At 48.8% G+C, this 113,850-nt stretch carries 97 protein-coding genes and 4 tRNA genes; 55 read left to right on the forward strand and 46 right to left on the reverse strand.

Features of this window, described 5'->3' with window-relative positions; translation table 11 throughout:
• The first annotated feature begins 148 nt into the window (after window positions 1–148).
• From nadA to TW77_RS15575, 7 genes are all read left to right on the forward strand, one after another.
• Complete coding sequence (nadA, locus tag TW77_RS15545) at window positions 149–1,192, forward strand: quinolinate synthase NadA (RefSeq protein ID WP_046005902.1); 1,044 nt, start codon at window positions 149–151, stop codon at window positions 1,190–1,192.
• Between the two features lie 109 nt (window positions 1,193–1,301).
• Window positions 1,302–1,392, forward strand: a tRNA-Ser gene (locus TW77_RS15550).
• 158 nt (window positions 1,393–1,550) lie between these two features.
• A complete protein-coding gene (locus tag TW77_RS15555; RefSeq protein WP_046005903.1) occupies window positions 1,551–2,579 on the forward strand; it encodes a GGDEF domain-containing protein in 1,029 nt (342 codons plus the stop codon).
• A gap of 156 nt (window positions 2,580–2,735) precedes the next feature.
• The gene (gene recC / locus TW77_RS15560) at window positions 2,736–6,035 is read left to right on the forward strand and encodes an exodeoxyribonuclease V subunit gamma (RefSeq protein ID WP_046005904.1); all 3,300 of its coding nucleotides are present in this window, start codon (window positions 2,736–2,738) and stop codon (window positions 6,033–6,035) included.
• The gene (recB, locus tag TW77_RS15565) at window positions 6,022–9,561 is read left to right on the forward strand and encodes an exodeoxyribonuclease V subunit beta (RefSeq protein ID WP_046005905.1); all 3,540 of its coding nucleotides are present in this window, start codon (window positions 6,022–6,024) and stop codon (window positions 9,559–9,561) included. Before recC ends, recB begins: the two co-directional genes overlap by 14 nt.
• Complete coding sequence (gene recD, locus TW77_RS15570) at window positions 9,558–11,474, forward strand: exodeoxyribonuclease V subunit alpha (protein ID WP_046005906.1); 1,917 nt, start codon at window positions 9,558–9,560, stop codon at window positions 11,472–11,474. Before recB ends, recD begins: the two co-directional genes overlap by 4 nt.
• Window positions 11,475–11,707: 233 nt before the next feature.
• Window positions 11,708–12,229, forward strand: coding sequence for a DUF962 domain-containing protein (locus TW77_RS15575; RefSeq protein ID WP_046005907.1), 522 nt, complete (start codon window positions 11,708–11,710; stop codon window positions 12,227–12,229).
• 15 nt (window positions 12,230–12,244) lie between these two features.
• Here the strand turns inward: TW77_RS15575 and TW77_RS15580 are convergent, their stop codons facing one another.
• Window positions 12,245–13,201 carry an FHA domain-containing protein gene (locus tag TW77_RS15580; protein WP_046005908.1) on the reverse strand — a complete coding sequence of 319 codons (957 nt, stop codon included), beginning with the start codon at window positions 13,199–13,201 and terminating at the stop codon, window positions 12,245–12,247.
• A 356-nt stretch (window positions 13,202–13,557) separates the two neighbouring features.
• Between TW77_RS15580 and TW77_RS15585 the strand changes: the two genes are divergently transcribed.
• Entirely contained in the window at window positions 13,558–14,148 is a 591-nt protein-coding gene (locus TW77_RS15585; RefSeq protein WP_046005909.1) for a CBS domain-containing protein, read from the forward strand.
• A gap of 12 nt (window positions 14,149–14,160) precedes the next feature.
• Here the strand turns inward: TW77_RS15585 and TW77_RS15590 are convergent, their stop codons facing one another.
• The 3 genes from TW77_RS15590 to TW77_RS15600 all read right to left on the reverse strand — a co-directional run bounded on the left by TW77_RS15590 (window position 14,161) and on the right by TW77_RS15600 (window position 16,458).
• Window positions 14,161–15,072: a M14 family metallopeptidase gene (locus TW77_RS15590; RefSeq protein ID WP_046005910.1), complete on the reverse strand. Its 912-nt coding sequence runs from the start codon at window positions 15,070–15,072 to the stop codon at window positions 14,161–14,163.
• A gap of 62 nt (window positions 15,073–15,134) precedes the next feature.
• Window positions 15,135–15,545 (reverse strand): hypothetical protein, encoded by a 411-nt coding sequence (locus TW77_RS15595; protein WP_046005911.1) that lies wholly within the window; start codon window positions 15,543–15,545, stop codon window positions 15,135–15,137.
• A 100-nt stretch (window positions 15,546–15,645) separates the two neighbouring features.
• Window positions 15,646–16,458, reverse strand: a complete 813-nt coding sequence (locus tag TW77_RS15600) for a hypothetical protein (protein ID WP_046005984.1) — start codon at window positions 16,456–16,458, stop codon at window positions 15,646–15,648.
• A gap of 273 nt (window positions 16,459–16,731) precedes the next feature.
• On the opposite strand from TW77_RS15600, the gene TW77_RS15605 reads away from it, so the two are divergent.
• Window positions 16,732–17,124: a hypothetical protein gene (locus TW77_RS15605; RefSeq protein ID WP_046005912.1), complete on the forward strand. Its 393-nt coding sequence runs from the start codon at window positions 16,732–16,734 to the stop codon at window positions 17,122–17,124.
• A 34-nt stretch (window positions 17,125–17,158) separates the two neighbouring features.
• On the opposite strand, the gene TW77_RS15610 is transcribed toward TW77_RS15605, so the two are convergent.
• The 5 genes from TW77_RS15610 to TW77_RS15630 all read right to left on the reverse strand — a co-directional run bounded on the left by TW77_RS15610 (window position 17,159) and on the right by TW77_RS15630 (window position 22,196).
• Complete coding sequence (locus TW77_RS15610) at window positions 17,159–18,097, reverse strand: LysR family transcriptional regulator (RefSeq protein WP_046005913.1); 939 nt, start codon at window positions 18,095–18,097, stop codon at window positions 17,159–17,161.
• A 12-nt stretch (window positions 18,098–18,109) separates the two neighbouring features.
• Window positions 18,110–19,834: a bifunctional isocitrate dehydrogenase kinase/phosphatase gene (gene aceK, locus TW77_RS15615; protein WP_046005914.1), complete on the reverse strand. Its 1,725-nt coding sequence runs from the start codon at window positions 19,832–19,834 to the stop codon at window positions 18,110–18,112.
• Between the two features lie 91 nt (window positions 19,835–19,925).
• Window positions 19,926–20,399 carry a DUF4124 domain-containing protein gene (locus TW77_RS15620; protein ID WP_046005915.1) on the reverse strand — a complete coding sequence of 158 codons (474 nt, stop codon included), beginning with the start codon at window positions 20,397–20,399 and terminating at the stop codon, window positions 19,926–19,928.
• Window positions 20,400–20,482: 83 nt separating this feature from the next.
• Window positions 20,483–21,979 carry a DUF3413 domain-containing protein gene (locus TW77_RS15625; protein WP_046005916.1) on the reverse strand — a complete coding sequence of 499 codons (1,497 nt, stop codon included), beginning with the start codon at window positions 21,977–21,979 and terminating at the stop codon, window positions 20,483–20,485.
• 4 nt (window positions 21,980–21,983) lie between these two features.
• Window positions 21,984–22,196 carry a DUF1414 domain-containing protein gene (locus tag TW77_RS15630; RefSeq protein WP_010382154.1) on the reverse strand — a complete coding sequence of 71 codons (213 nt, stop codon included), beginning with the start codon at window positions 22,194–22,196 and terminating at the stop codon, window positions 21,984–21,986.
• Window positions 22,197–22,262: 66 nt separating this feature from the next.
• Between TW77_RS15630 and yejK the strand changes: the two genes are divergently transcribed.
• Window positions 22,263–23,279, forward strand: a complete 1,017-nt coding sequence (yejK, locus tag TW77_RS15635) for a nucleoid-associated protein YejK (protein WP_046005917.1) — start codon at window positions 22,263–22,265, stop codon at window positions 23,277–23,279.
• Window positions 23,280–23,340: 61 nt separating this feature from the next.
• On the opposite strand, the gene TW77_RS15640 is transcribed toward yejK, so the two are convergent.
• From TW77_RS15640 to TW77_RS15650, 3 genes are read right to left on the reverse strand one after another with little or no spacing between them, the layout of a single operon-like run.
• Complete coding sequence (locus TW77_RS15640) at window positions 23,341–24,336, reverse strand: LPP20 family lipoprotein (protein ID WP_052713219.1); 996 nt, start codon at window positions 24,334–24,336, stop codon at window positions 23,341–23,343.
• Window positions 24,326–24,940: a penicillin-binding protein activator LpoB gene (locus TW77_RS15645; RefSeq protein ID WP_046005918.1), complete on the reverse strand. Its 615-nt coding sequence runs from the start codon at window positions 24,938–24,940 to the stop codon at window positions 24,326–24,328. The genes TW77_RS15640 and TW77_RS15645 overlap by 11 nt, the downstream gene beginning before the upstream one ends.
• A gap of 5 nt (window positions 24,941–24,945) precedes the next feature.
• Complete coding sequence (locus tag TW77_RS15650; RefSeq protein WP_046005919.1) at window positions 24,946–26,655, reverse strand: hypothetical protein; 1,710 nt, start codon at window positions 26,653–26,655, stop codon at window positions 24,946–24,948.
• A 202-nt stretch (window positions 26,656–26,857) separates the two neighbouring features.
• Here TW77_RS15650 and TW77_RS15655 point away from each other — a divergent pair, with 202 nt between their 5' ends.
• Entirely contained in the window at window positions 26,858–27,436 is a 579-nt protein-coding gene (locus TW77_RS15655; RefSeq protein WP_046005920.1) for an LPP20 family lipoprotein, read from the forward strand.
• Window positions 27,437–27,487: 51 nt separating this feature from the next.
• Window positions 27,488–28,801, forward strand: coding sequence for a transglycosylase SLT domain-containing protein (locus TW77_RS15660; protein ID WP_046005921.1), 1,314 nt, complete (start codon window positions 27,488–27,490; stop codon window positions 28,799–28,801).
• 448 nt (window positions 28,802–29,249) lie between these two features.
• Here the strand turns inward: TW77_RS15660 and rne are convergent, their stop codons facing one another.
• Window positions 29,250–32,654: a ribonuclease E gene (gene rne, locus TW77_RS15665; protein WP_046005922.1), complete on the reverse strand. Its 3,405-nt coding sequence runs from the start codon at window positions 32,652–32,654 to the stop codon at window positions 29,250–29,252.
• A 512-nt stretch (window positions 32,655–33,166) separates the two neighbouring features.
• Here rne and rluC point away from each other — a divergent pair.
• A complete protein-coding gene (rluC, locus tag TW77_RS15670; RefSeq protein WP_046005923.1) occupies window positions 33,167–34,129 on the forward strand; it encodes a 23S rRNA pseudouridine(955/2504/2580) synthase RluC in 963 nt (320 codons plus the stop codon).
• Entirely contained in the window at window positions 34,119–34,787 is a 669-nt protein-coding gene (locus tag TW77_RS15675) for an HAD-IIIA family hydrolase (protein ID WP_046005924.1), read from the forward strand. The genes rluC and TW77_RS15675 overlap by 11 nt, the downstream gene beginning before the upstream one ends.
• Here TW77_RS15675 and TW77_RS15680 read toward each other — a convergent pair.
• Complete coding sequence (locus TW77_RS15680) at window positions 34,749–35,336, reverse strand: Maf family protein (RefSeq protein WP_046005925.1); 588 nt, start codon at window positions 35,334–35,336, stop codon at window positions 34,749–34,751. The two genes, TW77_RS15675 and TW77_RS15680, sit on opposite strands and share 39 nt — an antisense overlap.
• A 120-nt stretch (window positions 35,337–35,456) precedes the next feature.
• Between TW77_RS15680 and yceD the strand changes: the two genes are divergently transcribed.
• The 19 genes from yceD to TW77_RS15770 all read left to right on the forward strand — a co-directional run bounded on the left by yceD (window position 35,457) and on the right by TW77_RS15770 (window position 54,293).
• A complete protein-coding gene (yceD, locus tag TW77_RS15685) occupies window positions 35,457–35,981 on the forward strand; it encodes a 23S rRNA accumulation protein YceD (protein WP_046005926.1) in 525 nt (174 codons plus the stop codon).
• An 11-nt stretch (window positions 35,982–35,992) separates the two neighbouring features.
• Window positions 35,993–36,163: a 50S ribosomal protein L32 gene (gene rpmF / locus TW77_RS15690; protein WP_010382129.1), complete on the forward strand. Its 171-nt coding sequence runs from the start codon at window positions 35,993–35,995 to the stop codon at window positions 36,161–36,163.
• Between the two features lie 11 nt (window positions 36,164–36,174).
• Complete coding sequence (plsX, locus tag TW77_RS15695) at window positions 36,175–37,218, forward strand: phosphate acyltransferase PlsX (RefSeq protein ID WP_046005927.1); 1,044 nt, start codon at window positions 36,175–36,177, stop codon at window positions 37,216–37,218.
• 59 nt (window positions 37,219–37,277) lie between these two features.
• On the forward strand, window positions 37,278–38,204 hold the full coding sequence (gene fabD, locus TW77_RS15700; RefSeq protein ID WP_046005928.1) for an ACP S-malonyltransferase: 927 nt from the start codon (window positions 37,278–37,280) through the stop codon (window positions 38,202–38,204).
• A 15-nt stretch (window positions 38,205–38,219) separates the two neighbouring features.
• Complete coding sequence (gene fabG / locus TW77_RS15705) at window positions 38,220–38,966, forward strand: 3-oxoacyl-ACP reductase FabG (protein WP_046005929.1); 747 nt, start codon at window positions 38,220–38,222, stop codon at window positions 38,964–38,966.
• A 209-nt stretch (window positions 38,967–39,175) separates the two neighbouring features.
• Entirely contained in the window at window positions 39,176–39,412 is a 237-nt protein-coding gene (acpP, locus tag TW77_RS15710; RefSeq protein ID WP_010374019.1) for an acyl carrier protein, read from the forward strand.
• Between the two features lie 83 nt (window positions 39,413–39,495).
• Entirely contained in the window at window positions 39,496–40,734 is a 1,239-nt protein-coding gene (fabF, locus tag TW77_RS15715) for a beta-ketoacyl-ACP synthase II (RefSeq protein ID WP_046005930.1), read from the forward strand.
• 114 nt (window positions 40,735–40,848) lie between these two features.
• On the forward strand, window positions 40,849–41,616 hold the full coding sequence (pabC, locus tag TW77_RS15720; protein WP_046005931.1) for an aminodeoxychorismate lyase: 768 nt from the start codon (window positions 40,849–40,851) through the stop codon (window positions 41,614–41,616).
• Window positions 41,616–42,626 (forward strand): endolytic transglycosylase MltG, encoded by a 1,011-nt coding sequence (gene mltG / locus TW77_RS15725; protein ID WP_046005932.1) that lies wholly within the window; start codon window positions 41,616–41,618, stop codon window positions 42,624–42,626. The genes pabC and mltG overlap by 1 nt, the downstream gene beginning before the upstream one ends.
• 114 nt (window positions 42,627–42,740) lie before the next feature.
• Window positions 42,741–44,603: a DUF885 domain-containing protein gene (locus TW77_RS15730; RefSeq protein ID WP_046005933.1), complete on the forward strand. Its 1,863-nt coding sequence runs from the start codon at window positions 42,741–42,743 to the stop codon at window positions 44,601–44,603.
• Window positions 44,604–44,762: 159 nt separating this feature from the next.
• Window positions 44,763–44,909: a hypothetical protein gene (locus TW77_RS25220; RefSeq protein WP_156158688.1), complete on the forward strand. Its 147-nt coding sequence runs from the start codon at window positions 44,763–44,765 to the stop codon at window positions 44,907–44,909.
• Window positions 44,910–45,422: 513 nt separating this feature from the next.
• Window positions 45,423–48,434 carry a TonB-dependent receptor gene (locus TW77_RS15735; protein WP_046005934.1) on the forward strand — a complete coding sequence of 1,004 codons (3,012 nt, stop codon included), beginning with the start codon at window positions 45,423–45,425 and terminating at the stop codon, window positions 48,432–48,434.
• A gap of 57 nt (window positions 48,435–48,491) precedes the next feature.
• Window positions 48,492–49,520, forward strand: coding sequence for a proline racemase family protein (locus TW77_RS15740; RefSeq protein ID WP_046005935.1), 1,029 nt, complete (start codon window positions 48,492–48,494; stop codon window positions 49,518–49,520).
• Window positions 49,517–50,593 carry a M24 family metallopeptidase gene (locus TW77_RS15745; protein ID WP_046005936.1) on the forward strand — a complete coding sequence of 359 codons (1,077 nt, stop codon included), beginning with the start codon at window positions 49,517–49,519 and terminating at the stop codon, window positions 50,591–50,593. The genes TW77_RS15740 and TW77_RS15745 overlap by 4 nt, the downstream gene beginning before the upstream one ends.
• 10 nt (window positions 50,594–50,603) lie before the next feature.
• On the forward strand, window positions 50,604–51,557 hold the full coding sequence (locus TW77_RS15750) for an ornithine cyclodeaminase family protein (RefSeq protein WP_046005937.1): 954 nt from the start codon (window positions 50,604–50,606) through the stop codon (window positions 51,555–51,557).
• Between the two features lie 23 nt (window positions 51,558–51,580).
• Entirely contained in the window at window positions 51,581–51,790 is a 210-nt protein-coding gene (locus TW77_RS15755) for a hypothetical protein (RefSeq protein WP_046005938.1), read from the forward strand.
• An 86-nt stretch (window positions 51,791–51,876) separates the two neighbouring features.
• Entirely contained in the window at window positions 51,877–52,290 is a 414-nt protein-coding gene (locus TW77_RS15760) for a hypothetical protein (RefSeq protein ID WP_046005939.1), read from the forward strand.
• A 166-nt stretch (window positions 52,291–52,456) separates the two neighbouring features.
• On the forward strand, window positions 52,457–53,467 hold the full coding sequence (locus TW77_RS15765; protein ID WP_046005940.1) for a substrate-binding domain-containing protein: 1,011 nt from the start codon (window positions 52,457–52,459) through the stop codon (window positions 53,465–53,467).
• A gap of 61 nt (window positions 53,468–53,528) precedes the next feature.
• On the forward strand, window positions 53,529–54,293 hold the full coding sequence (locus TW77_RS15770; RefSeq protein ID WP_046005941.1) for a substrate-binding periplasmic protein: 765 nt from the start codon (window positions 53,529–53,531) through the stop codon (window positions 54,291–54,293).
• On the opposite strand, the gene TW77_RS15775 is transcribed toward TW77_RS15770, so the two are convergent.
• Window positions 54,278–54,982, reverse strand: a complete 705-nt coding sequence (locus tag TW77_RS15775; RefSeq protein WP_046005942.1) for a hypothetical protein — start codon at window positions 54,980–54,982, stop codon at window positions 54,278–54,280. The two genes, TW77_RS15770 and TW77_RS15775, sit on opposite strands and share 16 nt — an antisense overlap.
• Window positions 54,983–55,112: 130 nt before the next feature.
• On the opposite strand from TW77_RS15775, the gene TW77_RS24370 reads away from it, so the two are divergent.
• A complete protein-coding gene (locus TW77_RS24370; RefSeq protein WP_052713220.1) occupies window positions 55,113–56,303 on the forward strand; it encodes a helix-turn-helix domain-containing protein in 1,191 nt (396 codons plus the stop codon).
• A gap of 184 nt (window positions 56,304–56,487) precedes the next feature.
• Here the strand turns inward: TW77_RS24370 and TW77_RS15785 are convergent, their stop codons facing one another.
• The gene (locus TW77_RS15785) at window positions 56,488–57,987 is read right to left on the reverse strand and encodes an alpha/beta hydrolase (protein ID WP_240479505.1); all 1,500 of its coding nucleotides are present in this window, start codon (window positions 57,985–57,987) and stop codon (window positions 56,488–56,490) included.
• Between the two features lie 147 nt (window positions 57,988–58,134).
• Here TW77_RS15785 and TW77_RS15790 point away from each other — a divergent pair, with 147 nt between their 5' ends.
• Window positions 58,135–59,661 (forward strand): LytR/AlgR family response regulator transcription factor, encoded by a 1,527-nt coding sequence (locus tag TW77_RS15790; protein ID WP_046005944.1) that lies wholly within the window; start codon window positions 58,135–58,137, stop codon window positions 59,659–59,661.
• 45 nt (window positions 59,662–59,706) lie between these two features.
• On the opposite strand, the gene TW77_RS15795 is transcribed toward TW77_RS15790, so the two are convergent.
• From TW77_RS15795 to TW77_RS15835, 9 genes are all read right to left on the reverse strand, one after another.
• Window positions 59,707–60,606: a Tim44 domain-containing protein gene (locus TW77_RS15795; protein WP_046005945.1), complete on the reverse strand. Its 900-nt coding sequence runs from the start codon at window positions 60,604–60,606 to the stop codon at window positions 59,707–59,709.
• A gap of 278 nt (window positions 60,607–60,884) precedes the next feature.
• Entirely contained in the window at window positions 60,885–61,616 is a 732-nt protein-coding gene (locus tag TW77_RS15800) for a DUF3379 family protein (RefSeq protein ID WP_046005946.1), read from the reverse strand.
• Entirely contained in the window at window positions 61,616–62,131 is a 516-nt protein-coding gene (locus TW77_RS15805; RefSeq protein ID WP_046005947.1) for a sigma-70 family RNA polymerase sigma factor, read from the reverse strand. Before TW77_RS15805 ends, TW77_RS15800 begins: the two co-directional genes overlap by 1 nt.
• Window positions 62,132–62,182: 51 nt before the next feature.
• Window positions 62,183–63,814 carry a BatD family protein gene (locus TW77_RS15810; RefSeq protein ID WP_046005948.1) on the reverse strand — a complete coding sequence of 544 codons (1,632 nt, stop codon included), beginning with the start codon at window positions 63,812–63,814 and terminating at the stop codon, window positions 62,183–62,185.
• Window positions 63,808–65,715, reverse strand: a complete 1,908-nt coding sequence (locus TW77_RS15815) for a VWA domain-containing protein (RefSeq protein ID WP_046005949.1) — start codon at window positions 65,713–65,715, stop codon at window positions 63,808–63,810. The genes TW77_RS15810 and TW77_RS15815 overlap by 7 nt, the downstream gene beginning before the upstream one ends.
• Window positions 65,712–66,701, reverse strand: coding sequence for a vWA domain-containing protein (locus TW77_RS15820; RefSeq protein WP_046005950.1), 990 nt, complete (start codon window positions 66,699–66,701; stop codon window positions 65,712–65,714). The genes TW77_RS15815 and TW77_RS15820 overlap by 4 nt, the downstream gene beginning before the upstream one ends.
• On the reverse strand, window positions 66,694–67,125 hold the full coding sequence (locus tag TW77_RS15825; protein ID WP_046005951.1) for a DUF4381 domain-containing protein: 432 nt from the start codon (window positions 67,123–67,125) through the stop codon (window positions 66,694–66,696). The genes TW77_RS15820 and TW77_RS15825 overlap by 8 nt, the downstream gene beginning before the upstream one ends.
• A gap of 3 nt (window positions 67,126–67,128) precedes the next feature.
• The gene (locus TW77_RS15830) at window positions 67,129–68,067 is read right to left on the reverse strand and encodes a DUF58 domain-containing protein (RefSeq protein ID WP_046005952.1); all 939 of its coding nucleotides are present in this window, start codon (window positions 68,065–68,067) and stop codon (window positions 67,129–67,131) included.
• 24 nt (window positions 68,068–68,091) lie between these two features.
• Window positions 68,092–69,048, reverse strand: coding sequence for an AAA family ATPase (locus TW77_RS15835; protein WP_046005953.1), 957 nt, complete (start codon window positions 69,046–69,048; stop codon window positions 68,092–68,094).
• Between the two features lie 316 nt (window positions 69,049–69,364).
• On the opposite strand from TW77_RS15835, the gene fadI reads away from it, so the two are divergent.
• The 6 genes from fadI to TW77_RS15865 all read left to right on the forward strand — a co-directional run bounded on the left by fadI (window position 69,365) and on the right by TW77_RS15865 (window position 76,412).
• The gene (gene fadI, locus TW77_RS15840; protein WP_046005954.1) at window positions 69,365–70,675 is read left to right on the forward strand and encodes an acetyl-CoA C-acyltransferase FadI; all 1,311 of its coding nucleotides are present in this window, start codon (window positions 69,365–69,367) and stop codon (window positions 70,673–70,675) included.
• Window positions 70,675–72,774: a fatty acid oxidation complex subunit alpha FadJ gene (gene fadJ / locus TW77_RS15845; RefSeq protein ID WP_046005955.1), complete on the forward strand. Its 2,100-nt coding sequence runs from the start codon at window positions 70,675–70,677 to the stop codon at window positions 72,772–72,774. Before fadI ends, fadJ begins: the two co-directional genes overlap by 1 nt.
• Before the next feature lie 96 nt (window positions 72,775–72,870).
• Window positions 72,871–74,376: a GGDEF domain-containing protein gene (locus TW77_RS15850; RefSeq protein ID WP_162197963.1), complete on the forward strand. Its 1,506-nt coding sequence runs from the start codon at window positions 72,871–72,873 to the stop codon at window positions 74,374–74,376.
• Window positions 74,377–74,453: 77 nt separating this feature from the next.
• Window positions 74,454–75,008, forward strand: a complete 555-nt coding sequence (locus tag TW77_RS15855) for an elongation factor P hydroxylase (RefSeq protein WP_046005957.1) — start codon at window positions 74,454–74,456, stop codon at window positions 75,006–75,008.
• Window positions 74,998–76,125 (forward strand): ATP-NAD kinase family protein, encoded by a 1,128-nt coding sequence (locus TW77_RS15860; RefSeq protein WP_046005958.1) that lies wholly within the window; start codon window positions 74,998–75,000, stop codon window positions 76,123–76,125. The genes TW77_RS15855 and TW77_RS15860 overlap by 11 nt, the downstream gene beginning before the upstream one ends.
• 8 nt (window positions 76,126–76,133) lie before the next feature.
• The gene (locus tag TW77_RS15865; protein ID WP_046005959.1) at window positions 76,134–76,412 is read left to right on the forward strand and encodes a YfcL family protein; all 279 of its coding nucleotides are present in this window, start codon (window positions 76,134–76,136) and stop codon (window positions 76,410–76,412) included.
• Between the two features lie 53 nt (window positions 76,413–76,465).
• Here the strand turns inward: TW77_RS15865 and TW77_RS15870 are convergent, their stop codons facing one another.
• Both TW77_RS15870 and TW77_RS15875 read right to left on the reverse strand, forming a co-directional pair.
• Complete coding sequence (locus TW77_RS15870) at window positions 76,466–77,641, reverse strand: NRAMP family divalent metal transporter (RefSeq protein ID WP_046005987.1); 1,176 nt, start codon at window positions 77,639–77,641, stop codon at window positions 76,466–76,468.
• A gap of 165 nt (window positions 77,642–77,806) precedes the next feature.
• Window positions 77,807–78,652 carry an HDOD domain-containing protein gene (locus TW77_RS15875; protein WP_046005960.1) on the reverse strand — a complete coding sequence of 282 codons (846 nt, stop codon included), beginning with the start codon at window positions 78,650–78,652 and terminating at the stop codon, window positions 77,807–77,809.
• A gap of 214 nt (window positions 78,653–78,866) precedes the next feature.
• On the opposite strand from TW77_RS15875, the gene TW77_RS15880 reads away from it, so the two are divergent.
• Window positions 78,867–80,420, forward strand: coding sequence for an AbgT family transporter (locus TW77_RS15880; protein ID WP_046005961.1), 1,554 nt, complete (start codon window positions 78,867–78,869; stop codon window positions 80,418–80,420).
• A gap of 653 nt (window positions 80,421–81,073) precedes the next feature.
• Entirely contained in the window at window positions 81,074–81,976 is a 903-nt protein-coding gene (locus TW77_RS15885) for a LysR family transcriptional regulator (RefSeq protein WP_046005962.1), read from the forward strand.
• Here the strand turns inward: TW77_RS15885 and TW77_RS15890 are convergent.
• From TW77_RS15890 to TW77_RS24375, 3 genes are all read right to left on the reverse strand, one after another.
• The gene (locus TW77_RS15890) at window positions 81,973–84,192 is read right to left on the reverse strand and encodes an EAL domain-containing protein (RefSeq protein WP_046005963.1); all 2,220 of its coding nucleotides are present in this window, start codon (window positions 84,190–84,192) and stop codon (window positions 81,973–81,975) included. The two genes, TW77_RS15885 and TW77_RS15890, sit on opposite strands and share 4 nt — an antisense overlap.
• 561 nt (window positions 84,193–84,753) lie before the next feature.
• Window positions 84,754–85,506, reverse strand: coding sequence for a LytR/AlgR family response regulator transcription factor (locus tag TW77_RS15895; RefSeq protein ID WP_052713222.1), 753 nt, complete (start codon window positions 85,504–85,506; stop codon window positions 84,754–84,756).
• Between the two features lie 16 nt (window positions 85,507–85,522).
• Window positions 85,523–86,554, reverse strand: a complete 1,032-nt coding sequence (locus tag TW77_RS24375) for a sensor histidine kinase (RefSeq protein WP_052713223.1) — start codon at window positions 86,552–86,554, stop codon at window positions 85,523–85,525.
• A gap of 192 nt (window positions 86,555–86,746) precedes the next feature.
• Here TW77_RS24375 and TW77_RS24380 point away from each other — a divergent pair, with 192 nt between their 5' ends.
• Together TW77_RS24380 and TW77_RS15910 are read left to right on the forward strand one after the other, a co-directional pair.
• Window positions 86,747–88,612: a haloalkane dehalogenase gene (locus TW77_RS24380; RefSeq protein WP_052713224.1), complete on the forward strand. Its 1,866-nt coding sequence runs from the start codon at window positions 86,747–86,749 to the stop codon at window positions 88,610–88,612.
• A 198-nt stretch (window positions 88,613–88,810) separates the two neighbouring features.
• Window positions 88,811–89,278, forward strand: a complete 468-nt coding sequence (locus TW77_RS15910) for a hypothetical protein (protein WP_046005964.1) — start codon at window positions 88,811–88,813, stop codon at window positions 89,276–89,278.
• Between the two features lie 249 nt (window positions 89,279–89,527).
• Here the strand turns inward: TW77_RS15910 and TW77_RS15915 are convergent, their stop codons facing one another.
• Complete coding sequence (locus TW77_RS15915) at window positions 89,528–91,930, reverse strand: hypothetical protein (RefSeq protein WP_046005965.1); 2,403 nt, start codon at window positions 91,928–91,930, stop codon at window positions 89,528–89,530.
• Window positions 91,931–91,996: 66 nt separating this feature from the next.
• On the opposite strand from TW77_RS15915, the gene TW77_RS15920 reads away from it, so the two are divergent.
• From TW77_RS15920 to TW77_RS15935, 4 genes are all read left to right on the forward strand, one after another.
• Complete coding sequence (locus TW77_RS15920) at window positions 91,997–93,769, forward strand: MFS transporter (protein WP_052713225.1); 1,773 nt, start codon at window positions 91,997–91,999, stop codon at window positions 93,767–93,769.
• A 114-nt stretch (window positions 93,770–93,883) separates the two neighbouring features.
• On the forward strand, window positions 93,884–95,161 hold the full coding sequence (locus TW77_RS15925; RefSeq protein ID WP_046005966.1) for a metal-dependent hydrolase family protein: 1,278 nt from the start codon (window positions 93,884–93,886) through the stop codon (window positions 95,159–95,161).
• A 2-nt stretch (window positions 95,162–95,163) separates the two neighbouring features.
• Entirely contained in the window at window positions 95,164–95,859 is a 696-nt protein-coding gene (locus TW77_RS15930) for a helix-turn-helix domain-containing protein (RefSeq protein ID WP_240479506.1), read from the forward strand.
• A 141-nt stretch (window positions 95,860–96,000) separates the two neighbouring features.
• On the forward strand, window positions 96,001–96,678 hold the full coding sequence (locus TW77_RS15935) for a DUF4386 domain-containing protein (RefSeq protein ID WP_046005967.1): 678 nt from the start codon (window positions 96,001–96,003) through the stop codon (window positions 96,676–96,678).
• Window positions 96,679–96,727: 49 nt separating this feature from the next.
• On the opposite strand, the gene TW77_RS15940 is transcribed toward TW77_RS15935, so the two are convergent.
• The 6 genes from TW77_RS15940 to TW77_RS15965 form a co-directional block, all read right to left on the reverse strand.
• Window positions 96,728–97,435, reverse strand: a complete 708-nt coding sequence (locus tag TW77_RS15940) for a hypothetical protein (protein WP_046005968.1) — start codon at window positions 97,433–97,435, stop codon at window positions 96,728–96,730.
• Window positions 97,436–97,439: 4 nt separating this feature from the next.
• Window positions 97,440–98,432 (reverse strand): S66 family peptidase, encoded by a 993-nt coding sequence (locus TW77_RS15945; RefSeq protein WP_046005969.1) that lies wholly within the window; start codon window positions 98,430–98,432, stop codon window positions 97,440–97,442.
• Window positions 98,433–98,441: 9 nt separating this feature from the next.
• The gene (locus TW77_RS15950; RefSeq protein WP_046005970.1) at window positions 98,442–99,218 is read right to left on the reverse strand and encodes an alpha/beta fold hydrolase; all 777 of its coding nucleotides are present in this window, start codon (window positions 99,216–99,218) and stop codon (window positions 98,442–98,444) included.
• Window positions 99,219–99,264: 46 nt separating this feature from the next.
• Window positions 99,265–99,561, reverse strand: coding sequence for an antibiotic biosynthesis monooxygenase family protein (locus tag TW77_RS15955; protein ID WP_046005971.1), 297 nt, complete (start codon window positions 99,559–99,561; stop codon window positions 99,265–99,267).
• A 188-nt stretch (window positions 99,562–99,749) separates the two neighbouring features.
• Window positions 99,750–100,121 carry a VOC family protein gene (locus tag TW77_RS15960; protein ID WP_046005972.1) on the reverse strand — a complete coding sequence of 124 codons (372 nt, stop codon included), beginning with the start codon at window positions 100,119–100,121 and terminating at the stop codon, window positions 99,750–99,752.
• Between the two features lie 661 nt (window positions 100,122–100,782).
• Complete coding sequence (locus tag TW77_RS15965) at window positions 100,783–101,409, reverse strand: hypothetical protein (RefSeq protein WP_046005973.1); 627 nt, start codon at window positions 101,407–101,409, stop codon at window positions 100,783–100,785.
• A 664-nt stretch (window positions 101,410–102,073) separates the two neighbouring features.
• On the opposite strand from TW77_RS15965, the gene TW77_RS15970 reads away from it, so the two are divergent.
• A complete protein-coding gene (locus TW77_RS15970; protein WP_046005974.1) occupies window positions 102,074–103,933 on the forward strand; it encodes a S8 family serine peptidase in 1,860 nt (619 codons plus the stop codon).
• A 54-nt stretch (window positions 103,934–103,987) separates the two neighbouring features.
• Here TW77_RS15970 and TW77_RS15975 read toward each other — a convergent pair whose 3' ends face one another.
• Window positions 103,988–105,178: a class I SAM-dependent methyltransferase gene (locus TW77_RS15975; RefSeq protein ID WP_046005975.1), complete on the reverse strand. Its 1,191-nt coding sequence runs from the start codon at window positions 105,176–105,178 to the stop codon at window positions 103,988–103,990.
• 83 nt (window positions 105,179–105,261) lie between these two features.
• Between TW77_RS15975 and TW77_RS15980 the strand changes: the two genes are divergently transcribed.
• On the forward strand, window positions 105,262–105,909 hold the full coding sequence (locus TW77_RS15980; RefSeq protein WP_046005976.1) for an HD domain-containing protein: 648 nt from the start codon (window positions 105,262–105,264) through the stop codon (window positions 105,907–105,909).
• On the opposite strand, the gene TW77_RS15985 is transcribed toward TW77_RS15980, so the two are convergent.
• The gene (locus tag TW77_RS15985) at window positions 105,906–106,886 is read right to left on the reverse strand and encodes an ion channel (RefSeq protein WP_046005977.1); all 981 of its coding nucleotides are present in this window, start codon (window positions 106,884–106,886) and stop codon (window positions 105,906–105,908) included. The two genes, TW77_RS15980 and TW77_RS15985, sit on opposite strands and share 4 nt — an antisense overlap.
• Window positions 106,887–106,958: 72 nt before the next feature.
• Here TW77_RS15985 and TW77_RS15990 point away from each other — a divergent pair, with 72 nt between their 5' ends.
• Window positions 106,959–107,636, forward strand: a complete 678-nt coding sequence (locus TW77_RS15990; protein ID WP_046005978.1) for a M48 family metallopeptidase — start codon at window positions 106,959–106,961, stop codon at window positions 107,634–107,636.
• A gap of 36 nt (window positions 107,637–107,672) precedes the next feature.
• Here TW77_RS15990 and TW77_RS15995 read toward each other — a convergent pair.
• From TW77_RS15995 to TW77_RS16005, 3 genes are all read right to left on the reverse strand, one after another.
• A tRNA-Tyr gene (locus TW77_RS15995) sits at window positions 107,673–107,757 on the reverse strand.
• A 23-nt stretch (window positions 107,758–107,780) separates the two neighbouring features.
• Window positions 107,781–107,865: transfer RNA gene (locus TW77_RS16000), tRNA-Tyr, on the reverse strand.
• A gap of 23 nt (window positions 107,866–107,888) precedes the next feature.
• A tRNA-Tyr gene (locus tag TW77_RS16005) sits at window positions 107,889–107,973 on the reverse strand.
• Between the two features lie 112 nt (window positions 107,974–108,085).
• Between TW77_RS16005 and TW77_RS16010 the strand changes: the two genes are divergently transcribed.
• Window positions 108,086–108,607, forward strand: coding sequence for a VC2046/SO_2500 family protein (locus tag TW77_RS16010; protein WP_046005979.1), 522 nt, complete (start codon window positions 108,086–108,088; stop codon window positions 108,605–108,607).
• Window positions 108,608–108,864: 257 nt separating this feature from the next.
• Here TW77_RS16010 and TW77_RS16015 read toward each other — a convergent pair whose 3' ends face one another.
• The 3 genes from TW77_RS16015 to TW77_RS16025 all read right to left on the reverse strand — a co-directional run bounded on the left by TW77_RS16015 (window position 108,865) and on the right by TW77_RS16025 (window position 110,345).
• The gene (locus TW77_RS16015; protein ID WP_205623877.1) at window positions 108,865–109,320 is read right to left on the reverse strand and encodes a YchJ family protein; all 456 of its coding nucleotides are present in this window, start codon (window positions 109,318–109,320) and stop codon (window positions 108,865–108,867) included.
• A gap of 16 nt (window positions 109,321–109,336) precedes the next feature.
• Entirely contained in the window at window positions 109,337–109,762 is a 426-nt protein-coding gene (locus tag TW77_RS16020; protein ID WP_052713226.1) for a SulA-like leucine-rich domain-containing protein, read from the reverse strand.
• Between the two features lie 121 nt (window positions 109,763–109,883).
• On the reverse strand, window positions 109,884–110,345 hold the full coding sequence (locus tag TW77_RS16025; protein WP_046005980.1) for a tetratricopeptide repeat protein: 462 nt from the start codon (window positions 110,343–110,345) through the stop codon (window positions 109,884–109,886).
• 118 nt (window positions 110,346–110,463) lie between these two features.
• Between TW77_RS16025 and TW77_RS16030 the strand changes: the two genes are divergently transcribed.
• Window positions 110,464–111,753 (forward strand): NCS2 family permease, encoded by a 1,290-nt coding sequence (locus TW77_RS16030; protein WP_046005981.1) that lies wholly within the window; start codon window positions 110,464–110,466, stop codon window positions 111,751–111,753.
• Window positions 111,754–111,759: 6 nt separating this feature from the next.
• On the opposite strand, the gene TW77_RS16035 is transcribed toward TW77_RS16030, so the two are convergent.
• Window positions 111,760–112,521, reverse strand: a complete 762-nt coding sequence (locus tag TW77_RS16035) for a membrane protein (protein ID WP_046005982.1) — start codon at window positions 112,519–112,521, stop codon at window positions 111,760–111,762.
• 278 nt (window positions 112,522–112,799) lie between these two features.
• Here TW77_RS16035 and cysB point away from each other — a divergent pair, with 278 nt between their 5' ends.
• Entirely contained in the window at window positions 112,800–113,777 is a 978-nt protein-coding gene (gene cysB, locus TW77_RS16040) for an HTH-type transcriptional regulator CysB (RefSeq protein ID WP_046005983.1), read from the forward strand.
• Window positions 113,778–113,850: the final 73 nt, after the last annotated feature.

Consider the following 113,850-nt stretch of genomic DNA (forward strand, 5'->3'; position numbering starts at 1 on the left):
GTCCATCATGACCCACCATTCTTGCTGAATTTCTTTCCTTTCATATTCTCTTAAATATTCCTTCAAAATACCGTCTTCAACTAGGATTATGGCCCCGATTTTCGTATAATTCGCGGATATTCCGTCATGTGGACTAGTGGTCGAGAGAATGAGTCTAGCAGAACAAATTATGCCGGAGGATTATATTTTTCCTCCAAAGCCTGCGCCGTTAACTAAGCAGGAACAAGCCGAATATAAAACCAGAATTAAAGCGTTGTTAAAAGAAAAGAACGCGGTTCTGGTTGCCCATTATTATACAGATCCGGAGATCCAAGCTCTGGCTGAGGAAACCGGTGGCTGTGTTGCAGATTCACTGGAAATGGCACGTTTTGGTGCCAAGCAAAAAGATGCCGATATGATCATCGTTGCCGGTGTACGCTTTATGGGTGAAACCGCCAAGATCTTAACACCAGAAAAAACCGTTGTTATGCCGACTCTGGCAGCAACCTGTTCACTGGATGTGGGTTGTCCTATTGACGCGTTTTCTGCGTTTTGTGATCAACATCCTGATAGAAAAGTTGTTGTATACGCGAATACTTCAACCGCAGTGAAAGCGCGCGCTGACTGGATTGTGACTTCGTCTTGCGCACTTGAAATTGTTGAGCACCTGGACTCAGAAGGTGAGAAGATCATCTGGGGACCAGACAAACACTTGGGTTCTTACATTCAAAAGAAAACCGGTGCGGATATGATCATGTGGAACGGTGCTTGTATCGTCCACGACGAGTTTAAAACCAAAGCGCTGAAAGACATGAAAGCCCTGCACCCCGATGCGGCGGTGTTGGTGCACCCTGAGTCACCAGCCGAGATCGTTGACCTGGCAGATGCTGTGGGTTCAACAAGCCAGCTGATTAAAGCGGCGCAGGAAATGCCTAATCAGAAGTTCATCGTTGCGACTGATCGCGGCATTTTTTACAAAATGCAGCAACTGTGTCCTGAAAAAGAGTTCTTTGAAGCGCCAACGGCGGGCGAAGGGGCAACTTGTAAGAGTTGTGCTCACTGTCCGTGGATGGCAATGAACGGCCTTAAAGCCATTGAAGAAGCGCTACTAGACCCAAGCGGTAAAGAAGTCTTCGTAGATATGGACCTACGAGAAGGTGCATTGCGTTCATTGAATCGCATGCTGGACTTTTCAGCAAGCTTGCAAAAATAAGCTAAGTTGCTTAGTAACTAAGCATTTGGCTGGGTTTTTACAAAAAATACTTGCTAAAGCGGTAAGCTTTTCATAGTATTAGCGCCGCACCCAAGCGGTGCTACAGCGCGGAGAGATGGCTGAGTGGCTTAAGGCGCACGACTGGAACTCGTGTATACGTTTATAGCGTATCGAGGGTTCGACTCCCTCTCTCTCCGCCATTCCAAATTTTAAAAAGGCGTCCGGTGGACGCCTTTTTGCGTTTTGCTTCTTTATATAAATACACATTGTCAGACCCTTGTGGTGCTACACTTGGTAGTACACACTTGGGTGAAAAGCCGTTACTATAATCAGCATTAATCGAGTCTGCGAGTATCTAATGCAAGAAGAACTGCTCAATTCAGTAATCAAAATAACAAAAACAAGAGACATAGATTCGCTCGAATACAGTCTGCTATCGACCATTCAGGAACTGGTAGGCTGTCAGCATCTGTGTGTGTATAAGAATTTTAATACTCAGGAAGATCTCGCTGTTGAACGAAGCATTGGTTTGACTATGCATGGTGAGCGGGAGTTTGAATGGCTCGACAGACAAGTAATTGAACAGCCTCAGTCTGAATTGATCTCCTGTTTGCAGTCCTCCTGCATTATCACGGTGCAAAATGCGGATGGTATAGAAAAACGCTGGCTGCCTATCAATATTCATGAAACACCGGTTGGTGCAATTGAAGTGCACTCAGGTGGCCTGAACAGTAATGAACAGGTACTTCTGAATGCCTTTGTACGCATCTACGAAAACTATCTGACCATATTGCACGAAAATGAGCGGGATAAGCTCACAGGCCTGCTGAATCGTCAGACCTTTGAGAAAAAGCTTAAGCAGCTGCTTGAGAAACAAGTGATCAAGCAAAATCGCCATATTCGTGATGAGCAGGATCCGCGTACTTTCCACCAGGGGGCCACATCCTGGCTGGCGATGATAGACATAGATCATTTCAAGCAGGTCAATGATAACTATGGCCATGTTTGTGGGGACGAAGTTTTACTGCTGGTTGCGCAGAAAATGCAGCAGTTCTTCCGCTCAACCGACTTGTTGTTCCGGTTTGGTGGAGAAGAGTTTGTGCTGGTGTTTGAGCCAACCGATCAGGCCTCTATCGAGGCAAAGCTGGAGCAATTTTTAACGCTTATTCGCAATACCCACTTTCCATTTGTAAAAACCCTGACTGTCAGCGCGGGACTGGCGCGGATCAGCCCCTATGACTTTCCGATTAATGTATTAGAGAATGCAGACAGGGCGCTATATTACGCCAAGGAAAACGGTCGTGATCAGGTCGCGTTTTTTGAAACACTGTTGAATGCCAATAAACTGGAGCGCCATGACGAAGGCTCTGGGATTGACTTGTTCTGAGCCGACAGGACACCCTGCGGTAATGGCAGCCTGTTACCGCTTTCTCTCTTGCTATTCCTCTGGTTAGCAACGCTTTCAGCCACGTTGCTATTACCCAGTGAAATCTCTTACACTGACCAAAGTCCAAAACCCGCTTAAAAAGCCCGAGACATCATTATGTTGCACATAATCCAATCAAATCGTATGGAAGCCCTTCAAGCACAGTTTACAACCTTGTTGAAGCAGGCACCGCTTGAGGACCCCTTTGCTAACGAAATTGTCTTGGTACAGTCTCCGGGCATGTCTCAGTGGCTTAAAAATGGCTTGAGCCGCGATATCGGCTATGCGGCACAGGTTGAGTTTCCACTGCCGCTCAGTTTTATCTGGCAGCTGTATCAACAGTTTTTACCAGATGTGCCCAAAGAGTCACCTTTTAATAAAAACAACATGAGCTGGAAGCTGTTTACCTTGCTACCCCAGAAGCTCAGTAATCCGCTTTACGAGCCGCTGAGAATGTATCTGGAAGAAGGCAGTGATCAGCCACAGAGTGGCCTTAAGCGCTTTGCTTTATGTGAGAAAATTGCCGATGTATACGACCAATATCTGATGTACCGGCCAAACTGGCTGGAACAATGGGAGCTGGGCAAAGATACGCTGGAAGATGTCGATGTAGGTATTGCGCCCTGGCAGCCGGACCTGTGGCGGGCACTGGTCGAACATACTCATAATTTAGGACAAAGCCCTTATAACCGGGCCAATATGCATCAGCAATTACTGGCAAAGCTGGCGGATGCTGACATCACCAGCTTGCCCCAGCGGATCAGCATATTTGGTCTTTCAGCCATGGCGACTAACCAGCTAGAGATATTCAATGCCCTCGCCCAGAAAATCGATGTATTGCTGTTTTTCTTTAATCCCAGTGAACACTACTGGGGTGACCTGGTTGATGAGAAAACCCAGGCAAAGATCCTGGCCAACTATCAGGTAAGGCCGGCACTGGATGCTCAGTTGCAAAAACACGCTGGTGAGGGCAGTTACTACAATACCGGTAACCCCTTGTTGTCCTCCTGGGGGAAGCTAGGTCGCGATTATCTTGAGCAGCTGCTGCAAACCGATGCGCGCTGGCTGGATGGCTTTATTGATCAGTTTGATGACAGCCTGTTGGCCCAATTGCAGCAGGAAATCTATCAACTGGCGTTTAAAGGTGAGTCTCTGGTTGATGACCCAAACTGGTATGTCAGTCCTGAAGGGCAGCTGACCATCAAAAAGGATGACAGCTCTGTACTGCTATGCGACTGCCACACGCCATTGCGCGAAGTCGAGTTGCTGCACGATCATCTGCTGACGCTCTTTCATGACGACCCGGCATTGACGCCAAAAGACATCATAGTGATGATGCCGGACGTTGGCACCTACAGCCCCTATATAGAAGCAGTGTTTGGCAGTGCATCTGGGGCGAGAAAAATCCCTTTTGCACTGGCCGATATGAGCATAGAGCAAGAAAAGCCGGTGCTGAATTCTTTCGTTACACTGGCGGGGCTGCCTTTTAGCCGTTTCAGCGTGTCCGATATCCTCGATTTGCTGGGCGTTGAGCCCATTGGCAAGCGTTTTGGGGTAGAGCAGAGTGAGTTTGTACAGATCCAGACCTGGCTTCAGCAGGTGGCTGTCAAATGGGGCTTAGATGGCCAGCATAAGCGCGATTACGGGTTGCCGGAGATTTCATTGAATACCTGGCGGCACGGGCTACAACGTCTGCTGCTTGGCATTGCCAGTGCAGATGAACTGACAGCATACAATGAGATATACCCGGCCGATGCGGTAGAAGGCATGGCTGTGAACACCTTGAGCAAGCTAATTGCCTTCATCGAAGCGCTGGAGCAGGCGCGAGAGCAGCTCTTAGCAGCAACGCCATTGGACGAGAAGTGTAACGTGCTCAGACACATGCTGGCAGACTTTTACGATCAGGACACCGAACAGAGCTGGGATCTGATGCAGTTGCATAAAGTCATCGACGAGCTGGAAAAACACCATATTAATGGCGACTTTGCCGGTCCGGTTGATGCCAGGATCGTATTACATCAGGTTCGCCAGGGGATCAAAGACAAAGGGGTGGGTCAGCGCTTTTTGGCCGGGGCAGTAAACTTTTGTACTTTGATGCCAATGCGGGCCGTGCCGTTTAAAGTTGTCTGCCTGCTTGGCATGAATGATGCCGATTATCCGCGCCAGGTACAACCGATTGGTTTTGACCTGGTACCGTATTCACGGCGCCGTAAAGGAGACCGCTCACGTAAGCTGGACGACCGTTATCTGTTTCTGGAGGCACTGCTCAGTGCGCGTGAGCAACTTTATATCAGTTATCTGGGTCGCTCTTGTTATAACAATGAGCCGCAGGTGCCGTCCATTTTGGTGAGCGAGTTATGTGAATACCTGGACCGGGCTTTTTGCTACCAGGATGACAGCCTCAAGCCCAGTGAGCAGCTTTACCGCCAGGCACCTTTGCAACCATTTAGCAGCGAGCATTATCAAAGCGGCCCATTACACAGCTTTAACCCCAACTGGTGTCCATCTCAAAGCGAGCAACCAGCTGAATTAGCACAGCAATCCACTGAGCAAGCGATTGCACTTGAGCTGCCAGACGAGCTGGAGTTACCGGACTTTTTGCGTGCCTGTCTGGCACCGCAACGCTGGTTTTATCAGTATACGCTGGGCGTCAGGTTAGTGACGTTAGAGGAAGATACGCCCGACAGTGAGCCATTTGCACTGGACCCTCTGACGCGTTATCAGTATCTGGACGAAATCTTACACAGCGAACTGAGCGACACACCGCTGCCCGAGGCGCAGCTACTGCAACGTGCCCAGTTACCACAGGCCAATGTGGGTGTGGTTGAACTGCAAAAGTTAAAGGGACGCGTAGCGGCTATGTCAGGACGCCTGAAAGACGTGATGGGTGAGCCAATGGAGCCGGTGGAGGTATGTGTGCAAATTGGCTCAACGCGTCTGCTTGGCTGGCTGGGAGACTTATACCAGGGCAAGCAAATATTTTATCGTACGGCCAGTATCAAAGGCAAAGACAGGATCCGAGGCTACCTGATGCACCTGATAGCCAATTGCGTGACACCCAACACAGAAACACACATTTATGGCCTGGATGAGCAAGTCGTTTTTCTGCCAGTCAGTCGTGATGACGCACAGGTTCAGTTAGCTAAGTGGCAGGCTTTTTATGCCCAGCTTATCACCCGCGCAGTACCCTTCTTTGCGGCCACCAGTTATGAGTTTTGTAAAACTCAGGATATGAGCAAAGCACTGAACAAATTCCAGGGAGGCCAGTACATCGGCTTTGGTGACAGTGAAGATCCGTATGTGGCACTGAGTTTCCCGTCATTGCAGGCCTGCGAAGCGGAGTTTACACAGTGGAGTAATGAACTGCTATCCCCGCTTATCGACCTTGCACAGGAGTCCCGCTATGAAACGGCTTGATCCCCAAACCATGCCCTTGTCGGGCCATAACCTGATTGAGGCCAGTGCCGGAACGGGTAAAACCTATACTATCACGGGGCTGTATTTACGCTACCTTCTGGGGCTTGTTGATGCACAGAGTCAGACTACCCCGTTGAGTGTTGAGCAGATCCTGGTCGTTACCTTTACAGACGCCGCGACTCAGGAGATCAAAGACAGGGTCCGCAAGCGCATAGTACAGGCTCGGGATGCTTTGCTCGGCGGCGGTTGTGACGATGCGCTGATCAGTGCGCTACTGGCGCAAGTGGCGGATCAGGAAGCGGCTTATCACTTGCTCGATGCCGCAGCGAAATCCATGGATGAGGCTGCCATTTTTACCATTCATGGCTTTTGTCAGCGCATGCTTAAACAACATGCGTTTGAATCTAACCTGAGCTTTAATCTGGAGTTTATCCTCGATGACAGCGAGTTGTTTAATGCCGCTGTAGAGGACCACTGGCGACGCTTCGTCTATCCTCTGGATGCGGATAAAACTGAGTTGGTGTTGTCGCATTTCTCTCATCCACAGGCACTGGCAAAGCGCCTTTATCCATTGCTTAAACGCGGTGATGCCCGTCTGTCGCCTGAGCTGGACCTGGCAGTTGTGCTGGAGCAAAGAGCTGAGTATCAGCGCCGGGCGACAGGGTTTAAACAACAGCTGCTAAACTCTGATTTTTTCCAGGTATTGCGCGACAGTGGAATTTCAAAGAGCAAAGCGCCGGGACGCCCGGCCAATATCCAGGCGCTGATCGACTATTGCATGGGCGACGACTGGTACTTTGAATTTGGTAGCAGCAAGCATTCGTTTGCCTTATGGGGAGAGGCTCAGCTGAGCGACCCGAAAAACTATACCAAAACGGGTAAGCCGATTGTCCACCCGGCGCTGGGCTGGTTTGATGAGATGGCGCAGCTGCACCAAAATGTCTCCAAAGGATTACCCATTGCCTTGTTGCAGCATGCACTGAAAGAAGTGCGCGCGCTGATGAGTCAGGCAAAGCTTGAACACAGCCTGATCTCGCCAGACGATCTGCTACAAAACTTGCATCAGGCATTACATGGTGCGCAGGCTGAGACGCTGGCTAAAAAAATTGCGCAGCTGTATCCGGTTGCGATGATAGACGAATTCCAGGACACCGACCCCATTCAGTTTGGCATCTTTTCTCGCATCTATGGCACTGAGGGCGCCCAAGGCCTGACCATGATAGGCGACCCCAAGCAGGCCATATACGGTTTTCGTGGTGCGGATATCTTCACTTACATTGGTGCGAAACATCAGGTGGATGAAACTCGCCAGTTTACTTTGGATAAGAATTATCGCTCGGCCCGGCGCGTGGTCAGTGCAGTGAATGCCATTTTTACCGCGCAAGCCGACAGTTTTATCTTTAACCGCGACATTCCGTTTATTGAGGTCGACGCTGCGGGCAAAGATGCCGACAATACCTTTACTCTGGATGGCACTGAGCCTGCGGCATTGCAATTCAATGTGCTTGAAGATGAGGACGCGCCAGTTACCAGCAAAGCCAGCGCCTATCCACAGCTTGCCGAGGGCTTCGCGGCGCAAATCGCACAGTTGCTGACCCAGGCGCAGGAGGGCCGCGCCCGCATTGGCAAACGCCCGGTGCTGGCGGCGGATATTTGTGTACTGGTTCGGGATCGCGTTGAAGCCAGTGTGATAAAACAGGCGTTACAAAGGGCTGGCGTAAGTAGTGTTTATCTGGCCCGGGATAGCGTGTTTTCGCAGCCTGTCGCGCTGGCTGTCTGGCAGTTACTGCATGTTGTACATGGCAGTTATGATGAAGCGGCATTACGTGGTGTGCTGGCCGGTCCCTTGTTCGCGCTAAACGAGCAACAGATCTTTGCATTGCGTACTCAGGAAGGACAGTGGCAGCGTTACCTGATGCAGTTTGCCCAGCTTAAACAGCTGTGGTATCAGCAAGGCGCAATGGCCACTCTGGAATCTTTACTGGTCGACAATCAACTGGTTACGCTGTGGCAGCAGGCAGGTCATGAAGTTGAGCGCTGGTTGACGGATTACCGACACCTGGCCGAGTTGTTACAGCATAAACAGATAGAGCTGGAAGGCACACACAGGGTGATGCGCTGGTTGCAAGCTCAGTGTGCCAACCCCAGCTATGAAGGCACCCAGCTGCGCCTAGAAAGCGATGCCGATCTGGTCAAAATCGTCACTATGCACGCCTCCAAAGGGCTGGAATATCCGCTGGTCTACATGCCGTTTGCCACCGCATACCGCGAGGCCAGTGAGGTGATATATCACGAAAATGGTGAGCTGGTGCTTAATCTGGATGCGGACGATAACGCACAGCATAATGCCGAGCGTGAGCGTCTTGCAGAGGATATTCGCCTGCTGTACGTGGCACTGACCCGGGCAATCCATTTTTGCAGCCTGGGCCTGTATAACCTGCCTCTGGGGCGTAGTAAAAAGCCTGGGATCCAGCAGTGTGCTCTGGGGCATGTGTTGTTCGACAAGGATAAAATCACAGACGCAGCCCAATGGCATGACCAGCTTCGCGACCTGTGTTCACGCCATGAGGGGATGGCGTACGAGGTGTTGCGCATAGCGCCTTGTGTGTATCAGGCGCAGCATACCCAGGAAACACAGTTGTTGCATAGTCGGCCTGTCGAAGTAGCGATTGAGCAAAACTGGCGAATGACCAGTTTTAGCCAGCTGAGTTACCATGAAACCAGCGCAGAACGCCCGGTGGGCGCACTGGATGAGAACCACAAAATTGACCTGCCCGAGCCGAGCGTGATCAAACGTTTTACCCCTTACACTTTTGTTAAAGGTGCGCGCGCCGGTAGTTGTTTACATGAGATCTTTGAGCAGATTGACTTTACCGCGCCCCATGCACCTGCCCGGCCAGACAAATTGACCTTAGCTGAAGCAACTCAGGCTTGTCTGGAGAAGTATCATCTTGATACCGTGTGGCAGGAAACCGTAGAGCAGTGGATCCTGGGATGTCTGAGTGCGCCTCTCAATCCGCATCCGGAGCTGATGCTGAGCCAGCTGAGCGTCTCGGATTGCCTGGTGGAGATGGAGTTTCAGTTACCACTTAAGCGCCTGTCCTATACCAGATTAAACAAATTAATAGCGCAAATCACAGGTGCGCCGAGCCATTTACGCTTTGATGAGGTACAGGGCATGCTCAAAGGCTTTATTGACCTGATCTTTGTCTGGCAGGGGCGCTATTTTATTCTCGACTATAAATCAAACTACCTTGGGGACGCGGCGGCGGATTATCAGGCCGATAACCTGGCGCTGGCGATGAGCTCGCATCAGTATCATCTTCAGTACCTAATTTACTCTGTGGCCTTGCACCGGTTATTAAAACATCGCCTTGCGGATTATTGCCCGCAGCGGCATCTGGGGGGGGTGTACTACTTGTTTTTACGTGCTTTACCGGATGGGGCCGGTTGCTTCTTCACCCAACTGGACGAAAAGACTTTGCTGCAACTGGATGCCTTATTTGAGGCGGGAGAACAAGAATGATGCAGGACATGTTTGAATTCCCGGCGGAGGAGCTGGATCATCAGGCCTATATTACCCTACTGATCCACACCCGACGTGTGCGAGCCGCCGATGTGGCGCTGGCAAAGCTTTTGTGCCAGGGGCAGTATGACGCGGTATTTTACCTGGTTTTATTGTTGCAACGAGCAGAACAAAGTCAGCACACTTGCTTGTTACTGGCTGAGATTGACTGGCAGAATCCATTTTCTTTAAGCGCGGACGATATGAGTGCTGGATCGGACACAGTGTCAGAGGCTCAGCATTTGCCATACACCCCGTTTGGTAACCCTGACATGGCGTTGGCAGCGTTGAATTCGCATCCGGCGGTGGGCGAAGGGCGGCCGTTGCGGTTATTTGCCGGGCGGCTATATCTGGGGCGTCTGGCGGACTATGAAGCCTACCTGAGTGACCGCTTTCAGCAGATGGCAGAGCAACCGATACAGCAAGATGCAGCGCAGTTGAGCGCCTTGCTGGACCAGTATTTTCCGCTCGACAATGCTCAGGATGTAGATTGGCAAAAGGTTGCCTGCGCCATGGCTGCATCCAGCGGGTTTTGTGTGATCACCGGAGGCCCCGGAACTGGCAAAACCACAACGGTTACCAAGTTACTGGCGATTTTACAGTCCCTGTATACGGCTGCACCACTGAGTATTAAGCTGGTGGCTCCGACAGGCAAAGCGGCAGCCAGACTCAGCGAGTCTATCATTGGTGCGAAAGGGCGGCTCTCGCTGCCGCCCGAGTTGGCTGCGCTTATCCCGGAGCAGGCCCAAACTATTCACCGATTGCTTGGCGTGATCCCGAACACCAACCGCTTTATTCATCATCAGCAAAACCCGCTGCATATCGATTTGTTGATAGTGGATGAAGCCTCTATGGTTGACCTGGCGCTGATGAATAAACTGGTCAGGGCGTTGCCGTCGCATGCCAGGCTGATTTTGCTGGGTGATAAAGACCAACTGGCTTCGGTTGATACCGGCAGTATATTGAGTGACTTGTGTGGTCATCTGAAACTCGGAACGCAGCCGGCATATACCATGGATCGAGCGGCTTTTTTAAATCAAGTCTGTTTTGCCGGGCGTGATGTGCTAAAGGGCAAAGCAAGCCGTTATGCACTCGCCGATGCCACAGCATTTTTGCAGCAAAGTCATCGCTTTAAAAGTGATAGCGGCATTGGTCAGCTGGCCTTTGCGGTTAACAACAACGATCCGCAGCAGCTGCAACAGGTGATCAATCACGGATACAGCGATCTGAGTTTTTACGGACTGGGTGTGGATCAATATAACGCTTTGCTTGAGCGGGCGGCGGATCACTACAGCCGATACCTGGAGGCTATCCAGAGTCACAGTGAGCCCGAAGAGGTGCACGCGTTATTCAGTCAGTACCAGCTGCTTGCAGCGGTCAGAGAAGGGCCTTATGGCGTCGCAGAGCTCAACAAGCGTATCGAGCAGAAACTTGCTCAGCGCAGTCTGGTCGCGCCGTATAGCCGCTTTTACGCCGGTATGCCGATTATGATCACGCAAAATGACTACCAGCTTAAACTGTTTAATGGCGATATTGGCATTTTATTACCTGATGCACAGGGCCAGCTTTATGCAACCTTCATTGATGAGCAAAGCACAGTGCGACACTTTTATCCCGCAAGACTGCCCAGCTTTGAATTAGTGTATGCCATGACTATCCATAAGTCTCAGGGCTCGGAGTTTGATTACACGGCATTGATTTTGCCTCCAATCCAGCGCGCCGGTAAAGGTGTGAACCGTCAGCTGGTTTACACAGGCATTACGCGAGCAAAGCAACACCTGGAGCTCAATTGCCAGCCGCAAGTGCTGCAATTATCCATGCAAACCGAGGCAGGACGACAATCAGGAATGGCTCATAGGTTACATATTGGTTAAATTTGTGTTTTTATCTTGTTTGTTTTTTTCTTTGGGCTACAGTTGTAAATAACGGAGATGACAGAGAGTGTTCATCTGCGTTAATAACCCAGTGATTTATGCCGCCACTCACCTGGCGGCATTTTTATTGCGTGTAAATGTGAAGAACTGCGGCCTTATCTTGTAACAGTGTTGACTTTTTCAGCGGATTACGGCTTTATAAAATAAAGTAATTACTCAAAAGAATAAGAACGATGAAATCACTTGAGCAACACCTGATCAACTATGCTTTGTATCACAGAGATAAACGCAATATTGCAACCCACTTTGTGGGTGTCCCTTTAATCGTATTTGCTGTGGTCTGGATGACATTTGTGCCATTGGGCGCGTTCTTTCAGGTCCCGGTCAGTCTCTCTGCCTGCTTAATTTTGCTGGTTAGCATTTATTATCTAGCCTTGTCGCCGACATTGGGCAGCTGGATGATAGCGTTCCTGTTGCTATGTCAGGGGGGAGCTGGTTATGCATTTAGTGCGATGGCCCAGGCAGGGGTCGATGTGGTGTGGTTTTATGTTACGGGGCTGACATTGTTTGTTGTTGGCTGGGTGGTCCAATTTGTTGGACATTATTTTGAAGGAAAGAAACCGGCTTTTGCAGACGACCTGATGGGGTTACTGATAGGTCCGCTATTTGTGATGATGGAGCTACTTAACAAAGTAGGGTGTTTTAAAGCCCTGGAGCAGCAGATAAATAATGAGGCCGGTCCGTACCGGCCCTGAGTTGTTGATACCCGCTTATATTGAGATGCGGGTTTCCAGTTGGCATCCTTTAACAATGGTAATATTCTGACAATTAAGGCGAATTTTACCATTGTTGGTTTCCAGCACGTAGGCTAGCTCTGGTGCTCTATCTCCGCCTGCCTCAGTTAGTTGCTTACGGGCGCGGTGCACCATGATATTCATATGATTGGTTTGCACACCAAGTGCCTTGGCGAGGTCTTCGCGATAAAGCCAGCCCTGAGACTCAATGTCCATCCCATTTTGCTTATCGTCAATCCGGGTTCTTGCCAGCAGTAACATCAGGTAGTGGTGTGTGCGGCAACCTAAGTCAATTTCCTGACCTTCAAGCTCCAATGTTAAATCCGTTTTTTCCTCGTCCTGGCTCACACTAAAATTGAGTGCAATGGGTTTTACAATCGGCTGATTGTCCAGGTGCTTGGTCATGGTGGAGGTATTGGCACAGTAAAACAGCCATTGTTGACCAAACAGGGAAACTACGCCGCCATCAATCAAAGCCTGGCGGTCTGAGGTGTTTAAATCTTCCAAAAACCAGTAATTGAGCAGGGCATCGAAATACACGATATGGCTTGCTTCCTCGTCATTGGGCAACAGGATCTGGTTCTCAAGTTCAATGACTTCATTGGCATTGGTTTGCGATACCAAATACTGGCAATTGGCATTCAGGTTAGCCACGACGTAGGAGTTTTGCCCCGGGGCTGCAAAGTCAATTTTGTCATTTTCGGAGAGCTGATACGGGAGGTTTTTATCAATCTTTTTATCATTGATCCAAATGCCGTTTGTACTGACATCGCGAATTAGCCAGGTATTATTGGCGTGTTCTATGATGGCATGATGTCGGGATATACCGGGCTTATCGACGAACGTATCCACATTAAATTTGTAACGCCCAAAAGTGTGATAACTTTTCAGGTAAATTTTTTCCAGTTTCTGTTCATCGATTAAATAAGCCATAAAATTTTCCTAACTTTCCGTATAAGTGACGCACGCGAATTTGCTTTTCGGTGGAGATTCTACCTTGTTGAAGGCACTATTTCCTTAGTTACCTTCAATTTATAAAAAGAACCCGCCGCAGCGGGTACTGTTATTTCAGGAAATATTCACAATAATAATCGACCTGAAACAGGCAATTATCATGTCCGGGCAAAGACAATTGCGAACACTATCATTGTAACCAGAACACAGGTATCTCGCCATTACAGCAGATTACACCGCGTAACCTACTCCCTTGCATAAAACACAACTATGTTCCATATTTTTACTAGAGTGGCATCACAAGGTTCGGTCGCAGCGCCGGCAGCGGAGGGGATATGAGTGAATATAAATCGCTAAAAACACTTAAATTAGAAGGGGTTTATCAGTTTTGTGATTATTCTGATGCAGAGCCGCTGAGTTTATCGAGTCCTGCCATCAAAGTGATCACCGACTTTGCCAGACGTCAGCCTCAGATGATCCAAAAGGACGTCGACATAGATCATGCCGTTTATATGATGTTAAACGGCCATGTGCGCTCAAAGCTGGTTGTTGATCATGACGATACCTTTCTTGGCGTGGTTAATTCAAAAGACTTGTCGGGTCGGCGGGTTTTGTCCATTGCCCAGAAGCGGCAAGTATCGCGCAGTGATTTAACGGTTGAAGATGTCATGACCAAAAAACAGGACTTACATGCAATGCGCTTTACCACCGTTGCTAAAGCAAAAATAGGGGATGTCTTAGAGACGCTGAAAGAGCTTGGTCAGCAGCATGTTTTATTAATGGACGAAAAAGGGGGCCTGAGGGGGATGATTTCGTCGTCAGATATTGCCCGAGCCTTGCATGTACCCGTGAATATCTTTCAAAAAGCACACTCTTTTAGAGATATCTTTGAAATCATTCACGAGCACGGGGAGTTGATGGCCTAAATTACCTTTAGGCTACTTTTGGGCTGCCAGGTAGGCGATTGCGCCTTCGATAGCAGCAACCTGGCCATCAATACAATTTTGCGGTGTTGTATTTGGGCTGTCCGGATAAACCTCGGTGGTCGTGACATAGGGCGCATTAGTCATGCCCATACACAAACCAAGGTGCGTGGCGTCGTAGTTGATAACACCAAATTGTTCTACCGGTACGCCAATGAGCGCATTATGCTCATCCGCTTGGGCAATATGTGTTACCTGTTGTACGGCATGAATGATTGCCTTTTGAAATGCAGCTTGTGGTTTCTGGGTATGACCAACCAGATAAAATCCGTCCGGAATATTCCAGTTATGATTCACTTTGCCATCGCGCGCAGCCAGTGCCGGTCTAAATTCGCTGTTGTCTGTGTCTGTGGTTTCATGCAAGTCGATATGCAGGGCAATGGACGCCTGATATTGATTGACGTAATCCATTGCAAGCTGTGATTCCTGAGCAGGACTGTTCGCATAAAAAGAACGGTTAGGGTCTACTGCTTCTGGGTTCCAGCGGTTGATGGTTTCATAACCCCAGGGACTAATACAGGGCAGTATCAGTAGGTTGAACTGACCCTCGAAAGTTTGAGCATGTTGCTTTGCAAACGCCAGTGCACCAAGCACGCCACTGGTTTCATAGCCATGTACCCCACCAGTCACCAGTACCACTGGCAGATCTGCATGCCAGTTGGCAGATTTCAGTGCATATAGCGGATATTGGGTATCGTAATTGAGTACACCATATTGCTCAACTCGCAAGTCTGCTTTGAGGGCATTGATAAGCGGTTCAATATCTTCGAAGTAGTCACGCTTTTTGGTTTGTGTTGCGAACCACTGCTGTTTTTCTGCTGCTTGCCAAGGTTTGCCGGCTTGCCCTATCGGGTACTGATCAGTCATAACATGTCTCTTTTGTCTTGATATTTGCATGCTAATTTGATTGTGGGTCAAGGGCAAGAGGGTTACGCCAGGTAACCCATATTTTTCAGACGCTGTTGTTGCTCTTTGCGTATTCTGAATGCCAGCAGTTTAATAACTCCGTGACTGGTCTTAACATGAGTCATCGTCAGACCAATATGGTTAACAAATTCAATAGATTGAATATTTTCAGCAGGAACGTAACGTTGGCGGCCGGTCAGACTGAAAAATGATAGCCCCTGGTTGCACAGTGTGACGCGTTTGTGTCCCGCCATACTCAGTAGTAAGTGAATAACCAATGCAACAGTTACAACGCTGGCTATCGCGATTTGTACGGTGGCCAGAAATGACAGGTTGAGTTCAGTAAACAGTCCCGCCAGTGCCAATAACGCAACAACGAAAACACCAACTACGCTGTAAAAAGCCGTATTTACTTCCAGTTTTAATTCATTCATTACTTGTTCCTAATTTGACATATTCCCGAGAGGCAAGAAATTTAGGAGAAGAAAATGGAAGAAATATGAATGCCCGAAATTAAAACGGATAATTGCGATTTTAGGGTTGAAGTATATGCCAATCGTCAACCAAAGGGGTGATAAAGCCACACTGCCGATAAGCCTGGTAAATGAATTTCTGTGCTTTGAGTTTTGCCAAACCAAGTTGCAACGCGGCACGGGCCTCTTTTGCGTATGGATGATGCCTGGAGACCACAAAATGTCGGCTGTCTTGAAGTGCGACTTTAATACCTTCGACAGCTTCTATTCGGTATCCTGGACCTTCATAGAAAAAAGGACGAGTGTTGTTAAACGAAACCAGCATGGCATCAACCCAGCCGTTGCTGACCAGCTTCGCCATGGTGATCCAGTCATCTTCGTGGTGCAACTGTTTGGGGTTCAGTGCTTTCAGGGTGACCCAGTCAACGAGCCAGGCCTGACTGCTTACGATACTGACCTGGCTCAGATCCGTGGAGATCTTGTTTCGTAAAGATGCTCTATTGGTTCTGGCTGTATAGATCCCAGCAAAATACGCGCCTTTTTCTATTATCGGTTCAGAAATATAGACATCCTCTTTAATCGTATGTGCCTGAGACAGCCAGATTGTGTCAAAGCTCATTAGCAGCAACCCGGATTCCAGCAGTTTAAGGTTCCTTGCATCATAGTTTCCGAGCGTAAAATGAAAGGGATGCGCAAAGCCTCCTTCTAACAGGGCGCGCTGTGCGATCAGAAATTCAACGACATCGCGCTGACATTTGGGATGATTGAAAATTTCAGCTGAGAATTCAGCAATGGGTTGATCGGCCAGTATTTCCTTTGCGTATTCATATATGTCTTGCTCTATTGAAATTGAGATTCGTGCGTGCGCGGGCATTACCAAGCTCAAAAAAAGTAGTAGTTTCAAATATAAACGATTCAGCCAAGACATAGCGACTTCCTGTAAGTACTAAGGCTAGTCTAGTTCACAGCCTATCAGTTGACTATTTTTAAAGTGACAACCCGAGTTTTGTAGAATATGTTTGAATGCTATGGGTGCTGTTGTTTTTGTCAGCACCTGGGCGTCAGGTATCTTAAATGGGTCAGGTGGATCGGCGCAGATACCTGTGTCTTGATTGGTCGGCGTTATCTCAATTACAAGGAAACCAATATGAAATTTGAACAACTGTTGAACCACTTTGATATGGGAATATGTGTGGAGCAATTGCAAAAAGAATCCTTGTTGGATATTGCGTTGCTGTTTGTTTGTATCGATGAAAAGATTGAAACCGAGGAAATGGAGATTGTTCGGGATTGGGCAAATACGCTTCATTGGAACTCTGCCATTGCACTGCAGGACTATATGGATGATGCTTTGGGTAAGTGCCTGATAGCGATTAAGCAAGATGAGACAGAGTGTTTTATTCAGCACAGATTGAGTCACATTGTCGATAAACCCATGCGTGAGCTGGCAGTGTCGATAGCCCACAGGATCAGCGAAGCCAATGGCGAGGTTTGCGACAGTGAAAAGCGTGCATTGGCTATGCTGGAAAGCGAGATATAGGGAAGGTCCCCTATATCTGACTGCAGATAAGTGTTTACTTAAGTGCGTCCGCTACTTCGGCTATCTTCTGTCTGAGCCAGATGTGGCTGGCGTCGCGGTGTAGCAGCGGACTCCAGATCATATCCAACTCAAATGGCGGAATAGGAAAAGGTGGCTCCAGTATCGCCAGGTTTGGGTCGTCACTGTAGATATTCGCCGCTTTTGATGGCAAGGTTGCAATCAGGTTTTGCTCTTTGGCAAGGTGAATGGCAACGTGATAATTTCGCGTAAATGTGGCGATGTTACGGTGTTTGCCGAAGTGGGCTAACGCTTCGTCTACCCAGCCCAGCTTTTGTACATCCGCTGGATCCATCCCGACACCGACTCCGAAGCCGGTTTTACTTACCCAGATATGCCGGGCTTTGAGATAAGCATCCAAATTAAAATTTGCTTTGATCGGGTTATCCGACTTAATCAGGCAGCAAAAGCTGTCTTTCCAGATCCGTTTGTGATGAAAAGACTGAGGTAAGTTTTCAAAGCGGTTGATGGCCATGTCAACCTTACCATTTTCTACATCGTGAAAAGTCACGTCACTGGGCGTAAGGATGTCGAGTGTGGTATCCGGCGCTTCCATATGCAGTTTATTAAGTAGCTTAGGAGCCAATGTACTGGCTGCGTAATCACTGGCCATGATACGAAATACGCGTTTACTCTGCCGGGGATCGAATTCGCGGTTAGGTGCTAGTGTTTCCTCCAGTGTCATCAAAATACCACGGATCACAGGCTGGAGTTCGAGTGCCCGCTCTGTCGGGACCATGCCCTCACTGGTACGTACAAGGATCGGATCGTTAAACAAGTTTCTGAGCCGCTTCAGGCCATTACTCATTGCAGGCTGGGTAATACTCAGCTGGTTTGCCGCACGGGTGACGTTACATTCTCGTAATAGTGTATCTAGGTAGACCAGTAGATTCAGATCAATTTTGCTTATGTTCACTGTGTTCCTTTATTATTTTATGTGTCGATAGAAGCGCTGTGAAGCAGGGTAGGGATAAATCTGTTTAACCACATGGGTTTGAATATCCCGCTGCGCCTGTTGCCAATACTCCACCTTTAATAAGGCTTCATGCGAGTGTTCAAACACCGCTCTGAGTTTAGGGTCTGTGAGAACAAATGTACACAGCTGCTGAGGAAATACGTCATTTGGGGCTGCTGAGGGTTCGGCCACCCCGCTATATAAGTCCTCCAAAGATGGACTTGGCATGGGCCTGAAGTTCATGTCAGTCAGATATTGAACTTCATCATAATCATAAAAAATGACTCTGTGATGCTTGGTAACACCGAAGTTCTTGAGCAGCATATCCCCCGGGAAAATGTTTACACTGAGCATTTCCCGGATGGCATGGCCATAGTCTTCAATCACTTTTTTGGCGGTTTGTTCATCAGCGGTTTGTAAAAAGAGATTCAGTGGCGTCATACGGCGTTCAATATACAGATGTTTAATCACCAGATAATCCCCTTCGTCTCGTAAGCTGTTGCTGATTGTGGCTTTGAGCGTTTCCAGTAATGACGGGGAAAACTTCTTTTTGGGGATCACCACCTCAGAATACTCTATGGTGTCGGCCATACGACCTACACGGTCGTGACTTTTTACCAGCTGATAGCGTGCCAGTACGGTATCTCTGCCAAACGGCTTACTTTCGGCGAAGACATCTTTGATCACTTTAAACACAAAAGGGAAATTGGGTAAGGTAAAAACCATCATGACCATACCAGGTGTGCCGGGGGCGATTGTGAAAACATCCTCACTATGTTGCAAGTGAAACAGAAAATCACGATAGAATTCGGTTTTCCCCTGCTTATGAAAGCCGATGGCATTGTAGAGCTCTGCGGTGGTTTTATTCGGCATTAATTGTTGTAAAAAGCCAACCATAGCGGAAGGGGCATGGGTTTCAACCAGAAAGTAGGCTCTGGCAAAGCCAAAAATAATCCGCATCTGCGCACTTTTTGTCAGCAGCGCGTCGATATACAAGCCGCCCTGTGGGTGGTGTAAAAGGGCAATAATAAAGGGTTGTACGCCCGATTTAGACACGACCCGGCCAACGATGTACGCCCCTTTGTTACGATAAAAAGGCGCTGTCAGGATATCGAAACGCAGCCCGTGATGACTATGGTGTGTACTCGGTGCCTGCTTAATGAAGGCTTTTACCAGCAGTCTAATGTCTTGTTCCAGGTCGCGAAAGCCACATTGCAAGTCCATGTGCGAGATCATATTGCGGATGGTGGGTTTAAGTCCCGAAATAACCGGGAAATAACTGCGAAATTCGGCCTCAATAGGTAACGTTGTTGGTTTTGTCAGGGTTGTTTCAACAAAGATAAAATCATTTTTGTAGTAGCGCCGGTGAAACAATCGACAAAACACAGAGTTAAAAAAGGTTTCAGCCAGCTCCGCTTGCGGGTGAAAAGACAACAGCTCTGCGTAATGTTGCTTAACTTGATGCCACAATGCTTCGTCTGGGGTATGTTGTGGCGTATGCTTTTTTAGCTCAGTGACCGTGTCGTTAACACGTGCATCATAGAGGCTGATCCTTTGTTTGCTGATCTGCTCGATTTCGCCCCATTTCTGCAGTGCAAACGCCTGTGGCGCGCGTGCGGTTATCTGCTGAAATAACGCGTAATGCGTATGGAACCCGGACAGAATATGTTGTGCAATTGTTTGAACCTGGTAACTCATCGGACCTCCTAATCTGCCGAGTTACTCTAGCGCATAAATGTCAGGCGCTCAACCACAGATTTCAGGCACTCAATGAGCGTCATAAGCACAGCTACTCTAATCGCTTGAGACGTTTTTCCAGACGGGCTATTTCTTTATTAAGCAGCTTTACCTCTTTGAGGTAGGCGGTATTGATGGATTTGATATTACGTTTGACATCTTTGAGCGTTTTGGCACGCTCACTTTTCTCCATCAGACGGGAAATTCGCCGTTGCTCATCCCGGGTTGCCTCGTCTCGTTTTCTGCCCAGGATTGCAGCCTGATGCTTTTTTGCCCTGAGTGTTTTTTTTAACCTGAGTACCATTTGCTGGCGCTCAATGTTGTTCAGTGTTTTAGTGTGTTGGCCATCGGGCGGGGGGGCTTTAGGATCTGAGTGGCTCAAAGTATGCTGCTCAGCATTGGCCGCGCACGGATGTTGGCTGTACACTATGGTCTTGTTAGTGACACATTTGTAGTAGCTGAAGGTTGTTTTTGCCTGGCCGAGTATGGGCAAAAGCAGCCCAAAGATGATGATAAATACCTTCATAGCAAGTGCTTCCCTGAAACCTGTATATACATTTCAAGATAGTAAATTTGTTCGATATCGCAAGTGTAAAGACGGACGCCGTGCTACTTAGTAGCCGGCGTCTGGTTGAATTGCTTAAGACGCTTAATACTTTGGATTAAGAAAGGAACATCCAACTTCTGATCCAACGTAAAGCCTTCTTTTGCAGAGATTTGTTTATAACTACCATCCTGAGCTATCAGTGTGATGCGGTCCTTTTTGTATGCAACCAGCACGCCGCGAGAGTAGTTGACGCCTTCATTGAGCGTGTCGGTTGCTATGTTGTTGCCCAACATACTCGCCGTTGCGAGTGCGCTACACTGGAAATGCTCGGCTGTGATTGTCGTCAGCACATCACTGATTTGGAACAGTTCAGAATAGCCTGCAAAGGCCGGGATATTGGTATAAAAACGAGTGGTGGTCACCATATCTGAACTTGCAGGCTCGACAATGACGACGGTGGGGGTGGTGTCTTCATTAAAAGCAGGGCTTTGCGTTTGGTACGATACCCGCACATCGGCACTCTTGGTGTCGTCAATATAAGCAAATTTGTCCAGGCCAGTAACGGATAAAGACAGGCGGCTCGACCACACCGGCGGTACTCTGTTGTCCATCAGCGGCCGTTTATAATAGGCTGGCAGAGCGTAGAGCAGGTTAAACTGAAAATCCTCCGCCAACGTGGGTACAAGCAGCTGTTCGGAGCGATGCCAACCAAGTTGCATCAGGCTTATATCGGTTTGTTCAGAGAGTGTTTTGACAATATACAGGTTGACCGCTGTATCCTGAGCTGGGCATGACGCCAGTGAAGCTGGTGGATGATAGCTTACTTCGTTAGGCCCGACATTCAGCGATCTTGCCTGATTATACTTTTGCATATCGAGCAGTTCATGCCTGGCAAGCAGCGTCTTAGCCGTTGTTGGGTAGGATAATGGCAGTACATTGTCTTGCATGGTAATGTCGAAGTAGCTATTGGCATCTGCCCAGATGTGCATAATATGGCTGGTTGCAAAGCAAGTGACCAGTACCGTGCTGGCGAACTTTGGAAAGGCGTAGCTTTTTAATCGCTCCAGGTGGCGCCAGGCATGATTGCCAACGATAAGCTCAAACCCCAAAATTGCGGCGATCATAGCTAGTACAATCAGGCTGTTAACTGCTGGGGAGCCACTGATGGTTTTCCAGAATAGGGATAGTATCTCTGGCAATGCCTGAAGATTTAAATGGTATCCGAGCTGGAAATAGACGAAGGCGTCGACACTGAGCACGGTAATGCCCAGTGTGGCTATGCAGGCAGCCATGCCCCGAATATGCCTTGGATAGGGAAATATCAGGCTGAGTGGAAAAATACTCAGTACAAACACACAAAAAGTGATAAAGCTGGTATGACTAAGCCAAGTGACTAGCATGTAGATCCAGCCAAGCGTAGTTGTGGGGGCTTTATCAGCGGCCAGATAGCTTAAGGTGATGAGTAATACCAAGCCGATGTTGGCAAAGGTAAACCAATGTCCCCAGCTTAATAGCTGACTGGCCTTTGAAGAAAAAGGGCTGTGCGAAGAAAGATTCATTCAGTTACTTTACCGACTGAGTCAACGCCTTGGCAAAATTTTCAGCAACCGCTTGTCTTTTCTGTTCTGGCACATGCTCTTTAATGATGTGCGTGATAGAATTTCCTAAACACATTAAGCTTAAATCAACGGTTGCCTGATTCTCTGTCAGTACGTTTAACAGTTGGTCGACAATTTGTTCTACTTGTTCGTTGGAATATTTTGACTGGATAGGCATCGGTTGGTTCAAATAAAAAGAGTTATAATTCTTTCTATTCTAACACCAGAGGCGTTAAAAACAAAGATGAGCATTGAGGTGAACAAGCTTGTTGTACACTATGTCGACAAGCAAGACGAAGAAACACAAATTCATTTACGCGAAGATGAGATGCAGATTAATGATAGGGTCGCGGTATTTATCGAGCAGCTCCATCACGCCTACAATGGCAAGCCCGGAAAAGGCTTTTGTGCTTTTGATCCCGATAAAGACAGCCGCGTTGCCTCAGCAATGCAAAGCTACCGCAATAATGAGCTGGCCTTTTGGCATCTTACACAGCAAGCAACCGAAGTGTTGAAAGAAGAGTTGAACAAATATGCGTTCAACGAGACCGGCTATCTGGTGTTTTGTCATTATCAGTATGTTGCCAGCGACTATTTGTTGATAGCCATGATCAACATCAAAGAGCACTACTCGATTACCTCTGAGCTGGACCTGGCGGCATCAAGACATTTAGATATTTCGCGTATGCAGCTGGCGGCACGTATAGACCTGACAGCCTGGGATACGCAAGCGGACGAAAACCGCTATATCTCGTTCATTAAAGGCCGTGCGGGCAGAAAAGTAGCGGATTTTTTCCTCGATTTTCTGGGCTGTGCTGAAGGCATTGACCCTAAACAGCAGTCGCAGACTATGCTGCACGCGGTAGAAGACTACCTGGCTGAACAACAGTTTGGTAAAGAAGAGAAAGACGCGATCCGCAAAGAGGTCTTTGATTATTGTAATGACTGTATCAATAGTGGCGAAGATGCCGATGTCGAATCTTTGTCAGACACAGTGTCTAAGTCTTCGGATGTTCAGTTTGAAGACTTTTATAAGCAACAAGGCTATGAGCTGGAGGAGTCATTTCCGCTGGATAAAAAGACGGTCACTACGATGGTTAAATTCTCCGGCCTCGGTGGAGGCGTTAGCGTGGGATTCGAGCGCAAGCACTTAGGTGAGCGGGTATTATATGACCCGCAAAATGACACTTTAACCATTAAGGGTGTGCCGCCAAACCTCAAAGATCAGCTGGAAAAATTCTATCAAGAAGACAGTGAGTAAATTAAAAAGGGCTAACTTGTGTTAGCCCTTTTCGTTAAGCCGACAATAGGGATTGTTCAGCTTAGGATTTGCCGGTCACCACAAACTGCGCCAGTTGAGTGCCTAGTTTGTTTGCCAACTTAGTCATGGCGTTGCTTCTGGCCGTATCTTTATAACCCGATGCTGCTTTCACTTTGGTATTAAAATGTGCCTGCTCTTCGCCGTTTTCCATTACGACTAAGTAGCTCTCAGCCACACTGTAAAAAGTGTTAGCCTTGCTCATGTCCTGCCAGTCTACGGTAAACTTTAGGGTAAAGTCCGCCTCACCGGTGGTGACTTTGATCCCCTGAGAGCTGAGCGCTTTTGCCAGGATATCGCGGACCTTGCGATGTGCAGGAGTGTCACCCTCGATACTAAAGCTGATGCTATTAATGACTGCATCCGCTTCATCTTGCTTAGCGCGAACAGCGTCAGACAAGGCGATTGGGGCAGCTTGCAGCTGTGTCAGATAACGATTCTGCTTGCTGCGTTTGACTAACAGCTCTTTAAGCGCGACGGCCTTTTTCAACTGCCCAGACTTACCGCCACCAGTTGCCAATCTGAATTGGGCAATTTCTTCATCGAGTGCACGAATGGTCAACTCTGTTTGCATGGCGGCTTCGGTGCGGTTAAAGACTGCTAATGCAAACGCTGTTTGCTGATCTGCACTGATGTATTCATCTTCAATTTTAACCCCCTGCAAATGAATGTCAGGCACCTGAGAGTTAATCAGCTCATCGACGTGAAACTGCATTGACTTCTCAGTGGCAGATTGCTCAATCCGGGTATTGGCTGAGATGGTTACATTGAGCTGTTTAGCCAGAGCAAGTCTGGCTGACTCCTGTGCTGCCAGTTTGGCCTGCTGCAAGTCACCGGTATTTTGCGCACTGCCAACACCATAAATCATGTAGCTAGAACTGGGCATGGCAGTGATCCATGCAGGCTTAGTATCAGCAGGTGTCTGGCTTGCGTTATTTGCGCTACAGCCGCTAAGAATTGCGGCTGTTAGCAAAGTGGCAAGCAGCGGCTTAGAAGCCAAAGCGCGAGCGCTCCTGCAGTTTTTGAATTTTCTTCTGTCCATTCCATACCTCACGGTTTGTGGTCATATCGATCAATCTCAGGTCGACCTGATAAAAAGTTACGCGATCGCCGCCTTGCTCGTCAACGAATGAGTTGATGGTGCCTGACAGGGCATAATCCGCACCTTGTTCCTGACCCATCTCATTTTGTGTCTCGAGGCTGGCGTTAAGCTCCTGATCTTTCCTTTCGTCGCGGATCTCCTGACGAACATCTTTGTTTGCAACAAAGTCCGCCTGGCCGCTGCGTAAAATTGAACGTTTTAAGTCATTTAAAAAGGTATCAACCGCAATATGCTGATGCGACTTGTTGCGTACTGACTGGATTATAATAGCAGGGCGAGTGCCTTCTTTTTGTAAGTGATCGTTAACCCATGGAAAGCTCAACATATCGTTGATCATGGCCTCTGCAACCAGTTGCGAGTCCTTACCGTTCCACTTGTCAGAAAGAGCAACCTCTTGATTTGCATCTACTCTTTGTACTTTTGTTGACGAGCAGCCAGTAATAGCTAAGCTACATGCAACAACCAAAGGAGTTAGCTTTAAAAGTGTGGTTTTACAGTTCATAACAATTATTCCATTGTAAGCAGAGTGGTTGGTGCTGCGGATTGGGCACTTTCAATGAAAGTACGGGTATGCCACAGCGTCATATTTTTGTTGATCTCAAGTGTGTCAGATTGTTCTATTACTTTGCCCGAGCGCAGTTTAGTTTTGAGCGTGATATTAACGGTGCCCAAGGTTACCGGTACCTGGGTGAGCTTGATCTGCGCTGGGAGTGACTGCCACTGGCGTAGGTCGGCACCGGCCGTGACCGCGTTTACTACGCTGGTTGCCAATTTAGCAAAGCCATCAAATGCCTGCAGCCCGGTGCTTTGTATTGCTTTATGGGCAGTCATGGCTTTAACCACTTCACGGGTAAGTGCAATTTGCATTTCCCGGTTGGCATTTTTCAGCGCGCTTTGTAAGGTCAGCAGGCTAACAGAGTGATAGTTATCCAGTTCAGCGACTTTTTTACCTTCAATCCAAAGTTCAGATTTATCTATTTTCTGCTCGAATGGCTCGAGGTAGGTCACCGCAATACGACTACCGTGCTCCAGTGCGTCTATCAATCCAGCCGTTTTTGCGCTTTGCCACAGAGTGTCGCCTAATGGCAGACGTTTGGTCAATGCCCCCATGGCAACGTCACCCAGGTCGCCGGTGGCGTAGTTTTGCATCATATCGAACAGGCTGGTGTCTGCGTACAGCATCTGGAACCACCACATTTGCGCTTTTCGCTCCGCTGATGTTCCCCAAAGGATAGGGGTAACAACCAATGCTTTAGCACTGTGGTCTGCGCGTAGCAGTAAATTAAACTCTTTACGTTGTGGGCCAATGCCCGCATTTTGAACAACGGTCAGGCGGGGACCCGCTTGCCTGGCTTCATTGATGCTGTCGCCCCATTTTTCCTCGAGTTCGTTCAGTTCATTACGATAGCCACCGGCTTTTTGCATGACGCGTGCCAGGTCCGTATAGGCCTGTTTTGTGGCGTGAGTGCCTAAGTCGTACTGGTCTGCAAAACCTTGCTCAAATGCCTCTGCGGCCCTTTGATACTGAATACGGGCTGCATCCAGCTCGTTGCTACTTTCATAAAGAATGCCACTGATATAATGAGCAAAGGCGTCATCTTTATAATCGATGTTTTTTAGCAGGTCGTTTGGTGCCAGTAGCGGCTGCAAAATGCGCATCACTCGGTCGGTGAGACCGTCACCGCTGGGTTTTCCGTCATAACCACCAGTTTCATCAGTGAGCGTTGATAAGTAGGTATCAAGCTGGCGCATTTCAACCAGGGCGGCGTCCAGGTAATATTGTCTTTGTGCGGGGTATTGATTTGCTAAAGCGTTATAGTTCAGTGCTTTAAAAACATTGATAAGCGGGCGGTGGAACTCTTTCCCGGAGAACGTCGTGTAAGTCGGGCCGCTTAGCAATGCCAGCGCTTGTTCCGAAACACTGATGGTGTATTGCTCTTCAATAATCGCTTTGGCTTTGTCGAGGTTTTCGTTACTTAGCTGGTATCTTTGCTCAAGATGATACAAAGTGCCAAGCTCAAGGTGGCGTAACAGTTTATTTTTACCCGAAGCCGGGTACGAAGTTTCAATCGCGGTCTTTGCTTGCTCAAACTGACCTTGCTGGGCAAGCAGAATTGCATTTTTGTTAGCGGGTGTTGTATTGCATCCAGTCAGAACCACAATCAGTGCCACGGTTAGCCAAGCTCGATAATGCAAAGTATTGAATAGAGAGAGCATTACGCTTCCTTTGCTTGTAATAAAGTTTACGGTGACTATACCAAAAAAGTTGGATATATTTGCACTAACTTAAAGATTATTTTGCTTTTTTTGAAGCTGAATATTGTAAGAAATCGTTCTTACAATTTATTACTGTAAAGCAATCTGGCTTTTGTTAAATTTAATTCATCGCTTAGCAATCAATAGCTCGAAGGACAATATCATGAAGATCAAACCGCTTATTACTACTATGCTCGTGGCAGGGATGTTAACAGCCTGTAGCTCGACTGGAGAAAAAACTGCCTCTGAGTCGAAGATAAATATACCAGACTGGGTTTTGAACCCGGCTGTTGAAAATGGCATCGCAGCTGCCGATTGTGTGAAGTTCTCTGGAAACATCTCGATTGACCAGAAAATGGCAGTGGCTAACGCAAGGCTGGCGTTGGCTCAACAGATTGAAACACGCATTGAAGGGCTAGACAAAACATTTTCTAACCGTACCGATGCGAACGAAGAAACCACTGTGGGCGCGACGTTTAGCTCAGTTTCAAAGCAGCTAACAAAGCAAACGCTTAATGGCTCTCGTGTGATTAAAGCCGACGTCGTTGAAATTGGCGGCAAAGATTATTTCTGTGCACTGACGACATTATCACCGGCACTGACAAAAAGTCTGTTTAAAGACCTGGTGAAAGAGAGCAAGAAACAAATTAATCCGCAAGATGAGCAATTCCTGTATCAGGAGTTCAAGGCATTTAAAGCAGAAAAAGATCTGGAAAAAGAAATCGCCAGATTAACCAATTAATCGACTCGTTAGCGCACCGAAAGGTGCGCTATTCATTGATAGGAGTGGGCTGTGAAAACCATACTTGCATTGACGATTGCATCTCAGTTTGCCGCCGCGGCAGCGGTTGCCAGTACATCCAGTTTATTTAATGAGCTGGAAGCGGCAATGCAAACCTATGACAACAGCGCCCAGGAACAAACGGAATTTGAGCGCTATAAGGCGCAGCATTTACAAGAATTTAATGACTATGTTGAGACGCATTTTGCTGAATTTGATGCGTTTCGTGACCAACTGATCCAACAGTGGGGAGAAGCGAAGGTTTCTGACCAAAGCCAGTTTGTCAGCTATTCCGAGGATAACCGGGAGCGCCTGGAAGTCGATTTTGAAAACAATGAAATTGTGCTCAGTGTGCGGCATCATGCCGGTTCTCATGTCTCGGATGAGCAGGTTTCACAGGCGATTGAGAGATTTAAACAATCTGAAGATGAGCTGTTTCGTTCATTTCTCAGTGGCGGTGCTCTGGACGATGGCGTGAGTGAGCGCAAACAAGTTGCGATAGATAATGGACTTCGTGTGAAGTCCATTATAGCGGCAAAAGCCCAGATCAAGCAGCAAACCCAGGAGCAGAAGAAGCTCGCAGAACAGCAAGCCGATGAAGCACTGGCGCTGGAGTCTGATCCGCAAGTAGTTGAAGCCGCGAGCAAGCAGCTTACAACCAAAAAGGCGGAGCTGGATCAATTGGCTACCAAGCGCATTAAAAATCTGACCAAGTCTGTTAAACAAATCTCAAAGACTGAGCCTCAGCAGGTCACCCAGGTCCGGATTAAAATGCCGAAAAATGGCCTGGCACATAAACGTGCAGCCCAGTACCAAGGCCAGATAGCAAAGCAAAGTGAGCGTTTTGAAATAGAACCCAGCCTGGTACTGGCGGTTATGCATACAGAAAGCCACTTTAATCCGTTAGCAAAATCACATATTCCGGCATTTGGTTTAATGCAAATCGTGCCTACCAGCGCGGGGGTTGATGTTAATCGCTTCCTGCACAAGCTGGATGAGCCAATGAGTCCGCCGTATTTGTATGTTGTTGATAATAACATCGAGGCCGGTACTGCCTACCTACATTTGCTCAATGATCGTTATCTGAGTGCGATTAAGGATCCCTTGAGCCGTAAGTACTGCATGATTGCAGCGTATAACACGGGCGCGGGTAATGTCGCGAGTGTGTTTAATGCTGACGGTTCGCGCAATATCAAACGTGCAGCGAGAGTGATTAACTCACTGTCTCCTGAGCGTGTGCTAGAGGCGTTGCAGCAAGGTTTGCCTTACAACGAAACGCGCCGCTATCTGAAAAAAGTACTGGCGACTGAAAAACTCTATATTTAATTCCTCACGGGAATAACAGTTCGAACAGAGCTGGTATTCCCGTTTCATTGTGCTTTTCTTTTATCAAATGACCAGCCTGATGCAATTCTTTGCGCCCTAGCTGATCGCTGTCACCTGATACTCATCACCATTTACCTGAAAGCCATGTCTAAGAAGAAAACCTCTGATATTTATTGGGCATAGGTCTAGTTAAGAGGTGCAAAACAGCAAAGTTTAACTGTTTAACGACGAGATATTCTTGCCTTGCTGACTGTTTAAACAAGCGGGTGGCCCCCATCATCTTGAACCTTTCGCATGGCAGCTGAAGCTATTGAAGCGAGTGGGTGGTTATACGTTGCTTTCTCTGAGCTTGATTGAGTAAGCGTTATGAACTTTCAGCGTTCACGGGGACTTTAGGGAGGATCAAAAAGGGCCGCTTAGGCGGCCCCTTTTAGTGGTTATGCAAAGCTTATTCGTAGCTTGCTGGCGATGCCATTGCTGAGCTGGCTCGTGCTGTTGGCGACTTAGAGCCAGAACCCTGGCCACTGTCACTGACCTTTTCACGCATTGAGTCTGGCATTGCCGAGACAGTAATAGCAACCTCTGCACTGTCATCAGCTGCTGCTTTTGTCATTGGCGCTTCGGCGACGTATTGGTAACGTGCCCGGCCCGATACAACTTGCGCTGCAGGAGTTGCAGTTACAGGAGTTTCCTGCGTTTCAACAACAGGAGCTACTTCAGCTTGCTCTGTTACTGGGGCTTCAGCAGCAGGTGCTTCTACTTGCTCTGTAGCTGGCGCTTCAGCAGCTGGAGCTTCCACTTGCTTTGGAGCAGGCGCTTCAGCAGTAGCTGCTTCCACTTGCTCTGTAGCAGGTGCTTCAGCAGCAGCTGCTTCCACTTGCTCTGTAGCAGGCGCTTCATCAGCAGTTGCTGCCACTTGCTCTGTAGTTGGTGCTTCAGCAGCAGGTGCTTCCACTTGCTCTGTAGCAGGTGCTTCAGCAGCAGGTGTTTCCACTTGCTCAGTAGCAGGCGCTTCAGCAGTAGGTGCTTCCACTTGCTCTGTAGCAGGCGCTTCATCAGCAGTTGCTGCCACTTGCTCTGTAGCTGGTGCTTCAGCAGCAGGTGCTTCCACTTGCTCTGTAGCAGGTGCTTCAGCAGCAGGTGTTTCCACTTGCTCAGTAGCAGGCGCTTCAGCAGTAGGTGCTTCCACTTGCTCCGCTACTGGCGCGTCTACAACAGGCGCTTCAGTTTCACTCGCCACTTGCTGTGGCTCTGCGTCTGATGTTTTTGCAGTAGCGTTTAGCTCAGCTTCAAACTCGGCGGCAGCCTGATCAGCAACAGGTACAAATGCCGGTGTTGCGTCTTTATTGTCGTTGCGTTTACGCTTTTGACCTGCCGCTCTCAGGTGACGCGGCGAACGACGAGAGCGAGTACGAGGTTGCTCTCGTTGCTCTTTGTCTTCTTCGCTTGTCTCTTCACCCTGCGCATTGTTCTGACTCAATGCTTGAGTCTGTGTTACCACTTCATCAGCTGGTGCATCTACTGTTTGCACTTGCTCTGCAGCTTCTTGCGGGGCTGCGGCTTTGACTGTAGCGTCATTGCTTTGCTCGGTAACTGGCTGTTGTGCTGGCTCAGGCTGCTGCTCTGGAGTCTGTGCACGCTCTGGTTGCGTGTTAGCGCTCTCGTCATTAGCTTGAGTGGCTTTTACTTCACCCTCAATACGTACTTTCTTTTTCAGGTTGCGGCGCTGGCGACGTGGCTTATTCGCTTTCTCCTGAGTTGCGTTTTCAGTATTGTCTTGCTTTTGTTCAGTAACTGGCTCAGCACTTTGCTTTGCTTTATCTGAATCGTTGCGACGACGCTGGTTCTGACGACGGCGCTTGTTACGGCCTTCGCTGCGTTCCTGGTTGTCGTTACGTTCATCTTTGCGTGTCTTGCTGTCGTTATTGTCTAACTCAGTTTTACGGCTGTCGTTACGCTCATCGCTGCGGTTTTCGTTACGACCATCGTTACGACCATCGTTACGACCATCGTTACGACGGTCATTACGGTTACGGTTTTTGCGACGTTGCTGGTTACGGCGACGATTGTCCTGGCGCTGTCGAGGTTGCTGCTTAGGCTGCTCTTCCTCTTTTTGCTCTTCCTCACCACCAAACAGGCCTTTCAGCCAAGTTCCGATGCGGCTTAGCAGGCCCGCTTCCTCTTGTGCTTTGTTTTGAGTCTCTGGCTGCTTGGTTGTTTGTGCAGCTTGTGGCGCTGCTGCAGGGGCTGGCGCTGGGGCAGTTGGCATTGCAACGCCTTTAAGAACCGGCTCTTCTTTTACCACTGGCGCAGCGATAGGTGCGGCTATCTCTTCAACTTCAGGGGTAGCAACCTGTTCGTAGCTCACACTCTCTGGCACATCATCTTTGCGCAGACGGACCACGTCATAATGTGGTGTTTCCATGTGCTGGTTAGGAATGATCACAACGTCACAGTTGTGGCGCTTTTCAATGCGCTGAACCGCACGGCGCTTTTCGTTAAGCAGGTAAGAGCCCACTTTTACAGGTACCTGTGCGTTAACCTGAGCCGTGTTTTCTTTAATCGCTTCTTCTTCGATTAGACGCAGGATAGACAAAGCAATTGATTCGTTTGAACGGATCGTGCCCTGGCCGTCACAACGAGGACAAGAATGCTGGCTGGCTTCACCCAGTGAAGGACGCAAGCGCTGGCGTGACATTTCTAGCAGGCCGAAGCGTGAAATTTTACCAATTTGTACGCGGGCGCGGTCGGCACGTACTGCATCTTTCAGACGGTTTTCTACTTCACGCTGGTGACGTGGTGGCGTCATATCAATGAAGTCGATCACTATCAGACCACCCAGGTCACGCAAACGTAGTTGACGAGCAATTTCGTCTGCCGCTTCGAGGTTGGTGTTTAGTGCCGTTTCTTCAATATCACCCCCTTTGGTTGCCTTAGAGGAGTTGATATCGATAGAGGTCAGTGCTTCAGTTGGATCAATGACGATTGAGCCGCCAGAAGGCAAACGCACTTCACGCTGGAAAGCTGACTCTATCTGGCTTTCGATTTGGTAGTGCGTGAACAGCGGAACGTCGTTCTGGTATAACTTAACGCGGTTAATAAAGTCTGGGCGGAAGCGCTCAATATGGGCTTTCGCTTCTTCGAATACACGGGCTTTATCAATCAGGATCTCACCGATATCGCGGCGCAAATAGTCGCGGATAGCACGGAAGATAACGTTACTTTCCTGGTGGATTAAGAAAGGTGCTTTGCCGCTGTCCGCAGCATTTTGGATAGCTTCCCAGTGTACCAGCAAGGCTTTCAGGTCATACTCTAATTCTTCAAAAGACTTACCCACACCCGCTGTACGTACGATCAGACCCATGCCTTTAGGTAGATTCAGGCGGCTCAAGGCTTCTTTTAGCTCGATACGCTCATCACCTTCGATACGACGAGAAATACCGCCTGCCCGAGGGTTATTTGGCATCAGTACCAGGTAGCTACCGGCAACACTGATAAAAGTGGTCAGTGCCGCACCTTTTTGGCCTCGTTCCTCTTTATCAACCTGAACAATGACTTCCTGACCTTCTTTGATCACATCTTTGATGTTTGGACGACCGTTGAAGGTATAACCTGATGGGAAGTATGTTTTGGCTATTTCTTTGAGAGGGAGGAAACCGTGGCGCTCAGCACCATAATCAACAAAAGCGGCTTCTAGGGAAGGTTCTATACGAGTGATTTTACCTTTGTAAATATTAGCTTTTTTCTGTTCATGACCAGGGCTTTCGATATCAAGATCGTACAGACGCTGGCCGTCAACCAGTGCAACGCGCATTTCTTCTTGCTGCGTCGCATTGATCAGCATACGTTTCATATTTTTACTCTACTTAATTTTTTTACACTTTGCCTGTGCACGCTAGTTCAGGTGTTTAGTGTTCCTATTTTTATAATGCAGTCTCACGACTGGGAGACGGGAACAATCATTTACTTCCGCATGTAACGCTTACGCCACACTGCTTTTTTAAGTGGCGGGTTACTGAGTGTTTCACTCAACTTGCGGATGTCGCACGGGCCTAAACGTATCCCGACTAAACTACACAAGACATTAATAATTATTGCTTTTAATTTCGGTTATTTAGCTGTGTTTAATCAGTACAATGAACTATTACACGCTTCATTTAAGATTAAACGCACGTATTTGTCACTGGGCCGGGTCGATAAAGCTGTGGAAATCTCAGCTCTAATCTGTATGATCCTCCACCCAAGATGTGCATCACAGCGGCATCAATGCGATAAAAAGCACGCTCGCAAAGATAGGCGGGCCGATTATCCCACTAATACCTCCGTGATAGCAACTAAATTATTACTCAATTCAGTGATTAGGCAATGTCAGAAAAAACCGGCTTAAAGGTAAGTTTTGTAACCATAACAGAAGACCAACTCGGTCAGCGCATAGATAACTTTTTGCTTACCCACCTCAAGGGGGTGCCAAAGAGTGCAATCTACAAAATTCTTCGCAAAGGGGAGGTCAGGGTTAACAAAAAGCGGGTCAAGCCGGTGTATAAGCTGCAACTGAACGACGAAGTGCGTATTCCACCGGTTAAAGTGGCAGAGAAGTCAGAGTTTGTACCAAAGAACCTGGACAAAGTAGCCGGGCTGGAAGATGCGATTCTGTATGAAGATAAGTATCTGATTGTCATGAATAAGCCATCCGGCATGGCGGTGCACGGCGGCAGCGGTCTGAGCTATGGACTGATTGAAGCAATTCGTGCTTTGCGCCCGGAAGAAAGAAATTTGGAGTTAGTACACCGTCTCGATCGTGATACCTCCGGCTGTTTACTGATCTCAAAACGTCGCGCCATTCTCAAAGGGTTGCACGAACAGCTCAGAGAAAAAACCATGGAAAAGAATTACTGGGCTCTGGTGTGTGGTGAGTGGTCTGCAAAGCATAAAAATGTCACTGAGCCGCTGCGCAAAAACACCCTGCAATCCGGCGAGCGGGTGGTGCGAGTTGATCACGAAGAAGGCAAAGCGTCGCATACGCGCTTTCGGGTACTGGAACGCTTCAACGGTGCGACTTTGGTTCAGGCATCGCCTGTCACGGGACGCACCCACCAGATCCGTGTGCATACTCAGTGCAAAGGTCACCCAATAGCGTGTGATGATAAGTATGGCGATCAGGTGTTCGACAGCCAAATGCGCCAGCTCGGCCTGGGTCGCTTGTTCTTGCATGCCCGTGAGCTCAGATTTATCCATCCTAAGCATGAGACTACGCTTCATGTTGAAGCACCGCTGGACAAAGCGCTGGAGCACTGCCTTGCAACATTAAGAGGTACCCATGGCATATAAACTGGTTATTTTCGATTGGGATGGTACGGTCATGGACACTGTGCCTAAAATTGTTAATACCCTTCATAAGGTAACGGCATGTCATGGGCTTGAGCCCATTTCAAATGAGGCAGCCAAGTCAATCATAGGTTTGTCACTAGAGAAGGCCATGGCAACTTTGTTCCCAGAGCAACAAGATAAGGCGGCTGATTTAGCATTGACGTATAAACGTCTATATAAAGAAGACACAACGCCCATCATCGTGTTTGAGGGAGTTGCAGCACTACTGGCAGAATTGAAGGCTCAAGGGACCTTACTTGCTGTTGCGACTGGCAAAAGTCGTGCAGGCCTGGATAATTTGTTGGCGCACAGTGGTTTGAGTGACTACTTTAGTGTTACTAAGACAGCGGATGACGCAAAGTCAAAACCCGATCCGGATATGCTGCTGCAGATCTTGCATGAGCTGGATGTGTCCCCTGAAGAGGCTATTATGGTAGGCGATACCGGGATTGATATGGCGCTGGCAAGCAATGCCAAAGTACCGGCTGTCGCTGTCACCCTTGGTGCTGCCAGCGAAGCGCAGCTCAAGGCTTACGCGCCACTGGCATTGTGCCATAGTTATGCTCAGCTGAGTGACTTCCTACTGTCCGAGTACGTCGACGCCGAATTCGCCCAGTGATTTAGTCAGTTCAATCAGAGGGAGCCCAATTAATGTATTGGGATCGTCTCCCTCAAGTTTATCGAACAGGCAAATACCCAGTCCTTCACTTTTAAAACTCCCCGCACAGTTAAGCGGCTGCTCCTTTGCGACATATTGCTCAATCTGGGCGTCTGTTAACTGACGAAAATGCACTTTAAACGGCACAACTTTAGTTACGGCTCGCTGCGTCTCGAGCTCATAGACGCATAGCCCGGTGAGAAAAGTGACCACCTGACCGCTGAATTGTTTGAGCTGCGCATGAGCGTTTTCCACCGTGTGAGGTTTACCGAGGATCTGGCCGTCAAATAAAGCGACCTGATCTGAGCCAATGACCAATCCACTGCTATAATTCTGATGCGCGACACGCGCTTTGCTTTCACTTAATCTGGCAACCAGCTCGGCAGGCGTCTCTTGAGGTAAAACTGATTCATCAATGTCGGGAGAAAAGCTGTCAAATGGCAGGCACAATTTTGCTAAAATTTGCTGTCTAAATGGTGAGCTGGAGGCTAATATAAGTGGTGATTTCATAAGTACCGTCACTGCGTTGTAGTAAATTCTCCATAGGATAATCACAACGTGGTTAAAAACAATATGAAAGTTTAATTTTGCTTTGACTAAAGCATTAACTATCTATATGATGCAGCCCCTATGCAAAAGGTGAAAATTCCCATCACCATTGATCCTTGCAAAGCGGCACAGCGCCGGGCCAGTTATGACGGTGTGATAGCGCTTGAAGAACTTTCTCGTTTGCAGCAAGTTGTGCAAGATCAAGTAGGTGAAATAGCGGTAACTATTCGTTGCGAAACAGACCAGCAAGGTTTGGTTGTGGTACGTGGAAACGTGCAAGCCAAAGTCACCGTGCTGTGTCAGCGTTGTAACGATGAATTAGGGTTGGATTTGGAACAAGACTTTGCGTATTCGCCAGTCGGATTCGGTACAGAGTCGGAAGAACTCCCTGAGTGTTATGATGTTGTGGAGTTGGATGAAGAAGGTGAGATTAATCTGCGGCAAATTGTCGAAGATGAGTTGATACTGGCGATCCCAATCGTTCCTAAGCATACAGAAGCATCTTGTTCTTTTTCTGATAAGCCAGTTAGCTTTGGTGATATAGAAGAACAAGAGAGTAAACCAAATCCATTTGAAATTTTAAAACAACTTAAGAAAGATTCTTAGGAGATAGGCTAATGGCGGTACAAAAAAGTAAAGTGTCACGTTCACGTCGTGGCATGCGTCGTTCACACGATGCTATTAACGGTCCTACACTAACTGTAGATCAAGTTTCTGGTGAGACTCACCGTCGTCACCACGTAACTGCTGACGGTTACTACAAAGGCGAAAAAGTAATTTCTAAGTAAGAGATTGCTTTATGCACGCTGATCTAACCATAGCGTTAGATATGATGGGGGGCGATTACGGCCCCCGTTCATCTATACCTGCCGCGCTCGCTGCAGTCGAAAAACACCCCCGCTTAATTTTGTTGCTCTGTGGCAACCGAACCGTTCTTGAAAGTGCGCTCGAAAAAGCCAACGCCCTGTCACATCCACGTTTAATCGTTAAGCATTGCGACGAAGTCGTCACCAATACGTGTGATCCGGCTCAGGCATTGCGCAACAAACGAAATTCCTCCATGCGAGTGGCACTGGACCTGGTTAAGTCAGGTCAGGCGCAAGCATGTGTCAGTTCCGGTAATACTGGCGCACTATTGAGTATGGCGCACTACGTTCTGAAAATGCTGCCCGGTATCAAAAGGCCCGCTTTAATCACTTCTGTACCAACAGAAAAAAAACAACCCGTTTATTTGCTGGACCTTGGTGCTAACATACAGTGCGATCCCGAAACCTTATTACAGTTTGCCATTATGGGTTCCATAGTCGCAGGTGCTGCACTGAAACTGGACAAACCTAAAGTTCACCTGCTCAACATCGGGCTTGAAGACATAAAAGGGCACGATGGGATAAAGCAAGCTGCCAGATTGATGCAAGGCTGTTCCGCCATCAATTATCAGGGCTATTGCGAAGGGAGTGATATATTTTCAGGTAAGTCAGACGTCATTGTGTGTGAGGGTTTTGTTGGTAACGTCGCATTGAAAACCTGCGAAGGAATTGCCAAACTTATCATGTTTAAGTTTACAAAAGCGTTGAAAAAGCACCTTTTTTACCGCAGTCTGGCGTTTTTACTCAGGCCCGTCATAAAAAAACTGTATAAACGTGTGAACCCCGACCAGTATAATGGCGCAAGTCTGGTAGGATTGCGCGGTATTGTAGTGAAAAGTCACGGAAATGCGTCGAAGAAGGCTTTTATGGCCGCGATTGAAGAAGCGGCCAGAGAGGTCGATAGACGTATTCCAGATAAAATCCAGGCGGCCTTTGAAGAAATGGCGCCGATTGAAGAGACATCTGTCAGATCCTAGTTTCATCCAAATAGTGTGGCTAAGGAAATGGCAGAATACAGAAATCATAAGAGCACACTATGTCACAAAAGATTGCTTTACTATTTCCAGGCCAGGGCTCTCAGAGCGTTGGCATGTTGGCGGAATTATTAGAAACTTCCAAAGTTGTTCAGGATACCTTTGCAGAGGCCTCTGCAGCACTGGGTTATGACCTGGCAAAACTCGTTTTAGATGGTCCTGAAAGCGAGCTAAATGAAACACACCGCACCCAGCCTGCATTGTTGACTGCCAGTGTGGCGATTTTCCGTCAATGGCAAACCGAACAGGTAGACGCTGAACTGGTATTAGCGGGACACAGTTTGGGTGAATATTCTGCCCTGGTGTGTGCAGGCGTGCTTGAGCTGTCTACGGCCGTTAAACTGGTTGAAAAACGTGGCTTGTATATGCAACAGGCAGTACCGGCAGGTACTGGGTCAATGGCTGCAATCATAGGTCTGGATGACGAGACCATTGCGAAGATTTGTGAGGAACAATCAGAGCAGCAAGTTGTGGCGCCGGTCAATTTCAACTCTCCAGGCCAGGTGGTCATTGCTGGTCACAAAGAAGCGGTAGAGCGTGCATCAGAAGCCTGTAAAGAGGCGGGAGCGAAGCGTGCACTGCCTCTGGCTGTAAGCGTGCCTTCTCACTGCGCGTTAATGAAACCTGCGGCCGAGCAACTTGCAGCAGATCTTGCCGAGATCGAGTTTTCAGCACCCAACTTTCCAGTGATCAATAATGTCGACGTTGTTGCGCAGCAAAGTGGTGATGCAATTAAAGATGCCCTGATTCGTCAGCTATATAGCCCCGTGCGTTGGACTGAGACGGTACAGCAATTGGCGAAAGAAGGGATCACTCAGGCTTACGAATTTGGCCCGGGTAAAGTTATCACTGGCCTGGTTAAACGAATTGATAAATCTGTAGCGTGTAGCGCCGTCAATGATACGGCAGCAATCACGTCTGCTAAGTAAATGACGGAATTGAATATGACAAACCTATTTGATTTAACAGGTAAAGTGGTACTTGTTACAGGCGCAAGCCGTGGTATTGGTAAGGCTATTGCAAATGCGATGGTAGCACAAGGTGCAAAGGTAGCAGGTACTGCAACAAGCGAATCGGGTGCAGAAAAGATTTCTGACTATCTGGGCGAAAATGGTAAAGGTTACAAGCTTAATGTAACTGACGCAGAATCGATTGAAGCCACGCTTCAGGCGATTAAGCAAGACCTGGGTGATGTGGATGTGTTGGTTAACAATGCGGGTATTACCCGTGATAACTTGTTGATGCGCATGAAAGATCAAGAGTGGGATGAGATCCTTGATACTAACCTGAGTTCAATTTTCCGTTTGTCTAAGGCTGTTTTGCGTCCTATGATGAAGAAAAAATCAGGCCGTATCATTAATATTGGCTCTGTGGTTGGCACAATGGGTAATGCGGGTCAGGCGAACTATGCAGCTGCTAAAGCAGGTGTGATTGGTTTCTCAAAATCTATGGCCCGAGAAGTGGCATCACGTGGTATTACCGTTAACGTGATTGCACCTGGCTTTATCCAAACAGACATGACTGATGAGCTAACTGACGAGCAAAAGGCGGCAACGCTCGCGAACGTGCCAGCAGGGCGCCTTGGTAAGCCGGAAGAAATCGCAGCGGCAGCAGTTTATCTCGCATCTGATGCTGGTGCTTATGTTTCTGGCGAAACTTTGCACGTAAACGGCGCTATGTATATGGTGTAACAATTGCTCGCGAGGTTTAATTTTTTGTGATCTTGCGGCAATCTTACTTGAAATTGCTATTAAAATAGGCGATAAAAGTACAAAATATTTAGTAACAGGTTTGACCAGAAAAAAAAGTCATGGTCAATCCTTGAATCACAGTATGATGCGCCGTAAACTACGCCGCAATCTGAAATTAACGCGATAGCGTTTAAATAAAGGAAAGAAGAATGAGCGACATCCAAGAACGCGTAAAAAAAATCATCGTTGAGCAACTAGGTGTTAAAGAAGAAGAAGTAAAATCAGAAGCGTCTTTCGTAGACGATCTGGGTGCTGATTCTCTTGACACTGTTGAGCTGGTAATGGCTCTGGAAGAAGAGTTCGACACTGAGATCCCTGATGAAGAAGCTGAGAAAATCACTACTGTTCAGGCAGCGATCGATTACGTTACTGCTCACGCTGAGTAATTAACGGTTTTAAATTAGGGCAGCATTCGCTGCCCTGATCATTTATCCCCCCATCATTTCGAAAATCCCTTTTGGAGGAAACCGTGGCTAAACGTCGAGTCGTAGTAACTGGCTTAGGTATGTTGACGCCGCTAGGTAATGACGTCGAGTCAACCTGGCAGGGCTTGTTAGAAGGCCGAAGTGGTATTCGCAATATCACACACTTTGACACAACTCAGTTCGGTACCAAATTTGCGGGTCTGGTCAATGATTTTGACGAGACTCAATACATGTCAAAGAAAGATGCCAAGAAAATGGACTTGTTCATTCAGTACGGCATCGCGGCGGGCGTACAGGCGCTTAAAGATTCCGGGTTGGAAATCACAGAACAAAATGCCAAGCGCGTTGGTGTCGCTGTGGGTTCTGGGATCGGGGGCCTGACGCTGATTGAAGAAAACCATGTCAAGCTACTGAATAGCGGCCCTCGCAAGCTGTCTCCTTTTTATGTGCCTTCGACCATCATCAATATGATCTCAGGTCACCTGTCTATTATGCACGGCCTGCAAGGCCCTAACATTTCTATTGTGACGGCATGTACGACAGGCCTGCATAACATCGGCCATGCGGCACGTATGATAGCCTACGGCGATGCGGATGCTATGGTTGCCGGTGGCGCAGAGAAAGCGTCGACGCCAATTGGTATGGGTGGCTTTAGTGCAGCGCGTGCTTTATCGACACGCAATGATGATCCACAAGCGGCGTCGCGCCCTTGGGATAAAGATCGTGATGGTTTCGTCCTGGCCGATGGTGCAGGTGTGATTGTGCTGGAAGAGTATGAACACGCGAAAGCACGTGGCGCGAAAATCTACGCAGAGCTGGTTGGCTTTGGTATGAGTGGCGATGCTTATCACATGACGTCACCGCCAGAAGATGGCGCAGGTGCTGCACTGGCGATGGAAAATGCCTTACAGGATGCCGGTGTTAACGCCGAGCAGATTGGCTACATCAATGCACATGGTACGTCAACATTTGCAGGTGATAAGGCAGAAACTTCAGCCGTTAAGTCTATTTTCGGTGATGCTGCGAAAGATGTGATGGTGAGCTCATCTAAGTCTATGATGGGTCACTTATTGGGTGCTGCAGGCTCTGTAGAGTCTATCATCAGTATTTTGTCACTACAGCACCAAAAGGTCACGCCGACCATCAACCTAGATAATCCGGATGAGGGGTGCGACCTTGATTACGTACCTCACACGGCACGTGATGCTAAGTTAGACTATGCGCTATGTAACTCATTTGGGTTCGGCGGCACAAACGGCTCTTTGTTGTTTAAGAAAGTCTGATAGTTAACTCAGTATAGAAGCCCGGCAATGCCGGGTTTTTTTATGCCCATATGGCACCGTCTAAACTTCAGATATGATACAGTTGGCGCAATCAATTTGGTGTGGTAAAGATTAATGCAGCAGGTAAGCAGCCGGGATCGGGGCCTCAATTATGGCGATGGCTTTTTTACAACGGTTAAAATTTCAGCGGGAAAACTGGAGCGCTGGGAAGGCCACTTAAAACGCCTGGCGCAGTGTGCAAATGCTTTGTATTTCCCAGAGATAGACTACAGGGCACTGACAGAGCAATGCGAGTGTGCGTCAAGGGAAGTGGCTCAGGGCGTGCTCAAAGTGGTGATCACTCGAGGAGAAGGCGGCAGGGGTTATGGCTTGCCTGAGGAGCCTCAGGTTACAACGCTGGTGTCGCTATCGTCGTATCCGGCCCATTATGCGCGCTGGCATGATGAGGGTGTGACTCTGGCCTTGTCAGATGTCCGTCTGGGTCACCAACCTATGTTGGCCGGACTGAAAACACTAAACCGCCTTGAGCAGGTGCTCATTAAACAAAATGCCGCCCACAAAGCTGCGGATGACGTCCTTGTGCTGGATTTACACGGCCAGGTCATCGAAAGTTCGGCAGCCAACATTCTGATCTATAAAGATAAGCACTGGTATACGCCCGATTTATCTCACTGTGGGATCCAGGGTGTTTTTCTCTCAAGCCTGCAACAGCATAACGCCATTCAAACGACTTCTCTGAGCCTGGAGTCTGTTTATGTGGCGGACGCTGTTTATCTGTGTAACAGCCTGATGGGCCTGGTGCCGGTACGTCAGATTGAGAATCATTGTTTCAACCTGGATAAGGCGCATGCCTGGGCAAAGGAGCTTGTTGTTAGATCATGATGAAAAAGCTGATTTTACTTTTGCTGTTGGGATTAGTCATTGTTGTACTGGCAGCCACGCACACCATTTCAGAGTTTAAGGATGCACCACTTCGCAGCGATACCCACTACTTTGAGGTGAAGCGGGGAGACAGCTTTTTGGCCATTTGCCAGCGCTGGCAACGCCAGGGCTGGGTAGACAGCTGCTTGCCTTATCAGGTTTACGGCAAAGTGTTCCCGGAGCGAGTCAAAGTCAAAGCGGGTGTCTACGAATTACTGGGTCTGAGTGTACTCGATGCGCTATCAAAGCTAAGTGCCGGGGCGCAGGCCGATTTCATGTTCACCATTATTGAAGGGCAAACCTTTAAACAGGTACTGACAAACCTCAAAGATGCACCCTTTATTCACTTTGACCTGAACGAAGCGGACGTGGCAAAGCACATGCGCCTTGATACAGCAGGGCTGTCCGGTGATCAGGCTTTTCATCCGGAAGGCTGGTTATATCCCGAAACCTATCATTACCACGCGCACAGTAAAGCATCTGCCCTGATAAAACGTGCCAGCGAGCGTATGCATCAGCAGCTGGCATCCGCATGGCAACAAAGGGCGGCCGACTTGCCCATCAGCTCAGCCTATGAGGCGCTGATCCTGGCATCCATCATCGAAAAAGAAACAGGTAAAGCACAAGAGCGTCCGATCATTGCATCTGTCTTTGTAAACCGCCTGAACCGCAAGATGCGACTACAAACGGACCCGACGGTTATTTATGGTCTGGGTGAGCGCTTTGACGGCGACATCAAGCGCCGTGATTTACGCGAACATACGCCTTACAACACATATCGAATTAAGGGCTTACCTCCGACACCCATCGCCATGCCGTCGTTCGCTGCGATTAAAGCAGCCACTCAGCCGGCACAAACGGATTATCTGTATTTTGTCTCAAAAGGGGATGGCAGCCATTATTTCTCCAAGTCTTTACGAGAGCACAATCAGGCGGTGCAGCGCTATATACTGAATAAACAAAATGGCTGAATAAGCCAACTATCTACGCGGCGCAACGAGTGGTCGCAAGCGGCTGTATATTGTAGATAAATATGATATACCAGCAACATACACTACACGCAGAATAAAAACTGGAGCTAAGTAATGAATAAGTTGAACGCGCTCACGCTCGCAGTAGCGATTGCTCTGTCGGGCTGTGCTCAGGAAAGCCGGGTCAATCAGGCCGACTCAGCAGCGACTGCTGCTGCGCCATTGTCACGCGCAGATATTGACAAGCAAGTTGACGCCTATACACAAACCTTTATTAATCATCAACCTGCACTGGCAACCTCCTTAAAGCTATCCACCGATCAATACGGCAGTTATGCCGACAGGCTGCCTGACTACTCAGCATCGGGCATGCAGGCGTTGCAAATTGATATGAATAATGCGGCAGAAAAACTAAAACGCCTGCAAGCGCATAAAATGAGTGAAGATGATCGTTTACACCTGCGTGTGAACGAAGTGCTGGCGCGTTATTATGCCGGTGATGCCCAATTTAGCGGCGGTTATATAGATACCTGGGGTGGCCACTTACCTTATATTGTTAATCAGCTTTCCGGGCCTCTGGTGGATATTCCAAACCTGCTTAAGGATCAGCATAGCGTTGAAAATCTGCAGGATGCGCAAAACTATCTGACCAGGCTGGAAGCGTTTGCAGCTCTGACCGATCAGGTCCGGGGTAAGCTGGCGGATGATGCTGAAAAGGGCATCATCCTGCCCAAGGTCCTGTTCCCGAATACCTTTGGATACCTGAATAACTTTACCGCGCATGCGGGCGAGAAACACCCATTGGTTACTTCATTTGATGCCAGGTTATCACAAGTTGCCTCTATCTCTGACGCACAGCGCACTGAGCTCGTTGATGCGGCTACAGCATTGGTTGATAAAAAGATTTACCCCGCATACCAGCGTGTGATTGCCGATCTCAAAGTGTTACAAGCAAAAGCCCCTGAAAAAGTTGGGATCTGGGCGCAACCTGGTGGTGAAGCTTTTTACCAGCATGAAATTACCTATCTGGCCGATTCGGATCTCAGCGCTCAGCAGATCCACGATATTGGACTTGCTGAAGTTAAACGGATCACCGAACGGATGGACGAGATCCTGCGCGAAAATGGTTATACCACAGGCTCTGTGGGCGATCGTATGAAGCAGCTAAATGATGAACCTCGCTTTTTATACGAAGACAGTGACGCGGGGCGTGAAGCATTGCTGACCTTCCTGCGTGGAGAAATTGAGACCATCAATAAAAAAGCACCGCAGTACTTTTCAACTTTGCCGCCGCAAGAAGTAGAGGTACGCCGTATTCCTAAAGAAGTGGAAGCCGGTGCACCGGGTGGCTATTACAGCGCGCCTTCTCTGGATGGCAGTCGTCCCGGGGTATTTGCCATCAACCTTAAAGATATGAAGGCCGTCCCCAGCTTTGGTATGAAAACACTGACCTATCACGAAGCCGTGCCCGGTCACCATTTCCAGATTGCGCTCAACATGCTGCAGACAGATATTGGTCTGATGCGTCAGAATGCCTCGTTCAATGGCTATATTGAGGGCTGGGCACTGTATTCAGAATTAGTCGCCTATGAAATGGGGATGTACGAGAACGACCCGTTTGGCGACCTGGGTCGTTTGCAGGCAGAAGCCTATCGGGCTGCGCGCCTGGTGGTCGACACCGGACTGCACTATAAACAATGGACGCGTCAGCAAGCGATTGAGTACTTTGCTGAAGCGACGGGCTCGGCTATGAGCGATGTCACAGCGGCCATTGATCGCTATATCGCCTGGCCTGGTCAGGCGCTGGGATACAAGCTGGGAATGATTAAGCTCGTTGAGTTGCGCGATAAAGCCCGTAAGGCGCTGGGTGACAAGTTTGACATCAAAGCGTTCCATGATGTGATCTTACTCAAAGGTGCCAGACCCCTGGCGATTGTGGAAGACGACGTCGACCGCTGGGTTGCATCACAAAGCTAACTTTAGAAGGTGGCTGTATAGCCACCTTACAGCTTTGGTGAGAATGGAAGCTTTAGCCTTATTAATTTATTAATAGTTTGACTCTCTTTTTTATTTTTTGTTTGCTTTTCACTCACTTCTGTCTACTGTGGTTTTGAGTTAAATAGAAGGAGACCTAAAATGAAACTTAACTTAAAGAAAAAGCCAGTAAAAAAATTAGCAACTGAAAACAAAGGCTTGGCAAGAGGTTTGACACCAAATGTGGCAGGGGGAGGACTCACAAACTCCGATACTGAATGTCAGGGTGCTGAAGGACACAAGCACTAATAAAGACTACCCATTGATTTAAGCTTCAACCAACACTGCTATTTTTGAACAGTGTTGGTTGTATACTGACAAGCTTTCACTTCACCAAAGTTACAAGTACCCATCCGAATTTTTAAATTGAATACTCACTCAATACCTCAAAAAATTATTACTACAAAGCGTTAAAAGCCTCTGCATTAGCTTACTCGTTTGGTGTAAACACAGAATGAATCCGCTCGCCTAGCATCTGCCTTATCGTAACTTTCCAATTCTAGTTGTTGTTTTAATTACTCAAGTACTCCCAATATTCGATATCACAGACTCTTAGCTGTGTAACGGAGCACAGGTTCTGCGGTCGACTCTGAGCCGGGTCTTGTATTTGGTGAGTTTCTGTTGAGCTGTGCAACAGAAAATATTGAAGATGACAAGTTTTAGATTTCGGAATAAAAAATATTGTATACAATATAAATTCATTGTAGGGTGATTAGGTCTGTGACAGGCACAACATCAATGGGAACTCAACAGGAATTAAAAATGCGTAACAATAAAAATAATACGCAGGTGATCCGTCAAACGCTGGCTGCGAGTGCAATCGCACTGGCATTAGGTGGCGCGGCACCTGCATTTGCTGCAGATGGCAACAGTTTGATCAGAGGTAGTATCGTCAGTGGGCAGGGCAACGACCTGAGCGATGTGGAGCTCATCTTTACCCACAAAGCAAAAGGGCTGACATTTAGCGTCAGAACCAATGCTCAGGGTGAATACATTCTGCGTAACTTACCGGTCGGTCAATATCGGGTATCGATCAGTAAGGACGGGTTTGAAACTGTGCTTGAAGAGCAGGTTCAGGTCAGCATCGGCCAGTCGGTGTTACTGGATGCGCAGCTTAATCGCATCGGCGCATCGGATATCGAGCGCATCGCGGTATCAGGTACGGCCATTCGTCTCGTTGATATGGCTTCTTCCACCGCAGGTGTTACCTATACAGACGAAGAAATTAAAGCGATGCCTGTTAATACCGGCTTTGAGAGTATTGCACTGCTGGCACCGGGCACCGCAGAGCCAGGCGGCTCCGAGTTTAAAGACGCCTCCAGCTTTGGTGGTTCTTCGTCGGCAGAAAATGGCTATTACTTTAACGGCCTCAATGTCACCAGCATTCGTACCGGGCTGGGTTCAATACGACTGCCCTGGGAAGCAATTGCGCAAACTCAGGTGAAAACGGGGGGAGTGAGCCCCGAGTTTGGTGGCGCACTGGGCGGTATCGTGAATGCAGTTTCCAAGTCTGGTGATAATGATTTCAAATTAGGCGTTGAGATGCGCTACGACCCGGATAGCTTGCGCAGCCAGCACGACGCCCTATACCAGCAAAACGGGGTGGTCGGCTACTACACCAATACTCAACAATCTACTGAGACGTATAAAGAGTTTCAGGTGTGGGCAAGTGGTGCACTGGTTGAAGACTCACTGTTTTTCTATGGCCTGCTGGCACCTTACCGGGAAAATGAAACCTGGGCCAGACAAACGGTCTATAACGATCGGGCGCGGGAGGAAGATCGCTGGTTCGCCAAGTTAGACTGGTTTATCAATCAGGACCACTCTGTGGGATTTTCTGCGATGAACAACAAGCGAACCTGGGAAACCACTTCCTTTGCGTACGACTGGGAAACCAATGTGGTGGGAGAGCAAAGAGGGGTTGCCGCACCGGGTGAAGATGGCGGTAAAGTATATAGCCTGAACTATAACGGCTATATCAACGATTTTTTCAGTGTTTCCGCTGTCGTTGGGCGGGTGTCGGAAAACGTGGAAAATGTGGTTGCTTCGACGGATCCGGGTGTTTGGGACGAGCGTGACGGCTTTGTTACTGTCTCCTCACATACCGCCAGCGGGATCACCGAAGAAGAGTTTATTCGCGATCAGTTTAAGCTGGACTTTACCTGGGATCTGGAATTGCACTCAGTGTCGTTTGGTATCGATTACAGCAAAATTACGGTGGATTATTACGAAGGACAAAATGGTCTGGGCGAGGCGCAGGGCTGGTGGACTATCTTAACGGCGTCGGAGGACGATATTTCGGGCGCACCTCAGGGCACGGACTATATTGAGCGTCGCGTGCGCACCCGGGAAGTGGGCGACAAATCCGACTCTACGTCGCTGGCACTGTATGTGAACGACAGCTGGCAGGCAACAGACAACCTGGTGCTTAACCTGGGGGTCAGATACAGCGAGTTTGACAATTCGACCTCTACCGGCGAAGCGTTTGTCGATATGACAGGGCAAATCGCGCCCAGGTTGCAAGCCATATATGACTTACACGGCGATGGCAGCGCTAAGATTTTTGCAACCTATGGGCGTTACTTTCAGCCTGTGTCGGCCAACATGAACGTAACACTGGGCTCGTCATCCATTGAATGGTTTGAGTACTTTGCATTGGATCAGGTTGACGCCAATGGCGTGCCAGTTTTGGACCCTGATGGCGCGCCCAGCAGAGGGGCGCAATTGCGAGAGCGTTACTGGCGACAAAGGGGGATCACAGAGCCCGGTCTGATAGCGTCATCCTCCCTTAAACCAATGTATTCGGATGAGTTCACTCTGGGTTACCAGCAGGAAGTGTTTGGCGATATGGCGCTTGGAATTCGCGCCATCTATCGTGACTTAGGGCGCAGCGTGGAAGATACCGACGTGGGTCCTGTATTGGCCAAAAAACTGGCTGAATTGGGGATTGAGGATAACGTCGGACAGAGCTCTTACTATGTACTGAATAACCCCGGTGAGGCCATTACCATGAGTTACGACTTTGATGGTGATGGGCAGGTTGATGAGATCACCCTTAGTGCTGATGAGCTGGCCCTGCAACAGGCTAAGCGCAAGTATCTGGCACTGGAATTGACTCTGGAAGGTAATGTGACAGACCGGTTTCGGATCAATTCGTCCTACACCTGGTCTCATAGCTACGGTAACACTGAAGGTCTGGTCAAGACCGACAATAACCAGGCCGATCCAGGCTGGACAACGTCCTATGACTATGCGGACCTGATGGATAATGGGTACGGAGATCTACCTAATGATCACCGTCATGCAATCAAGTTTTCCGGCGCCTATGAGTTGACCGATGAGCTGACGTTGGGCATGGTTGCGCGCGCCATTTCCGGGCGGCCGACAAACTATTTGTCCTTACACCCGCGTAATGTGGATAGCTGTAAAGCAGGCAGCCCGTGGGATGCGTGTGTGAGCCGGGACTATGGTCATGTCAGTCACTATGATGAGCATGGCAATCCGGCTCCGCGAGGCAGTATTGACAACCTGCCATGGCTTACAAGCTTCGACTTATCAATGGCCTACAATACCGATATCTCGGGTCATGATCTGATGCTCAAGGCCACAGTTTACAATCTGCTGAATAACGATGCGGCGCTGGATATCACCGAAACCAGAACCCGCAACAGCTCGGTGGAAGGTCAGGAACTGGAGCTGAATCCGGATTATGGCCTGGTGACACGTCGTCAGGAAGAGCGGTTTGTTTCTTTGCTTGCACGCTTTACTTTCTGATTGACGCTTTCCCTGGTCAGTCGGGCTTAAAGCCCGGCTTTTCTTTATGGAGGATTGATGACACATAACTTAACTTCCTGGCGCATTCCCTCGCACTGGACTCAGATCCAGGCACTAGATATGCACACCGCGGGTGAGCCGCTGCGCATTATCACCGCCGGCCTGCCAGAGCCACAAGGCACCAGTATGGTTGAAAAGCGCTTATATTGCATGGCGCACTACGAAAAGATACGCAAAGCGCTGATGTTTGAGCCGCGCGGCCATGCCGACATGTATGGCGCATTACTCACAGAACCTCAGCGAGCTGATAGCGCCTTTGGCGTGCTGTTTATGCACAATGAAGGCTACTCCACTATGTGTGGCCATGCGGTGATAGCGCTGGCTGAGCTGGCCAGAGCACAAGGAGCTGGCTTGGATGGGGAGCAGCGACTCAACATGGATACGCCCGCAGGACAGATCTGTGCGTTTTATTCACCGAATAAAAAGCAGGTGGGATTTTATAACGTCCCCTCTTTCGTTTGCCAATTCAACGTGGCGGCGGTGCTCGCGGGAGTGTGCACGGTGCTCTGCGATATTGCGTTTGGTGGTGCCTATTATGCGTATGTCGATGCCGACCAACTCGACCTGGTGCTGGATCTGCAAAATAGCGAAGAGATTATTTGCCTGGGCAGAAAAATAAAACGGGCATTAACGGGCAAGATTGAACTTGCGCACCCTGAAGATGCCTCGCTGAGTTTTTTATATGGCGTTGTGTTCTACTCCAATTCTCAGGTGAGCGGAGCACATTGCCACAGCCGCCATGTCTGTATTTTTGCCGACGGGTCGCTCGATCGCAGTCCAACCGGCACAGGTGTCAGTGGCAGAGTGGCTTTGCTGGCTGCCCGGGGGACGCTGGCGGTGAATGAGGTCATTCATATCGAGGGGATCCTGGGCTGTGGTTTTGATGTCAGTATTGATGCTCTGTGTCAGTATGGTGCCCGGCAGGCAGTTCGACCAAAAGTGTCCGGCGAGGCGTATGTCGTCGGCGAACATACATTTTGTCTGGATCCTGAGGATCCACTCCAACAAGGCTTTATTTTACGATGAATCAATATTTGCAACGACAAACGATCTTACGCAGCCAGCTTAGCGCATCAGGTTATGATGCTATGGTGGTGTTTGGCTATGAAAATATTCGTTATTTATGCGGGTTCAGCGGCCACGCAGCCACTTTGCTCATCAGTGCTGAGCAGTGTCTGTTGATCACCGACTATCGTTATGTTGAGCGTGCGCAGGCAGAGGCCGAACACGCTGAAGTGATACTCAGACAGCGAGACCACGAAAGTCTGGGGCAATGCCTGAGCCGTTTGTCTGGTGAACTAAAGGCGCTCGCGTTCGATGCTGCCCATATTGATGTGGGCCAGTGGCAAGAGATCAGCGGCGAATTGTCAGGGCGCACTGTAACGCCTACTCGGGGACTGGTAGAACAATTAAGACAAGTCAAAACCGCAGAGGAAATCGACTGCATTCGCCAGGCGGCGCAAATCGCTGACAAGGCACTGGCGGATACTTTGCCCCTTGTGAAAGCAGGAGTCAGTGAGCGCGACCTGGCGCTGGAGCTGGATTATCGCATGCAAAAGCTGGGCTCTGAAGGCGTGTCGTTTGACACTATCCTCCTGTTTGGTGCACGCAGTGCCTTACCGCATGGCAGCCCGTCAACACAAAAGCTCAAGCACGGCGACCTGATCCTGATTGATTTTGGCGCCGTTGTTGATGGTTATCGCTCGGATATGACGCGCACTTACGTTTACGGCACGCCTTGTAACAGGCAGCGCGCCATGTTTGATACCGTACAAACCGCCCAGCAGGCAGCGCTGGCACATGCGTCTTCAGGAGTTGATTGCCAGGTACTCAATACGGCGGCGCACGCGGTACTTCAAAACAGTGAATTTGCCAGGTATGCAGGAGAGGGGCTGGGACATGGTTTAGGCTTGTTTCTGCATGAACAGCCTTTTATCAAACCAGGCGTCGACTATCGCCTTGAAGCGGGCAATGTGATCACCATCGAGCCGGGTATTTATATTCCACAATTTGGTGGTGTGAGACTAGAAGAGGACATCGTCATTACGGCATCAGGCTATGAGTTGTTGACGCATGCACCACAAGATTTTGAGCTGTGAGGGAAACAAGATGAAAGTAATAGACCGAGAGCAGGTGCGCCAGGCACTGACTTTTCCTGCTTTGATTGCGGCGCTACAGCGCGGATTTGCAAGCGAACACGCAATGCCCAGGCGCAGCGTGTTCGAGCTGGATACACAGGCTACGAATCACGACGCTTTTGCCGTGCTGCCCGCCTGGAATGACTCTGTGATTGGGGTCAAAGCCTTTACTTATTTTCCTGACAATGAAGCACAGGGTAAAGCCAGTTTATATTCAAAAATCATGTTGTTTGGCCGCGAACATGGTGAGCCTCTGGCGCTGGTGGATGGCACACAGGTGACATTATGGCGTACGGCCGCGGTTTCGGCACTCGCGGCGTCTTATTTGGCTAGGGAAGATGCCAGCCACTTAGTCATGTTCGGGTCGGGCAATCTGGCACCTTATATGGTGCGCGCGCATCTTGCGGTAAGAAATTACGACAAGGTGACACTGGTTGCCAGAAACCCGGACAAAGTGGCTACGCTTAGGGCGCTGCTGGTTCAGGAATATCCAAAGGTGAGGTTCGAATTAGGTCAAAGTCAGGCCGCATTAATCGCCTCTGCGGATGTTATCTGCACAGCGACGGGCAGCCACAGCCCCCTGTTTGATGGGCGCTGGTTGAGCGAGGGCACACACATCGACGCAATTGGCAATCACCATAAAATGGCCCGGGAGCTCGATACAGCAACAATACTTGCCAGTCGGGTCTTCGTTGATAGCAAGACCAATGTACTTAATGAAGCGGGAGAGTTACTCATTCCCATCTCTGAAGGGGTGTTCAGTGCAGATCAAGTGGAAGCTGAATTGGCTGATATGGCCAGAAAAAACCACTCATTGCGCACGCATTGCAGCGACATCACACTGTTTAAATCCGTTGGCACAGCATTGAGCGATCTACTGGCGGCCAAACTGGTGCTGGAGCAGGTCGAGTGTGGAAATTTGTAAGGAAAAACAAACAGCGCTGCCGCATGTGCCCAGTCATTGATCTGGTGTTAGTCAGGGATCGACGCTTGCTTAACCCGCTGGTGTGTCATCAGGCACATATGCTGGTGACGTATCGATATACAGGCGTGCTTGCCAGTGATACTCTGCTTTACGACCCGGCTTTGTTTGAGCGATTTCATTCGGGAAAGGTGTGTCAGGTATTAGCCGATGACCATGGCATAGTGCGCACTTAACATTTTCAAACACTCTCTCACTGAAAGGCACGGGGAGACTTTATACACTTAACCCGAATAAAACAAATACTGTCAGGGTAAATCGTATGAAAAACTGGATTGCATTCTCTTTGGTCGCCATTTTTGCAAGTGGCTGCGCACATCACAATAACGTTCGTCCTTCTGCCGATGGCAAGCACTATGTGAACTTAACCGCAGAAACCAGAGAGGCAGCAGGTAAGGAAGCACTGGAGCAGGCCAACCATTATTGCGACAAACAAAATCTTGGTCATGCCTATATTCAAAATGAAACCATTACCTATTTGGGCTCAATGCCTGAGCAGGACTATCTGCAAAAACGTAATATCGCAACGGCAGTGGAAGCCGCAGGGACCGCGATGTGGATCTTTGGTGAAAATGCCGTTGATGATGTGGGGGCAGCCATGAGCATTGGCGGCGGTATCGCTGAAGACTCAATGGGCGAACCCTATCAAATTACGTTGGCGTTCAGTTGTAAATAATCCCCCCAGGTTCAAAGTGGTGCTGCGATAAACAGGCATTTGCCTGTGATATACGCACCCTTTGCACCTGCCTTTTCTAATATTCCAAGAGCACTAAGGCGATTGTTTTTTAATGTGGTTTGGTTACACTGTTAACAAGTAGGCAGTTACCGGACCAGACACTTGCATGAAGCTTTGGATCGCGCAGTTTGCATTTTTTGTTGTCACGTTAATGCTCTGGCGAGGGTCGGTGTATAGTGCCACCAGTTCACAGGTCCCTATCAATATTGCCATTGTCGGCAAGACCAAAAACGACAGCTTTTATCAGCAATCGTACAAAGGGTGCTTGCGCTTTGCTCGCGATTATCCCAACGTTAACTGTATTTACGATGGTGCCGATGACTATCAGGATGTCAGAACTCAGGTCTTGATCGTCAAAGAGCTACTGCGAAAGGGCATTGATGGTTTACTCATCTCCACTACTGACTCTCAGTTCCTGGTTGAGGGCGCGCTAAAACAGGCGGCTAAAAAAGCCATTCCGGTTATCACGTTTGACTCGGATCTGCTCCCGGAACATAAGGCCTATCGACTCACTTACGTCGGCACCAATAATTTTGACTTTGGAATGGCGCTCGGCGAAGAAGCAAAACGCTTTAAATCCGGCGAAAAGCAGTTTATTTGTCTGCAATCCGGGCATCAGACAACCCCAAACCTGAACCAACGCATTGCAGGGGTGCGCCACGCACTGTCTGGGCAAAGTGAAAAAAGGCTGTCGGGTGAAAATGGCTGGGTTGAACATTATCGTTGTCCGCTCTATACACTGGGCAGACGCTCGGATGCATTGGATCAACTTGTTACTATGATGAAGTATCCCGATCCCCCCGTCTTTGTTGCTGTTGCCGGGTTTGCTCAGTTTAATCCTGACTATATTAATCGCATGTCTCAGTTTAAATCTCAGATAGCCAGGCAGCAAAGGGTGATCATTTCAGCCGATACCGAGAATAGTCAGCTCAAGGCACTACAAAGGGGATTGTCTGTAACGAATATCGGGCAAAAGCCCTTTGAAATGGGGCGTCTGGGGACGGAGCTCTTGCATCAATTTATCACCCGACATATCAAGCCGGCACAGTCTCATTATTATCTGGATTACCATTATTGTAATAAAGGTAATGTTGAAACTTGCACGACCAATCATTGATATTTGCTCCATCAGTACTAAAATAATCGAATAAACATCACCTTAAAAGCTCGGTTGGCCGATGAAGAAGTACCTGTTATTGTTGCTTTTGCTGTGCAACAAGGCGTCCGCTGGGCCGCTGCAGTTTGTATCAATTAACTATCTGATTGAACAGGAAGTCGGTCGTCTGGTTTTGCCCCAGGTATACCGCAAACTCAATGTATCTATCGTGATCACGCCTTACCCAGGAAAACGGGCGCAGCAGCTGGTGCGCAGCGGCAAAAGGCATGGCGAAATAATGCGGATCTTCAGCTATGGTGAAGAAAATCCACATACCATTCGTGTTCCGACACCTTATTACACCCTGGAGACCATGGCGTTCGTGCGCAGCGATGCGCAACTGGATATTCACAGCGAGCAAGATCTAAGCAATTACAGAATTGCAAAAGTACGCGGCGTAAAACATACCAATAACATTACTAAGGGCATGCCTGAGGTGGAGGATACGGATACCACCATACAGGCGTTAAATCTGGTGTCTAAGGGGCTGGCCGACGTTGCGTTGACTAATCGGATTGACGGTCTGGTCATGCTAGCGCAGGCAGGAATCGAGAATGTTGTCCCTCACCAGCGCAGCTTTCGTGTACTGGCGCTTTACCACTATATCCACAAAGATCAGCAACACTGGGTTGATAAAGTTGATGGGGTGTTGCGCCGCATGATGCAAAGTGGCGAGCTGGCGGCGCTGATAAAAAAAGCAGAAAACCAAGTGATTTCAGAACACTGTCGGCAGAGCACGGTGGCAAGCGAACTATGCCGACGTCACCTCAATCAGGAGGAAGACTGAGCTGCGCGATTAGCGCGCCACTGGCGTATCTTATTGCCAAAGCTGAGTTTAAAGCCCCAGTAAACGATAACCAGTAAGATAAACAGTTCAGGTAGTGCCAGCAAGCCCGAGTCTATCAGAGATTGTGGTAATACTTTTGCAGCACCTTGTGACAAGAATGAGCCTACCGATATAAACAAAGCAAAAGTCATTCTCCATAAATGGCGGAACAGTCGCGGTTTTGGGTTAAGCCTGCCCGCATACACCAGACGTACGTCGCCAAGAAAAGATAAGCCAGCGAGTAAAACAAAAAAGTAGTAATCATAAGCGCTTATGCCGTGTTTTATCTCAGCCTGGCTGGTTCCGGCCTGGCCGCTGAAGTAAAGGCAGGCAAGGATTATCAACAGCGAAAACACGGGTAATGTGTAATCAAACTTTCCCCGGGTGTTAGGCGCAGCCTTTACTGCCAGCCACGCGCTAAGCACCAGATAAGTGGTAAAGATACCCGCGATGGCGGTGATTATCATGGGCTGAAATAGTGCGATCAAAGTGCCGCTGATAGCCATGATAAGCATAGTATAAACAAACCAGGTGCCAGCCGAGGCATGTAAAGATTTACCTTTTGCAACGGTTAAGGCAATCACGCCTGCAATGATGGCAAGGGTGCCTGTGATTATATGCGCTAGCATAGTCATTGTGATCTGTTCCATCTTATTCTTCCTGTTTATTGCGATGTGGTTGTGTTGCACTTTATACTGACCCACAAAGCCTGTCGTCCAATACTACAGGTCAGGACACTTTAAATAATTATAAGTATAAATATCATAAGGTTGATAAGTTTTGTTTGACGCTGAATGGACGTTTGTCTATACCTTTTTACTCGGTGCACTGGGCCTGGCATTGACTATTCTGATTGGCAGAGCGAGGCGCTGGCACTGTTACCGTGCTCTGGCATTGTTTCTTACTGCTCTGTTTGTGATTTTGGCCGGCCCGCTTATCTTTGCGCAACTTCCAACCGCCCGATATGTCTATATCGCGGCGATTGTGCCTGCCTGGCTGTTGCTGTTTCCCTGCTTTTATCTGTATACGCGAGGCTTAACATCAGCGCGCCCCTGGCGATTTACTCGTAAGAGTGTTTGGCATATTGTCCCAGCTATTATGTCGTGCGTATTGTCAGTGAGCTTGTTGAGTCTGCCTGAATCGGATTTACAGGATATTTTTTTCGCAGAGGGAGACGTTGCACTGGCAACTGAGGCACGTCTCACTGTCAGGCTGATCATCGCAGTGATGCTGTTCTGGCCGGTGCAGAGCCTGTTTTATGTCATAAAAACCTGGCGCAACTTACTGTCCTACCGACGTCAGCTGCACGCTGTGTTTGCCAGCACAACAGAGCGAGAGCTGGGCTGGCTGGGGGTTGTATTGCTGCTAATGCTGTTTACCTGGGGCTGGCTGGCGCTCACGTTGCTTCAGGACTTAAGCTCTCACCCTACCTTATTGCGTGAAGGCGGCGTTGCGATTTTGACTGCTGTGACCGTCTGGCTGCTACTCTACTGGTCGTTAAGACAAAAACCCGGATTTGATAAAATTTATCATCTCACGGAGCTGCCAGCAGTGACAGACATTGTGACTGGTGCAGAGAAAGAAGAAAACGCGCTGACCAAGTATCGCCATTCTGCCTTGAGTGATGAGCAGGCAAGCCGGATCGCAAGTAAAATTCATACGGCTGTGGTAACTGAGCAGCTTTATCTGGAGCCGGACCTGACCTTGTACAAGCTGGCGGACTATCTGAAAGTGTCGGCAAACTATGTATCTCAAACCCTGAACCAGACATTAGGTCAGTCTTTTTTTGATTATGTAAACAAAGCCCGGATTGATGCTGCTGCAGAGCTGTTAGTTGCAGGTGACAAAACCGTTTTGGATATCGCGATGGCAGTGGGTTTTAATGCACGGTCTTCCTTTTATAAGGCATTTAAAACCCATACAGGAATGACACCGGGGGAATACAAGAAAAAGCAGCATGCTACCCGCTAGGTATGTCTGTGGATGAAATGTGTCAATTTTTTAACCTCTCTGGGGCTGCATAGCCAATGTGTGGCGGGACTAGCTGACGATATCAGATGACCTCGGCGCCTTAATTCGACGCAGAGGTACTGAAGTCTCAGAGATATGTATTTGATCACCGCTCCAAGCGCTTCTTCAGGTACGGAGGATCGCATTACTTTTTCAGCAGTAAATCAGGTAATGGCACTATGATCTCGTGCTTAACCACAGGTTCACCAGCCAGGAACTGTTTAATGGCTTGCGTGACTTCTGGCGAGCGCATAAACAAGTTGTGCCCAGCATTTTTAACTATTACCTGCGTTACATTACTAAAACTCTTGACGGCTTCTCGCTGACTTTGCGGGTAAGTGCGACCGTCCAGTGAGCCTGACAGCACTAAAGTTGGCACTTTAGATACCGGGGCTTGACGAAATGTATCACCCAAATCGAGTTCGCTAATCACGCCCTGAAGGTGTGGCATCGGAAAGTTCAAATAGTTGCCGAGCAGGGCGGTGCGGCTTTGCTGGTTAACTTGTGCCAGCCTTTGCTGTGAAATACCGGAGGCGATGTCCATGGCAAGTGGCATAAGCCTGAAGCTAATTTGGTTATCGCTGAAATAGCCCGTGTTTGCGACTTGCTGAAGCGGCTCGATAATCCCCGTATCCAAAGCCCGGTAAAGTGCCAACAGGCGTTTAAGGCCCCTATGCGGGTCGGCAATCATACCAGATGCCAGGCGTTGCATGTGCCAGCGCTGAAAAAGAAAATCGGTTTTTTGTCCTGCTTTATCAGAGATTTGTATCGTGATCGGCGATATTTCAAGGCGTTTGTGTACGCGCCGGATCAACCCGATAATATCAGGGTAGTGCGCTTTTGCCTCGGGCTGAGTGTTAATGGCTTGCTGGATGCGAGCAAAGTAGGCATTTGCCTGAGCTGGCAGCTTAACGGTCTGCTCCAATCCCTCCACGCTTGCCAAAACCAGTCTGTCCAGATTGTCAGGCATCACTTTGGTTGCAGCCAGTGCCAGATGAGTGCCATAACTGATCCCCCAGAGAGTCAGCTTGTTGGCTTTGAGGTGGCGCCTTAGGTCATCCAGATCTTCTGCACTTTGTTCTGTTGTATATCCCTTAATATCAATGTTTTGTGCATGCCAAAATTTGACGCACTGGACAGCTGCGCGCTGATACAGACGCGAAACCTGCAGATCGGTTTGCGGCTTGTTTGTGCGAGTGTCAATATCAGAATGGCAGACGGGCAGGTCATCTGATTTGCCTGTACCGCGCTGATCCAGGGCAATCACATCACCAAACTCGCGCAGAGCCATAAAAAGAGGAAAGCGAAAATTGGCATATTCGGCTGTTTTAATACCTGAGCCGCCCGGACCACCCGCTAAGTAGATAATCGGGCTGCCAGGGCGCTCGGTTGTGGCAGGAAATCGTACATAGTGGACTCGAATAGTGCGGCTGTTTGCCTGAGTCCGGTTTTCCGGGACCGTGATAAATCCGGCAAAGGCGGCTACTTGTTGGTCGTCCTGGGTCTTAAATGTAATGGCCGTTTCATTATCGTAACCAGGCTGGGGTTGGTTCTGCCCAATTGCGCTGAAGGCTAGAATTGAACAAAGCAACAGTATTAGGGATGGCATATAGTTTACAAGCGCAGGGTATCGGGTCTCTTTCATCGTGATGCTCTCGTTTAGTTATGATGCGCCCAGTTAACCTTGTTCGATTCGAGTTATCATGTGATATTCTATCGAATGCATTGATTTTCATAATAATATCGATAAACGGTTGAATTCGGCGGACCAAAGGTCGCTGTAGGAGAGAGTATGTACTACTGTGATAACCCGCTATTGCGTTTAGCGCTCTGCGCACTTTTATTGGTGTCTGTTAGCTCATTTGCACGAGACTGGGTACATATAGACTATCATCAGGTGCGTGTGTGTCCGGGTGGCGGGCCAGTCCCTACTTTTACTGAACCGGGTTGCCAGACGCAGTCATTTTTTAGCAGTGACCCTCAAGGGCAAGCTATCTGGCTTAAGGCGCCGCTATATCTATCAGAGCACAGGCAACAAAAATCCGCACCACTTGCATTTTACCTGTTTGCGAAAGCCTCCAGTGAGGTTTATCTCAATGGCACTCTGCTTGGGGTTAATGGGCGGCCCGCATCCGATGCAGAACAGGAGCTCGCCGGGTTTATGGACGCCCGGTTTTATGTACCACCAGATTTAGTCAGGCCCGGCGAGAATTGGGTGGTCATGCATTTGTCTTCTCATCAGAGTATGTTGCATTTAGCTTCTCCCTTACACTTGGCTGCACTGGGCAGGTACCAGAACACCACAGAGTACTTTGGTATTGAGCCATATATTCAGCTGAGTGTTTTGTGTGTATTGCTCCTTGGAGGGCTTTATTTACTGATACTGAGATTAAGTCCCTTACGTGCTCAAATTCCCGCGGGATTACTTTGGTTAATTGGGATAGCTGCTGCTCAGCTGGCAGCCGAGCAGTTACGCGGCTGGTTTAGCTACCCGTATCCTTTGCATGACGTGAGGCTCATGCTGATCTTAATTTGTGCACTGGCTTTTGGTTCAGGGTTACTGGTTTATTTGTTGCGATTGTGTCAGATGCATACCAAACTCCAGCTGGTTATTTTGGTACCGGGTATAGGTTTAACTTTGCTGCTGGTGTTTATTAGTCCTGGATTTGACCTTAAAACAACGCTGGCGGTAACCATGCCTGCATTCATTGGGATGTGCGTTGCTTGTTGGTACTATTATCAGCAGCGGACAGGCAAAACCCTGTTATGTGGCGCTACACTCTGTGCTTTTGTCCTGGCAGCTTTACTGAGTTTGCAATCATTTCACAGCCTGACCTTCTATGCCATGGTCACTTTGCTACTTGGGATCTTATTAGGGTTGCATATTCGCCATCTGAGTGAAATTCAGCTCCAGAGCATTGCCGACCAACAGGCCATTGCTAAATTACAGGTGAAACTTGCGCAACTGGATAAAGCCAGCGCACAGCAGTATCTCAATCTCACTTTTGGCAGTGCGACTGAACGCGTTGATATCGGGCAGCTGCTATGGTGTCGCGCAGCGGGCGATTATGTTGAGCTGCATCTGGAAGGTGGGGCTGAGCGACTGTATTCGGGCTCAATGAAAAGCCTGACAGATAAACTACCCGCTACATTTATGCAGGTACACAGATCTTATCTTGTCGATCTGGACAGAGTCAGACGAATTGCTCTGAACAAGGATAAAGCACAGCCGGGGTATGCGTTCTTGTATCTCAGTGACGGCAGTCGGGTGCCTGTGAGTCGGCGATTGCTTGCTCAGGTGAGGGAGTCAATTGAATGAGCAAGGGTGCTACCAGCGTGTCACACTGGTAGCACACTTGCCGGACTAGTCGATTAAGTCTTCTACGCCGACGATAACCCAAGGCGCGTCGCCCTGTGTTTTTCTTTCCAGGTGCCAGATCTCATGGATTGGCTCTTCCTGCTTGTCACCAAGGTCACGGTATTTACCTTTGAACATCACGCTCACTTCCCAGGCTACTGGAGAGGTTTCTGCACGTACTAATTGTGCATCAACAAACATGACTTCTGTTGCAACGTCACCTTGCTGTGCACGGTCTTGCTTAAACTCTTCAACCAGTTCAGGGCTCAGGTATTCTGCCAGGGTGGCGAAGTCGCTCTGGTTCCAGGCATTCTGAACGGTATGGTAGTGATCGCGTGCGCCTTGCAGGAAACCATTCACATCAAAGTCTGCAGGCAGGTTGAAAGGAACCTGTTCCTGTTGCTGGCCAAATCCACCGCTTACCGGGGCTGACTGTGGCTGCTGACGGAACTGAGCTGGTTGGTTGTGACCCTGGCCCGCATTATTCTGGCCAAAGTTACCGCCGCCAAAGTTGCCACCCTGCGGCATACCGGCCATATGCGGCTGCTGGCGCTTGGTCATAAAGGACTTGATGACCTTAAATAAGACAAATGCCAGGATCGCGAATAGGATCATTTCCATAAACTGGAAGCCTTCAAAGTCATCACCCATCATGGCTGCGATAAGGCCACCGGCCAATAGACCGCCCAACACGCCTGCCATAATGCCTTTTTTGTTTGATTTAGGCTTAGCGGCGGTATTGGGTGCCAGGGTTTTGGTGTCGACTTGTTTTTTCTGTGCTGTGGTACTGGTTGCGTGGGTTTTACCCGCGCTTTTTTTACTGCCGAATTTTTTGCGTGCTTCTGCACTGAAACTGGTAGATACCAGAACGGCAATTAGTGTCATTAAAACAACAAATTGTTTCATGGTGTTCCTCTGGGTTTTTGATCTGAATGCATTGTAGTGAATCAATGAGGTGAAGCGAAGCAATTTCAAGAGCATAGCCATATGGAGTATGACCTGAATTACAATAAGCTGCTGTATTAAAAGGGTTTTTTATTGCTTTTGGTGTAGCGTCGAAATATTCTTGCTGATCATTCGTAAATACCTGATCAATGCATTTTTACTATCAACTATTTACTCGTGATAACTAAACCTCAGCGCCCAACTGTGGGGGGCGCTAAGGCCAGAATATAGGTGATGGATTATAACCAGCGCAGCGAGTCGTTTACCGCGGTCTGATATTGTTCAAGTGGAGTATCCAGATTGGCTACTAAAATGGTATCTGCCCGTTCACCGGGTTTAATGCTGCCGCTAAAGCGCTCATCGGCAAAGCGCTGCTGAGTGCTTGCTGCGTCATTACTGTCGGTTGGCACAATAAAAACAGTCACCGGCCCATGATCCGACTGAAAAACCAGGTGCAAACTGCGTTGCCCTTTGAAATTACAGAATGTGGCATAGGTCACCTTGCCGGGCATGGCTTCGAGCTTGCCACCGAACATGGCCAGTTTCTCATTGACCTCCTGAAGCTGTACTTCATCTGTCAGGGCCAATGACTCTGCCTCATAGTACACATGCTGTAAGGCGTGCTCTCCAGCTTGCAAAGGTGCATGCACTGACGTGGCAAAGTACAAAGATACCGCCAGTAGCGCAGAGGCTGCGGTGGCCAGCGGCGCCTTAAAACGCCGATACCAGGCCAGTTGCTTCACTTCAGCGCTTTGTTTGCTTGAGGCATCGGTATCAGCCTGCTGCTTTGCCAGGATCTTCTGCGCCAGATCATCAGGCACGGAAATATCCAGTGCGCTGTGTAGCGTCGCATCAAAATCTTGCATCTCTTTGACGAGACGTTGTTTGGCCGAGTCTGTGTCTGCCTGTGCAATTACGTCCTTATCATTGGGGTCGGCAAACAAGCGGCGACGAAATTCGAGTTCATCCATCAGTTTGATGCCCCTTTTGCTGTTTCGGTCACTTGTGTTAAAGCCTCTTTCAATTGGTTTCTGGCACGGTAGAGCCTGGTCATCACGGTGTTTTTGTTGAGTTCCAGGATCTGTGCAATTTCTTCGCCGGAGCAGCCCATTACCACCTGTAACAACAGCGGCTCCCGATATTCCTCTGACAATAAGCTTATCTGTCTTTGGATCATCATTTGCTCTGTCTGTGAGTCGGGTGAGGCACTGGTTGCATCAACCAGGGTGTCTTGCTCAACATCGGCATAATCAAATTGTTTGCGCTCAAAACGACGCGCATTTTCACGCCGCAATATGGTTAATAACCAGGATTTGGCTGCGCTGTCATCCTGCAAGGCGTCCAGAGAACGCCAGGCGCGTAAAAAGGTTTCCTGAACCAAATCTTCGGCAATGGTCGGGTCCTGGCACAACCAGTAAGCAAAGCGATAAAGCTCCTTGTTGTAAACCTGGACCAGACTTTCGTAACGTTTTTGTTTTGTGGTCATGCTAATAAGACCTTGTCTTTAGCAAAGTTATTTCATTAAACCGAAGAAAAATTAATATAACGGTTCAAGGTTTTGTTTTTTCGCGTTTTTAACCTGTTTATGCTGCGTCGCCAGAAGGCGGTACAGCAAGCTCAGATCGACGCTCTCCTGGTTGGCACTATAGAGTGCGCCTTGCAACTTTGCAATTTCGTTTTGCAACTCCGGGCTGAGCTGATGACGCCAGACAGCAAGATGCGCATAGCCTTGTGCCCGAGCCAGGGCTTTAAGCGCCTGATAACAGGCCGCCGTATCTGAGGCGTTTGCTGCTCGCTTGAGCTGCTTGAGTGCCTCGGCTTCATCGGGCGTTTTGCTTGTCTGCTCAGACGCTGCCGGTTTATGTGGCGTTGAGTGACGAGTCACAAACCAGATAGCCAGAGTAAATAGCCACAACACATAGCCGGATGCAATCAATGCCCAGTCCAGCCAGGTTTTATCTGCCGGCTGGATCACAATTTGTGGCTCGGTCTGGGTTGTTGTTTGTTGTGGCGCGTTGAGAACCGGAGCGGGTGCGACCGAAACCTGGTTGGGATCGGCTTTTACCTCAATGGTTTTTGATGGCAAGGTGGCGTACTGCACTTTGTTGATCACGGTATTGAACCAGGGCACCTTGATTTCAGGCAGGGTATAAGTGCCGGGTGTCTGGGGTAGCAGGGCGTAGGAGGCGATCAGCTGAGAAATCACCCGACCATCGCGGGTCATTTGTTTGCGATCGGTCTCATCCGGGTACGTTCTGAAACCATCGACGTCTGGCACCTGAATGTCAGGCAACTGCTCTTTGGTGACGCCCAGTGCGGTGAGTGTCAGGGTGCGGGTAATGGGTGTGCCAACCATCACGGTTTGGTCACTCGGCTGCCATTCTTCGCTGAGGTTAACCAGTTCACTGGGCAGCCAGGTACCGGAATAGTCGTTCGGGATGGGTTGTACCTCCACCTCAATGCTGTCGCCCATCGCGGATACGGCCATTCGACGGTAGCCATCGCGGATCTGGCCGTTAAAAATAGGCGGCTCCAGCGTAAAGGTGCCGCTTTTTTGTGGCTGTACCAGATATTCCCGCGTTACCACCATATAACGACGACCATTGACGATTTCATAGTCTTCGCTTTGCTTCCCCAGTTGGGCGATTTGCGCATCCTGCATCTGTGGGGCGCTGAGTTGGCCATCGAGCAGATCCTGACCAAGATATAATTTCACCGTGTATAAGGCCGCCTGTTGGACATGTAATGTCTCCGGTTTTAGCTCGGTCTTAATAAAGATATTTTGCTGCGCCTCGCCATCTTGCTCACGGGCAAGTACCTTGAGTTTGATAGGGCGAGACTGCTGACCTGCAACCTCAAAACTGGGGATGGTAAATTCCCCGGCTTTGCGAGAAAGTAGCTGCATTTGCCAGCTGGTGGTACTGCTCATACTGCCATTGATAATACTGGTACGTGAGCTGGTACTGATTGGGCTGGTAACAAACTGACTACTCAGTGCACTGGTATCGGGTATTTCACCAGACACTTTACCGTTGGCCTCTATGGTCAGGGTAAAATACTCGCCCACCAGCACCGGGTTTTTATCGACACTGGCGCTGAGTTGGTCCACAGCCCAGACAGGCATCATTATAATAAGTAAGATCACGGATCCCAGTAATCGCGTTACCATGATTTTTCTACTCCTCGCGGGCGGCGCTGACGCACCCGTTGTTGTGATTCCAATAACATTTTGTTGCGCAGCAAGATAGCAGGATCGTCTGGTACTTTACGCAGTAACTGATCGAGTTGCTGTGCTTTTTCTTTTTCTTCTGGTGTCAGTGGGCGACTTTGCATCATTTGCTGTGTCCCCTGTGGCTGACTTTCATCTTCAGTAGCTTGTTGCTGTGCCTGCTGCATCTGCTGAGCAGCCTGTTCAGCTTGTTGAGCCTGCGCTTCTTGCTGCTGCGGTTGCGCAAGCTCAGGGGCATTGTCATTGTCAGACTCAGGCGTCTCCTGAGACTCAGCGTTTTGCTGGTTTTGTGTGTCACTTTGTGACGCGTCTGATTGTTGCTCAGAGTCAGACTGTTGTTCAGAGTCAGATTGCGAAGACGATTGCTCGTCTTGTTTTTCGTCTGATTGTTGCCCGCTTTGCTGTTCACCGTCTTGCTGCTGATCATTTTGCTGATCGCCGGACTGCTCCTGGTGATCAGACTGGTCGCCATTTTGTTGCTGAGACTGCTGCTGTTGCTCCCTGAGGCTCTCGACCAGCTGTTTATTTTCCTGTGCCTGCTTAAAGTCGGGGTCCAGCTTCAGGGCTTGCTCATAGGCTGCAATGGCCTGGTCGAGTTGTCCCGACTTTGCCAGTGCATTGCCATAGTTATACTGCCCGGTGGCAGATGTGGTGTGCTTAAGCTGCTCGGCTGCACGCTCATAATCACCGGCTTTATATAACGCGGTGCCTTTCAACAGCGGATCGTCAGCGACCTGGGCTTGCTCAAATTTGCCTTGTTGATACGATTCCAGTGCCTGCTGATCCTGATTTTTAAACCAGCTGGTCCAGTCTGCGCTATACCCGGCTTGTGGTTGCAGTAACGCAACCACAAGCAATCCCAAAGTGAGCGGCTGTGAGCGCATCAGCCAAAGCGCCAGCGGCACAATAATAAACAGCAAATATTTACCTGCATCCAGGTGCCACAGCGTTTCGCCTGGCTGTTCATTGCTGTCCAGATCGGTCACTTTGGATGGGGCAAAGGTTTTGATGTCACTGTCACTGGGAGTATAAGTCGCATAGCGGCCACCGAGCCGGGAGGCAAGCGCAGACAGACGCTCGGGATACAGTTTCGGTACCACAATCTGCCCATAGCGGTCTTTCAAAAAACCACCTTCAGGCAGGCCAATTGGCGCACCGTCCGGCGTGCCAATACCATAAACATGCAGCCGGTAACCTGTGCCATTTAACAAGTCTGCGATATCTGCCAGCTCTTCCTGTTCGACCTCGTCGCTGATCAGGATAATTTCACCCTCAGTGTAACCGGCCTGATCCAGTAAAGTCTTAGCCTGATCCAGCCCCGCCAGCACATTAGCGCCTTTGCTGGGCATGATGTCAGGGCTCAGGCTGGGTACCAGGTTGCCCAGGGTTTTGACATCATCAGTCAGGGGAGATACCACAAAGGCGTCTCCTGCGTATGCAACCAAAGCGGTGTCGCCTTCGGTAAATAGCTCAATCATATCCAGCGTTTTAAAGCGGGCCTGAGTGAGCCGGTTGGGCTGAATATCGGTGGCAAACATGGAGTAAGACATATCCATGACCAGCACCCGGGCCTGTTTGCTTTTGAACACCGGGACTGTGTGCTTCTCAAAGCTAGGTCCTGCTGCAGCTAATATACTCAGCAGCAATAACAAGCTCACCAGCCAGGGTGTACTTTTACTTTGCTTGCGCGGACCGTTTTCCAGCACTACCTGCGCAAGGTGTGGGGCGATTAATTGCTCGTCGTTACTGCGATGTCGTTTAAGCCATTGCACTCCCGTCAGTAGTAGCCACGGCAGCAGTAACCATAATATCGTTGGACGGATAAAAATAAACTCTGTCATAGTGGCTTAGCTCGCAATTGTCTGATGGCGTGAGTCAGTAAAGTCAGGCTCCACAGCGCCAGTGCAATCAGCAAAGGCAAATAAAACAGTGACTGCCTGGGCCTGAAGGTTTGGTTTTCATCGGCAACCGGCTCAAGCTTGTCCAGCTCGGCATAGATCTGTTGCAGTCCTTTTACATCCTTAGCGCGGAAATAGGCGCCACCGGTTTCTGAGGCAATGTGTTTCAGGGTATTTTCATCTATGCTGCTGCCTGTCATTCCGCCCATGCCAAACAGGCTGAAACCGCCACGGCCATCCGAGCCGACGCCGACGGTGTAAATTTTAATGCCTTCTTCACGGGCCAGGATCAGGGCTTCTTCCGGGCTCAGGTTGCCCGCGGTATTCTGACCGTCGGTAAGGAGGATCAGAATGCGGCTGCTTTGCTCTTTTTGATTGAAGCGTTTGACCGACAAGCCTATGGCATCGCCAATGGCGGTTGCCCGGCCCACCAGGCCGATTTGTGCTTCGAGCAGCATTTGGCTGACGGTTTGCAAGTCGCGGGTCAGTGGGGTCTGCAAAAATGCGGTGTCACCGAACAAAATCAGACCCAGGCGATCCCCTTGTCGTTCGACAATGAAGTCAGACAATACGGCTTTGACCACCGACAGGCGATCAACATATTTGCCCTGGTAGGCCATGTCCTGCTCAGTCATTGAGCCCGATAAATCCACGGCCAGCATGATATCGCGACCTTCATTGGGCAAGGTGATTGGATCATCGAGCCAGCTGGGGCCACTGAGCGCCACAACCAGGCACAGCCAGATCAAGGCTTCAATCAGGTTTACACTGCGCTTTGGACGTTCAAGGTTTTGCGAGCTTGCACTTTGCTGTTGGTAGCCTGGCATCCGCAGGCGTACCTGAGTTTGTGCCGCAGTTGGTTTAAAACGGGCAATCAGCCAGGGCAGGGGTAACAGCAGTAAGGCCAGTGGCCAGTCAAGTTCAAACATGCACGGCCTCTTTGGTTTTAAAGGTTTTGATAGCCGCCATTAATTTGCTGCAATCAATCGTGGGTTGACTGCTGTAGAGCGAACTCAGGTCCTGCTGGCTAAACTGCTGACGAGTGAGCTTGTTCAGCAACCGCAGCCACTGTGCTGTCGGTTGAGCGGCTTGTTCAGTGCCGTAGTAATGTCGGGTCAGTCGTTTGAGTATGCCATGCAGCGCCAGGGCATCTTGAGTATGCTGCTGACTCAGTTTAATGGCTTCTCGTTTCGCTGCATTATGCTGCCAGTGTCTGACTGCCAGCCAGATACCGGCACTCACAATGAGCAGTGTGATAAGGATCACAGCCCAGCTGGCCGGGGTCAGCGGCCACCAGCTCACCTGCTCGGGCGGGATCACATCATGGAGTGCATCTAAAGGGTTTTGCATCATCACTTACCTGCAGATCTGTGTTTCTATTGGTGCTGAGGCACAAAACGTTTGCATACTCATACCGGCGCGTTGTAAGCGGGCCAGGCGGGTCTGGAAAGCCTGCTCAGCCTGCTCGGCAAATCGGGTCCTGAATTGTTTATCCGCCAGTGGCAGCGTCCAGCTACCAGAAGCCGAACTGACTTCAATCGCATCTTTATAGGCGGGCAGGGTATGCTCGAACGGATCGCTGATTTGGCAGCCAATCAGTTCGCAGTGCCGGCTGAGATGCTCAAGTTGTTTGAAGCTGGCCTCGTTAAGCTGGCTGAAATCGGAGATCAGGTAGATCAGGCTGCCGGGTTTGGCCAGGTGCGACAAACGTTTCAGGTTATTATCAAACGTCGAGGCCAGATTTTCGCCGCGCTGAGCCAGGCTTTGCGTGTGGATATCACACAGCTGGTGGCAAAATGCCAGCACGCCTTTGTCGCGTGCCGTGGGCTTAAGCTCATGGTGGCCTTGCTCGCTGAACACCACACCACCGAGCCGATCACCACGGGCACATGCGGACCAGGCAACCAGGGCACTCAGATGCGCAGCCTGAACCGACTTGAGCAACAGGCGGCTGCCGAACAGCAAAGAGCTGGACAGATCGCAGAAGATAAATACCGGACGTTCTTTTTCTTCCTGGTACAGCTTGGTATGGGCCTCACCAGTGCGAGCTGTGACTCGCCAGTCGATAGCACGAATATCATCGCCATACTGGTACTGACGTACCTCGGCAAATTCCATTCCCCGGCCTTTGTGTGGTGCCAGGTACTGTCCGGCCTGATCACTGCGGATGGCGCGCTTGGGCTTGAGATCCAGCAAGCGCGCTTTGCTCTTATAATAAAGCAGCTCTTTGAGTGTCAGTTCAACACCATTGCTGTGACTTTGTGCCAGCCACTGGGTGTGATCGGTGTGTTGCATTGAATGCTTCATCATCGCGACCACTTATGGCACAGGGACCAGTTCCAGAATACGGCTGATCACCTGATCTTTGCTGATCCCGTCTGCCTGCGCTTCATAGCTCAGAATAATACGATGACGCAGCACATTGTGCAGCACCGCCTGAATATCATCCGGTGTCACAAAATCCTGACCCTGCAACCAGGCATGCGCGCGTGCGCACTTATCCAGCGCAATGGTGGCCCGCGGACTGGCGCCGTATTCAATCCAGGCCCCCAGCTGTTGATCCAGCTTGGCGGCTTCACGGGTAGCAATGATCAATTGCACCAGATAGTGCTCAAGAGGCTCGGCCAGATGCAGTGACAGCACTTTTTTACGTGCTTCAAATAAGGTCTGCTGTGAAATTGGCGTAAACTGCGCGGTTTGTTCCGACAGCGCTTCGCCACGTGTTAAACGCAGGATCTCAAGCTCAGTGCTCGCTTGCGGGTAATCAATGTTAAGGTGTAACAGGAAACGGTCAAGCTGCGCTTCCGGCAGTGGATAGGTGCCTTCCTGCTCAAGCGGGTTTTGCGTTGCCATTACCATAAACAGCTCTGGCAGCGGGTAAGTTGTTTTGCCTACCGTGATCTGCCGCTCTGCCATGGCTTCAAGCAAGGCTGACTGAACCTTGGCTGGCGCGCGGTTAATTTCGTCGGCCAAAATCAGATGGTGGAATAAAGGGCCTTTTTCAAACACAAACTCACTGGTTTGCTGGCGGTAGATATCAGTGCCGGTAATATCGGCGGGCAACAAGTCCGGGGTAAACTGAACACGCTGAAAGCTGCCCTCTATGCCTCTGGCCAACGCGTTCACGGCGCGGGTTTTAGCCAGCCCTGGCGGGCCTTCTACCAGTAGGTGGCCATCTGCCAGCAAGGCAATCAACAGTGCCTCTGTCAGTGCGCTTTGACCTAAAATTTGAGAGTCGAGATAGTTTTTCAGTTCACTAAATGCGTTTACTGCCATGGTGCTTTGTCCTTGTTGTGACAAATTTTTTGCTTATTTATAAGGATTAAGGCGCAAAACTCAAGGTTTTGCGGGCGATTTTTTGTAACTTGATTAGACACTGAAGCAGACGAAAGTTCCCAAAACTTCATTTATTTTTCAGGGACTTTTTGAATTGAGCAAAAATCAGGCTAGATTTAAAAGCGGCGTTTAGATGGACCATCTCAGTCATGCTCGAATGATAAGATTTTCCAATTTGCTATTGGCATTAAGGATTCGGTTGTTTAGAATCAAACGACAATAACAGGTCAGACCTGTCAGCGGGAGAGCAAAATTCATGTCTGAACAACACATTCTAAAAACAACAAAAGGGGACCGCATCGCCATTGTATCTGGTCTGCGTACACCCTTTGCGAAGCAGGCTACGGCCTATCACCACGTACCGGCACTGGACCTGGGTAAGGTCGTTGTCAATGAAATGCTGGAACGCCTTAACATAGATAAAAACGAAATCGACCAGCTGGTTTTCGGCCAGGTGGTGCAAATGCCGGAAGCGCCAAACATTGCGCGTGAAATCGTGCTGGGTACTGGCATGCCGGTATCCGTCGATGCTTATTCTGTATCTCGTGCTTGTGCCACCAGTTTCCAGGCGGTAGCGAACGTTGCCGAGTCCATTATTGCAGGCCACACGGCGGTAGGTATCGCCGGTGGTGCGGATTCATCGTCTGTACTGCCCATTGGTGTGAGCAAAAAGCTGGCTGGCAGCTTGGTTGATTTAAACAAAGCACGTACCTTGTCACAGCGTTTGAAGATTTTCTCAAAGCTCAGACTGAAAGATTTGATGCCAGTACCGCCGGCTGTTGCTGAATACTCAACAGGCTTGTCTATGGGTCAAACGGCAGAGCAAATGGCCAAAACCCATGCTATCAGCCGTGCCGACCAAGATGCGCTGGCGCATCGCTCGCACACTCTTGCTGCTAAAGCCTGGGATGCAGGTTTGTTAAAAGACGAAGTCATGACGGCACATGTTGAGCCGTACAAAGGCTTTATCGACAAAGATAACAACATTCGTGCGAACTCGTCTTTGGAAGGCTACGCCAAATTGCGTCCGGTCTTTGATCGCAAACATGGCTCGGTTACTGCGGCAAACGCAACGCCGCTTACTGATGGTGCCGCTGCGGTACTGATGATGAGCGAAAGCAAAGCCAAAGCATTGGGTTATGAAATCCTGGGCTATGTACGCAACTATGCATTTACCGCTATCGGCGTGCACGAAGACATGCTGATGGGTCCGGCTCACTCCACGCCACTGGCACTGGAGCGCGCGGGTCTGACTCTGCAAGATTTAGACTTAATTGAAATGCACGAAGCGTTTGCGGCGCAAACTCTGGCTAACATGAAGATGTTTGCCTCTGATAAGTTTGCTCAGGAGAAGCTGGGTCGCAGCAAAGCGCTGGGTGAAATCGATATGGATAAATTCAACGTAAACGGTGGCTCTTTGGCCTATGGACACCCGTTTGCGGCAACAGGCGCGCGTTTGATCACGCAAACCCTGAATGAACTGAAACGTCGCGGCGGTGGACTTGCGCTGACTACAGCTTGTGCGGCTGGTGGTCTGGGTGCAGCCTTTGTATTGGAGAGTGCATAATGTCAGTATTTAGTTATGAATTAAACAGCCACCGCGTGGCCATCGTCACCATCGATGTGCCGGGCGAGAAGATGAATACGCTGCGCGACAGCTTTGCCGATGAACTGCTGACTATCCTGGAGCAGGGTCGCAGCGATGATGTAACTGGCATGGTGTTTGTCAGCGGCAAAGACGATAACTTTATTGCCGGTGCCGACATCAAAATGCTGGATCAGGCAAAAACCCGCGAAGACGCGCTGCGCTTATCTGAAATGTGCCAGCAGGCATTTTTCAAAATGCAGAAGCTGCCTTTCCCAACGGTTGCGGCCATTCATGGTGCGGCACTGGGTGGCGGTCTTGAATTCGCGTTGGCGTGTGATTATCGCGTATGTAGTGATGACGATAAAACCAAATTAGGTTTGCCTGAAGTACAACTGGGCCTGTTACCAGGCGGTGGCGGCACACAACGCTTGCCAAAGCTGGTGGGTATTCAAAAAGCATTAGAATGGATGCTGACGGGCAAGCAAGTGCGTGCCAAGCAGGCTAAAAAAGCCGGTCTGGTAGACGACAGCGTGCCGCACAGTATTTTACTGGATGTGGCCATTAAACTGGCCCGTGGCAGTAAGCCTAAAGCACGTAAACCTAAGCTGGATAAGCTGAGCCAGCTGCTGGAATCAAATCCGTTTGGTCGCAACATCATCTTCAAAAAAGCGCAGGAAAACGTTGAGAAAAAAACCGGTGGTCACTATCCGGCGCCACTGGCTATCATCAAGGCCGTGCGTGCTTCAGTTGAATTAGGTGAACTGAAAGCCTACAAAACAGAAGCCGAAGGGTTTGCCGACCTGGTGATGACCGAAGTGTCGCAGTCTTTACGTGGCATTTTCTTCGCGACCACAGAGATGAAAAAAGAGTGGCAAAGCGACGACGCGCCTAAGATTAACCGCGCGGCGGTACTGGGTGGCGGCCTGATGGGCGGCGGTATTGCTCACGTAAGTGCGGTAAAAGCCGGTGTACCTGTGCGCATCAAAGATGTAGCGCATCAGGGGATCAGCAATGCCCTAAGTTACAGCTACAAGATCCTGTCTAAAAAGCAGAAAAAACGTATTCTGTCTAAGGCCGATCTGCAACTGGCGATGAACCGCATCACAGGTACCACTGACTACACTGGCATGCGTCATACTGATATCGTGATTGAAGCGGTATTTGAAGACTTGGCTCTGAAGCAAAGCATGGTGGCCGACATCGAGCGCGAATGTACAGAGCAAACCATTTTTGCCAGTAACACGTCGTCGTTACCGATTGCGCAGATCGCTGAAAAAGCAGCACGTCCTGAGAACGTGATTGGTCTGCATTACTTCTCGCCGGTCGAAAAAATGCCTCTGGTTGAGATCATCCCGCACGAGGGCACATCACAAGAGACCATCGCTCGTACCGTGAATTTTGCGCGCAAACAGGGCAAGACGCCTATCGTGGTAAAAGACAAAGCGGGCTTCTATGTAAACCGCATTCTGGCGCCTTACGTGAACGAAGCGGCTAACCTGCTGCTAGCGGGTGAGCCAATCGAAAAGATTGACCAGGCCCTGGTTGAGTTTGGCTTCCCGGTTGGGCCTTTGGCACTGCTGGACGAAGTGGGTGTGGACATCGGCTCTAAGATTGCGCCTATTCTTGAAAAAGAACTGGGTGAGCGTTTTAAAGCACCTGATGCTTTTGCCCGCATGATCGACAGCAAGCGTCTGGGTCGTAAGACCGGCAAGGGCTTTTACAAATATGAAGCCAAAGGCAAGAAAGTGGACGAGTCTGTCTATGACTTGCTGGGAATTACACCGGCCCCACGTCTGAACAAGCAAGAAATTGCCAGCCGCTGTGTGGCGCAAATGCTCAATGAAGCTGCGCGCTGTCTGGATGAAGGTATCATCGATAGCGCCCGTGATGGTGACATTGGTGCTATCTTTGGTATTGGCTTCCCGCCATTCTTAGGTGGGCCGTTCAGCTATATGGACAAACGTGGTCTGAACAAAGTGTGTTCAGAGCTGTCTACCTATGCCACCGACAACGCGGTGTTTACACCGGCGGAACCGCTGCTGGCTAAGGCCGAAGCGGGTGAAGCTTACTACAGCTAAGCATTTGTCTGAGCATTAAAAAAAGCCGCATCGATGCGGCTTTTTTATTTTCAGCTAAAATTAGTCAGATACTCTGTGTATTGCGATGCAAAAGCGATGAAAAAACCGCTTTTTTTAATTGTTCTGGCAGTTTTACTGGTGCTGACGATTTCAGCCAATGTGGTGCTGTACTTTATCAGCGATGATGTCAATGACATGATCCAGGCATTTGAACAGCAGTGGCAGGAGCAGGCGGATATTGTCTTGCTGGAATCCAGGCTGCTGGATGATCTGGAGCATCAGCTCAGCCAGGCCAAAGCAATACATCAGGTGCGTGATTATCATCACCCAGAGCCGGACGCCGAGCCGTCAGCAGAGGAGTATATGGTTCGCCTGTATCGCACGTTAGCGCAGCTGAGTGAGCTTGACCTGCAAGCAGGTGAAACCGAAGCGTTAGCTGTGGTGACATATTATGCGAGCCTCTACCAAACACAGCTCACTGAGGCTGACAGCGTTGGTACTCAAAGCCAGGCCACAGCTGCGCTTTCTGAGCAACTCAAAAACCAGCATCAACATTTAGACGAAGCCCTGCGTACCTTAAGGCAAGGTCTTGAAACGCGCTTCTCGCGCACTCGTGAAGCTCACCAGCTGACATTACAAAACATTATTTACCGGGATAGCCTGGAAGGACTATTGTTGTTGATATTGATAGTCATGATGCTGCTTGTCAGTTTTATGATGCTCAGGGCGCAGATCAGGGCGGCAAAAGAGCGTGACTGTCTGTTCGATGCCATTCCGGATGCACTGCTTTACTGTGACTCTGAGGGCCGTATCACTCAGGTGAATCAGTCATGTTCCGAGCTATTTGGCTACTCTGCGAAAGAGTTAGTCAATATGCAACTCGAAGCCTTAATGCCTGAGCGCTTCAGGGAATTGCATGCCAAGCACAGAGCATCTTTCTATGGGCGCGCAAAAATGCGACGTAAAGGAGAGAATGGGCTGAATATCATTGGCTTGCATAAACTAGGGCACGAAATACCTCTGGATATAGCGATTGCCAGAACAACCTTTGGGCAGGAAACCTATTACGTGGCCGTGATCCGGGATCTGCGTCCCGAATTGCAGCTACAGCAACGCGCTGAATTAGACTTTTTGACCCAGGCCTTTAACAGAGGCCAGATAGAGCGAGTGCTGGGCGATGAGCTGACACGCGCTGTGCGTTATAGTCGCGCGTTGTCGGTCATGATGGTCGACCTGGATCACTTCAAAACCCTCAATGACACCATGGGCCATCAGGTTGGAGATGCAGCGTTAACTGAGCTCAGTGCCTTTTTAAAGCGCTCGATCAGGCCCAGCGACTGTCTTGGCCGCTGGGGAGGCGATGAGTTTGTGATTGTATGCCCGGAAATCGCTTCAGACGAAGCGTTATTGATGGCGCAAAGGCTGGTGAATCAGTACCGGCAAATAAATCAGTATGATCTTGAAATGAGTATCGGCGTAACCAGTCGTACCAATCTTTCGTCGGGCGTGGAGTGTGCTCAGTTAATTGGTGAGGCCGATGATGCCTTATACCAGGCCAAAGCCGCGGGCCGGGGTAGGGCGATACTGTTCAGTAGCCAGTAGCGCGGGTTTTTACTTTCCCCCTAAAAATCCGTACAATCTGCGCCCATAAACCGATTAGAGGGCCGCCTGCGAGTTGTATGCACCACATTGACGATCTGATCTCGATATTTAACGCCTTATTTTATCCAACGCACAATACTAAACTGGTCGCAGGTACTGATGAGCCCATTTATCTGCCTGCGGATACACAGTGCGATTATCACCGCATTGTTTTTGCACATGGTTTTTATGCCAGTGCGATGCACGAAATTGCGCACTGGCTGGTGGCTGGTAAAGCGCGGCGGGAGCTCGAAGACTATGGCTACTGGTACTGCCCGGACGGGCGCAGCAAAGATCAGCAACTGGCGTTTGAGCAGGTGGAAGTAAAGCCCCAGGCCATTGAATGGGCACTGAGCGCTGCAGCCGGGTTTGCCTTTAACGTCTCTGTCGACAATCTAAATGGCGAGCCGACCTGTCGGTTTGCTTTTCAGCGTCGTGTTCATGCTCAGGTGCTGGAAATGTTAACCGACGGGTTTAATGTCCGAGCCTCAGCTTTGTTAGAAGCGTTATCTCTATTTTACTCGACCCCCTGGCCACTCAGCGCTGGCCAGTTTGAATGGCATTGTCCACAGGAGTTTGCAGATGCAGTTTAAACTTGGATTAATCGTGAACCCGGTTGCCGGGTTAGGCGGTGCTGTGGCACTAAAGGGCAGTGATGGCAGTGAAACCGCCGAGCTTGCCCGCTCGCTGGGTGCTGAGCCCAAGGCACACAGTCGCACGGCACAGGCCCTGGCGCTGTTGCAGCCTTACCGGGACATCATTGAAGTCTATACCGTGAGTGGTGAAATGGGAGAAAACCTGGCGCTTGAGCACGGTTTTTCTACTCAGGTTGTGATGACCTGTGGCACGCCGACTACCCCAGAAGATACCGAGCAGGCTGCCAAACTGTTGGCCGATGCCAAAGTCGACCTGTTGCTGTTTGCCGGTGGTGATGGCACTGCGCGCAACATCTGCGCCGCCATTGGCAGCGAAGCCCCGGTACTGGGCGTACCAGCCGGTTGTAAGATCCACAGTGGCGTGTATGCAATTACCCCGAAAGCGGCTGGTCGGGTAGTAGAAATGCTCATTAAAGGGGAGCTGGTTACTATAGACGACGCCGATGTGATGGACATAGATGAAAGTGCTTTTCGGGTAGGTACTGTGCGCGCCAAGCGCTATGGTGAAATGCAGGTGCCCAGCGAGTTGCGTTATGTACAAAGCGTAAAAAATGGCGGCAAAGAAAGTGACGAATTGGTACTGGCGGATATCGCTGCGTATGTGATTTCAGAAATGGAAGAAGATGAGCAGTATATTATGGGCTCGGGCTCAACGGTGGCCGCGATAATGGAAGAGTTGGGCCTGGATAACACCTTACTGGGGGTTGATTTGATCCGCGACCATGCTCTGCTGGGCAGTGACCTGACGGCGCAACAGCTACTGGATGCGGCTTCACAGGCTCCGACAAAATTGGTGATCACCCTGATAGGCGGGCAGGGCCATATATTTGGTCGCGGCAATCAGCAGCTCAGCTCGGCTTTGATCCGCCAGATTGGCAAAGACAATATCATAGTGGTTGCAACTAAGACCAAGTTGCAGGCACTCAATGGTCGCCCTTTGATAGCAGATACGGGCGATCAGGAACTGGACAATGAACTAAGTGGCTACATCAAAGTAGTGACAGGGTATAATGACCATGTAATGTATGCCGTCGGGCATCAGGATTTAATTTAGGAGACAGAATGTCACTTCAAGCGTATATAGAAGCTGCGCAGCAGTTTTTTGATGAATTAGTAGATAGAGCAAGCGATGATGAGCTGTTTGCTGGTGGCTACTTACGCGGTCATTTCGACCTGGCGGTTGGCTATGCTCAGGTTGAGGAGCTGGCGCTGTCAGTGGATGAGCTAAATGCTAAAGTCGAGGCAAGCCTGGTGAAGGCGTATCGTGATGGCGAGCTTAACGAAGAAGACAAGCACCACGTGGTGACCATCTGGGAGCGTCTTAAGCAGTTAGGGGCTTAGCCAGGGGCATAATCTTCCTTCAAAAAAGGCGGTGTAACACCGCCTTTTCTCATTTACAGTACCCAGCGCCACACCACAAATAATACCGCAAAGGCAATCAAATAACTCAGGCCTGCCCAGGTCAGCAGTTGCACCGGCTTGCTTTGCTGCGCAAACTGCGCTTTCGACATCAATGAGAAATTCAGCCAGGCAAAAAACGGCGTAGTTAAAAACGCCAGCGTCATGGCAAACATCAGCATGTCTTTCAGGTTGGCTTTAAAGAACAACACCAGCACCATGCCGAATATGGCCTGAACGGTAATGAAAATCGACAAACTGGCCTTTTTTTGGTGCGGTTTGATCAGCTTAACCGCATCGTCCAGGGTTCTGGCATAACCGTCCAGTACCGTGATTGTGGTACCGAACATGCACAGGAAGGCAATGGTGGCGATTAACCAGCGGGCCCACTCACCTAAAGTCAGTGTGTACATATCAATCAGCTGTTTAGAAAAGGCCACCCCGGCGAGTTCTATTTTCTGGCTCTGCCCGTATTGCAGTAACACACCCAGAGAAAAGAACACCACGGCTAAAAATAAAGTTAAAAAGTAGCCGAGATTAAAATCAAACAAGCCCTGGGCTTTACTCAGCGACTGAGTGCGAGTTTTGGCTTTTAACCACAGTGAGTTAATGGCCGATATTTCAATGGGGGCTGGCATCCAGCCCATCAGGGCCACCATAAAGCCCAGTAAAGCAAGCGAATAAGGAGACGGTGCAGGTTGAGGTGACGGGTGAGCCTGACCCTGTGATACGGCCACCAACAAAGCCGCCAGTGTGGTAACACACAGTATCGCCATGATCCCTTTACTGGCTTTGTCGAGCAATTTGTAATGTCCAAACAGTAAGATCCCCAGGCATACAAACAGCAGGGCATAGCACAATGTTGTCAGTGAGAGACTCCAGGGCAGAGCATACTGCAACAGGGCCGCAGTGAGCAGCAGCACACCGGCGGTGTTCACCACTGCGGCAATGACATTCAATGCCACAAAGAGATAAAACAGGGCACGGTTCTTATTGTAATATCCGGTGACCAGGCTGTTGCCTGTGTGCAGAGTGTATTCCACACCAAAACGGAAAAACGGATACTTGAGCAGATTAACCGCTACCACTAACCACAGCAGTTGCCAGCCAAATAAAGCACCGGCCTGAGTTGCCGCAACCAAGTGTGAGCCACCGACCGCAGCCGTGGCCATCAGGATCCCGGGGCCCAGGTTCCTGAGTTTAGAAGAAAGTGATTCCAACACGACGTTCCTTTGTTTTTGCCACTCATGTTAACGATTTGAAAGCGTTTGCCAAGTGGAAAATGACTGGGCTAATGAGGTTGGGAGTCAAAAGCCCTGTCAGGACGTGTAATTTGGTCAGGTGGTGAAGTACTCTTCGGTGTCGTCTTTGAGGTCCTGGTAATCGTCTTCATCAAGATTAAGTGCATCCAGCACGCTTTGTTTCATGATCGGCCAGTCCGGAGCGGCGACAAAGCGTTTATTGGTATGGACCAGGTTCTCTGCCATTTTCAGGGTAGAAAATGTCAGCATTTCTTCGTCGCTCCGTTTTTCCTGAAGATAAGTGACATCGTGGTGCCTTAAGATAAGCTGACAAATGGGTTTGGGCAGATTCCAGCTGTTCGCCAGATAATAGCCAATGACTGTGTGGTTGGTCTGGTAGCGCTGCTCTTCGAACTCGACCAGCATTTTATCGTAATTGCTGTTTGCGGCGCCCAGTACTTCGACATAATCCGGATAGTTGAACGCCATAGCGGGAATACCGGCATCGTGAAACAGGCCCAGCATATAGAGGTTCTCGACCGGGACTTTACTTTTTATCTTATTGCCAATCAGGGTTGCGACATCGGCGATTTCCTGCGCACTGTCCCAGAAACGTTCCAGTTTGATGCAGCACTTTGACTGGTCAAAGGCCTGCTTGAGCAAGTAGCCAGTTACCAGCATGGTAATGCTGTTAAGGCCCAGGAACATCACTGCCTGACGAATATCGGTAATGGTACGGGAAAAGCCATAGCTTGAGGAGTTAATGACTTTGAGCACTGCGGCGGAGGTTGCGACATCTGTTGCTATCAGTGCTGCGATTTCACCCAGTTCCGGCTCAGGTTGTTGTAATAACTGATGCAGGCTTTGCAACAGCTCTGGTTTTGCGGGCAGGCAAAACCCATGGTTCATATCCTTAAGCACGGCGTTATCTATTTCGATCATGGCGGTCTCGTTAAAGCAAATACGGAATACACGAACAGCCCGTCGAGTGTCAGGCTGATTTGCCAAGTATAGTAGCTAAGCCAGATTACGCATTCTTTGCGTCAACGCAAAAAACGCATAAATAATACCCACGTAATGGATAAAGGAACAAATGAATTGGCATTGTTACGGTTGTTAAGTTAAAGTTGGCTAATTTTCTTTTTAGGGATTAACTATGGAACAAGCGAAAAACGCAAATAACGAAGCCAGCTTCGTTATGCGATTCCTCAATAATATTGAAAGGGTTGGTAACAAGCTGCCCGATCCGGCCATGATCTTCCTCGGTGCGATGCTCCTGATCTGGTTATTATCCTGGATGCTTTCGGGCGTCAGCTTTGATGCCATTGACCCGCGCACTGGCGAGGCGATTGTTGTTCATAACCTGCTTAGCGGGGATTCTTTAGCAGGCTTTTTGGCCTCAATGGTGAAAACCTTTACCGGCTTTGCGCCGCTGGGCGTGGTGCTGGTCGCGATGCTGGGTGTTGGTGTAGCTGAGCACTCGGGTTATATTAATGCTGGCCTGAAACTGATGCTTAAGCGCACACCACAGGCACTGCTGACACCCTCTATTATCTTAATTGCAATTGTCAGCCACACCGCGACCGATGCGGGTTATGTGCTGGTGATCCCGCTGGCTGGCGTTATCTTCTATGCTATGGGACGTCACCCGCTGGCCGGTATTGCGGCGGCGTTTGCTGGCGTAAGTGGCGGCTTTAGTGCGAACTTCATCCCTTCAGGCATCGATCCTCTGTTACAGAGCTTCACACAAAGTGCGGCGCAGATCATCGACCCTGAAATCTCAGTCAACCCGCTGAATAACTGGTTCTTCACCTCAGCCTCGAGTGTCTTTATTATTCTGCTTGGCTGGTATATTACCGATAAAATCATTGAACCGCGTCTGGCATCAACTAAGGTAGACGGCGATACCAACGATCTGCCTGAATTTAACGAAGTCACCTCTAAAGAGCGCTCGGCGTTTTACGCCGCCTCGGCTGTGATGCTTGCTGGTATCGGTTTACTCATTTATGCCGCCAGTGGCGAAGACTCGGCGCTGCGCAGTGAAAGTGGTGCACTGACCGACTTTAGCGCGCCGCTGATGCAGTCTATTGTACCGCTGATCTTCTTACTCTTCTGGATCCCCGGTGCCGTATTTGGCTTTATGGTCGGAACCTTTAAGTCCTCAAAAGACATGATAGATGCAATGAGTAAATCGATGAATTCGATGTCTTACTACATTGTTATGGCATTCTTCTGTGCGCTGTTTATCGCGGCATTTAGTAAGTCGAACCTGGGCGCGTTACTGGCCATTGAAGGCGCTGAGGTCTTAAAAGCCATGGCACTGCCAAGCTCAGTAACTGTGATTGGTATTATCTTCCTGACCGCCTTTGTAAACCTGTTCGTGGGTTCAAGCTCTGCAAAATGGGCACTGCTGGGTCCGATATTTGTACCTATGTTGATGCAACTGGGTATTTCTCCAGACTTGTCTCAGGCGGCGTATCGTGTTGGTGATTCCAGCTCAAACATCATTACCCCGCTGATGCCTTACTTCCCGCTGGTGGTGGTGTACTGCCAGAAGTATGTTAAAGACACGGGTATTGGTACATTGTTGGCACTGATGCTGCCATACTCCATCGCCTTTTTGATCGGCTGGAGCCTATTCCTGCTGGCATACTGGGGCCTGAGCATTCCACTGGGCCTGCAATCTAGCTACATCTACCCGGCAGGTTAATCTGCCCTTCACTGGATGGGGCCCGACGCCTCATCCAGCTTTGCAGGAAGCTTTGCAGGACATCCACTCCAAAGGACAGCTTCGCAGGAAACCCAATCAAAACCTTTCAAAAAAACCATTCTAAAGACACCCAATCGAAGACACCCGCACAGCTTCGCAGGACACCCATTCAAAATCCCCGAGACACCCAATCGAAAGACACCCAATCGAAAGACACCCAATCGAAAGACACCCAATCGAAGGCATCCAATCGAAGACATCCACTCATGATTACCGGATTAGGCATTAACTTACGGACAGGAAAAAGAAAAAGCCGGCTTCTGCCGGCTAGATGGATTTGCTATTGGTTGGGCCAAAAGCACCAAGGGAAATCTTACTGCCTCCGTGCAGTAAATACTCAAGGGAGGTTCAAAAATCAAAGTAACCAATAAGAGTACATACTGGTTAAAAGCAGGCGCATCATATCCCTGTTAGATGACCAAATTATGACAAACTGTGCAGGCCATTCGATTTGTTCGTTTTACATTGCCGTCGCACAGGCATCTGGCTATGAAAAATTGTGCACACGGCACATCAATAGAGAAAAGTGATTGAATAGATTAGAATAGTTACAAGCACAGTGGCCAGTGTGGCCCAATGACGAGGAAGGTGAGATGTTAAGAGTCACGCTTGAGCAATGGCGTATGTTGCGTGCTGTGGTAGAGCATGGTGGGTTTAATCAGGCAGCCAAAGCTATCCACAAGAGCCAGTCGAGTATTCATACCGCAGTACAAAAAATTGAAACAGCGCTATCCGTCAAATTATTCCAGGTAGAAGGGCGCAAAACCCGTCTTACTGAAGCGGGTGAAATGATGCTGCGCCGGGCCAATTATCTGCTCGATGAAGCCGAAAAGGTTGAGGCCGTCGGCCAGACTCTGGCAAAAGGGGTAGAGAGCCACCTGCGTATTGCGGTGGATGAAGTCTTTCCTCAGGCACTGCTTTATAAGGTGCTGGAAGCAACCTCGCAGGCTTACCCATTGCTGCGTATCGAACTGGTCGAATCTATCCTGTCTGGGTCATTTGAGGCGCTTCAGAACGCCAAAGTTGATATTGCCATCTCGCCTATGGTGCTTGCAGAAGGCTTTAGTGAGCAGCTCTGTTTGGTGGAATTTGTAGCCGTTGCTCATCCCGAGCATGCGTTGCATCAGCTCGGTCGTGAGCTGAACTTGGAAGACCTTAAATCATTCAGGCAAATCGTAGTCAGAGATTCTGCATTGGGTAAAGGCACTGACAGCGGCTGGCTGGGGGCCGATCAGCGTTGGACGGTCAGCCATTTACGCACTATGGTGGATATGGTTACTCAGGGGCTGGGTTTTGCCTGGCTGCCCAGAAGTGCTATTACCACGCAGCTTAGTAGTGGCGCACTGGTGCCATTGCAACTCACGCACAATCGCACACGCCAGGCCCAGCTTAACCTGCTCTTTAAAGACGGAGATACGCTCGGACCCGCAGCCAGGGCGTTTATTGGAGAGCTCAGATATCAGTGTATGGCGCTGGAGGCTCAGGACAACGACTAAGTCGCCTGTGTATCGTAAGCGTGCGCCAGCACTTGCTCAACGGCCACTGGGCGGCTGAACCAGTAGCCCTGGAACTCTTTCACCCCAAGCTCCTGCAACTTATTAAGTTGCGCCTGAGTTTCAACGCCTTCTGCCAGCGCTGCAATGCCCAGGTTATCGCACATTGTGAGGATCCCCAGCAGCAGCGCCTGTTGTTTTTGATCTGAGGTGATCTGTGTCACCAAAGAGCGATCCAGCTTGAGGCGTTTAATGGGCGAGGCCAGCACTCGCGCAATATTTGAGTAACCGATCCCAAAATCATCAATACTCAGGCTGAAGCCCATTTTATCGAGCGCTTCCATGATCTGGTTATGATCGTCGGCAAAGCTGTATTCGGTCAGTTCAAACTCGAACATGCGCGGGCTCAGGCCATAGTTGTGGACAATAGACAGGGTGTTCCGGGCAAACTGCTCGCAAGCAATGTCGCGGGAGCTGATGTTAATGGCGATAGGCACGTGAATATCCGGGTGACTCTGTAAGGTATGGCAAACCTTATGCAAAATGCGTTGTGTCAGCTGATTGACCAGGCCAAACTCCTCGGCAATGGGCACAAACTCTCCGGGGGACACCCACCCCAACAAGGGGCTGTGCCAGCGGGCCAGGGCTTCGTAGCCAATCACCGAATGGGTGTTATCATGCTTGCTCTGCAAGACTATCTGCAGTTCATCATGCTCCAGCGCCTTTTCCAGCAGCAGGGCCATCTCGTGGCGGGCCAGTGTCTGGCGTCGGGTGCCGTGGTCAAATATGGCCAGATCATCGCCAGCACCGCGCAGTTCACAGGCCTGCTGGGCATTCTTTACCAACCGCTCAGGGATATAGCCGTGCTCCGGGTAGGTCGCAATCCCCACAGCGTAACGGGCATGAAATTGGTGCTGTCCCAGTTTGAGCCAGAAATCAAGGTGCTGATGCCAGCGCTGCGCAACCTCCAGTACCGGCGCATCGGGTTCGATAATAATCGCCAGTCTTCCTGCGCCAATATACGCAATCTGGTCGAGCAAACTGGGGTCGTGTTCTGCAACCTGGTTAATGTGGCCGTATAGATGTTTGTGCAACTCGCCGTCAATCAGGTAATCCAGTACGTGCTTATTGAGATTTTCGGCGATCAGCAGGGCAAATGGCTGGCCGCGATCAATATGGACCTGTAACTGTTCAGTGAGCCAGGTTTTATTGGGTAAGTAGGTTCTGGCATCAAAGTACTTAGCCTGCTGATGGGCCACATCCAGGGCCAGCAGATCTTGCTGAAGCTGGTGCTGATCAGACACATCATTGAGATACCAGGCGCACAATTGCTCGGAGTGGTATTCCCGCGAAGCCAGCTCTATGGTGCGCTCTCCTACGTGAAAAGTCTTCAGGTCGGCCTCGTGCTGGTCGCCGTTGTTCAGCAGCCGACTCAGATCATCTTGTGTAACGCGGGCAAAATTACAGGGCAGGGGTTGAGTCTGGATCCCCAGTAAAGTGCGCGCTTTTTCATTGGCTTCAACGATATTAAACTGCTGGTCGACTAATACAATGGCGTGAAAAGATTTCTGAAAGAAGCGTTGATAGATTTGTTTTTGTGAGGCCAGCAATTCGTTATTACTGGCCATATGCAAATTCAACCGGCTGGCGGCCAGACTGGTACGCCACACCGCCAGCGGCACGGTACAGTTAAAAAAGAAGAACAGCAAAAAGTGGATATAAATATCGCCGTCGACCAGCATACGCTCGCCGGATGGGATAACCGATAGGTTAACCTGCTGCACTATTAATAAAAATGGAATGATATTCAGTGCGGCGTAAAAAATCGCAGTGCGCTTACCCAGTAACAGTAACGCCAGAATTGGCGTGATATAAACAAAAATAGAGCCCAACTGGGCAAGGGGTAACAGAGGAATAAATAACTTGATGGCCACCCCGGCGGCCACTATGGCAATCATCAGCAAATGCGCACACAGCTGATAAGCGCTGCGGCTCAGAGTGAGCAGCACACCTATAGTGAGCGTAAAGCCCGACGTCAGCGCCAGCACATAGTCAAGTTCAAATGCCAGCGCAGCGGGCAAGCTGTTGATAAAGATCCCAAGGCATAATAAAAGCCCGGTCACCAAAATAATGCGCAGAGCGCTGACACGCCAGTTAGGCACGTCGCTTGGCGATTGGGTTTCTTCCTCAAGTAAGAAAAAGCGGCTTAAAGAGCTCAAAACGTTACAGTTATTATTATTGTTTTTCCCGATACTAAGGCCATCAGAGCCGCAATTCAATGGGCAGAGGCAGTAAAACCTGCGCTAAATCAGCTTAACTGCGGTTTTTTTCAACATAGTGGAGGGGAAATAGACAAACAGCACATCCTATTTGCAGGCAACATAGTCATTTTATTAACAATTCCGTCATTTTGGATGCGTGTGGCTGTAGACGACCTAATCACCACGCGGCAGAGGATTATTGTAGAAAAACCCCATAAACACCGCCGTCATCCCGGGCGCTTGCGAGCCAGGATCTACTCGAACCCAACTAAGAAGTATCGGGTATACAGATGCGAGTGAAACAATTTGTTTGACTGGCTATGTGCGTGTTTACTTTCCTGGTTTATGTCTGCTTGCGCTATAGGATAGGAGGCAAGCGCGGACACCCACTCAAATAACTTTCACAGTTACGAAATACCACGCTACCGCCTATACGCGAACAGACGATCTCCGAACCTACCAATCAGAATTTCGAGTAAACGATTGGATGACCAACAACATACACCTCAAACCAGCAGTTCAACCCTCTGACTCTACCCGTTGAGCAATGCGTGCCTTCAAGGTACCGATAAAGCTGCGTGAGACGGGAATTTGAGCATCGGTTCCCGCAAGGCGCACAAAGTATTTCCGGGCATGGTATTTAAGTGCCAATAGCTGTTTGGCATTGATGATATAGCTGCGGTGCAGCCGATAAAACTGAGAGTCGGGTAACTGAGTGCAAAACCCATCGAGGGTTTGCTCAGAGATAATCGTGTCTGTGTTATGGATACCGGCGCCTTGCTCGGTTAAATGGACTCGTCGATAGCGGCCAATGCTTTCAATAAAGTTGATATGTTCAAACTCAACGATTTTTTGCGCTGCATGGTCGTTTAAGATCAGCCGTGCAGATGAACGCGGAGGCTGAACGTGTGTTTGCTGACGAATGATTTTAGCCAGGCTTTTGGCGATAAGCTCTGGCCTGGCTGGTTTAACTAAGTAATCTATGGCGTTAGTACCAAAGGCTTTTAACGCATATTGTTCGTAAGCGGTCATAAAAATGAGCTGATAGGTCAATTGTTGCGTTGCTCTGGCCACATCAAAGCCATTGAGCTCGGGCATTTCGATATCAAGGAAGACAATATCCGGGCGCTTGAGCATGATCTGCTCAATGGCCGATTTACCATCCGCTGCTTCTGCAACAATTTCTAGCTCATCAAAGCCAGTTATCACATCCCTTAAGTGCTGTCTGGCTGCTTGTTCGTCGTCAACAATGATCACGGTTTTGATATTCATATTCCGCTCTGGTTATTTATCTGGGTAACTGGATAAACGCGCTGGTGCCTTCATCGGACGAGACAAGCTTAAACGTGGCGGCGTTTTGATAGTGCAGTGTGAGGGTTTCTTGTGTAATACGTAGTCCTTCGCCTGGGATCACCTGGGTATGTTCAAAAGGCGCGCCTGTATCTTGTACTTCAATCATCAGGCTGTGGGCTTGGGCTTCAACAATGATACTGATATGGCCTTCATGGGCATATGGGGCAATGCCATACTTAACAGCGTTTTCAACCAGGGGTAACAACAGCAGAGATGGAACCGGTAACTGGTCTAACTCGCTTGGACAATCCAAATCAAACGTGAGTCGGTCCGCAAACCTTTTTTGTTGTAAAACAAGGTAAAGCTCGACCAGTTTGAGCTCCTGTTCCAGCGCTATAAATTGGTGTTGGGCAAGTTGAATGGTATGACGCAGTAGGTCGCTGAGGTCGTAAATGAGCACTTTTGCCTTGTGCGGATCTTGGGTCACTTCACTGGCGATCAGGTTAAGGGTGTTAAACAAAAAGTGCGGGTTAGACTGCATCTTCAGCATTTGTAACTCTGCTTTTTGCGCCTGCAGCTGAGACTGAAAGTGATATGCTTGTTGTTTGAACATCAGCATGACAGCGATGTAAACAAATGCCTCAAGCAACATAATAATGACGGGCAAAAATGTGACCTGAGAGGCCGTGTTTGCGTTTGGTAACGTGACGATTGGCCCTATCAGTGCGTACAGCAGGATAATGGAAAAAGGCCTGAGCAACCAAGTATTATGACGAACACCGGCTGGTAAAAACGGCGCACATACCCATTCAAATAGGTTAAAGAGTAAATAACCGGCACAAAACCCACCCCATATTTTTACGACGACCTGTGCAAACAAAAGAAGCGTGAATTGGTCGAGCAGTAGCAGCACACTGGATAAAAGTAAGATATTGAGCCCCGGCCAGATCAGTAAAAATATCCAGGCCTGAGTTTGTCTTTTGTTATAAAGCCCGGTCTCGCTCGGTATTGTATGCGCTGAATTCACTCGGGGTTCCGGCTGTGATTGAGTTGTTCAATGGTACAGGCAATTTTATCCTGATGATATGCCGCCATAGCACCATTGAGACAGACTTTTACACCATCTGCGCACAACCGGCTACGTTGCATCCGTTTGCAGTGATATTCCTATGCCTCAACACGATAAGCAATAGTTATCTGATACATAAGGAAAACAAAGATGGTTCACAACTCACTAACAACACAATTTAAGCTAAAGCAGACCGTTGTCACGTTGCGCAAGGCCATTGGGGTCTGCCTGTTAAGCAGCATTTTGGTTGCGTGTAGCGATAGCGACGATGAACAAAGCAGTGCAGAAACAACAGATACTCAAGACACCCACTCAGAAACAAAGCCTACGGAAACAAAACCAGCCTCCGGCCCACTAAGTGACGCGTGTTTACAGGCTGATATTACTACGTCAACTACCTCTAAAGGGGTTGAGTTTGTCACTACCCCGGATGCCTGCTTTGACGATTTACCAGGCTACGACTTTGCAGCACATTACCTCGAGATAGAAGGGCTTAGACTGCACTATGTAGATGAAGGGCCACAAAATGGCGAAGTAGTGCTGATGTTGCACGGCCAGCCAAGTTGGTCTTATCTATATCGTAAAATGATCCCTATTCTGGCCGATGCAGGTTATCGGGTAATTGCGCTTGATAATATGGGGATGGGTAAGTCGGATAAGCCACTCAATGTTGCCGTACATCAATATGAACACCATGTGTCGTGGACAAAGGCGTTTATCAACAAGCTGCAACTCACTGACATTAATTTATTTGTGCAAGACTGGGGCAGCCTTATCGGACTTAGAGTAGCTGGTAATATGTCTGAGCGTTTTGCCAGAATCGTGGTGGCAAACGGTGATATGCCAGTTATTCCAACTGGTAGCAACCCGTATCAATTGCCAAGCTTTGAAATTGACGCGGCGCTTACAATGGATGCCAGTACATTTTTTGATACACGTTCGCGTGATCGTGTTGAAGGGTTTCAGCAGTGGATTGATTACGCGGCCAGTGTACCAGAGCTGATGGCGGGTGATGTGGTGCAAAAGCTCTCGGCGATAGAGTTGAGTGACGCGGAGGTAAAAGCTTACAACGCGCCTTATCCAAATGTGCAGTATAAAGCTGCGATCCGCGCGTTTCCTTCCATGCTCTCTGGTATAGAGATGCAAACGTTACCGGCATGGCAAACTTTAGGCGCCTATCATAATCCGTTTATGTTTAATGGTGGCGAATATGATAAAGGACTAGGTAGTGAGGCCAATCAGCGTAAATGGGTTAACCATGTTCCTGGCGCTGAAGACTCAGAGCACAGGCGCTTTCAGGCTGGTCACTTTATTCAAGATGATGTAGGTGAGGAGTTGGCACTGCACTTTTTAAGCTTTATGCAAACAACCACGCCACAAGCGCCGCTGGTAACTGGCGGGCCAAGCTACAATATGCGTTACTGTGAGATCCTATTGCCTTATCTGCAAGATGACAGGGTAGTGGCGCAGGTGTGGGGCACGCCGGGTGTTGATATGTGTCAGCAGTCGCAGTGGGAGGCAATCGATTTTGAAGACGTTGCTGCACAATACGGTGCACTGAGTGCCATTCCTAACGGTCCGCGCTTTTTTGTGGTTGATGAAAGTCGTGGTGGAGACATCATAACGCTGGACCCGGACACGCAGGTTCGTCAATTCGGCGATGTAAAAATGCGCTTATTAACGACGGCTGACATAAGTACCGCGCAGGGAGAACAAGTTCCTTACGTAGCGGGAGAAGTCTCAAGAAACAATACCTGGCACTTTTACAAAGGGCGACGCATCTATGAAATTACCGATAACACAGGGCAAGCCTATGTGATGCAGTCATTTAGCCGTATTTCGGACCCTTCATTGCAAATGGATGATTTGGCGCATTTAGGAGACAGGCTTAACTTGCCTGAAGGCTGGCACTTTTCAAGCCGAATCCTGACTGAGTCGCTTGATATGACGCCTGTTGACGGCATTGCTTTTGTATTACAGGATGAATTGGGCAATAGCTATCAGCTTGCACAGTAGTCACCTCAGTCATCTCTTGAAAGTGAGAGGTGACCACTCGCTCAACATGTGTGAACTTCTCTCTGCGCTGCAGCACGGTTGTAGTTTAGGGTGAAGTTCCACATAATGATGTTGCTAAATTTGGAACGGTCATGTTGCGCGTGTTTGCCAAACTCACATGTATAAGGAAGCCAATAGTATGATACCTAAGTACTTATTATGCTTAATAAGGGCGATATGAACCGTTTTATTGATACCAGAGAGCTTAAAGTGCTCATTTTTATTCCGCTACTTGTTTACTTCTTTTATGCAATTGCAGAGGTTTTCTTCTGGATAGCGGTATTTGACTTTATGTATACCAATAATTTTACAGAAGCTGAAATGGATGAGGCAATTATTAGCTCTCCACTAGTCATTGGTGGCCTCCTGTTAATAATTGGCTTTTTCAATACGCTCACTGCTTATCTAGTGGCAGGCTATCTGAAAGGCACTTTCTTAAAGTCAGCGGTGTTGACAATTATTGTGGTAGAGGTGATTGATCTGCTTGTCATATATGTTTTGCCGTCAGATGATTCAGTCTTTCCGCTGTGGCGAGATATGGTCTTTTTCGCTGTTGGCTGGGGAGCGATTGTACTTGGCGCATGGGCAGCGTGTTGTAAGCGTGAACGACAAGCCAAACTGAGTTGAGGCAACTCAAAGTATTGGGCGTGGCTACCAGCTTGCTTTATTTTAACTTAGACTAGCTTGTCAGGACCAATACTCAGCTCTTGTGCTATACCAGTTGCTAATCATTACATTTTGGATGAAGAGCACCCTTTCTTCCGGGAGATATATTCTTTGCTCCTTGCTGCACGCAGGGCATTTCGAAAATAAAGCTCGTCACCAGTAATAAGTAAAAAAGGGTGCAAATAATGCTGACCTGCACCCCAGGCTTTTCTAGAGCTTAAAGCTTTCCACCAGTTTGATAGGCTCTCCGTCTACGTCCAATACGGCGACGATCTTCAGTACTCCGTTTTTGAGCTCTTCAGACTGGCGCAAGTGTGGTTGCCAGTGCTTTTTCTCATAGGGAGAAATGCTGATGTCCTGCTCCCAAAGCGCAGGCTGAGCTGCCGGGCTTTGGTAGGGAAGGAATTGTACCGACAGTTTCCCATGGGTGTCGCCGGAATAGGGTCCGGTCAGACTGATCTCCAGATCTGAGTTGCCTTTGCTAAGCTGGGCACTTAAATACACGCCATCAAAGCGCTGGTTTTCCAAAGTGATCTGACCCGTCTGCGTTAGGCCTTGCCAGCTAAGGGTGTAGTCTGCTTGGTTCTGGCTTACCGACAAAGGCAGTTTGTGTCTACCTGGCGGCAAAGAGTAGGCTTTGCCGCTCTGAAGCTTAACTTCGCCAGTTTGCTGGCTGGGGTTATGTGCTGAAATAAAAGGGTCATCACCGTCAAACCGCAATGCCAGTTCGATGCCGCTGAGCGAATACAGTGCGTCATCAGAGAGCTGTTGTTGCCAACTTTCCAGCATGCTTTGTAAGTTCGTGCTCAGTGCACCGTGCAGGCTCTGATCGGTTTGTTTTGCCAGATGAGTGGCCAATGTGGCCATACAATTCGGGAGTTGCGCCGAAAATGCGACACAGGTATTGAAGGCTCTGTGTGCCAGATTTGCACCTGCAAAGTACCAGGGGTTAGCAGTGGCTAGTTCCAGTTCTGGTACTTTATAGGTATGACCATACAGATAAGGCGTAACCGTATGATTCATGTTGCGACCCAGCAGGGCGACGTGTTGAAAGTTGATTGCATTCAATACGTTGTCAGGCAGTGTAAAGGTAACGGTTTGTGTGTTGCCAGCTGATTTGAGCTCAATTTCCAGCCCTGAACCTGTGTTACGCAAATTGATTCCCAGTTGCAAGGTTTGCTCTAAACTATTGAGAATTGAAGGTGTGAGTGCAACTTCCTGTGTGGTGCCGCTGGTTGTGTCAATGACGGATAGTCGCGTGCCATCTGTAAGCAGTACTTGCAACATCTGATCCTGAGTAAAGTCAGCTTTTTCAGTCAATCCAGCACGTTGGGCAAGGCTGTCTTTGCTAAGTTTGGTTAGCAAGCCGATACCTATGTCACCCCGGGTCCTTTGCTCTGGTTGCAGTGACAATAAAGCCGAGAATGACTCTTTGTTAAGCGGGTTAATCGCAGGGTGTGGGTCAGGTGCCGGAAAATCTAAGACCGGATGGGTGGCGTCATCCGTTGGGGTAATGTCCAGCCGTTGCAGGTTTTTGTCGTCATTGCTGCGCAACCAGTAGCCAGCGCCATTTTGCTCCCATGGCCCTCGCACAATATTAAAGCTCGGCTGGGCAGATTTCACGAACTGGGCAAAGTCGCGCTCTAACTGAGGCCAATCAGCAAAGGTGCGCTTGAGTAATTTATTGGCCGTGGGCAAAGTGGCGTCAGAGTCCGGGTTTAGTGCCATCAGCGTGCGCAGGTAGCGTTTAAAATACTGATAACGTAAAGGATCGCTTAATAAAAAATGCACAATAAAAAAGTTAAGGCCACGGTGTAATTGTGGATCATCATTAATTTGTTCAAAGCTGGGCTGTGCATTCTCATAATATTGTGTCAGCCCAAGTGACTGATAATTCATTGGCGCACGGTCGAACACCATCACTCTGAGCTGCTTTTTATCGCTGTCATAGGTATGACTGGCAATGGCATCGGCCATGCCTTCTGTGATCCAGTTGGGTGCCCAGGTTGAGTGGCCATTCAGCGCCATATGAAAGGCATGCATGGTTTCGTGGATCACGATATAACGCTGATGGTGGTGCCTGTGGCTGGGGAAGCTATATCCGGCCCGGTTATAGTACATGGTTTCACCGCCGGCCGTTTTGTGTACGCCGCGCAGAAAACCGTCGTCCAGCATGGCTTCACGCACCCGCTCACGAGAGCTGCCATACACCACTGCAATTCGTTGCTTGTCTATATTGGCAGGCGCCATACCGAACAGCTCTACATAGTGGGGATAAGACATCTCAAGCAACTCAAGATACAGCCGCACTTTGTCCTCACTCAGGTCACTTTTCAGTGCAAAGTGCTTGCTTACCCACCAGTTATAGCCGCGACTGTTGGTAATTTTTCCTTCGCTGTAGGTGCGCGGAATTTGCTTACCTATATAAGTAATGTCGATATGATTCAACGTACTGACTCTGCCGGCAACGTCAATATCAACGCGCATCTGGGCCGGGCTTGGAATGGGCTGTGAAACCTGTTCTGACTGTTGTGCAGTGTGTTGCTGCCTCACACCTTCCGTCGACTGACATCCGCTCAGCAGTGCCAGCGCAATTAAACTCATGCGTAACATTTTGACTTTCTCTTATTTGTGTTTTATGTATATTGTATACAATAATAATCAATAGGATCTAAGTCAATGTCTATAAGTTCACCGTCCGGTCACTCCAGCGCCGGGGCGCAAACTGTGAATACCCAAAAAGCGGGATTCAGCCGCGCTTTTTATGTCGCAAATTTGATGGAAATATTCGAACGACTAGCCTGGTATGGCTTTTTCGCCGTCTCGTCTGTGTATATGACAACACCCAGCGCACAAGGGGGCGTCGGTTTTACCGATCTGGAGCGTGGCGCTGTGCAGGGGATCATTCCCTTTTTTTTATATCTGCTGCCTGTGCTAACAGGGGCGCTGGGCGATCAGCTAGGCTACCGGAAAATGTTTTTACTGTCGTTTGCTATTATGGCGCCCGGTTATTATTTGCTGGGACAGGCACAAAGTTTCTGGCCGTTTTTTGCCGCGCTGAGCCTGGTTGCGCTGGGAGCGGCGTGTTTTAAACCGGTTGTCGTCGGCACCATTTCTCATAGCACCAATGACAGCAATCGTGGCCTGGGTTTTGGCATTTTTTATACTATGGTGAACATAGGCGGGTTTCTGGGCCCGCTACTTGCCGGGGCGCTCAGAGCCATCAGCTGGGATGCGGTGTTTATGATGTCGGCCTGCTGGATCCTGATCAACTTTATTCCTGTTTTGTGGTTTTACCGCGACCCGCCCAGCCTTAAGCGTGAAAAAGCTCCGCTGGGTAATGTACTGAAAGAAGCCCAGTCGGTCTTAGGTAATGGCCGTTTTGCACTAACCTTGTTAGTTGCCGTTGTCTTGCTGATGTGCTCCGGCGTTGAGGTGCTGAGCTACGGACAGGCGTTTACGCTGATTGGAGTGTGGCTGGTGGCTAACCTGATCTGGGATCGCATTGCAAACAAAGTGACGTGGGCAAACATACCCTGGTGGGCACAACCAATGCGGATCAGCAATGTGCGCTTTGCACTCTATCTGGCCATCATTGCCGGGTTCTGGACTGTGTATAACCAGCTGTTTTACACTTTGCCCTTGTTTATTCGAGATTATGTGGACACCCGCGACTTACTGAACTTTATCGCTTTCTTTGGCGAAGATGCCGTCGCATTCTTTGCATATGTTGATAGTAGTCAGCTGCAAAGTGCAATTCAGGCACTGCACGCCCAGTTGCATGAAGGCACTCAGCCAACCGCCGAAGCACTGCGATTGCAGTGGGTACACCTCAAAGTCAATGTGCCAGTCGCAGAACTCAACGCCCTGATGGCACAATTGTCGGCATCGGTAATGCTGTCAAGCGCGCAGCTTCAGCACCTTACTAATGAGTTATTGATATATCGGCAGATCAACCCTGAGTATCTGATCAATCTGGATTTTGCGGCCATTGTACTGTTACAGATCCTGGTTAGTTACTTGTGTCAGCGGATCAAGCCATTTTATGTTTTGACCGCCGGGTTAGTGGTGATGTGTGGTGCGTTTGGGTTGATGGCCACAGAGCTGACTGCAACAGGAGGGGCATTGATAGCGACCGTGATCTTGCTGATTGCACTGGGTGAAATGCTGACCTCTCCGAAGAGCCAGGAATATGTCGCCAGCATTGCGCCACCATCTCAGGCGGCTTTATATATGGGTTACTATTTTGTTTCTATGGCGCTGGGTTTTCTGTTTGCCGGGTTTTTATCAGGCTGGAGCTATGCCACTTTGGTACAGCAGCAAAACCGACCCGATTTAATGTGGGCATTGTTCGGTGCGCTTGCCTTAGTGACCGCCATCGCCTTGTTCTTGTTTAATCGTTACCTGATCCAAAAGTCAGCGCTGCAAGCACCAACAGAGCAGACTGCATAACCATGGGTGCAGGTTCGAAACTTTTACGGGGAACACTTAGTCGCACATTGGTTGCCTTTGTCAGCTTGCCGTGGCTAGACTGGGGAGACTAATTACTACAAAAAAGAAGCGAATATGTTGAAAACAACTCTGATCAGTGCCGCTGTGCTTATGGCCTGCGGCAATGCTTTTGCCGATACATTGGTACTCAATGCGGATGCTGCGCTGGATGTAAAAAGCGGTAAGTTGATCCGTCCGGCCACCGTGGTGGTTGAAGATAACACCATAGTTTCGGTGTCACGCACCAATCGTAAGGCACACCCGCAAGATGCAACGGTGATTGACCTTGCCGGGCACACTTTGCTGCCAGGCTTATTCGATATGCACGTGCACCTGACCGGAGATGCACAGGTACATGGTTATAAACGTCTGCAACGCACGGCCCCGCGCTCGGCAATTACCGGTGTGCGAAATGCCAAACGTACGTTGGCAGCCGGGTTTACGTCGGTGCGCAACCTGGGGGCACCGGGCTATGCCGACTTGGCACTACGAGATGCAATTTACGACGGTGATGTGCCAGGGCCGCGGATCTTTGCTTCGGGCCCGGCGCTTGGGATCACCGGTGGACATTGCGATAATAACCTGTTTACTCATGAACATAAGGTGGTAGCAACGGGCGTAGCCGATGGCCCCTGGGCGGTCAGGCAAAAAGTGCGCGAAAACATCAAATACGGGGTCGATGTCATCAAGTTCTGCGCAACCGGTGGGGTGCTGTCTAAAGGAACGAAGGTTGGGGCGCAACAGTATTCTTTTGAAGAAATGCAGGCGCTGGTGGCGGAAGTCCACTTGCGTGGATTAACCGTTGCTGCACATGCACACGGTACCGATGGTATTAAGTCTGCTGTCCGTGCCGGAGTTGATTCGGTGGAGCATGTTAGCTTTTTAGATGACGAAGCCATTGCGCTTGCCAAAAAGCATGGCACCTACTTTTCCATGGATATCTATAATACCGAATATATCCTGAGTGAAGGCGAAAAAGCCGGTATTTTACCCGAAAGCCTTGATAAAGAGCGTAAAGTGGGCGGCATGCAGCGCGCCAGCTTTAGCAAAGCCGTGAAGGCCGGCGTTAACATGGTATTTGGCTCCGATGGTGGCGTTTATCCGCATGGTCAAAATGGTAAGCAGTTCAGCCGTATGGTTAAATTTGGTATGAACGAATTGCAGGCACTACAGGCCGCAACCATCAATTCGGCAACCCTGCTCAAAATGCAGGACACGCTAGGCTCTTTGGAGCCGGGTAAGTTAGCCGACATCATTGCTGTGCCGGGTAATCCGCTGGAAGACATCCAGGTGATGGAATCCGTCACCCTGGTAATTAAAGACGGCAAAGTCGAAGTGGATACACGTCAGTAAGTATGTCGTGTATCCTCAAACATACCGGTATCTCGCCGGTATGTTTGGTTTTCCTGCCAAGTTTTAATGACTGCAAAGAACAAGCTTTCTTACCGACAATTGAATCGCGTTCTGTCAATTGGTTTGGGGTCATCTTATTACTCTGGGGGTTAGTGTGGTTGTGTTATGCCATCAGCTATATCTCAGTATTTCTTGGCTGGCGCTGGTTCGGACAGGGCGTGGTATTACCCATTTTTGAGGCATGTGTATTACTGGCATTCGCTTATCTTGCACTTAATCAAGCGATTTTGGCACCCTCAGATAAAGCAGAGCCGCGTGCCCAGCAGCCTCGCACATCAACGGTGAGTTTAGATCGAATGCAGCGTATTGCTGCCAAACTGGAAAGGGTAATGAAAGACGAGCAGCTGTTTATGGAAGAAGACTTGTCACTGAATAAACTTGCCAGTGTCATTGGCGTCAGTGAAAACCATATTTCTGAAACCCTGTCACAATTGCTGCAAACCAATTTCTTTCAGTTTGTGAATGGCTACCGGATTGAGGAGGCTGAAAAGCTGCTGAAAAGTACAGACAGTCAGGTGTCGACCATACAGTTTGACGTTGGGTTCAATTCAAAATCAACCTTCAACACGGCATTCAAAAAAGCCACAGGACTAACCCCGACTCAATATCGAAAACAAAAAAGCACTGTAACTAACTAAAACTTATATGAATAAAAAGTTCGAACGGGCCCATTCGAACGACAACCAGACTCTCCTCCCGGACAATGGCGTTATCACATTAAGCCACAGGCACTGACAACTCTTAGATTGCCTGACACTTACACTAAGGGAGTTTTAACTATGTCTCATCAACTCGCGGCACGTATTGCCGGATTACTCTTTCTTATCTCGACCAGCTCGTATATGTATGCGGACTCAATCTTATCACCACTGCTGAGATTGCCCGGTTTTCTTATGCAGGCTGCGCAACATGACTCGACTCTGGCCCTGGCGGCATTACTGGAGTTTATCAACTGTGCGGCGGTGGTAGGTATTTCCATCCTGGTTTACCCCATAATCAAACAGTACAGTGAGCGGGTGGCGATGGGCTACATAGCCGGACGTGTCATTGAAGCGGCGATGCTTATCTCCGGTGCAGTTATCCTGATGACCTTTGTTACTATGGGAGATAAGTTGGCTGTCAGCTCTGTCATAAATAGTGAGCAGATATATATCATGGGCAGTGGGTTAAAGGCGGAGCGTTATTTCAGTTTTTTGATGGGGATGATAGCACTGGCGATAGCAGGATTTTTGCTCAATGTTACTTTGTTTAAATATCGCCTGATCCCGCGTTTGTTGTCAGCACTCGGATTGCTGGGTTATGTCATGTTGCTACTGAAAGTGCTGTTTGATTTTTTCGATGTCAGTGCGGGCGGCTCATGGATGTATATGCCTGGCGCCCTGTTCGAGTTGTTATTGCCACTTTGGCTTATTTTTAAAGGGTTTGATTTACGCCATCAACCCACAACAGCCGTCTAAGAAGTCTTGTTTAAAAATGTCGTTGCATGAGCTTGGTATCAGCTTGGCATTAGAACAAATACGCAACGGCATAACTTGCCACAGTTGCCGTGACAAGTAACACTAAACACACTTTAGTGCTGCGGTATTTCCACTGTTCGGCACAGCCGATCTGCCAGAGGATGAGCCCTGTAATCGCAACCATTGGCTCGTAAAAAAACCGTACCGGCGCATCAAACGGGAAGAAAAACAGGCCATGGATCAGGCGGCCCAGTCCTGGCGGTAACAGCATTATGGCAGCCAGGAGCATCCAATGGGCGTGAACATGTGGCGACTGGGTGCGAAAAATAGCGTAATACATGAATACAATAAAGGCTGGAAAAAGCACCAAGTCCAGGCTCAGTACAAGCCGGAAAATAGCGGCGGTATTGATGCGCGCCTGATATACCGTGCTATAAAGCCACAGGGTAGAGCCAATAAAGGCCAGCAAAGTGCATAGCAGCCAATATCCCAAAACCCGATGGCAGGTGAAGCGATGTTGGTGAATAAGTGTGGTCTGGACGAGCATGCCAGCAACCCACAACAAAGATAGCGCGGCATGCCAGTGGTGTGCCTGAGTTAAGGATGAAAACTGCATCACATAACTGGGAATAAAACCCATTAAAATGAGCAAACTCACTGCCCAAAGCCACTTCACATAGAAGGATAATGGCAAAGCTGGACTCTGTGCTGTGTGTAAAACCGATTCCTCATCCGTGGAAATTGAGCTAAACGACATACGCTTATCCCTTTGAGCCTGACACGCACGAAGACACTTTTATTGTGACTGTCTCTCCAATTGCATTGACTTTACATTGCCCGCCAATTGGCACGGTGAAGATAGGGGTCGTGTGGCCAAAATCGAGGTTACATACCACCGGACAGTGGTGAAGTTGCTCAAAGCTGCTCAGCAATTCAATCAGGTCGTCGAGTTGAATTTTACTGTCTGTTTGAAACCGACCTAGCATGAGGCCGTGAATGTGTTCAGCTCCCTTGTGTGATAACAAAGATTGTAGATTGCGTTCAAACTCCGTCAGGGTTAGTTCACCAAGCAGGTTGTCCTCTTCTAAAAACAGCACTGCTCCGGTTAAATCGGGCATATATTGGGTGCCCTGTAACAGGTTAAAGGAACACAAGTTACCACCCAAAATTGTGCCCGTACACGTTCCCTTATTGACGATAACCGGTCCCGCGTTGTCGAAAAAGGTGCGACTGGTTTGATCGATAAACCAAAGATCATCTGACCAGGCAGCCGATACATCCAATGCATACTCAGTCCCTTCGAACAGCGCGCGTTCAAAATGCCTGAGGGTGTATTCAAAGCCCTGCTGCATACCGAACGAAGAAAAATGGGGTCCCAGATAAGTCACTTGACCGGTTTTGGCATAAATGGCATTGAGCAGCACAGTGATATCCGAGTAGCCACACAGGGGTTTGCGGTGAGAGCGAATTGTCTCCCAGTCCAGGTGGTCGAGTATTCTGTTGGCATTATGGCCACCAATGGTGCTCAGAATGAGTGCCACTTTTGGGTCGGCATAGGCATCGTTGAGATCATTTGCTTTGTCTCTTATTAACTGGGCGGTAGCCACCGCCCGATGCTTGTAATGCTCTGCAAAGTCACAATGAATATTAAGCCCGGCAAGTGTCTCAATGGCAATCGCGGTGGTCTCTTCGGATAAAATATCGGCTGATCTGCTGGGTGACACAATGCGTGCTGTTTTGCTTTGCGTGTTCATATCAATCCTTTAGTTTGTGCCGCTGGGTGTGAGAAAAAACTGTTGAATGACAGGGCCTACCAGCTCAGGTAACTCCTGGTGTGCAGCATGAGAGGCGAAAGGTATATTTGCGAAGCTGGCATCCGTTATCTGGGCTTTAAGCGCGACGGCTTCCTCGAGAGAAAACAAAAAGTCATTATCGCCTCGCATGATCAGGGTTGGGCACTTAATTTGGGTGACTAAATTGCATGGATAGCCGGTTTCGCTGGTATCGAGCCAGAGCGTTTTCACAGCCGCAACCAGGGCCGCAAAATCGGGTGCTGGATTGGACGCGTTATAATAAGCAACGTCTTCGGGAAACATCTCGCTCCAAAGCTCAACCGTGAGACTTTGCAGAGTTTCGATTGCTGGGTCATTTTCCTCCAGGCGCCAGGATGACCCTAAGGTGACCAGTCGCATTACCTGGCTCGGATTTTGTGCAGCCAGACGATAAGCCACTATGCCACCATCGCTGAAGCCAAACAGGGCGTATTGGGTGATTTCCAGCTTACTGAGCAGAGCCTGTATGTCACTTTGATACTGCGCATAACTCAAAGCTGTATTGCCAAGGTGCGATTTTCCTTGGCCTCTTAAGTCGATGGATATCAGGCGGAAGTGATCACTTAGGTACTCAGCGATGACGTCCAGGTCGCGTGTCGACCCCAGGCCGCCATGGATCATGATCAGGGGAAAGCCATCCTGGATACCGCTTTGCTCATAATGGAGTAGGGTGCCGTTGATGTCGGCAAACGCTGACTGCTTGTTCATTGTTACTACTGTCCTTTTGCGTGGATATTGTATTAAGTAGGTCGTACTATCGGGTTCTGTCTTCTATTTCTTCGAAGGTTTCTACCGAAATGCGCTTGGCAAGTTCGCGCATGCGTTGCATTGATTGCGGATTGCTATTGCCCCAAAAGTGCAGCCAGTCCTCGCGTGAGCGCCATTTAGCGATGGTCAGCACTTTGTCGGGCTGCTCGGCGCTTTGCAGCATAAAGCTGCCCAATGCTCCGTCAACCGACGCATGGATTGTATCGGTTGTGGTTTGCCATACCGCTTTAAAGGCGGTCATGTTGTCAGTGGGTACCTGCCACTGGTAAATAACCCTGAACATAGCGGATCCTCCATGCAGTGATAATCTGGCCTTGCAATGGGTAAGCGGGTCTGGGTTGCCGTTTGAGCAAGGCTGGGTACAGGTTATCATTGAATCTGGCATGATGCCTGCCTGATCTGCACTCTGGCTTATCTCTACTGACACCAGGTGTCATAAAGATCCGCTGCGATAAGAGTAAACTGGCTCACCTATTCTTCATGCAGAGCAATACAGTTTCCCTCTGAGTCTTCAAACTCAGCAACCCAGCCGAACCCGCCAATCGATGTTTTTGGATACAAGACTTTTCCACCCAATGACAAAACCTTGAGTAATGTGGCGTCTATGTCTTCAGTATGAAAATATAGCCTTGCACCAGCTTTAGACGGCACATAGCTGTCTCCTTTCACCAGTGCTCCGGTGATCCCCGCAGCATTATCATGTGAAGGGAATAGCGCCATATCGTGACCATCTATCACTGCGTGCTCAAATTCGAAGTCAAATAGAGAATGATAAAAGGCGGTGGCACGCTCTAAGTCAGCCACCGGGATTTCAAAATATCTAACTGGGTTGTTAAGCTGCATATTAAGTCGTCGCCTTTTTAAAGGTGTTTTGTTGAGTATGGCACGAGCGCGTCAACTTGCCTTCAGAAGTCAGGAAGTTTGTGCTCGCCTACGGCATTGGATTATCAACCCGTTCAGAGCATGGTGTATCAAGCATATTACGTTTGTGAGTCAGGCCGGATTATTAAGCCCAAAAACCGGGTGTCATGCTCTGCTAACCACCAAGTCCATTAGAGCGACAATTGGTTCCGTTTACAAGTGTTTTTATATTGGGAACGATAAAGTTAATTACATGGGCTGATTGCAGAGCAAGGTTTGTATTTGCTCTTAGGTGTGTATCTAGAATATAGCTTTCCTTGTTTGGCTGTGTTTGCGGTGGGTGTGCAGAGATTTCTTTCCTTGTTTGGCTGTGTTTGCGGTGGGTGTGCAGAGGTTTTCTCCCTTGATTCCGCTGCATTTACGTTGGGGCATTTACGGTGGGTGTCCAGAGATTTTCTCCCGTGATTCGGCTGTGTTTACGGTGGATGTCCAGAGATTTCTCATTGTTTGACTGTGTTTGCGGTGGGTGTCCAGAGATTTCTCATATAACATCAAAAGTGGATTTATCGCGCCACTCAGGTGTTTATTCATCTTGCTAGATGATTCACTTGTGACTGGCGATTTACTAGGTAGTGTTTGTGATCTAGAGCTCTTTAATCAGCAACTGAATGCCTTCATGCTCTGTAATTGAGATAAACGGTTTGTTCCCGTTTACTTCAAACTCGCTGTAGTTGATTGTGGCTTTTTTATCAAACCCTAATTTGTTGGCAAAGATATGTTGAGAAATATTGCCGGTGGCTTCGGCCTGTGCGTATTGAAAACCTAGAGTTTTGGCTGCTTGTAAACACTCTGAAATGAGTGCAACCACCATACCTTTTACTTTGACATTGGCATCTGTGGCAACAAACTTGATATTCAGGTAGGTGTTATCTGCCAATTCTCCTTTGTTAAAGTAGGTACTATTTAGCGAATCAATCAGCGCCCCTATCGGATTCTTACTGCCATCCGGTGATGCATTAACTGAGTCTGACAAGTCTGAAGCCAGCAGTACGCCGATAATTCTACCCGAGCTTTCCTCCTTGGCGATGAACCCCAGACCCTGAGCGGCACATTGAATTGAAAGATAGAGAATATAGTCTGAAAACTCCTGCGGGTCTGCGCTATTTAAGTGCGCCAAAGGTTCTCGTTTGTGGAACTCTTTGACTAGCAGCCTGGCGGCTTCTTCAGCATTTTGGGTGTCTATTTTTTGAATAGTGTAATCAATAGGCATGTGATAAATCCCGGTGACATAGTGACCCTGATTTTACAGCACTTACAAGATGGAGTCAGAACATTTTGACCAAGGCCAGTTTGGTTACTGGGGAGTTGCGCGTTAGCTCATATCGACATTGAGACTTTACAGGCGAATAGAGTGGCAGGGCGTAGCTAAGTGTTTCAAAGCGTTACCTCTTATCACCCTCGGAACTCTAAGAATCGTATCTGTCAGCCCTTCGTAATTACTCAACGCCAACCTGTCTGAAAAATCGCCCAATAATGTCACCAGATAAGTTTTGCAAGGTTTGACCTCAAGTAAGCTGTTACTTTGAGCAATAAAGTTCGGCTGGTTTGTGGTTGGAGGGAGTAAACTGGCCCGAAAAAAATAAGGAACAGGAGCTTGTGTAACACCTGTGACTTTCTGTGACTTTCGGGTTGCGTGAAAAGAATTGACGTTAGGCAAACCTGTTATAGGTAATAAAGGTGAGGGTAAGCAAAATTAAATACTAAAAATCAATAGGATAATTAATAATTCACGAAATTGAAAAAAACTAATGTAAATCTAGATTTACAAAAAATGTAAACATAGTTAAATAAATGTTCTAATTTGTTGTTTATTTTTTCTTCATATGCGCTACATTTTGATTGGAAATTAACCAAACAACAAAAAAGGAACAAGTATGCGTAAACTAAACACACTGGCTTTTGCCATTCTGGCGGGCCTGTCTGGACAGTCTATGGCTCAGGCCGAGTTGTTGACTGCAGATCAAGGCAAAGCCATTCCTGGCAAGTATATTGTCGTGTTTAAAACGCCAACCGTGCTTAATACACAAAGCGCTATGGCTATTTCTGACTATGCAAGCACACAGGCACAGGCACTGAGCAACGCTTACAATATCAATGTCGCAAAGCGCTTTAACGGTGCGCTAAACGGTGTTGTTGTCGATGCATCACAAGGCGATGTTAAAGCAATGCTGAAAGATCCAAACATTGCTTACATCGAGCAAGATCAGATTGTCACAGTTACCCCGCAGGCCTCTGGCGATCAGAGCAATGCGATTTGGGGTCTGGACAGGGTTGATCAGCGCGCATTGCCTCTAAATTCAAACTACCACTATGACTTTGACGGTTCAGGCGTTACTGCTTACGTTATCGACACTGGTGTGCGTATTTCGCACAGTGAATTTGGTAATCGCGCAAGCCATGGTTATGACTTTGTTGACAACGATGCTGACTCGTCTGACTGTAACGGTCACGGTACACACGTTGCCGGTACTATCGGTGGCTCAGAGTACGGTGTTGCAAAAAATGTTAATGTTGTCGGCGTGCGCGTATTGGGCTGTAATGGTTCAGGGTCTTACTCTGGTGTGATTTCAGGGATTGACTGGGTTAAGAATAATGCGTCAGGTCCGTCTGTTGCTAACATGAGTTTAGGTGGCGGCGTATCTCAGGCAGTTGATGATGCTGTTAATGCGGCTGTTGCTTCTGGTGTTACTTTCGTTGTGGCTGCCGGTAATGACAATAGCGACGCGTGTAACTACTCGCCAGCTCGCGCAGCAGACGCAATCACTGTCGGTTCAACAACAAGCAGTGATGGTCGCTCCAGCTTCTCAAACTATGGTTCTTGTCTGGATATCTATGCGCCAGGTTCAAGCATCAAGTCAGCTTGGTATAACTCAGACAGCGCGACGAATACCATCAGTGGTACGTCAATGGCAGCGCCTCATGTTGCTGGTGCGGTTGCCTTGTATCTTGACCAGGATCCTACGCTGACGCCAGCGCAGATTGATTCACTGCTGAGCAGCAGAAGTACCAAAGGTGCGGTGTCTGATGCCAAAGCAAGTTCACCGAATGAACTACTTTATACGCTTGAAGGTGATGCGCCACCTCCACCACCTCCGCCGGGCCCAACTGAGCTTACTTCGGGTGTTGGTGTAACAGCGTCTGGTGCGACTGGCTCCGAGACCTTCTACAAGCTGGCAGTGCCTGCCGGAGCAGCGTCTGTTTCCTTCACTCTAGCGGGTGGCTCAGGTGATGCCGATCTGTATGTGCAACAAGGTTCACAGCCCACTCAAAGCAGCTATTCATGTCGCCCATACAAAAATGGTAACAATGAGTCTTGTGAATTCTCGAATCCGGCAGCCGGTGACTGGTATGTTATGCTGCATGGCTACAGCCAGTATTCAGGTGCTACACTGACAGGCACATTCGGTGATTCATCCGGCTGTGGCGCCAACTGTCTTGAAAATGGCGTGCCAGTAACGGGCTTGTCTGGCGGTACTAACACAGATACGCGTTATACCATCGAAGTCCCCGCCAATGTGACGCTAAATGTCAGCATTTCAGGTGGCTCAGGTGATGCAGACTTGTATGTGCGCAAAGGTACTCAGCCAACCACCAATAACTACGATTGTCGTCCATATCGTTCTGGCAACAATGAAACCTGTACTCTAAGTTCTGGCACAGATGGCGGTACATACCACATCATGGTACGTGGCTACAGCAGCTACTCAGGTCTTACCCTGCAAGGCAGCTTCTAAATACTCGTTGAGTAAACGACAAAGGCCGGTATCAACCGGCCTTTTTGTTAGTTATTAATATACTTTGCAGATCAGGCCTTTAAGATAAAACCCTTCCGGGTAACAGCCCGCGATAGGATGATCAGCCGCCTGATTCAGGCGTTCCATAATTAACAGGTCCTTACCTGCATCCAGCGCCGCATCGGCGACCACTTTTTGGAACAGGTTTTGCTCCATCAGGCCAGAGCACGAGAAGGTCAAAAGCGTGCCGCCCGGTTTAAGCAACTGCATGGCCAGCATATTGATGTCTTTATAGCCACGGCAGGCGCCGTTGAGCTGGGCTTTACTCTCGGCAAATTTAGGAGGGTCCATCACAATCGTGTCAAACTGACGGCCTTCCTCACGGTATTGTCTGAGCAGTTTAAATACATCCTGCTTAACAAACTGGGCACGAGACAGGTCTAGATCATTGTGCTCTACATTACGTTTGGCGGTATCCAGCGCCGGCTGTGAGACATCGACATTAATGACTTCGTCACACTCGCCACGAAGCGCATACAGACCAAATGTACCTGTGTAGCAGAAGCAGTTTAGTACCGATTTGCCTTTAGAGAAGCGCTCCAGTGCTGCACGACTGTCTCTTTGGTCCAGGTAGAAGCCGGTTTTGTGGCCGGACTTGATATCGACTTCGATTTTCAAGCCGTTTTCCATGATCACAACAGGCGCCTCTGGCTCGTCTCCCCACAATACGCCTGTGGTTTTCTCCAGACCTTCTTTTTTACGCACATCAACGTCAGAGCGCTCGTAAATATTGCACTCGGGGAACAGGCTTCTGAGCGCTTGTACGATTTCACCTTTGTGACGCTCAGCACCAGCGCTAAGCAGCTGACAGACCAGGTAGTTATCAAACTTATCTATGGTAATGCCCGGCAGACCGTCCGATTCGGCTGCACAGAGCCTGAAACCGGTTAACTGACCTTCTTCGATAACTTGCTCGCGCGCGGCAAGTGCCCGTGACAGTTTTCTTTCGAAAAATGACTGATCGATTTGCTCAGACTGATCAAAGCTCCAGATCCGGGCCCGTATCTGAGAATCAGGGCTATATGCGGCTGTGGCCAGGTATTGACCGTCGTGACTATAAATGGTCACGGTATCGCCAAGAGCAGGTTTGCCTTTGACTTTTTTTATTGCTTTAGAAAAGATCCAGGGGTGTTTTCTTTTTAAAGATTTTTCACGGCCAGGTTGTAAATACAGCGCGCAAGACATATAAATTCCTTACAGTAGATAATGGTGATATTTTAGTGAAGCCACTAACAACATACAATCAGAACCATGAGGTTAAGGGATAAATGACAATAAATATGACGGAATTTGAAACGGCATGCCGAGATTTTATGCTCACCACTGAGTTTGCCGACACCGCCCATGATTTATCGCACATCCTGCGTGTGGTTAAAACAGCCAAACAATTGTGTGCCGCGGAAGGCGCTGATCTCGAGGTTGTGCTGCCTGCTGCCTGGTTACACGATTGTGTAGCGGTGGCGAAGAACCATCCGGACAGACCCATTGCCTCAAAACTGGCTGCGGACAGGGCTGTTGCCTTTTTATCGACATTGGATTATCCCAAAGACAAGTTGCCTGCCGTGCACCATGCTATTGTGGCACATAGCTTTAGTGCCAATGTGACGCCAGATACGCTGGAGGCCAAGGTAGTCCAGGATGCAGATCGTATGGATGCATTAGGCGCAATTGGCGTGAGCCGGTGTATGAAAGTGGGCGGCGCTATTGCCAGACACATGTATCATATCGATGACCCATTTTGCCAAAACCGTGAAGCGGATGACAAAAAATATACCTTAGATCATTTCTACATCAAGTTGCTGAATATTGCTGAGCAAATGCATACCCAGTCCGCAAAACAAGAAGCCCAGCGGCGCACTGAGTTTATGCATGGGTTTTTACACGAACTGGGAAGAGAGATTGGGATCTGCGACTAACGCGTCATACGTTTTACAAAGACAACGACGAACAACGCCAGCGAAAAACTACCGGTAAATGCCTCAACCGTTGCGACCAGCCGGGTGATGCCGGTTGGTGTTATGTCGCCATAACCAAGCGTTGTAAAGGTGACCACACTGAAATAAATGCAATTGAGTAAAGTACTTAGGTTATCCGACCAGGAAGCCTGACTGGAAAACTGAATGAGCCCGTCATTGTAATTGATCCCGAACAGGAAATAGCAGATAGCACAGGTGATGATCATGCCTAAACTGAAGCGGATCACATTTTCGGGCTTCTCGCCGTAACCACATAACATGTCAACAAAAGAGGATACCAGGCGGCGCTTGGAAAATTTGGGGTACTGCGCATGACGCATGCGTAGTTCGCTGTAGGTATATTTCCCGGCCATCTCAAACAGACCTTGCTGCTCGGCACCCTTTCTTAGCAAGCGGTAGATTTCTTCGGATTGTAAAAACAGATCGTTTGCCTCATCCAAGTCTTGTTGTTTAAGGGCTTCATGGGCTTGTTTTTCCTGCAACAATTTATCACCGAGGTAGAGGTTGTCGATGCGGGTTTTGTCGAGTTTCATACCCAACAGGTTGGTATTTTCAAGTTTGCAACAGTGCAGGTTGGCGTCACGCAAATCCGCCTTCATCAGCGACGCATGCTCGATGGTACTATTGAACAGGTGAGCACCTTGTAAGTTGGCGCGATAAAAGTTGCTGTACGACAGGTCGTAGCCTTCGTGGTGGTCAAACTTAACCAGATTAAGGCCTTCAAGATTGGCCCGTTTTAATTCTAACCCTTGCAGAAGGCCACCGCGTTTGGCATAGCGCTCCAGTTTTTGTGTTAACTCCAGACCGCTTTTGTCAAATTTGCTATCATGCCAAAAGCAGTAGCCAGAACCCATGTCTATTTCCTGGCATTGATGGCCATCGGGTGATTCATATTGGCAAAGTGGTTTGTTGTTCATATTGCGCCAGCTTAATCCTTCTTATTAGTAAGGGTAGCAGTAATTTTTCAGGGTAAATAAAAAATTGTATCTATGTCATTCGATTATCAGTTAAGCATCAGTAAGCGCCGGCAGAGCGTTGCGATTAAAGTTACAGCAGATGGCGTTAAAGTCTTCGCGCCTTATGGTATCGATAAGCACTGGCTGGATGCCTGGTTAAAAAGCAAGTCACAGTGGGTTGAAAGTAAAAAACAGTCGGTGTCTGCCCAACAACAGCGGATCCAGGCGCCTTTCGACAGTCAGCAACTTCTGATATTTGGTGAGCAGTACAAGTTTGAGTGCTCGCAAAGTCGTTCCTATATTGACCATGACACACAATGTGTAGGGTTGAAAACCCGTGCGCAACCAGGTTCAGAGGGCGCGCGTAAAGCGCTGTTTAAATTATTGAATCAGACGTTGCTAAGCTATGTTACGCCGCTACTGGCAGAGTATTCACAGCGGATGAGTAGCCAATATCAGGAGCTTAAGATCAGAGAATATAAACGCCGCTGGGGGAGTTTGTCATCGAATGGCACGCTGGCGCTAAATAGCCTGCTGGTTGGGGCGCCAAAGTGGGTGATTGATTATGTGGTTGTGCATGAGCTGGCACATTATCATGTGATGGCACACAATCAGGCCTTTTGGCAAATTGTTGCCCAGCATTATCCGAATTATCGTGAAGCACAAGCTTATTTGAGACATCAGGGTGTCAGGCTTCAGATAGAGAAATAGTCGCTTGGGAGATAATAAATAAAATAACAAGGAAGGTGGTGGAGGGGGCTGGATTCGAACCAGCGAAGGCAGTGCCGTCAGATTTACAGTCTGATCCCTTTGGCCGCTCGGGAACCCCTCCTAAGAGAAAAACAAATTGTAAAGTGGTGGAGGGGGCTGGATTCGAACCAGCGAAGGCAGTGCCGTCAGATTTACAGTCTGATCCCTTTGGCCGCTCGGGAACCCCTCCTAAGAGAAATACAAATTGTGAAGTGGTGGAGGGGGCTGGATTCGAACCAGCGAAGGCAGTGCCGTCAGATTTACAGTCTGATCCCTTTGGCCGCTCGGGAACCCCTCCTCAACAACGGCGCTGATAATATCAAAGTTTTTAGTGAAGTAAAGAAATGTCCTAAAGAAAATTGAAAAAATGCCGATAAATTTTCATATTTCCCAAATTGTGGCGATTTTACATGCAGATAGATGGCATTTTGTGCAAAGAAGCTCAGCTGGGCAGTGCACTTAATCACAGCGTTCATGAAGCAAGGCGCGGTGATTTTGCGCTGCTTTTGTCTTTGCTGTCTCAGGATGCGCTGGATTTTAGCGAGTTTGACCTGCCTCATACCTCACCAGAGGAACCCGATAAATCCGAAGCTGCGTTAAAAAAGGCATTGCAGCTTGGTCCGCAGAAGCCACTTGCGCCCGAACAGTTCAATATGTTGATAGGTCAGAATAACGGGTTTTTGGTGAACGATGGTGATTTGGCCAGCCTGCGCCTCAAAGAATGTTTGCAGCCAGAGCCTTATGCGGTGCGTAACGATAAAAAGCACATCCCCCTGCACATAGTGGATAATCTTGAACCCGCAGTGAGACAAAAACTAGAACAAACCAGAAACCCTCAAATGCTGGTAGACAATAAAGACATAGATGCAGCAGGATTTTATGATCAGCTGGCTGGTGGTGAAATGCAATCCATGTTGCAGGTCGCTGTATAACTCAGGTTCGAGATAACCAGGATTTAAGAGGGCACTGTATTCAATTTGAGGCGCTTTTTAAGCTTAAACTTAAAGCCCGCTCGATGAGTGACATGTTTTTAAGGCTGGCGGAAAAACGGCACCAGCCTGAAAATAAGACTCAGGCTGACGCGCTTGGGCCAGCTTAATAGCCTTTACTAGTAAAGGCATGAGGCAAGGTGCGAGGTGTTAGGTAGCTGAAAAAACGAAAATGCCAGAGCCTGCATTTGTCCGCCTGGTTAGCCATGGCATTTTTTGAACTTCTTCCCACTTTGGCAGGGACAGGGATCATTCCTGCTGATTTTTTTCTCAGGGCAAGGATAAAGCTCGCCGTCCAGATAGCGCCACAAACCAGCTTCTTTGATAAATCGGGAGCGTTCATGCATGGTGACGCACACACCACCATCCAGATAAGTCGCTTTAAACTCGACAAAATGATAGTCGGGCGACTCACTGCACTCGATAACCTCTAACCCGATAAAGGCGACCTGCTCGGCAAATGCTTTGATACTGGCTTCACTGTTTTGTGCACGTTTACTCTGTGCATAAGTATCATGTATATACCTTGTGTCTTTGAGGCAATAAGCACTATACCGTGAGCGCATTAGCTGCTCAGCACTTTCAGGTTGTTTATGACCTTCTATAAAAGGCAGGCAGCACGCGTGTGCTTCAATTTCAGAACCGCAATAACACATAATTTCTCATTTGAACTTAATGCGCAACGACAGATGCTTCATGGCCGGAGGTGCGAGTAAAGCAAAACAACTCAGTATCACTGTCTACCAGCTTAAACCGGGCAAGCTGTTGTTCCGATACAATGTCCGTCCAGGTGATCACCGCTGCAAAGTTGCCTTTGCATAAAGCGCTGTTAATAACATACTCCAAGTTTATCAAATGTCTCTGGCGCAGCACCAGCAACTTACTACTGTCTATTGAGCTGGTATCCAGTAATGCCTTGCTGGGAATATTGTCTGGTGCAATGAGCAGTGTCCATCTGTGTAGTGAGTTACACCGGTACAGGATCTTAAGCAGTTCTAAACTGCTGATTATGTCATCTTCTGCATGCACCAGCTGATAGCGTTTATCGGCCGAGCGAGTTTTGTGAGAAGAAATATTTTGCACTTGAGTATGTAACATGAGCAGACCACTGATTTTCTATACAGTGGTTATACAGTATTTCATACAGTGCTATTTGGCAAGTAAATTGTCGCGTATTTTTTGTGCTTTTTTTTTAGAGCTTTGATTGTACTTAGTTTTATTATTTGTCAGCGTCCTGATTAAAATGCATCATTTGGTGAATTTGCTCATACAGGGTTGCGGCGTAACACTGAGCGTCAATAAAGCGTTTTGCCGTCAGGTGCGCACGCACTTGTTCCAGTGTGCCTGCGGCTGCCTGATTACCCTGACTTTGCGCAAGTGATAGCCAGGCAATGCCATGAAATACGCTCTTGGGTACGCCCTGGCCTTTAATAAACAGCATGCCAAGGTAAAACTGTGCTTTGTTGTCTCCCGACATAGCAGCCAGGCGCAACCACTTCGCGGCGAGTGGATATTGTTTATTCTTCAGATAATAAAGGCCTTTTTTATAGGCGGCTTTGCTATCCGTATCTGTTGGCCAGCGGTTTTCGGAGTCAGGCGTTGCGGTAACAAATTCCAGCACATTGAGAAGCTGTTGTTCCAAGTCATTGCCGTTTGCAACTGCTAATTGGTTCTTTTTCATACTGATTTCACTTAATACGACCTAGATCAGAGTGTAGTTGATTTTTAACTATTTTGTCCGATTACACCAGAGATTTGTGATAAAATCCGGCTTTCGTTTCTATATAAAATACAAAGACATGCTGGAAAAATTATTTTCGCTCCGTGCACAGCAGAGCACAGTCAAAACCGAGTTTATTGCCGGTCTGACGACATTTGTCACTATGGTTTACATTGTGTTTGTAAACCCGGCCATGTTGGCTGAAGCGGGTATCGATCATGGTGCTGCGTTTGTCGCTACCTGTTTAGCGGCTGCCATAGGTTGTTTTATCATGGGCCTTTGGGCTAACTATCCACTGGCATTGGCGCCTGGTATGGGACTAAATGCCTTTTTTACCTACGGTGTCGTGCTGGGAATGGGCCATACCTGGCAAAGCGCGCTGGGTGCGGTCTTCTTATCGGGTTGCTTGTTTTTATTGCTGAGTATTTTTAAAGTCAGGGAATGGGTGATCCAGGCCATTCCCTTGGTGCTTAAACAAGCGATTGCTACAGGGATCGGCGCCTTTCTGGCTCTGATAGCGCTTAAAAATGCACAGATCATCGTCGCCAGCCCTGCAACATTTGTTCAGCTGGGGGATATCACAAGTCCGGGTCCATTACTGGCTATTCTGAGCTTTTTTGTGATTGCGGCATTAATGTATCGTGATATGAAAAGTGGCGTGCTGGTCAGTATTTTATTAGTTACTGTTCTCGCCTGGGCTCTGGGGTTAGTTGAATACGCAGGCATTGTGTCGGCACCACCAAGTATTGCCCCCACTCTTGCCCAGCTGGATATTGCAAGTGCGCTAGAAATTTCGATGCTGAGTGTGGTGTTTGCATTCTTATTTGTTGATTTGTTCGATACCAGCGGTACTTTGGTCGCGGTTACGCAAAAAGCCGGGATTGCAGACCAACAAGGGCGCATGCCGCGCCTTGGCAGAGCACTGTCTGCGGATAGCTCAGCGACCATTGCGGGCTCTTTCCTTGGCACATCTACCACAACTTCGTATATCGAATCTGTGTCTGGTGTGTCTGTGGGCGGACGCACAGGCTTAACCGCTGTGGTCGTTGGTGTGTGTTTTTTGTTGATGATGTTCTTTGCGCCTTTAGCGCAGATGGTGCCTGCGTACGCCACAGCCGGAGCCATTTTGTATGTAGCAGTACTGATGTTGCAAAACCTCAAGCTGGTCAACTGGGATGATATGAGTGATGCTATCCCGGTGAGCGTTGTGTTACTAATGACACCGTTAACCTTCTCGATTGCCCACGGGATTGCGCTTGGCTTTATTTCTTACACCGCGGTCAAACTGGCCTGTAACAAGCGTGAGGAAATCTCAATCAGCGTTTGGGTGTTGACTGTACTGTTTATTGTAAAGTTTGCGATCAGCTGAGGCTGATCACCACTTTTTCTTGGGAGCGAAAAGGACGTCGAGATCGTCCTTTTCTTTCTCGGCTTTCTTTTTCACCGCAGAGGCGTTTGACGCTTTCAGCTCTGTGCTGATCTCGCTTAAATATCCTTCGAGTAGATTTTTCTTCTCATTAACATAGTCATCTGAATAGGTGACACCACAAATAATCGCATAGGCTTTTTCGAAATACTGCCGTGCAGAACCCACCATGTTGGCGCTTTTCGCAGACAACCCTCGTTTGATTTGACTCTCTACATTGATCATAAGCTGCAACCGCTCCATTTTGCGGTCTTCCTGCACAAACACTTGTGTATCTACTTTGCCTTTGCTGTGCTCTGAACGCAGCAGGTGGCGTAACTTTTTAATACCCTGAACCAGGGCAATGAGTTGCTTGTCGTTATCGGGTAATGAAACCTTGTCGGACTCATTGACATTTTGCGGCTCGCTGTTTAAACGCTCCTGAGATTCATGCATGCGACTTTTAAGTTCGCGAGAGGTTGGCGAGAGCTCTACCATGGAGACTAGCGCATCATGGACCCGGCGTTGGATGATGCGGATCATTGCACCCGACATAGGAATGTTGCTGCTGTTAAGGATCACGTCTTCGGCTTCTTCGATGATCCGCTTTTGCTTTGACAGTTCTTTACGGCGTTCCGCTTCTTGTTTTTCTCTGTGTTGTTGAATAGCACTAACCCACACAGCAATAACAATGAGTGCTACAATCAACAAAATTATAACGGTAATAAACATACCCGGATCTCTTCGTAAATCATACAGCTGATAGTTTTTTTATATTACATCAAATAATTGCGGATTGAACAGTGTTAATAACAAGAGACTTGAAAATCCAGCAAATTCCATCATTTTTTAGTATAGCTTAATGACCGGAAGCTGGCTCTAATAGACTGGGGAAAGTATTGTCCTATCGGATAGACTATAATTATGCTAGGCTGAGTTATTATTTGCCTGTATCTAATGATAGCAGGCCTAGTCGTACACCAGATAACAATTAAAACAAACGCTTAGTTATGAAATTACAACAACTGAAATACATAGTTGAAGTTCTGAATCACAACCTCAATGTGTCTGCAACCGCGGAAAGCTTGTATACCTCCCAGCCGGGAATTTCCAAGCAAGTACGTATGCTGGAAGACGAGCTTGGTGTACAGATCTTTGGCCGCAGTGGTAAACACCTTACGCATGTTACCAGTGCTGGCAATGAAATAATCAATATTGCCCGGGAGATATTGTCTAAGGTTGAGGGCATAAAAGCCGTTGCCAATGAACATACGCTGCCCGATCAGGGTAAGCTCAATATCGCGACTACACATACGCAGGCGCGTTATGCACTGCCAAGTGTGATCCAGGGGTTTATGCAAAAGTATCCAGCGGTGTCTTTGCACATGCACCAGGGCACACCGCAACAGATCTCAGATGCTGCAGCCAGGGGCGATGCAGACTTCGCCATCGCAACCGAAGCGCTACATTTGTACGGTGATCTGATAATGCTGCCTTGTTATCACTGGAATCGCAGTATTGTGGTTACAAAAGATCACCCGCTGGCCAAAAAAGGCAGCAATATCACAGTACAGGATGTAGCAAAATATCCTTTGATCACCTATGTGTTCGGCTTCACCGGGCGCTCAGAGCTGGATAAAGCTTTTAATGCACACGGCTTATCGCCGCATATTGTTTTTACAGCAACCGATGCGGATGTGATTAAAACCTATGTTCGATTAGGACTGGGTGTGGGCGTGCTGGCAACTATGGCCGTAGATGAAGTGACAGACAAAGATCTGGTGTGTATTGATGCCAGCCATTTGTTTGAGGCCAGCACCACCAAAATTGGGTTCAGAAAGGGTAGTTTCTTGCGCGGCTACATGTATGACTTTATCGAGCGTTTTGCACCTCATCTGACTAAAGACCTGGTCGAGCGGGCCAGCCTGATGCGCAACCAGGAAGACGTTGACGCATTATTTGAAAATACAGAACTTCCAGTCAAGTAAGAGGTACCAATTTCACTTAATACCTGTTCAATTTGAAGGAGCAAATATGACGCTAACTGTGTTAAAAATTTCT

Source organism: Pseudoalteromonas rubra (genome assembly GCF_000967655.1).
GTDB classification, from domain to species: Bacteria; Pseudomonadota; Gammaproteobacteria; order Enterobacterales; family Alteromonadaceae; genus Pseudoalteromonas; species Pseudoalteromonas rubra_A.

Coding starts and splice junctions, on each gene's coding strand:
- TW77_RS15880 (WP_046005961.1), top strand. CDS start 78,867: ATGGAACAAGCGAAAAACGCAAATAACGAAGCCAGCTTCGTTATGCGA.
- TW77_RS15750 (WP_046005937.1), top strand. CDS start 50,604: ATGAAAGTAATAGACCGAGAGCAGGTGCGCCAGGCACTGACTTTTCCT.
- TW77_RS15960 (WP_046005972.1), bottom strand. CDS start 100,121: ATGCAGCTTAACAACCCAGTTAGATATTTTGAAATCCCGGTGGCTGAC.
- yceD (WP_046005926.1), top strand. CDS start 35,457: ATGCAAAAGGTGAAAATTCCCATCACCATTGATCCTTGCAAAGCGGCA.
- TW77_RS16015 (WP_205623877.1), bottom strand. CDS start 109,320: ATGTGTTATTGCGGTTCTGAAATTGAAGCACACGCGTGCTGCCTGCCT.
- TW77_RS15865 (WP_046005959.1), top strand. CDS start 76,134: ATGTCACTTCAAGCGTATATAGAAGCTGCGCAGCAGTTTTTTGATGAA.
- TW77_RS15870 (WP_046005987.1), bottom strand. CDS start 77,641: ATGGCCACGGCTGCGGTCGGTGGCTCACACTTGGTTGCGGCAACTCAG.
- TW77_RS15735 (WP_046005934.1), top strand. CDS start 45,423: ATGCGTAACAATAAAAATAATACGCAGGTGATCCGTCAAACGCTGGCT.
- TW77_RS24380 (WP_052713224.1), top strand. CDS start 86,747: ATGGTTCACAACTCACTAACAACACAATTTAAGCTAAAGCAGACCGTT.
- TW77_RS15830 (WP_046005952.1), bottom strand. CDS start 68,067: ATGCAACACACCGATCACACCCAGTGGCTGGCACAAAGTCACAGCAAT.
- rne (WP_046005922.1), bottom strand. CDS start 32,654: ATGAAACGTATGCTGATCAATGCGACGCAGCAAGAAGAAATGCGCGTT.
- mltG (WP_046005932.1), top strand. CDS start 41,616: ATGAAAAAGCTGATTTTACTTTTGCTGTTGGGATTAGTCATTGTTGTA.
- TW77_RS15945 (WP_046005969.1), bottom strand. CDS start 98,432: ATGAACACGCAAAGCAAAACAGCACGCATTGTGTCACCCAGCAGATCA.
- plsX (WP_046005927.1), top strand. CDS start 36,175: ATGCACGCTGATCTAACCATAGCGTTAGATATGATGGGGGGCGATTAC.
- TW77_RS15740 (WP_046005935.1), top strand. CDS start 48,492: ATGACACATAACTTAACTTCCTGGCGCATTCCCTCGCACTGGACTCAG.
- TW77_RS15930 (WP_240479506.1), top strand. CDS start 95,164: ATGTCGTGTATCCTCAAACATACCGGTATCTCGCCGGTATGTTTGGTT.
- TW77_RS15965 (WP_046005973.1), bottom strand. CDS start 101,409: ATGCCTATTGATTACACTATTCAAAAAATAGACACCCAAAATGCTGAA.
- TW77_RS15625 (WP_046005916.1), bottom strand. CDS start 21,979: ATGAATCTTTCTTCGCACAGCCCTTTTTCTTCAAAGGCCAGTCAGCTA.
- TW77_RS15975 (WP_046005975.1), bottom strand. CDS start 105,178: ATGTCTTGCGCGCTGTATTTACAACCTGGCCGTGAAAAATCTTTAAAA.
- fabD (WP_046005928.1), top strand. CDS start 37,278: ATGTCACAAAAGATTGCTTTACTATTTCCAGGCCAGGGCTCTCAGAGC.
- TW77_RS15820 (WP_046005950.1), bottom strand. CDS start 66,701: ATGTTTGAACTTGACTGGCCACTGGCCTTACTGCTGTTACCCCTGCCC.
- TW77_RS15650 (WP_046005919.1), bottom strand. CDS start 26,655: ATGCTCTCTCTATTCAATACTTTGCATTATCGAGCTTGGCTAACCGTG.
- TW77_RS15745 (WP_046005936.1), top strand. CDS start 49,517: ATGAATCAATATTTGCAACGACAAACGATCTTACGCAGCCAGCTTAGC.
- recB (WP_046005905.1), top strand. CDS start 6,022: ATGAAACGGCTTGATCCCCAAACCATGCCCTTGTCGGGCCATAACCTG.
- TW77_RS15770 (WP_046005941.1), top strand. CDS start 53,529: ATGAAGAAGTACCTGTTATTGTTGCTTTTGCTGTGCAACAAGGCGTCC.
- TW77_RS15970 (WP_046005974.1), top strand. CDS start 102,074: ATGCGTAAACTAAACACACTGGCTTTTGCCATTCTGGCGGGCCTGTCT.
- TW77_RS15645 (WP_046005918.1), bottom strand. CDS start 24,940: ATGAACTGTAAAACCACACTTTTAAAGCTAACTCCTTTGGTTGTTGCA.
- TW77_RS15785 (WP_240479505.1), bottom strand. CDS start 57,987: ATGAAAGAGACCCGATACCCTGCGCTTGTAAACTATATGCCATCCCTA.
- TW77_RS15755 (WP_046005938.1), top strand. CDS start 51,581: ATGTGCCCAGTCATTGATCTGGTGTTAGTCAGGGATCGACGCTTGCTT.
- TW77_RS15790 (WP_046005944.1), top strand. CDS start 58,135: ATGTACTACTGTGATAACCCGCTATTGCGTTTAGCGCTCTGCGCACTT.
- rluC (WP_046005923.1), top strand. CDS start 33,167: ATGTCAGAAAAAACCGGCTTAAAGGTAAGTTTTGTAACCATAACAGAA.
- TW77_RS15675 (WP_046005924.1), top strand. CDS start 34,119: ATGGCATATAAACTGGTTATTTTCGATTGGGATGGTACGGTCATGGAC.
- TW77_RS15590 (WP_046005910.1), bottom strand. CDS start 15,072: ATGACTGATCAGTACCCGATAGGGCAAGCCGGCAAACCTTGGCAAGCA.
- TW77_RS16025 (WP_046005980.1), bottom strand. CDS start 110,345: ATGAAAAAGAACCAATTAGCAGTTGCAAACGGCAATGACTTGGAACAA.
- fadI (WP_046005954.1), top strand. CDS start 69,365: ATGTCTGAACAACACATTCTAAAAACAACAAAAGGGGACCGCATCGCC.
- acpP (WP_010374019.1), top strand. CDS start 39,176: ATGAGCGACATCCAAGAACGCGTAAAAAAAATCATCGTTGAGCAACTA.
- TW77_RS15730 (WP_046005933.1), top strand. CDS start 42,741: ATGAATAAGTTGAACGCGCTCACGCTCGCAGTAGCGATTGCTCTGTCG.
- TW77_RS15795 (WP_046005945.1), bottom strand. CDS start 60,606: ATGAAACAATTTGTTGTTTTAATGACACTAATTGCCGTTCTGGTATCT.
- TW77_RS15810 (WP_046005948.1), bottom strand. CDS start 63,814: ATGGTAACGCGATTACTGGGATCCGTGATCTTACTTATTATAATGATG.
- TW77_RS15850 (WP_162197963.1), top strand. CDS start 72,871: ATGAAAAAACCGCTTTTTTTAATTGTTCTGGCAGTTTTACTGGTGCTG.
- TW77_RS16035 (WP_046005982.1), bottom strand. CDS start 112,521: ATGTTTATTACCGTTATAATTTTGTTGATTGTAGCACTCATTGTTATT.
- TW77_RS15595 (WP_046005911.1), bottom strand. CDS start 15,545: ATGAATGAATTAAAACTGGAAGTAAATACGGCTTTTTACAGCGTAGTT.
- TW77_RS15920 (WP_052713225.1), top strand. CDS start 91,997: ATGTCTATAAGTTCACCGTCCGGTCACTCCAGCGCCGGGGCGCAAACT.
- TW77_RS15910 (WP_046005964.1), top strand. CDS start 88,811: ATGCTTAATAAGGGCGATATGAACCGTTTTATTGATACCAGAGAGCTT.
- TW77_RS15555 (WP_046005903.1), top strand. CDS start 1,551: ATGCAAGAAGAACTGCTCAATTCAGTAATCAAAATAACAAAAACAAGA.
- pabC (WP_046005931.1), top strand. CDS start 40,849: ATGCAGCAGGTAAGCAGCCGGGATCGGGGCCTCAATTATGGCGATGGC.
- TW77_RS15815 (WP_046005949.1), bottom strand. CDS start 65,715: ATGACAGAGTTTATTTTTATCCGTCCAACGATATTATGGTTACTGCTG.
- cysB (WP_046005983.1), top strand. CDS start 112,800: ATGAAATTACAACAACTGAAATACATAGTTGAAGTTCTGAATCACAAC.
- TW77_RS15800 (WP_046005946.1), bottom strand. CDS start 61,616: ATGGATGAACTCGAATTTCGTCGCCGCTTGTTTGCCGACCCCAATGAT.
- TW77_RS15805 (WP_046005947.1), bottom strand. CDS start 62,131: ATGACCACAAAACAAAAACGTTACGAAAGTCTGGTCCAGGTTTACAAC.
- TW77_RS15575 (WP_046005907.1), top strand. CDS start 11,708: ATGAAATCACTTGAGCAACACCTGATCAACTATGCTTTGTATCACAGA.
- TW77_RS15885 (WP_046005962.1), top strand. CDS start 81,074: ATGTTAAGAGTCACGCTTGAGCAATGGCGTATGTTGCGTGCTGTGGTA.
- TW77_RS15985 (WP_046005977.1), bottom strand. CDS start 106,886: ATGAACAACAAACCACTTTGCCAATATGAATCACCCGATGGCCATCAA.
- TW77_RS15605 (WP_046005912.1), top strand. CDS start 16,732: ATGAAATTTGAACAACTGTTGAACCACTTTGATATGGGAATATGTGTG.
- TW77_RS16020 (WP_052713226.1), bottom strand. CDS start 109,762: ATGTTACATACTCAAGTGCAAAATATTTCTTCTCACAAAACTCGCTCG.
- TW77_RS15775 (WP_046005942.1), bottom strand. CDS start 54,982: ATGGAACAGATCACAATGACTATGCTAGCGCATATAATCACAGGCACC.
- TW77_RS15895 (WP_052713222.1), bottom strand. CDS start 85,506: ATGAATATCAAAACCGTGATCATTGTTGACGACGAACAAGCAGCCAGA.
- rpmF (WP_010382129.1), top strand. CDS start 35,993: ATGGCGGTACAAAAAAGTAAAGTGTCACGTTCACGTCGTGGCATGCGT.
- TW77_RS15655 (WP_046005920.1), top strand. CDS start 26,858: ATGAAGATCAAACCGCTTATTACTACTATGCTCGTGGCAGGGATGTTA.
- TW77_RS15950 (WP_046005970.1), bottom strand. CDS start 99,218: ATGAACAAGCAGTCAGCGTTTGCCGACATCAACGGCACCCTACTCCAT.
- TW77_RS15875 (WP_046005960.1), bottom strand. CDS start 78,652: ATGATCGAAATAGATAACGCCGTGCTTAAGGATATGAACCATGGGTTT.
- TW77_RS15935 (WP_046005967.1), top strand. CDS start 96,001: ATGTCTCATCAACTCGCGGCACGTATTGCCGGATTACTCTTTCTTATC.
- TW77_RS15765 (WP_046005940.1), top strand. CDS start 52,457: ATGAAGCTTTGGATCGCGCAGTTTGCATTTTTTGTTGTCACGTTAATG.
- TW77_RS15620 (WP_046005915.1), bottom strand. CDS start 20,399: ATGAAGGTATTTATCATCATCTTTGGGCTGCTTTTGCCCATACTCGGC.
- TW77_RS15855 (WP_046005957.1), top strand. CDS start 74,454: ATGCACCACATTGACGATCTGATCTCGATATTTAACGCCTTATTTTAT.
- fadJ (WP_046005955.1), top strand. CDS start 70,675: ATGTCAGTATTTAGTTATGAATTAAACAGCCACCGCGTGGCCATCGTC.
- TW77_RS15825 (WP_046005951.1), bottom strand. CDS start 67,125: ATGATGCAAAACCCTTTAGATGCACTCCATGATGTGATCCCGCCCGAG.
- TW77_RS15580 (WP_046005908.1), bottom strand. CDS start 13,201: ATGGCTTATTTAATCGATGAACAGAAACTGGAAAAAATTTACCTGAAA.
- fabG (WP_046005929.1), top strand. CDS start 38,220: ATGACAAACCTATTTGATTTAACAGGTAAAGTGGTACTTGTTACAGGC.
- TW77_RS15585 (WP_046005909.1), top strand. CDS start 13,558: ATGAGTGAATATAAATCGCTAAAAACACTTAAATTAGAAGGGGTTTAT.
- nadA (WP_046005902.1), top strand. CDS start 149: ATGAGTCTAGCAGAACAAATTATGCCGGAGGATTATATTTTTCCTCCA.
- TW77_RS25220 (WP_156158688.1), top strand. CDS start 44,763: ATGAAACTTAACTTAAAGAAAAAGCCAGTAAAAAAATTAGCAACTGAA.
- TW77_RS15680 (WP_046005925.1), bottom strand. CDS start 35,336: ATGAAATCACCACTTATATTAGCCTCCAGCTCACCATTTAGACAGCAA.
- TW77_RS16010 (WP_046005979.1), top strand. CDS start 108,086: ATGCAGATAGATGGCATTTTGTGCAAAGAAGCTCAGCTGGGCAGTGCA.
- TW77_RS15940 (WP_046005968.1), bottom strand. CDS start 97,435: ATGTCGTTTAGCTCAATTTCCACGGATGAGGAATCGGTTTTACACACA.
- yejK (WP_046005917.1), top strand. CDS start 22,263: ATGAGCATTGAGGTGAACAAGCTTGTTGTACACTATGTCGACAAGCAA.
- TW77_RS15990 (WP_046005978.1), top strand. CDS start 106,959: ATGTCATTCGATTATCAGTTAAGCATCAGTAAGCGCCGGCAGAGCGTT.
- recD (WP_046005906.1), top strand. CDS start 9,558: ATGATGCAGGACATGTTTGAATTCCCGGCGGAGGAGCTGGATCATCAG.
- aceK (WP_046005914.1), bottom strand. CDS start 19,834: ATGAGTTACCAGGTTCAAACAATTGCACAACATATTCTGTCCGGGTTC.
- TW77_RS15955 (WP_046005971.1), bottom strand. CDS start 99,561: ATGTTCAGGGTTATTTACCAGTGGCAGGTACCCACTGACAACATGACC.
- TW77_RS15980 (WP_046005976.1), top strand. CDS start 105,262: ATGACAATAAATATGACGGAATTTGAAACGGCATGCCGAGATTTTATG.
- TW77_RS15925 (WP_046005966.1), top strand. CDS start 93,884: ATGTTGAAAACAACTCTGATCAGTGCCGCTGTGCTTATGGCCTGCGGC.
- TW77_RS15915 (WP_046005965.1), bottom strand. CDS start 91,930: ATGTTACGCATGAGTTTAATTGCGCTGGCACTGCTGAGCGGATGTCAG.
- TW77_RS15835 (WP_046005953.1), bottom strand. CDS start 69,048: ATGGCAGTAAACGCATTTAGTGAACTGAAAAACTATCTCGACTCTCAA.
- TW77_RS15860 (WP_046005958.1), top strand. CDS start 74,998: ATGCAGTTTAAACTTGGATTAATCGTGAACCCGGTTGCCGGGTTAGGC.
- TW77_RS15630 (WP_010382154.1), bottom strand. CDS start 22,196: ATGCCTATCCAGTCAAAATATTCCAACGAACAAGTAGAACAAATTGTC.
- TW77_RS16030 (WP_046005981.1), top strand. CDS start 110,464: ATGCTGGAAAAATTATTTTCGCTCCGTGCACAGCAGAGCACAGTCAAA.
- TW77_RS15600 (WP_046005984.1), bottom strand. CDS start 16,458: ATGCCCGCGCACGCACGAATCTCAATTTCAATAGAGCAAGACATATAT.
- TW77_RS15760 (WP_046005939.1), top strand. CDS start 51,877: ATGAAAAACTGGATTGCATTCTCTTTGGTCGCCATTTTTGCAAGTGGC.
- recC (WP_046005904.1), top strand. CDS start 2,736: ATGTTGCACATAATCCAATCAAATCGTATGGAAGCCCTTCAAGCACAG.